General features: G+C 39.8%; 96 protein-coding genes and 1 tRNA gene (1 of these 97 running past the window's edge). 64 read left to right on the top strand and 33 right to left on the bottom strand.

All coding sequences use genetic code 11. The annotated features are described in order from the left end of the window. The 34 genes from V7S74_RS05645 to V7S74_RS05480 form a co-directional block, all read left to right on the top strand. Positions 1-905: the 3' portion of a UDP-glucose dehydrogenase family protein gene (locus tag V7S74_RS05645; RefSeq protein WP_406777798.1), read on the top strand. It extends 394 nt beyond the left edge of the window; only the last 905 of its 1,299 coding nucleotides appear in the window; its start codon lies beyond the left edge, outside the window; its stop codon occupies positions 903-905. 11 nt (positions 906-916) lie between these two features. Next, the gene (gene gmd / locus V7S74_RS05640; protein WP_406777797.1) at positions 917-1,984 is read left to right on the top strand and encodes a GDP-mannose 4,6-dehydratase; all 1,068 of its coding nucleotides are present in this window, start codon (positions 917-919) and stop codon (positions 1,982-1,984) included. A gap of 2 nt (positions 1,985-1,986) precedes the next feature. Next, on the top strand, positions 1,987-2,757 hold the full coding sequence (gene rfbF, locus V7S74_RS05635; RefSeq protein ID WP_406777796.1) for a glucose-1-phosphate cytidylyltransferase: 771 nt from the start codon (positions 1,987-1,989) through the stop codon (positions 2,755-2,757). A 4-nt stretch (positions 2,758-2,761) separates the two neighbouring features. After that, on the top strand, positions 2,762-3,841 hold the full coding sequence (gene rfbG / locus V7S74_RS05630) for a CDP-glucose 4,6-dehydratase (RefSeq protein ID WP_406777795.1): 1,080 nt from the start codon (positions 2,762-2,764) through the stop codon (positions 3,839-3,841). Then, the gene (locus V7S74_RS05625; RefSeq protein ID WP_406777794.1) at positions 3,834-4,757 is read left to right on the top strand and encodes an NAD-dependent epimerase/dehydratase family protein; all 924 of its coding nucleotides are present in this window, start codon (positions 3,834-3,836) and stop codon (positions 4,755-4,757) included. Before rfbG ends, V7S74_RS05625 begins: the two co-directional genes overlap by 8 nt. Beyond that, positions 4,747-5,559 (top strand): transketolase, encoded by an 813-nt coding sequence (locus V7S74_RS05620; protein ID WP_406777793.1) that lies wholly within the window; start codon positions 4,747-4,749, stop codon positions 5,557-5,559. Before V7S74_RS05625 ends, V7S74_RS05620 begins: the two co-directional genes overlap by 11 nt. Beyond that, on the top strand, positions 5,552-6,433 hold the full coding sequence (locus V7S74_RS05615; RefSeq protein WP_406777792.1) for a transketolase family protein: 882 nt from the start codon (positions 5,552-5,554) through the stop codon (positions 6,431-6,433). The genes V7S74_RS05620 and V7S74_RS05615 overlap by 8 nt, the downstream gene beginning before the upstream one ends. An 11-nt stretch (positions 6,434-6,444) precedes the next feature. Further along, positions 6,445-7,752: a lipopolysaccharide biosynthesis protein RfbH gene (gene rfbH, locus V7S74_RS05610; protein ID WP_406777791.1), complete on the top strand. Its 1,308-nt coding sequence runs from the start codon at positions 6,445-6,447 to the stop codon at positions 7,750-7,752. Positions 7,753-7,793: 41 nt separating this feature from the next. After that, positions 7,794-9,248, top strand: coding sequence for an oligosaccharide flippase family protein (locus V7S74_RS05605; RefSeq protein WP_406777790.1), 1,455 nt, complete (start codon positions 7,794-7,796; stop codon positions 9,246-9,248). Then, entirely contained in the window at positions 9,238-10,296 is a 1,059-nt protein-coding gene (locus V7S74_RS05600; RefSeq protein WP_406777789.1) for a glycosyltransferase family 10 domain-containing protein, read from the top strand. The genes V7S74_RS05605 and V7S74_RS05600 overlap by 11 nt, the downstream gene beginning before the upstream one ends. Next, positions 10,289-11,257, top strand: a complete 969-nt coding sequence (locus tag V7S74_RS05595; RefSeq protein WP_406777788.1) for a glycosyltransferase family 2 protein — start codon at positions 10,289-10,291, stop codon at positions 11,255-11,257. Before V7S74_RS05600 ends, V7S74_RS05595 begins: the two co-directional genes overlap by 8 nt. Further along, a complete protein-coding gene (locus tag V7S74_RS05590; RefSeq protein WP_406777787.1) occupies positions 11,254-12,063 on the top strand; it encodes a DUF268 domain-containing protein in 810 nt (269 codons plus the stop codon). The genes V7S74_RS05595 and V7S74_RS05590 overlap by 4 nt, the downstream gene beginning before the upstream one ends. After that, on the top strand, positions 12,063-12,878 hold the full coding sequence (locus V7S74_RS05585; protein ID WP_406777786.1) for a hypothetical protein: 816 nt from the start codon (positions 12,063-12,065) through the stop codon (positions 12,876-12,878). Before V7S74_RS05590 ends, V7S74_RS05585 begins: the two co-directional genes overlap by 1 nt. After that, the gene (locus V7S74_RS05580; RefSeq protein WP_406777785.1) at positions 12,875-13,819 is read left to right on the top strand and encodes a GDP-mannose 4,6-dehydratase; all 945 of its coding nucleotides are present in this window, start codon (positions 12,875-12,877) and stop codon (positions 13,817-13,819) included. Before V7S74_RS05585 ends, V7S74_RS05580 begins: the two co-directional genes overlap by 4 nt. Continuing rightward, positions 13,809-14,618 (top strand): glycosyltransferase family 2 protein, encoded by an 810-nt coding sequence (locus V7S74_RS05575; RefSeq protein ID WP_406777784.1) that lies wholly within the window; start codon positions 13,809-13,811, stop codon positions 14,616-14,618. The genes V7S74_RS05580 and V7S74_RS05575 overlap by 11 nt, the downstream gene beginning before the upstream one ends. 3 nt (positions 14,619-14,621) lie before the next feature. After that, positions 14,622-16,451, top strand: a complete 1,830-nt coding sequence (gene asnB / locus V7S74_RS05570) for an asparagine synthase (glutamine-hydrolyzing) (protein ID WP_406777783.1) — start codon at positions 14,622-14,624, stop codon at positions 16,449-16,451. After that, on the top strand, positions 16,441-17,601 hold the full coding sequence (locus tag V7S74_RS05565; protein ID WP_406777782.1) for a hypothetical protein: 1,161 nt from the start codon (positions 16,441-16,443) through the stop codon (positions 17,599-17,601). The genes asnB and V7S74_RS05565 overlap by 11 nt, the downstream gene beginning before the upstream one ends. Then, positions 17,594-18,658 carry a glycosyltransferase family 4 protein gene (locus V7S74_RS05560; protein WP_406777781.1) on the top strand — a complete coding sequence of 355 codons (1,065 nt, stop codon included), beginning with the start codon at positions 17,594-17,596 and terminating at the stop codon, positions 18,656-18,658. The genes V7S74_RS05565 and V7S74_RS05560 overlap by 8 nt, the downstream gene beginning before the upstream one ends. A 3-nt stretch (positions 18,659-18,661) precedes the next feature. Further along, complete coding sequence (locus V7S74_RS05555) at positions 18,662-19,798, top strand: glycosyltransferase family 4 protein (protein WP_406777780.1); 1,137 nt, start codon at positions 18,662-18,664, stop codon at positions 19,796-19,798. Next, positions 19,795-20,682 carry an NAD-dependent epimerase/dehydratase family protein gene (locus V7S74_RS05550; protein WP_406777779.1) on the top strand — a complete coding sequence of 296 codons (888 nt, stop codon included), beginning with the start codon at positions 19,795-19,797 and terminating at the stop codon, positions 20,680-20,682. The genes V7S74_RS05555 and V7S74_RS05550 overlap by 4 nt, the downstream gene beginning before the upstream one ends. Continuing rightward, positions 20,675-21,226 (top strand): sugar transferase, encoded by a 552-nt coding sequence (locus V7S74_RS05545; RefSeq protein WP_406777778.1) that lies wholly within the window; start codon positions 20,675-20,677, stop codon positions 21,224-21,226. Before V7S74_RS05550 ends, V7S74_RS05545 begins: the two co-directional genes overlap by 8 nt. A gap of 161 nt (positions 21,227-21,387) precedes the next feature. Beyond that, positions 21,388-23,781, top strand: a complete 2,394-nt coding sequence (locus tag V7S74_RS05540) for an SLBB domain-containing protein (RefSeq protein WP_406777777.1) — start codon at positions 21,388-21,390, stop codon at positions 23,779-23,781. Positions 23,782-23,786: 5 nt separating this feature from the next. Then, positions 23,787-24,887 carry a Wzz/FepE/Etk N-terminal domain-containing protein gene (locus V7S74_RS05535; RefSeq protein WP_406777776.1) on the top strand — a complete coding sequence of 367 codons (1,101 nt, stop codon included), beginning with the start codon at positions 23,787-23,789 and terminating at the stop codon, positions 24,885-24,887. A gap of 195 nt (positions 24,888-25,082) precedes the next feature. Next, complete coding sequence (locus V7S74_RS05530; protein WP_406777775.1) at positions 25,083-27,515, top strand: polysaccharide biosynthesis/export family protein; 2,433 nt, start codon at positions 25,083-25,085, stop codon at positions 27,513-27,515. Beyond that, positions 27,515-28,531, top strand: a complete 1,017-nt coding sequence (locus V7S74_RS05525) for a GumC domain-containing protein (protein ID WP_406777774.1) — start codon at positions 27,515-27,517, stop codon at positions 28,529-28,531. Before V7S74_RS05530 ends, V7S74_RS05525 begins: the two co-directional genes overlap by 1 nt. Continuing rightward, positions 28,531-29,250 carry a hypothetical protein gene (locus V7S74_RS05520; RefSeq protein WP_406777773.1) on the top strand — a complete coding sequence of 240 codons (720 nt, stop codon included), beginning with the start codon at positions 28,531-28,533 and terminating at the stop codon, positions 29,248-29,250. The genes V7S74_RS05525 and V7S74_RS05520 overlap by 1 nt, the downstream gene beginning before the upstream one ends. Then, positions 29,243-29,935 (top strand): glycosyltransferase family 25 protein, encoded by a 693-nt coding sequence (locus tag V7S74_RS05515; protein ID WP_406777772.1) that lies wholly within the window; start codon positions 29,243-29,245, stop codon positions 29,933-29,935. The genes V7S74_RS05520 and V7S74_RS05515 overlap by 8 nt, the downstream gene beginning before the upstream one ends. A 1-nt stretch (position 29,936) precedes the next feature. Continuing rightward, a complete protein-coding gene (locus V7S74_RS05510) occupies positions 29,937-30,758 on the top strand; it encodes a hypothetical protein (protein WP_406777771.1) in 822 nt (273 codons plus the stop codon). Continuing rightward, positions 30,758-32,206 carry a flippase gene (locus V7S74_RS05505; protein ID WP_406777770.1) on the top strand — a complete coding sequence of 483 codons (1,449 nt, stop codon included), beginning with the start codon at positions 30,758-30,760 and terminating at the stop codon, positions 32,204-32,206. The genes V7S74_RS05510 and V7S74_RS05505 overlap by 1 nt, the downstream gene beginning before the upstream one ends. Position 32,207: 1 nt before the next feature. Then, positions 32,208-32,951 carry a glycosyltransferase gene (locus V7S74_RS05500; protein WP_406777769.1) on the top strand — a complete coding sequence of 248 codons (744 nt, stop codon included), beginning with the start codon at positions 32,208-32,210 and terminating at the stop codon, positions 32,949-32,951. A gap of 8 nt (positions 32,952-32,959) precedes the next feature. Continuing rightward, a complete protein-coding gene (locus tag V7S74_RS05495; protein ID WP_406777768.1) occupies positions 32,960-34,528 on the top strand; it encodes a capsule assembly Wzi family protein in 1,569 nt (522 codons plus the stop codon). Further along, positions 34,522-36,156: a hypothetical protein gene (locus V7S74_RS05490; RefSeq protein WP_406777767.1), complete on the top strand. Its 1,635-nt coding sequence runs from the start codon at positions 34,522-34,524 to the stop codon at positions 36,154-36,156. Before V7S74_RS05495 ends, V7S74_RS05490 begins: the two co-directional genes overlap by 7 nt. Then, a complete protein-coding gene (locus V7S74_RS05485; RefSeq protein ID WP_406777766.1) occupies positions 36,143-37,402 on the top strand; it encodes an O-antigen ligase family protein in 1,260 nt (419 codons plus the stop codon). Before V7S74_RS05490 ends, V7S74_RS05485 begins: the two co-directional genes overlap by 14 nt. Then, positions 37,392-38,159, top strand: coding sequence for a WecB/TagA/CpsF family glycosyltransferase (locus tag V7S74_RS05480; RefSeq protein WP_406777765.1), 768 nt, complete (start codon positions 37,392-37,394; stop codon positions 38,157-38,159). The genes V7S74_RS05485 and V7S74_RS05480 overlap by 11 nt, the downstream gene beginning before the upstream one ends. Here V7S74_RS05480 and V7S74_RS05475 read toward each other — a convergent pair. Further along, positions 38,134-39,522 carry an undecaprenyl-phosphate glucose phosphotransferase gene (locus V7S74_RS05475; RefSeq protein ID WP_406777764.1) on the bottom strand — a complete coding sequence of 463 codons (1,389 nt, stop codon included), beginning with the start codon at positions 39,520-39,522 and terminating at the stop codon, positions 38,134-38,136. The genes V7S74_RS05480 and V7S74_RS05475 overlap by 26 nt on opposite strands. Before the next feature lie 57 nt (positions 39,523-39,579). Here V7S74_RS05475 and V7S74_RS05470 point away from each other — a divergent pair, with 57 nt between their 5' ends. Both V7S74_RS05470 and V7S74_RS05465 read left to right on the top strand, forming a co-directional pair. After that, a complete protein-coding gene (locus V7S74_RS05470; RefSeq protein WP_406777763.1) occupies positions 39,580-41,103 on the top strand; it encodes a capsule assembly Wzi family protein in 1,524 nt (507 codons plus the stop codon). A 60-nt stretch (positions 41,104-41,163) separates the two neighbouring features. Continuing rightward, positions 41,164-41,436, top strand: coding sequence for a PEGA domain-containing protein (locus V7S74_RS05465; RefSeq protein ID WP_406777762.1), 273 nt, complete (start codon positions 41,164-41,166; stop codon positions 41,434-41,436). Here the strand turns inward: V7S74_RS05465 and V7S74_RS05460 are convergent. The 6 genes from V7S74_RS05460 to V7S74_RS05435 form a co-directional block, all read right to left on the bottom strand. Beyond that, positions 41,429-42,556, bottom strand: a complete 1,128-nt coding sequence (locus V7S74_RS05460; protein WP_406777761.1) for a trans-sulfuration enzyme family protein — start codon at positions 42,554-42,556, stop codon at positions 41,429-41,431. The genes V7S74_RS05465 and V7S74_RS05460 overlap by 8 nt on opposite strands. Then, a complete protein-coding gene (lptB, locus tag V7S74_RS05455) occupies positions 42,557-43,288 on the bottom strand; it encodes an LPS export ABC transporter ATP-binding protein (protein WP_406777760.1) in 732 nt (243 codons plus the stop codon). Between the two features lie 581 nt (positions 43,289-43,869). Then, a complete protein-coding gene (locus tag V7S74_RS05450) occupies positions 43,870-44,391 on the bottom strand; it encodes a hypothetical protein (RefSeq protein WP_406777759.1) in 522 nt (173 codons plus the stop codon). A 21-nt stretch (positions 44,392-44,412) separates the two neighbouring features. Next, the gene (locus V7S74_RS05445) at positions 44,413-44,619 is read right to left on the bottom strand and encodes a helix-turn-helix transcriptional regulator (RefSeq protein WP_395616666.1); all 207 of its coding nucleotides are present in this window, start codon (positions 44,617-44,619) and stop codon (positions 44,413-44,415) included. A 187-nt stretch (positions 44,620-44,806) separates the two neighbouring features. Further along, entirely contained in the window at positions 44,807-46,111 is a 1,305-nt protein-coding gene (locus V7S74_RS05440) for an amidohydrolase family protein (RefSeq protein WP_406777758.1), read from the bottom strand. A gap of 8 nt (positions 46,112-46,119) precedes the next feature. Next, on the bottom strand, positions 46,120-49,128 hold the full coding sequence (locus tag V7S74_RS05435; RefSeq protein ID WP_406777757.1) for an amidohydrolase family protein: 3,009 nt from the start codon (positions 49,126-49,128) through the stop codon (positions 46,120-46,122). Between the two features lie 84 nt (positions 49,129-49,212). On the opposite strand from V7S74_RS05435, the gene V7S74_RS05430 reads away from it, so the two are divergent. Further along, positions 49,213-49,821: a hypothetical protein gene (locus V7S74_RS05430; RefSeq protein ID WP_406777756.1), complete on the top strand. Its 609-nt coding sequence runs from the start codon at positions 49,213-49,215 to the stop codon at positions 49,819-49,821. Positions 49,822-49,825: 4 nt separating this feature from the next. On the opposite strand, the gene V7S74_RS05425 is transcribed toward V7S74_RS05430, so the two are convergent. From V7S74_RS05425 to V7S74_RS05415, 3 genes are all read right to left on the bottom strand, one after another. Next, positions 49,826-52,204 (bottom strand): glycoside hydrolase family 95 protein, encoded by a 2,379-nt coding sequence (locus tag V7S74_RS05425; protein WP_406777755.1) that lies wholly within the window; start codon positions 52,202-52,204, stop codon positions 49,826-49,828. A 4-nt stretch (positions 52,205-52,208) separates the two neighbouring features. Beyond that, complete coding sequence (locus V7S74_RS05420; protein WP_406777754.1) at positions 52,209-52,970, bottom strand: TylF/MycF/NovP-related O-methyltransferase; 762 nt, start codon at positions 52,968-52,970, stop codon at positions 52,209-52,211. A gap of 110 nt (positions 52,971-53,080) precedes the next feature. After that, complete coding sequence (locus V7S74_RS05415) at positions 53,081-53,551, bottom strand: hypothetical protein (RefSeq protein WP_406777753.1); 471 nt, start codon at positions 53,549-53,551, stop codon at positions 53,081-53,083. 333 nt (positions 53,552-53,884) lie between these two features. On the opposite strand from V7S74_RS05415, the gene V7S74_RS05410 reads away from it, so the two are divergent. From V7S74_RS05410 to V7S74_RS05335, 16 genes are all read left to right on the top strand, one after another. Next, complete coding sequence (locus tag V7S74_RS05410) at positions 53,885-54,901, top strand: glycosyltransferase family 4 protein (protein WP_406777752.1); 1,017 nt, start codon at positions 53,885-53,887, stop codon at positions 54,899-54,901. A 153-nt stretch (positions 54,902-55,054) separates the two neighbouring features. After that, positions 55,055-56,311 carry a flippase gene (locus V7S74_RS05405; RefSeq protein WP_406777751.1) on the top strand — a complete coding sequence of 419 codons (1,257 nt, stop codon included), beginning with the start codon at positions 55,055-55,057 and terminating at the stop codon, positions 56,309-56,311. A 31-nt stretch (positions 56,312-56,342) separates the two neighbouring features. Then, positions 56,343-57,140 carry a methyltransferase gene (locus tag V7S74_RS05400; RefSeq protein ID WP_406777750.1) on the top strand — a complete coding sequence of 266 codons (798 nt, stop codon included), beginning with the start codon at positions 56,343-56,345 and terminating at the stop codon, positions 57,138-57,140. Next, the gene (locus tag V7S74_RS05395) at positions 57,137-57,946 is read left to right on the top strand and encodes a glycosyltransferase family 8 protein (protein WP_406777749.1); all 810 of its coding nucleotides are present in this window, start codon (positions 57,137-57,139) and stop codon (positions 57,944-57,946) included. Before V7S74_RS05400 ends, V7S74_RS05395 begins: the two co-directional genes overlap by 4 nt. A gap of 77 nt (positions 57,947-58,023) precedes the next feature. After that, positions 58,024-58,938, top strand: a complete 915-nt coding sequence (locus tag V7S74_RS05390) for a nucleotide-diphospho-sugar transferase (protein WP_406777748.1) — start codon at positions 58,024-58,026, stop codon at positions 58,936-58,938. Beyond that, positions 58,838-59,527, top strand: coding sequence for a xenobiotic acyltransferase family protein (locus tag V7S74_RS05385; protein ID WP_406777747.1), 690 nt, complete (start codon positions 58,838-58,840; stop codon positions 59,525-59,527). Before V7S74_RS05390 ends, V7S74_RS05385 begins: the two co-directional genes overlap by 101 nt. Before the next feature lie 1,055 nt (positions 59,528-60,582). After that, a complete protein-coding gene (locus tag V7S74_RS05380) occupies positions 60,583-61,329 on the top strand; it encodes a glycosyltransferase family protein (RefSeq protein ID WP_406777746.1) in 747 nt (248 codons plus the stop codon). Next, entirely contained in the window at positions 61,310-62,107 is a 798-nt protein-coding gene (locus V7S74_RS05375) for a glycosyltransferase family 2 protein (protein ID WP_406777745.1), read from the top strand. Before V7S74_RS05380 ends, V7S74_RS05375 begins: the two co-directional genes overlap by 20 nt. A gap of 967 nt (positions 62,108-63,074) precedes the next feature. Further along, positions 63,075-65,747: an SLBB domain-containing protein gene (locus V7S74_RS05370; RefSeq protein WP_406777744.1), complete on the top strand. Its 2,673-nt coding sequence runs from the start codon at positions 63,075-63,077 to the stop codon at positions 65,745-65,747. Further along, a complete protein-coding gene (locus V7S74_RS05365) occupies positions 65,747-66,826 on the top strand; it encodes a Wzz/FepE/Etk N-terminal domain-containing protein (protein WP_406777743.1) in 1,080 nt (359 codons plus the stop codon). The genes V7S74_RS05370 and V7S74_RS05365 overlap by 1 nt, the downstream gene beginning before the upstream one ends. Before the next feature lie 6 nt (positions 66,827-66,832). Next, entirely contained in the window at positions 66,833-67,606 is a 774-nt protein-coding gene (locus V7S74_RS05360) for a CpsB/CapC family capsule biosynthesis tyrosine phosphatase (protein ID WP_406777742.1), read from the top strand. Beyond that, entirely contained in the window at positions 67,603-68,202 is a 600-nt protein-coding gene (locus V7S74_RS05355; protein ID WP_406777741.1) for a hypothetical protein, read from the top strand. The genes V7S74_RS05360 and V7S74_RS05355 overlap by 4 nt, the downstream gene beginning before the upstream one ends. Positions 68,203-68,215: 13 nt before the next feature. Next, entirely contained in the window at positions 68,216-71,260 is a 3,045-nt protein-coding gene (locus V7S74_RS05350; protein ID WP_406777740.1) for a beta strand repeat-containing protein, read from the top strand. A gap of 20 nt (positions 71,261-71,280) precedes the next feature. Next, positions 71,281-72,774: an SUMF1/EgtB/PvdO family nonheme iron enzyme gene (locus V7S74_RS05345; protein ID WP_406777739.1), complete on the top strand. Its 1,494-nt coding sequence runs from the start codon at positions 71,281-71,283 to the stop codon at positions 72,772-72,774. Positions 72,775-72,780: 6 nt separating this feature from the next. Next, entirely contained in the window at positions 72,781-73,290 is a 510-nt protein-coding gene (locus V7S74_RS05340; protein WP_406777738.1) for a hypothetical protein, read from the top strand. Positions 73,291-73,297: 7 nt separating this feature from the next. Then, on the top strand, positions 73,298-73,546 hold the full coding sequence (locus V7S74_RS05335; RefSeq protein WP_406777737.1) for a hypothetical protein: 249 nt from the start codon (positions 73,298-73,300) through the stop codon (positions 73,544-73,546). Between the two features lie 83 nt (positions 73,547-73,629). Here V7S74_RS05335 and V7S74_RS05330 read toward each other — a convergent pair whose 3' ends face one another. The 8 genes from V7S74_RS05330 to V7S74_RS05295 form a co-directional block, all read right to left on the bottom strand. Beyond that, positions 73,630-74,985 (bottom strand): cellulase family glycosylhydrolase, encoded by a 1,356-nt coding sequence (locus V7S74_RS05330; RefSeq protein WP_406777736.1) that lies wholly within the window; start codon positions 74,983-74,985, stop codon positions 73,630-73,632. Positions 74,986-75,389: 404 nt separating this feature from the next. Then, positions 75,390-75,462: transfer RNA gene (locus tag V7S74_RS05325), tRNA-Phe, on the bottom strand. A gap of 99 nt (positions 75,463-75,561) precedes the next feature. Further along, on the bottom strand, positions 75,562-76,437 hold the full coding sequence (gene cysM / locus V7S74_RS05320) for a cysteine synthase CysM (RefSeq protein ID WP_406777735.1): 876 nt from the start codon (positions 76,435-76,437) through the stop codon (positions 75,562-75,564). Position 76,438: 1 nt separating this feature from the next. Then, positions 76,439-77,242, bottom strand: coding sequence for a serine O-acetyltransferase (locus V7S74_RS05315; RefSeq protein WP_406777734.1), 804 nt, complete (start codon positions 77,240-77,242; stop codon positions 76,439-76,441). Further along, positions 77,232-78,251: a tRNA 2-selenouridine(34) synthase MnmH gene (gene mnmH, locus V7S74_RS05310; RefSeq protein WP_406777733.1), complete on the bottom strand. Its 1,020-nt coding sequence runs from the start codon at positions 78,249-78,251 to the stop codon at positions 77,232-77,234. Before mnmH ends, V7S74_RS05315 begins: the two co-directional genes overlap by 11 nt. Next, complete coding sequence (locus tag V7S74_RS05305) at positions 78,251-79,723, bottom strand: bacillithiol biosynthesis cysteine-adding enzyme BshC (RefSeq protein ID WP_406777732.1); 1,473 nt, start codon at positions 79,721-79,723, stop codon at positions 78,251-78,253. Before V7S74_RS05305 ends, mnmH begins: the two co-directional genes overlap by 1 nt. After that, complete coding sequence (locus tag V7S74_RS05300; protein ID WP_406777731.1) at positions 79,713-80,192, bottom strand: NADH-quinone oxidoreductase subunit A; 480 nt, start codon at positions 80,190-80,192, stop codon at positions 79,713-79,715. Before V7S74_RS05300 ends, V7S74_RS05305 begins: the two co-directional genes overlap by 11 nt. Further along, a complete protein-coding gene (locus V7S74_RS05295; RefSeq protein WP_406777730.1) occupies positions 80,189-80,806 on the bottom strand; it encodes a DedA family protein in 618 nt (205 codons plus the stop codon). Before V7S74_RS05295 ends, V7S74_RS05300 begins: the two co-directional genes overlap by 4 nt. An 82-nt stretch (positions 80,807-80,888) precedes the next feature. Between V7S74_RS05295 and V7S74_RS05290 the strand changes: the two genes are divergently transcribed. From V7S74_RS05290 to V7S74_RS05280, 3 genes are read left to right on the top strand one after another with little or no spacing between them, the layout of a single operon-like run. Continuing rightward, complete coding sequence (locus V7S74_RS05290) at positions 80,889-81,272, top strand: hypothetical protein (RefSeq protein ID WP_406777729.1); 384 nt, start codon at positions 80,889-80,891, stop codon at positions 81,270-81,272. A 56-nt stretch (positions 81,273-81,328) separates the two neighbouring features. Then, on the top strand, positions 81,329-85,771 hold the full coding sequence (locus tag V7S74_RS05285; RefSeq protein ID WP_406777728.1) for a CusA/CzcA family heavy metal efflux RND transporter: 4,443 nt from the start codon (positions 81,329-81,331) through the stop codon (positions 85,769-85,771). Then, a complete protein-coding gene (locus tag V7S74_RS05280; protein WP_406777727.1) occupies positions 85,764-86,882 on the top strand; it encodes an efflux RND transporter periplasmic adaptor subunit in 1,119 nt (372 codons plus the stop codon). The genes V7S74_RS05285 and V7S74_RS05280 overlap by 8 nt, the downstream gene beginning before the upstream one ends. On the opposite strand, the gene ispE is transcribed toward V7S74_RS05280, so the two are convergent. The 4 genes from ispE to V7S74_RS05260 are packed head-to-tail and all read right to left on the bottom strand — an operon-like array spanning position 86,879 to position 90,386. After that, entirely contained in the window at positions 86,879-87,682 is an 804-nt protein-coding gene (gene ispE, locus V7S74_RS05275) for a 4-(cytidine 5'-diphospho)-2-C-methyl-D-erythritol kinase (RefSeq protein WP_406777726.1), read from the bottom strand. The genes V7S74_RS05280 and ispE overlap by 4 nt on opposite strands. A 1-nt stretch (position 87,683) precedes the next feature. Continuing rightward, positions 87,684-88,676 (bottom strand): VWA domain-containing protein, encoded by a 993-nt coding sequence (locus tag V7S74_RS05270; RefSeq protein ID WP_406777725.1) that lies wholly within the window; start codon positions 88,674-88,676, stop codon positions 87,684-87,686. Next, positions 88,666-89,520 (bottom strand): hypothetical protein, encoded by an 855-nt coding sequence (locus tag V7S74_RS05265; RefSeq protein ID WP_406777724.1) that lies wholly within the window; start codon positions 89,518-89,520, stop codon positions 88,666-88,668. The genes V7S74_RS05270 and V7S74_RS05265 overlap by 11 nt, the downstream gene beginning before the upstream one ends. Beyond that, positions 89,520-90,386 carry a DUF58 domain-containing protein gene (locus tag V7S74_RS05260; RefSeq protein ID WP_406777723.1) on the bottom strand — a complete coding sequence of 289 codons (867 nt, stop codon included), beginning with the start codon at positions 90,384-90,386 and terminating at the stop codon, positions 89,520-89,522. The genes V7S74_RS05265 and V7S74_RS05260 overlap by 1 nt, the downstream gene beginning before the upstream one ends. Positions 90,387-90,470: 84 nt before the next feature. Here V7S74_RS05260 and V7S74_RS05255 point away from each other — a divergent pair, with 84 nt between their 5' ends. The 6 genes from V7S74_RS05255 to V7S74_RS05230 are packed head-to-tail and all read left to right on the top strand — an operon-like array spanning position 90,471 to position 95,283. Continuing rightward, complete coding sequence (locus tag V7S74_RS05255; protein WP_406777722.1) at positions 90,471-90,812, top strand: DUF4296 domain-containing protein; 342 nt, start codon at positions 90,471-90,473, stop codon at positions 90,810-90,812. A gap of 38 nt (positions 90,813-90,850) precedes the next feature. After that, positions 90,851-91,669 carry a glycerophosphodiester phosphodiesterase family protein gene (locus tag V7S74_RS05250; protein ID WP_406777721.1) on the top strand — a complete coding sequence of 273 codons (819 nt, stop codon included), beginning with the start codon at positions 90,851-90,853 and terminating at the stop codon, positions 91,667-91,669. Between the two features lie 2 nt (positions 91,670-91,671). After that, a complete protein-coding gene (locus V7S74_RS05245) occupies positions 91,672-93,186 on the top strand; it encodes a GH3 auxin-responsive promoter family protein (RefSeq protein WP_406777720.1) in 1,515 nt (504 codons plus the stop codon). Between the two features lie 12 nt (positions 93,187-93,198). Further along, positions 93,199-93,651 carry a GatB/YqeY domain-containing protein gene (locus V7S74_RS05240; RefSeq protein ID WP_406777719.1) on the top strand — a complete coding sequence of 151 codons (453 nt, stop codon included), beginning with the start codon at positions 93,199-93,201 and terminating at the stop codon, positions 93,649-93,651. Between the two features lie 2 nt (positions 93,652-93,653). Then, positions 93,654-94,706 (top strand): dual-specificity RNA methyltransferase RlmN, encoded by a 1,053-nt coding sequence (gene rlmN, locus V7S74_RS05235; RefSeq protein WP_406777718.1) that lies wholly within the window; start codon positions 93,654-93,656, stop codon positions 94,704-94,706. 4 nt (positions 94,707-94,710) lie between these two features. Further along, on the top strand, positions 94,711-95,283 hold the full coding sequence (locus tag V7S74_RS05230; RefSeq protein ID WP_406777717.1) for a precorrin-2 dehydrogenase/sirohydrochlorin ferrochelatase family protein: 573 nt from the start codon (positions 94,711-94,713) through the stop codon (positions 95,281-95,283). On the opposite strand, the gene V7S74_RS05225 is transcribed toward V7S74_RS05230, so the two are convergent. From V7S74_RS05225 to rpoB, 8 genes are all read right to left on the bottom strand, one after another. Further along, on the bottom strand, positions 95,280-96,563 hold the full coding sequence (locus tag V7S74_RS05225; RefSeq protein ID WP_406777716.1) for an MFS transporter: 1,284 nt from the start codon (positions 96,561-96,563) through the stop codon (positions 95,280-95,282). The two genes, V7S74_RS05230 and V7S74_RS05225, sit on opposite strands and share 4 nt — an antisense overlap. 1 nt (position 96,564) lies before the next feature. After that, positions 96,565-97,227, bottom strand: coding sequence for a bifunctional 4-hydroxy-2-oxoglutarate aldolase/2-dehydro-3-deoxy-phosphogluconate aldolase (locus V7S74_RS05220; protein ID WP_406777715.1), 663 nt, complete (start codon positions 97,225-97,227; stop codon positions 96,565-96,567). 2 nt (positions 97,228-97,229) lie between these two features. Beyond that, a complete protein-coding gene (locus tag V7S74_RS05215; protein ID WP_406777714.1) occupies positions 97,230-98,240 on the bottom strand; it encodes a PfkB family carbohydrate kinase in 1,011 nt (336 codons plus the stop codon). Then, complete coding sequence (uxaC, locus tag V7S74_RS05210) at positions 98,240-99,646, bottom strand: glucuronate isomerase (protein WP_406777713.1); 1,407 nt, start codon at positions 99,644-99,646, stop codon at positions 98,240-98,242. Before uxaC ends, V7S74_RS05215 begins: the two co-directional genes overlap by 1 nt. 192 nt (positions 99,647-99,838) lie before the next feature. After that, entirely contained in the window at positions 99,839-101,290 is a 1,452-nt protein-coding gene (locus V7S74_RS05205; RefSeq protein WP_406777712.1) for a tagaturonate reductase, read from the bottom strand. 87 nt (positions 101,291-101,377) lie between these two features. Continuing rightward, entirely contained in the window at positions 101,378-101,698 is a 321-nt protein-coding gene (locus tag V7S74_RS05200; RefSeq protein WP_406777711.1) for a DUF3467 domain-containing protein, read from the bottom strand. 72 nt (positions 101,699-101,770) lie between these two features. Then, complete coding sequence (gene rpoC / locus V7S74_RS05195) at positions 101,771-106,102, bottom strand: DNA-directed RNA polymerase subunit beta' (RefSeq protein WP_406777710.1); 4,332 nt, start codon at positions 106,100-106,102, stop codon at positions 101,771-101,773. A gap of 58 nt (positions 106,103-106,160) precedes the next feature. Continuing rightward, complete coding sequence (rpoB, locus tag V7S74_RS05190) at positions 106,161-110,033, bottom strand: DNA-directed RNA polymerase subunit beta (RefSeq protein ID WP_406777709.1); 3,873 nt, start codon at positions 110,031-110,033, stop codon at positions 106,161-106,163. A 408-nt stretch (positions 110,034-110,441) separates the two neighbouring features. Between rpoB and V7S74_RS05185 the strand changes: the two genes are divergently transcribed. Next, positions 110,442-111,146 carry a helix-hairpin-helix domain-containing protein gene (locus V7S74_RS05185; protein WP_406777708.1) on the top strand — a complete coding sequence of 235 codons (705 nt, stop codon included), beginning with the start codon at positions 110,442-110,444 and terminating at the stop codon, positions 111,144-111,146. 57 nt (positions 111,147-111,203) lie between these two features. Next, positions 111,204-112,832, top strand: a complete 1,629-nt coding sequence (pruA, locus tag V7S74_RS05180) for an L-glutamate gamma-semialdehyde dehydrogenase (protein ID WP_406777707.1) — start codon at positions 111,204-111,206, stop codon at positions 112,830-112,832. Between the two features lie 572 nt (positions 112,833-113,404). Here pruA and V7S74_RS05175 read toward each other — a convergent pair. The 3 genes from V7S74_RS05175 to V7S74_RS05165 all read right to left on the bottom strand — a co-directional run bounded on the left by V7S74_RS05175 (position 113,405) and on the right by V7S74_RS05165 (position 114,955). Beyond that, positions 113,405-113,923, bottom strand: a complete 519-nt coding sequence (locus V7S74_RS05175) for a stage II sporulation protein M (protein ID WP_406777706.1) — start codon at positions 113,921-113,923, stop codon at positions 113,405-113,407. Positions 113,924-114,312: 389 nt separating this feature from the next. Continuing rightward, positions 114,313-114,456: a hypothetical protein gene (locus V7S74_RS05170; protein WP_406777705.1), complete on the bottom strand. Its 144-nt coding sequence runs from the start codon at positions 114,454-114,456 to the stop codon at positions 114,313-114,315. Positions 114,457-114,721: 265 nt separating this feature from the next. Beyond that, complete coding sequence (locus V7S74_RS05165) at positions 114,722-114,955, bottom strand: response regulator transcription factor (RefSeq protein WP_406777704.1); 234 nt, start codon at positions 114,953-114,955, stop codon at positions 114,722-114,724. Positions 114,956-115,343: the final 388 nt, after the last annotated feature.

Raw genomic sequence — 115,343 nt, 5'->3', positions numbered from 1 at the left:
ATGCAATTGCAAAACATTCCAAAGTTGAATTTGATGTGGTTAGTAATCCTGAATTTTTGCGTGAGGGGGTTGCGGTAGAAGACTTTATGAAACCAGATCGGGTGGTAATCGGGTCTAGCTCAGATCGTGCGAAAAAAGTTATGGGGGATCTTTATGCCCCTTTCGTGCGTCAAGGTAATCCTGTCATATATATGGATGAAAAAAGTGCTGAATTAACTAAGTATGCGGCTAATTCATTTCTCGCAACTAAAATTTCATTTATGAATGAGATTGCTCAGTTGTGTGAACGTTTAGGAGCAGATGTTGATATGGTGCGACGTGGGATAGGAAGTGATGATCGTATAGGTAAAAGATTCTTATTTCCTGGTATTGGATATGGAGGCAGCTGTTTTCCAAAAGATGTGCAAGCTTTAATCAAGTCATCTGAAGAAGTTAAATATGATTTTCAGATTTTGAAGTCGGTTGAAAAAGTAAATGAAAATCAAAAAACGCATTTAATTCCAAAGATTCAATCTCACTTCAATTACGATTTAAAGGGTAAGCATTTTGCTTTATGGGGTTTAGCTTTTAAGCCAAATACAGATGATATTCGAGAAGCACCGGCATTGTATATTATTGAATCTTTAATCAAATTGGGGGCTACAATCTCAGCATATGATCCAGAGGCGATGAATAATGTGAAGGGACAATTGGGCGATATTATTCAATATGCGATCAATCCTTATGAAGCTCTGAAAGGCGCTGATGCTTTAATTATTGCAACCGAATGGTCTGAGTTTAGAACGCCTGATTTTGATCAAATTGAAGGCCAATTAAAAAATAAAGTCATTTTCGATGGCAGAAATCTTTATTCCAAAGAAGTTTTTAAAAATTCCAATTTAATATATTATAGTATAGGTCGATAAATTTTGTTATTTTGAAAAAAGCATTAGTTACAGGAATTACAGGTCAAGATGGCGCATATCTTGCAGAATTTTTATTGAAAAAGGGCTATGAAGTTCATGGCGTAAAGCGTAGATCGTCTTTAATTAACACACAGCGAATAGATCATTTATATCAAGATCCACATGTACCTGATCGTAATTTGCATTTGCATTATGGAGATTTAACTGATAGCACTAATCTTATTCGCATTATTCAAGAGGTTCGGCCAGATGAAATTTATAACTTGGCCGCAATGAGCCATGTTCATGTTAGTTTTGAAACCCCTGAATATACTGCAAATGCTGACGGTATAGGAACATTGAGAATACTGGAGGCTGTACGATTGTTAGGCTTGACAAAGAAGACTAGAATTTATCAAGCATCAACATCAGAGCTTTATGGTCTAGTTCAAGCTGTTCCTCAATCTGAGACCACACCATTCTATCCACGTTCCCCTTATGCTGTAGCAAAACTATATGCTTATTGGATTACGGTTAATTATCGAGAAGCTTATGATATGTTTGCGTGTAATGGAATATTGTTTAACCATGAGTCGCCACAAAGAGGAGAAACTTTTGTTACTCGTAAAATTACCCGTGCAACTGCTAAAATTGTGTTGGGTCAAGAAGAGTGTTTGTATTTAGGAAATTTAAATTCTGAAAGAGATTGGGGACATGCGAAAGATTATATAGAGGGAATGTGGTTAATTTTACAACAAGAAAAGCCTGAGGACTTTGTTTTAGCAACGGGAGTAACTACCACAATTCGTGAATTTGTTCGAATGTCATTTTCTGAATTAGGTATAGAATTAGCGTTTAGTGGAGAAGGTGAAAATGAAGTAGGCTCAGTCGTGAAATGTACCGGAGATTTTAAGCTCGAAATTGGAAAAGTAGTGGTAAAGGTAGATTCTAAATATTTCAGGCCTACTGAAGTAGATCTTTTGTTAGGTGATCCCACAAAAGCAATGAATAAATTAGGCTGGAAACCAAAATATGATTTAAAGTCATTAGTCTCTGAAATGGTCAAATCTGATCTTTTACTTTTTTCTAAATCAATATAATTATGAAAGTTGTAATCCTTGCAGGCGGATTGGGTACAAGATTGTCTGAAGAAACCACGATTAAACCTAAGCCAATGGTAGAGATTGGTGGAATGCCAATTTTGTGGCACATAATGAAAATTTACTCATCTTATGGCTTTAATGAATTTGTGATTTGCTTGGGATATAAAGGATACGTTATAAAAGAATTTTTTAATAATTATTTTCTGCATCGGTCTGATATAACTGTCGATTTAAAAAATAATAAAGTAACATTTAATGATAGCGATGCTGAACCTTGGACTATTACACTAGTTGATACCGGTGTTAATTCTATGACAGGTGGGAGAATCAAAAGAATTCAAAAACATATAGGCAACGAACCTTTCTTTTTAACATATGGGGATGGTTTATCAGACGTAAATTTATTAGAATTATTATCTACTCATAAGAAGGCTAATAAATTGTTGACTGTGACTTCAGTTCAGCCCAACGGTAGATTTGGAGCACTTAATCTTTCAGAAACAAATGAGGTATTATCATTTTTAGAAAAGCCTAAAGGTGATGGTTCATGGATAAATGGAGGGTACTTTGTATGTGAACCTGAAGTTTTCAATTTCATAAGTGGTGATGAATCTGTTTTTGAAAAAGAACCTATGGAAAATCTGGCGAAAGGTGGTAAAATGCAAGCCTACTTGCATCATGGTTTTTGGAAACCAATGGATACTCTTAGAGATAAAGTTGAGTTAGAGCAACAATGGGATTCCGGCAGTGCGCAATGGAAAATATGGTAGGATTATGTTAGAAGATTTAATTAAAGTATACAAAGGCAAAAAAGTATTCTTAACTGGTCATACAGGATTTAAAGGTGCGTGGCTTTTAAAAATTCTTTCAATTTTACAAGCTGAAGTAAAGGGGTACGCTTTAGATACAAATTATGAAAATGATTTGTATAACCTATTGGATGGCAATACTCTTTGTAATTCTGTAATTTCTGATTTAAGAGATAAGGAATCTTTGGAAAATGAATTATTATCTTTTGAACCTGACTTTATATTTCACCTTGCCGCACAACCATTAGTTCGCTATTCCTATGAGTTTCCGCTTGAAACATTTGAAGTGAATGTAAACGGCACGGCCAATTTACTAAATGCTGTTAGAAAACTTCAAAAAAAGTGTTCTGTCGTATTGATTACCACGGATAAAGTTTATCACAATAATGAGTGGGTTTATCCATATCGTGAAAATGATCGACTTGGTGGCTTTGATCCTTACAGCTCTAGCAAAGCATGTTGTGAACTTGTTATTGATTCCTTCAGAAATTCTTTTTTTCATATCAATAATTTCGATCAACATAAAAAAGCATTAGCAGTTGCAAGAGCAGGAAATGTAATAGGTGGTGGAGATTGGAGTAAAGATAGACTTGTGCCTGATATTGTAAATGCGATTCAAAGTCAAATCGAAGTTATATTGAGAAATCCAAACTCAGTTCGACCTTGGCAGTTTGTTTTGGAGCCATTATTGGGATATCTTAGTTTAGGTTCAAAGTTATCAGCTAATCCTGTTACGTTTTCTTCCGAATATAATTTTGGCCCATATTCAAACGATGTTCTTTCAGTACAAGAAATGGTTCAAAAAGCAATAGATGTTTATGGTGAGGGAGGATATTCTTTGGACATCAATAATTCACATCCACATGAAGCAGGATTGTTAAAACTTGATATAAGTAAGGCACAGGACGAATTAAATTGGCATCCTAAATACAACTCTGCAAAGGCAATTAATGTTACTATTGAGTGGTATAAACAAGCAAGATATAATAAGTCTAGTATTAGAGAATTTACTGAAATGCAAATTCTAAATTATTTCAATGAATAATAGGGCTGTATTAATTACTGGAATTTCTGGATTTTTAGGTTCGCAAATTGCAAGGCAATTGTTGTTGGATGGATATAAAGTATTTGCAACTAGAAGAAAAAAAACTGATCTAGCACGATGTCAGGACTTCAAATCTGATATTAGTTGGATTGATTTAGAAGATGGTGATTGGCAAAATAAAATAATTAAATTAATGCCTGACATTATTATTCATTCTGCTTGGTTAGGTGTTTCAGCAAATGATAGAGATAATTGGTCAGTTCAATTTTCAAATGTTGAATTTGTTTTAAATCTACTTTCAATAGCGAAAAGTTGCAAGGTAGAAAAGTTTATTGCTTTTGGATCTCAAGCAGAGTATGGTGTTTTTTCAGGGGTAATTGATGAAAAATATCCTACAAACCCATCTAGTTCCTATGCTTCTGCTAAAGTTGCCGTTTCTCAAATAATTAATAATTATTCAACTTTAAATGGGCTTAATTGGTATTGGTTCAGACTTTTTTCATTTTTTGGTGAGCAAGAGGATAGTAATTGGTTAATTCCAACTTTAATAGAACGAATTAATAATTTGGAACGAATGGATATGACTCCAGGGGAGCAAAAATATGCTTACATGTATGTCGGGGATTTAGCTAAAATAATTTCTAAAATTGTCGGTTCTAATCTAGAGTCTGGAATTTATAATATTAGTTCTTCAAGTGCGATTAGTTTAGTGGAATTAACCCAGAAAATATTAAATATCATTAAACCCAAAAATTCACAAATAAATTTTGGGGCAATTCCTTACAGGGCTAATCAGTCAATGCTTATTCAAGGGTCTAATAAAAAATTAGAATTGGCACTTGGAATCGAAATTCAAGAAACCTATTTTGAAGAATCTTTAACTAGTGTTATTAAGTATAAATTAAATGAAAATTAATTCATCTTTGCAATTAGCTAAAGAAGCTCGAAAATTATCACTTAAAATGGTTGTTAATTCAAGAGCTTCACACATTGGTAGTGCGTTATCAATAGCGGATATTTTGTCTGTTTTGTATTTTGATATTTTAAAAATCAATAAAAAGGAATTAAATGACCCAGAGAGAGATATATTTATTTTGAGTAAAGGTCATGCCTGTGTCTCAGTTTATGCAGTTCTTGGATTGATGGATTTTTTTCCATTAACGGAACTGGATTCGTACGGGAATAATGATTCTAATTTTATGAATCATATTAGTCACAAAGTTCCAGGGGTAGAGTTTTCTACAGGTTCTCTTGGGCATGGCTTGCCTTTTGCAACAGGTAAAGCACTAGGCTCAAAAATACGGTCCTCAAAAAATAAAGTATTTGTTATAGTTGGTGATGGAGAATTAGATGAAGGGAGTAATTGGGAGGCGTTATTATTTGCTTCACATCATAAATTAGACAATTTAGTAGTTATTGTAGACTATAATAATCTTCAAAGTTTAACCACTGTTGAAGAAACTTTAAATCTAGAGCCATTAACCGACAAATTTGAATCATTTGGCGCTAATGTTTTTCAAGTTGATGGTCATAATCACGTTGAGTTATTTGATATAATTAAGAAGTCAATAGAGTTTGAGGGAAAGCCTACTGTAATCATAGCCAAGACTATTAAAGGGAAAGGGGTTTCTTACATGGAAAATAAGGTTAAATGGCATTATAGTACTCCATCTCTAGATGAGTTGCAAATTGCTATAAATGAGATTAATAATGCGTAATACTTTTATACAACACTTAAAAGAAAAGGCTAAATTAAATGAGAAGATTGTTCTTGTCGTTGGAGATTTAGGATATTCAGTTATAGAAGAATTTGAGAAAGAATTTCCTGATAGATTTTATAATGCAGGTATTTCTGAACAAAATATGGCTTCAATGGCGGCGGGTTTGGCATCTGAAGGATTCCATGTTTTTATTTATTCAATTGCCAATTTCCCGACATTTAGATGTGCAGAACAATTAAGAAACGATGTTGGGTATCATAATTTACCTGTTACAGTAGTTTCAGTTGGGGGGGGATTGTCGTATGGCAATTTAGGTTATTCACATCATGCAATTCAGGATTTGGGTTTAATGAGACTATTCCCTGAATTTACTATCGCTAGTCCGGGAGATCCAATTGAAACACGAGTATGTTTAGATTATTTGTTAGAAAACCCTGGACCATCTTATTTGAGGTTAAAAAAAGCGGGGGAACCTAATTATAATTTAGATTCTCCAAATATTAATCCAGGAGTTTGGAATGAAGTTGTTCCTACTCATAATGGTAAGATTCTTTTAACGACTAGTGGTGGATTACAAATTGCTCATCAATTATTAAAGGCAAATTTGGAGTTGTCTGGTTTTGGAATATTTTCTTGTCCAATTTGGGGTGCATCGTTTAAATTTATTCAACAACAGCAAATTGACAAGTTTGATGAAATTGTTACAGTAGAAGACCATTTACTCGATTGTGGATTTGGTTCATGGATAAGAGAGTCCATAGTTAATCAAGAATCTCAAGCTAAAATCACCACAAAGGCATTAAGTTTAGATGTAATAGGAAAAGTGGGAACTGAAGAGTATTTATTAAAAGTAGGGGGATTTAATATTTAGAAGAAAATTTTATGATTCAAAATTTAGTAAACCAACAATTAGTTGATTCGATTAAGGAAATTGCAAGAGCGAAAACAACTAAAATTATTGTTCCTGGAGAAAATTATATACCTGTCACAGGTAAAGTATTAGATGAGGACGATATACTTTTGGGAGTGGATTCAATGTTGGACGCTTGGCTTACTGCTGGTAGATTTTCAGATGAGTTTGAGAGAAAATTAGCTAGTTACATGGGGTCACGATTTTCATTTTTAGTTAATTCGGGATCCTCTGCTAACTTATTGGCATTTTACGCATTAACATCTCCTAAATTAGGAGAAAGGGCTATACGCCCAGGGGATGAAATTATTACAGTAGCGGCAGGTTTTCCTACTACAATTAACCCAATGATACAATTTGGTTGTATCCCTGTTTTCTTGGATATTGATATTCCTTCATATAATATTAAAGCAGATCAAATAGAGTCCGCAATAACTCCTAAAACTAAAGCCATAATGCTTGCTCATACTTTAGGCAATCCATTCAATTTAGATATTGTAATGCAAATTGCAAAAAAATATAATTTATGGGTAATTGAGGATGATTGTGATTCTTTAGGAGCAACTTTTAATGGTAAAAAAACAGGCACATTTGGAGATTTAGCTACTTTATCTTTTTATCCAGCTCATCATATAACAATGGGAGAAGGTGGCGCAGTGCTAGTTAATAATGCGAAACTTAAAAAAATCACAGAGAGTTTTAGAGATTGGGGTAGAGATTGTTGGTGCCCGCCAGGCAAGGATAATACCTGTGGTGAAAGATATTGCCAAAAGTTGGGGGATTTACCTGAAGGATATGATCACAAATATACATATAGTCATATTGGATTTAATTTAAAAGCAACTGATATGCAGGCTGCATTAGGATTAAGTCAATTAAAAAAGGCAGATTCTTTTATTGAAAAACGAAGATTAAATCATAAACTACTTTATAATAAATTAAAACCGTTTGAGGAGCATTTTATTTTACCAGAATCAACATTAAATTCAGACCCTAGCTGGTTTGGTTTTATGCTTACTATTAGGGATGGCAGTAAAATAAATAGAAATGATTTAGTTGAGTATTTAGAAAAGAATAAAATTGGAACCAGGCTTCTATTCGGGGGTAATTTAATAAAACAGCCAGCGTATAAGAATTCTAATTATCGGATTTTAAATTCATTAGATAATACTGATAAAATCATGAATGATGGATTTTGGTTAGGAGTTTGGCCGGGGTTAAATGAAGATCATTATGATTATATAATTGGAGTTTTATATAAATTCTTGAATAAACAATAAGAGATTTCTTCTAAAATTCTTTATTTTAAAATAAGCACATTTTGTTAAAAGTAGATCAGCTTCCTAGTATATTTCTTCAGGGCTCCTTATTTTATTCAATTCGTCAAATTATTATAACGGTTGTCAATTTAGCAACTACTATTTTTTTAACACGATTACTACTCCCAAGTGATTTTGGGTATATTTCATTAGTTACTATCGTTATCAGTGTAATATCTATATTGTCTGATGGTGGTCTAGGGGTATACCTAATTCAAAGAAAAGAGGAAGTCTCTGATGATGATATTTCAGATATAACTAATTTTCAATTAGTTATATGGATTTCCATTTTTTTAGTCTTATTTCTAATCTGGCTATTCCCAATTTCTGATAAAATAAGCAATATTGGTATTTTATATTTGTTAGTTTCTTCAATATCTATTCCCTTTAGTATATTTAAAGCAGCATCAATTATTAAGCTTGAGAGAGGGCTAGTTTTTAATAGAATTGCACTCATTGAATCTCTGGAACAAATTACCTATTCCATAATAGCAATTTCATTAGGATACTTTGGTTTTGGAGTTTGGGCCATTGTTTTTGCATTAGTTTCAAAGGCTGTTTTTTCATTTTTGCTCTCATATGTATTATCTCCAATAAAATTTAATTTTTTTTCAACATTAAAATTAAGGGAGTTAAAGAAAGCAATCCTAATTGGCTTAAGCTATCAAATACCTTCGATTTTTGAAACATTAAGGTCATTATTGAATCCCGTTGTAATTGGCTTAACTCTCGGAATGAATTATTCGGGATTTACTGATAGGGGTATTTTAATTGCTTCAATTCCAACTACATTTTTAGGTACAGTATGGCAAAAAATTCTATTTCCTTTGGTCGCTCGAATTCAAGGAGAAAAAAAAATGCTTTCATCTGTATATGAAAATTCGCTTTATATTCATTCTATTCTAGATAAGGCGATTTATTTGCCGTTTTTTCTTCATGGGAAAGAGATTATATCATATTTTATTGGTGATAAATGGCTGCCTATTTATCCATTTATATTAATTTTTGCTTGTGGCAATATTTTATTTTCGTCTTATACCACGACTACAATTGCTTTTTTTAAAGGATTGGGATTTGCAGATGTTATGGCGAAGTGGTCATTATTTCAGTTTCCGCTTGCAATTATTTTTATAAGTATTTTTACATTCTTTTATGGATTTTATGGATTTGCTTTAGGATCGCAAGTTTTATGGTGTGGAATATTTTATTTTAATAAGTATTTAAATAAAACGTTAAAGGTGTCTTTTTTAAGATCGATTATTGTTCCATTAATTTCATTTTTAGTTTCATATGTGGTATTTAATTTCGCACTTGACCTTTATAATTTTAATTTATTAGTTTTAATATTTTTTGAATTATTGTTTTATTTAATAATAATATTCTTATTGGATTTCGCCAAAATTAGACTTATTGTAAAAAATTATAAATTTCAATACAATTCTTATAATGAAGAATAAAGTTGTAATCTTTGATACGGATAATTCACCATTCTTAAATAATATATTTGATTTAAACGTAGCATCTAAATATCCTGGGGCAAAAAGTATTTATTTGTTTTCTGAGTTATGTAGAAAAAATGGTTTTAATATTGTTACTGCTGATTTTGCCATAAGCCAAAATTTAGATCTTAAAGATGCTTTAATTGTAACGGAGATACAATCTTCGTACACTAATGAACTTTGTAAGCGAGGAGCTATTAAACATTCTTTGATTTGCTTAGAAACACCTTCTTTTTCTTGGAAATTTTATCATAACTTAAAAGAAATAAGCTCAAAGTATTTGCATTCTTATTTATTCAGAGGAACAGAAAAACTAGTTAGTAAAGAGACTCAATTTCACCCAATGGTCTTTCCTCAACCTGATTCAAGTCAAGTTAAAATTAATAGGATTAATGGTTGGGGGGAAAGAAATTTTTTGGTTTTGCTTAATAGTAATCAAGTTAGATTTTTATATAAACCATTACATATTTATGCTTCATTTCTTAATAAATATTTGAAAGAGGAATTGTATTCATTAAGGAGAAAAGCTATTTGTTATTTTAGTCAATTTGATGATTTTAAACTTTATGGTAGAGGCTGGGATAAAAAATTGTTTGGGATTTCTGACTATGAATTTAATGCTGCGTTGTCGGTGTACAAAGGTTCTGTAGATGATAAAATTAGTACCTTGTCAAATTTTAAATTTTCTATTTGTTTTGAAAATGCCACTTTTGGCGGTTATATCACTGAAAAAATTTTTGATTGTTTTTATGCCGGATGTATTCCAGTTTATTTCGGTGCTATTGATGTGGACCAGTTTATCCCAAAAACATGTTTCATAGATTTTCGAGATTTTAATGGTTTTGCCGATCTCAATTCTTTCCTCAGAGAAATTGATGAATCTAAATTTATTGAATATCAAAATTCTATTCAGGATTTTCTTGATTCTGATAAGTTTTTAATATTTTCTGAATCTTATTATGCTAAAAAGTTATTTGATAATTTAAATATTATAACTAGTGAGTAGTGAATTAGAGGTTTATATACTATCCTATAATAGGCCGGAATATTTAATTAGGTGTATTCAAAGTGTTCTAAATCAAACAATTGTAGGATTTCCAATTATTGTTCTTGATAATGCAAGTGATTTTGATGTTGTGAGTGTTGTTAGTCAATTTGAAAATGACAGGATAAGTGTAGTAGCTAACCCAGTAAATATTAATTCATTTAATAATTTCACCAAAGCTATTAGCTTATCAAAATCTAAATTTTTGACTGTCTTTCATGATGATGATTGTATGGCCCCAAGTTTACTTCAAGAACAACTTAACATTTTTAACGAGTATCCTGAATTAGGCTTTGTTACAACTGGAGTTAATCTTGTTTATAATGAGGATGAAATGTTGGATTTTTCAGTTTTAAAATCAAGTAGATCTGGCTTCGAATTATTTAATTCTAAATGTGCAATTCTTGACGAGTATTTTGGAGGTAAAATTTTCGGATTCAGTACGGTAATGTATAATAGAAGTATTATTACATCTGTTGTGCCTGAACCACAACGGTTTGCCCAAGTTATTGATAGAGCTTATCTATTAAAACTATCTGAATCTTATTCATTTGCCTATATGGATTCCCCGAATTGTAATTCATTTCAACATATTGGACAAGATTCTTATAATCGCACTTGGGATTTTATGTTTGATCTTAATTTAATTCAATTTTATATAGAATGTTCATTAAAATTTGAAAAGAAATATCTAATTAAATTTATTTTAAATGAGTTAGCCCTTTTATATTGTTTGCGTCATCCACTTCCGAATTTAAGACAAGTATTTAATTGTATTAATAGTGTCAGTTTATTCGAAAAGTTTAGTTTTATAATCATTTATCTTCCATACAATTATCTAAGAAATAAACTTGTTTTTTTTATTAAAAATGTCTTGCCAATTGGTTTTTATAATACACTTATTAAGTTAAAGAAATTATGATAAAGTTAGAGCGTATATCATTACTTGTAGTTTTAAATAGATGGCTTATTCAATTTGGGATTGATATAAGGCGAACGTATTTTGCTTTTCGGGCATTGCCATCTTTATTTAAAGAATATTTTATTTTGAAAAAGTATTCGGATGCTGATTGGCCAGTTGAATTATCATATCCATGTTTAAATGATAGATTTGATTTTGCAGGTACAATTGATAAGCAATATTTTCATCAAGATATATATGTAGCAAATCAAATTTTTTCTAGGGATCCATTTAGCCATATAGATATTGGGTCTCGTATTGATGGCTTTATTGCACATCTAGCAGTATTTAGAAAGATTAAAATTATTGATATCAGACCTGTTGATTTAGGTTTAACTAACGTTGAGTTTATTCAGGCAGATATTTGTTCTGAAAATTTTAAAATGAATAATGCTGTATCAGTTTCATGTCTTCATACTATAGAGCATTTTGGTTTGGGTCGTTACGGAGACCCAATCGGTTTTAAATTATGGGAAGTTGGAATTTCCAATATTTGGAACATTGTAGATGATTCTGGGATACTTTATTTGTCATTTCCTGTAGGAAAGCAAAGGATTGTTTTTAATGCCCACAGAATATTTAAGCCGTCAACAGTATTAAATAATTTGAAAAATTCTAAAATATTATCTTTTGTATATATTGACGACGAAGGAAAATTTAATGAGACTCTCCTTACTAATTATAGTGATATAGATAATGTAGTAGCGAATTTTGATTACGGATTAGGAATTTTTGTTCTTCAGAAAAGTATTGTAGATAGTATTTAATGGATCAAATTAGAACTAATTTTTTAGTATGTACGTGTGAAAAAACTAAAGATGTCGCATTCCATATGCTGACTTCTTTTTTTAAGTGTGTTGATCCGATGATGAATCTAAGAATATACCTTGGATCTTCAATTAGTGATTTGGGAGATTTTGCCAAAAGTAAAGTACAGGTAATTGAAACACCTCAAACAAATTGGAAGGATGAAACAATTTTTCAACTTAAATATTTAAAAAATCAAGATCCAAGTTGTCAATATATTGTACTACTTTTAGACGATTTTATTTTTAAAGGACGAATTAATACTAATGAATTTTATGATCTCATTTTACACATGAAAAAGGAAGAAATTAAATATCTTTCCTTAAAACCATCATTTGATAATGTGTTCTTGAAAATTGTTGATTTTTTTAAGTCAAGAGAGATTTCAAATAATTTATCAATTTATAAGGTTAGAAATTCACATCCTTATTTTTATTCACTTCAAGCAGCTATATGGAATATTGATTATCTTTTGAACTCTTTAGAAAGGTGTGAAAATATATGGCATTTTGAAAACATGAATCCTTCTAATGAAGATCATTTCGCATTGAATCGTAAAATTTTGAACTACACCCATATTGTTGAGAAAGGTGAGTGGGATTATCAAGCTAGCGAATTATGTATAAATTCAATAGGATTTTTTAATCCAGGCAATCGAAAATTTCGAAATTCTAACTTAATGTCTAGAATTTTAGTATATGTCAAATCTATTTTTTTCTTAATTTTCGGGTATTCTTTTTTAAGAATTAGACAAGTTTTAAATAAATTTAAATGAATATTTTAGTAACAGGTTGTGCGGGTTTTATAGGATCGCACTTGGTTGAAAACTTATTGGATAGAGGAGACGTTGTTGTTGGATTAGATAATTTTGACAACTATTATTCTAAAGAAATAAAGCTTCAAAATTTGGATAATATTTTGAAGAATAAAAATTTTTATTTTTACGAGGGAGACATACGTGATGAATTATTTTTAGAATCCATATTTGATTTAAACAAAATAGATGCAATAATTCATCTAGCAGCTCGAGCAGGTGTTCGTCCATCTATAGAATTACCAAAATTATATTGTGATGTAAATCTTATTGGCACAACAAATCTTCTTGAATTTTCTCATAAGTTTAAAATTTCAAAATTTGTATTCGCTTCATCATCTTCTGTATATGGGAATAATAGCTCATTTCCTTTTAAAGAAGATGATATAGTTGATTATCCTATTTCTCCATATGCTGCTACAAAAAAAGCAGGGGAGTTAATTTGTTATTCTTACCATCATTTATACAGTTTAAATATTTCTTGCCTAAGATTTTTTACTGTTTATGGCCCAAGGCAAAGACCTGAGATGGCAATTTCAAAGTTTATTGATTTGATCAGAAAAGGATCAGAAATTGAAGTGTATGCAAAAGGACAATCACTTAGAGATTATACATATGTTCAAGATATAGTAAATGGTATTTTATTGTCTCTTGAAAATTCTAACGGGTATAATATTTACAATATTGGGGGAGGGAAGCCAATAAAATTAATAGATTTGATTTCAGTGATCGAACAAAAATTGGGTATAAATGCTAAAATTAAGTATTTGGACAGTCAACCCGGTGATGTTGATATTACATATGCAGATTCTTCCAAAGCAAGTGAATTATTAGGTTATAATTCGGTTGTTACGATTGAAGAGGGAATTGAAAAATATATTGCCTGGTTAAATGAAAAATAATTTTTTTAGTATAATAATACCGACATATAATAGAAAGCATTGTATTGCTAACTCAATTAGTTCTGTTATAAGTCAAACTTTTAAAGATGTCGAAATAATTGTTATTGATGATGCTTCATCAGACGGCACTGTTGACTTAATAAATGATTTTATTTCTGGTAATAATAGTATTAAGTATTTGAGACTTGAAAAAAACAGTGGAACTAATATAGCCAAAAATGAAGGAGCAAGAATTGCCAATGGCGAATATTTAGTATTTCTCGATTCTGATGATTGTCTAATAAATAATAATTCTCTATTTCAAATAAATTCTAAGTTGGCGGAATTCAATTTCCCAAGTTTAGCGATGTTTTCTTGTATAGATTTAGATGGAAAATCACTTTCTAATAATCCCTTGTTTGAAGGGGTATTAGATTTTTCATCCTATTTTAAGGGTTTTATTGTGGGAGAGTATCTCCCAATCGTTCAGTCAGATATCTTTAAGAACCACATGTTTGATAGTTCAATTAGAGGCGGGGAGCATTTATTATGGCAAAAAATTGTGTTAAATACTAATCAAATACTTATTTCTTCTCTAGTAGTGAGGCTTTATGATAATAGAGGTTTAGATAGGATGTCTCATAAAAATTTTATTCAGATTCAGAGGATTTTAGATGTCTATGAAAAAGACATAATAATAAATTTTAATAGTTATTTAAAGTATAATATATTGGGGATGCTTTTAACTTCCTTGAAAATTGTATTTTATAAAGTTCAAATTTTTGTTTTCAAATTATTAAGACTTTTTCATGAAGATTGATTTATGTGTGGTATATACGGAGTAGTTAATAAATTTACTTTTGATGAAGTTGTTGATAAAATATCAAAAACATATTTTAGAGGGCCTGATTATACTGGGGTCAAAAAGATAAATGATTCTATTTACTTTGCTCACAATAGGCTAGCTATCTTAGATCTTGATGATAGATCTAATCAACCTTTTTTATATCAAAATTGCGAAATAGTATTTAATGGAGAGATCTATAACTATTTAGAAATTAAGAAAAAATTAATTGATAAAGGATATAAATTTAAAACCAATTCTGATACAGAGGTTATTTGTGCATCTTATATTGAAAATGGGGCTGAATGTTTATCAGACTTCAATGGAATGTTTTCATTTGTTTTATTTGATAAGACAAATAATATTTTGTTCGGTGCTAGAGATAGGCTAGGGAAGAAGCCTTTGTTTTATAATTTTAATTCGTCTGAATCCTCTTTTGAGTTTGCTTCACAACTTTCTCCATTAATTTTAAATAATCAATTAAATGTAAATTGGGATAATGTAGCGGAATATTTTTTTTGGGGGTATAATCAGGATCCTAATACTCCATTTAATGAGATTAAGAAAATACCTGCTGGGAATTATTTTAATTATGACATTTCGAGAAACACTTTAAATATCGTTGAGTACTGGAGACCATCTATACGTAATCAAAATTATAATTTAGATTATGAAACAACTAAACATGAATTAAAGTCATTAATTACCGATTCTGTTAAATTACGATTAAATGCGGATGTCCCTGTTGGAGTATTTTTATCAGGGGGTATAGATTCATCCTTAGTAGCTTCAATTGCTCAAAATTTATCAAGTAATCCAATTAAGACTTTCTCTGTTTCATTTAGTGAGAGTAAATATGATGAGAGTAAATATTCAAAATTAGTTGCAAATTATTTGCAGACAGATCATAATGACTTATTATGTGATTCAAAAGATGCGCTTAATTTTATAATTAATTTTGAAAATTATTTTGATGAACCTCTTGCAGATATGTCCTCTATACCAATGTTACTATTAAGTTCAGAGGCAAGAAAGCATGTTTCAGTTGCATTAAGTGGAGATGGGGGTGATGAAGTTTTTGCGGGCTACGAACGATATTGTTGGATTAATCGAACTAATCTTATTTTTTCAAGTGTGCCACATTATTTAAGAAAAGAGTTTTCCAAAATAATATCTAAAATTCCAAACTATAAACTGAAGCTAATTGCAGAAGGGATAAGTCAGAAAGATCAGTTTCAGTTATATTGTAAAATGGTAGGTGTTCTAAAACCATCAATTTTTAATTTTGATTATGAAAAAATTTTCTCAAATGTTTCGAACCACTGGGAAAATTCTTCCAACGAGTTAATTGAAAGATTATGTTTATTCGACATAAAAACATACTTAAACAATGATATTAATACAAAAGTAGATCGATCAACCATGAGATTTTCTTTAGAATCGAGATCACCATTGATGGATTATAGAGTTGTCGAAAAAGCAATGAACATTCCAATGAATTTCAAATTTTCAAACAGTAATCAAAAGATTATACTTAAAGATGTTTTGTACGACTATTTACCATCTGAGTTTTTTAATCGTCCCAAAGCAGGGTTTGCAATGCCTTTTAAGGAATGGTTTAGGAATGAATTGAAAGAATTAATTTTTGATTACATTACTCTCGAAAATTTGTCTCGCATTCCAATTTTAAATTCAGATGTTGTAATGAATTTAGTCCATGAGCATATGGAAGGTAAAGCAAATAATTCATTAGAAATTTGGAAAATTATTGTCTGGATTAAGTTTCAACAAAAATTTAATGTTAACTAATAGTTCTATTAAACCTTCATTAATCAAAAAATCAGCCTTAGTTCTGATTTTTTTCTTTTTGTCTCTACAGTCGTACTATTTTTATAATATTGGAATAGCCCCTTTTCCGCTGGTTTCGTTGATTGGAATTATTGTTTTTTCAGATAGAAATAGAATTTCAAATCAAATTAAAATATACTCATTTAGTCTTTTTATTTTATTTACTATATCATCACTTTGGGGATTTTTTTTTCAACTTGATTTATATTATGTAAACTCAGTAATTGGAATATATTTAGGGACTTTTATACTAATTTTCACAACAAAATTTTTAAAAAGTTACAATATAGATTTGATATATCGAGTGTTGGCTATTGTATTAATCATCCATTTGATTTGTTTTTGGCTTCAGTTTGGATTGTACATGCTTATTGGTGTAAATCTTGACTTTTTAGAATTTGTAACAGGAGAAGCTAGTAGATTTGAAGCTTATGGTGCGATTTCAGGTTTAATTAGAGCTACAGGGGTTTTTAATGAACCCGCAACTTATAGCTACTATATATTTACAATAGTTTATTTAAGGTTTTTGTGTTTTAAGAAAATTAATTGGTTTGATCAGTTTGCTTTAATCTCGATTTTATTTACACTTTCATTAAGTGGATTTTTTTTATATTCTTTTTTTCAGTTTTACTATTGGGTCCTGTTCAAAGGAAATATTAATTCAATTGTCTTTTTTTCTATATTAATTTTCATTGTTTTTTATATAGTTCAATTCGTGTTTGAAGATACTATTAATCTATATTTAGTGTCAAGGCTTTCAGACGCAGAAAATGATAATTCAATGAATACTCGATTTTCTGATGGGATAATTTATTTTATTAATTTGCCTCTTAATTATGTATTTTTTGGTTTAGGGGTAGGAAATTATACTAAAAATATTAGTACAACTGCCTCAGGTTGGATGTCAATTATAACAACTTTTGGTATAGTACCAGGGGCATCTTTTTTATTTATTACTTTTAAATATCTCAAATATTTAAGAGTTAAATTTGTAATAGTTATTCCACTAATAATTTTACTTTTTAGTACAATTACCCCTATGCAAGTAATTTTTTGGGTTGTGCTGAGTTTTTTTGTTGTCAGTAATTCTAATATTGAAATTAATGCGTAATGTTTTATTCTTTTTTTCTAATACTCTTATAGGTGGAGCTGAAACTAATATTGTAAAGATTTCAAGTGAATTAAAAACAAGAGGATTCAATGTATTTTTTGCTTCATTTGAAAATAATGGGCCGTTGATATATGATAATCATCTTGAAGCTTACTATTTAGATCTTGGTAAGTTTTCTATTAATCCATTAAAATCATTAAAAAAGTATAGGCGGTTTTTAATTGATAATAATATTAATGTGGTTTCTGCATTTGGATTAAGAGTTGATTTATATGTAAGGGTGTTTTCCCATTTGTTTAAAAGTGATATTAAAATTATATCTAATATTCGTGCTTCCGAAAATTGGAGAAATTATTTTCATGTTTTTTTAGATAGATTAACCTCATTTAAGGTTGATATGTGGGTTTCTAATTCTATCTCTGCGAGAGATACATTTTATCGGAGAGAAAAAATTGATTTATCGAAATCCAAAGTAATTTATAATTTTATTGATTTTGATAAAGATTATGTGTGGTCAGACGAAACAATAGAATTTTTGAAAATTGGTATTTTAGCCAATTATAAAAAGTCCAAAGGGCATTTTAATTTACCTAGTATTTGTAATGAACTTGATAAACGAAACGTAAAGTATATTATATATTGTGCCGGATTTGATTACACTAACGGTGAGTTTAAAAAAATTATTCAGAATAATTCCTTGGATGAAAAAGTTAATATACTTGGACATATTTCTGATAAAAAACATTTTTTTAGCACAATAGATGTCTTTTTCCTTCCTTCATATATTGAAGGTCTATCTACATCAATGCTTGAAGCAATGTCATATGGAGTCCCAGTAGTAGCATCTAATGTAGATGGTATGCCAGAAGGAATTATTTCTGGGTTAAACGGTTTTTTGCGCGAGCCAAATGATTTTGAAGGTTTTGCCGCAGATTTAGCTCAAATTGTTCTTCCTGAGGTTCGAAATAAATTTGTTATTAATTCTTATAGTGTGTTGTCAGATAAATTTTGCAAAGAAAAAAATATTAAATTTTGGGAGGCTGTTTTTAGTGAATAATTAATGAATATTCTTCATGTTGTAAATGTTTCTTTTGTTTTGCCTTATTATTTGGGTAAGCAAATTGAGTATTTTCAAAGCAAAGGCGATAAAATATTTATTGCCTGTTCTTTTTCAAAGGAACTCGTTGATTTTTGCGAGTCTAAAAACGTTCCATTTCTTCCAATACCAGTTGTTAGGGGAATAAATCCATTAATGGATATATACGCACTGTTTAAATTGTTTTTTTTTGTTAGAAAGCACAATATATCTGTTGTCGTTGGGCATACCCCTAAAGGAGGATTACTTGGAATGTTAGTGGGTTCGATATGCGGAATTAAAAGAAAATTTTATTTTAGGCATGGTTTGATGTTTGAAACTTCTCGTGGTTTTAAGAGGTTTATTTTATTTCAAATTGAAAGATTTACTGGATTTTTAGCGGATAAAGTAATATGCGTTAGTAGTTCCATTTTAAAGAATTCAAATATTTTAAAACTTAGCGAATCTCATAAAAATATATTATTAAATTGTGGAACTTGTAATGGAATAGACGCATTGGAAAAATTTAATCCTGATTTAGCCAACCAAGATCAAGTTTATCAACTTCGTATTAGTTTGGGCATTGCGGAAAATGATTTTGTTGTTGGATTTGTTGGGAGATTAGTCAACGATAAAGGGATATCTGAATTGGTTGATGCTTGGAAATTATTAATTAAAGACTTTTCAAAAGTTAAGCTACTATTAGTTGGTCCATTTGAAATTAGAGATGGTTTGAGCGAAGCATGTGTGAGGTTTATAAGGGATGAAATTAGTATTATTCATATAGATTATACAAATGATCCAGCTGTATACTATCGTCTTATGAATTTGTTTATCCTTCCTTCTTATAGAGAAGGTTTTCCAACAGTTGTTTTGGAGGCGTCGGCAATGAGATTGCCAGTTATTACAACAAGAAAAACAGGCTGTGTTGATTCAATTATAGAGGATATAACAGGTACCTTTTGTGAGATAGAACCTAGATCAATTTGTGGTGCCATAAGTAAATTTATTAGTGATAAATCTAAAATTGAATCATTTGGCAATTTCGGTAGAAAGCGAGTGCTTGAAGATTTTTCTCAAGAAGTTATTTGGAATGACTTATTTAAGGTGTACCATTCATGAGAATTTCAATTACAGGGTCAACTGGGTTTGTAGGTCAAAATATAGTTTCAAGGCTATTAAGTTATTTTGATATTTTAGAGATCTCTCGATCAAGTTTCAAATTAGAAATTACAGATGTTATTATCCATTTAGCAGGCAAAGCCCACGATCTCAAAAAGGTTTCATCCCCTGACGATTACTATAAAGTTAATACTGAATTGACTAAGGAAATATTTGATGATTTCTTATTATCGAATGCAAAAGTATTCATAACGCTGAGCTCAGTTAAAGCAGTAGCAGATGAAGTGGATGGCGAATTGTTTGAAGATACAACGCCCAACCCAATTACTCATTATGGTAAAAGTAAATTGCTTGCAGAACAGTACATCGGTTCTAAGCCAATTCCTGAGGGTAAAAGAGTTTATATTTTACGTCCATGTATGATTCATGGACCAGGTAATAAGGGGAATCTTAATCTTTTATACAGTTTAGTTTCTAATGGGGTACCTTGGCCGTTAGGATTATTTAAAAACTCCCGCTCTTACCTTTCAATTGATAACCTTTGTTTTATCATGAGGGAATTAATAGAACGAGAAGATATTCCATCTGGGATTTATAATGTAGCGGATGATATTCCATTATCTACTAACGAAGTGATAAATATTATTGCAGAATCAAATGGGAAAAAAGCGAGGGTTCTGAATCTCAGTATGAACCTTATAAAGGCAATAGCACGTGTTGGCGATTTAATAAATTTACCTCTCGATTCTGAGCGCTTACAGAAACTTACAGAGAGCTATGTTGTCAGTAATGCTAAGATTAAAGCAGCATTAGGGAAGCCTTTGCCAGTTTCGTCTAAAGACGGGTTAATTAGAACATTTAAATCGTTTGTTGATAATGTTTAATCGTTTATTTGCCTTAGCAGCACTTATTATATTGTCACCTATTTTTCTAGTTGTGGCGTTGGTCATTTTTATTGAAGACGGATCGCCGATATTCTTTGAACAAAAACGTGTAGGTATAAATTATACCTTCTTCAACATCTACAAGTTTAGAAGCATGAAGAAAAATACGCCGAATGTGGCGACGCATTTATTAGAAAACCCCGCTTCCTATTTGTTGCGAATAGGAGGGGTGTTGCGGAAATTGAGTTTGGACGAATTACCTAACCTCATCAACATCATTAAAGGAGAAATGGTATTTGTGGGGCCTAGGCCCGCCTTGTATAACCAAGATGATTTAATGGACTTGAGGGTCAAAGCTGGGGTAGACACACTGAAGCCTGGGATTACGGGTTGGGCGCAGATAAATGGGCGGGATGAGATTTCGATTGAGGCTAAAGTGGCATTAGAAAAAGAGTATTTAGTGAGGAAGTCGATTTGGTTTGATTTAGTGATTGTAGTGAAGACTTTTACGTCGGTGTTGTTTAGTAAAGGTGTAGCGCATTGATTTTTGATATGTTTTAGAAAGAAAGCTCGCTAAATGGCGGGCTTTCTTTGTTTTTAAAGATTACCATTAAATAAAAATGCTTTCGACATTATCGTTGTAGCATCGCTTATCCTAAATTTTAGTTAATTTTGTAATAACTATACTTACCATAATATTTTAGTATGAAATTATTCAGTCGAATTCTTTTGACCATTTCCTTCCTTGTACTCGTTCACGCTGCCTTCTCGCAAGCAAAACGTAAAGTTGAAGACTTAAGTGATGAAGAAATTGCTACCTTCTTCGAACGTGCTCAATCCAGTGGCATGACTGAAGCTCAATTAGAAAAAGCAGCAAAAGCGCAAGGTTATACTTCTGCAGATATTGCAAAGATGCGTAGCCGTTTGACGCAATTAGGGGATAGTAAAACCAAAGAAAAGACGTCTACCACAAAAGGAAAAACTTCCTCTAAAAGGGTGGTTTCAGGTAAGTTAAGTACGAAAAAAGGGGCAAAAAATGTAGATGATGAGGATACGGAAGATGTTGCGATGGAAGATGAGGAAATGGTTGATTCCACTAAACTTCCTAAGAAGGTCATTTATGGTGCAAATCTTTTTAATAACAAAAAATTAAACTTCGAACCAGATTTGCGAATTGCCACGCCAGTGAACTATACCTTAGGGCCTGATGATGAGTTGAATATTGATATTTTTGGTGAAGTGATGGACAATTATACTGTTACGGTTAGTCCAGAAGGAACGATTAAGATCCTAAACTTAAGTCCAATTTATGTGAATGGATTAACAGTAGAAGCGGCATCAGCTCGTATTGTAAGTCGTTTAAGACAATTATATCAAGGTTTGAATCGACCAGGCAGTGGCTCATCTGCTATAATTACGCTAGGTAATGTACGTAGTATTAAAGTGACACTAGTAGGTGAAGTGGAAAACCCGGGTTCATACACCATCTCTTCTTTGGCCACCGTATTCAACGCCTTGTATTTAGCAGGAGGTCCTAATGAAAATGGATCTTACCGTAGCATTCGCGTGATTAGAAATAATAAAGTGGTTCGCACATTAGACTTATATGATTTCCTATTAAAAGCAGATCAAAAAGACAATATTCAATTAAAAGACCAAGATATCATTCGCGTGGGAGATTTTGATTCCCATGTGGAATTAGCAGGGGAAGTTAGACGTCCGATGGTTTTCGAGGCAGTGAAAGGGGAAACGCTTAAAGACATTCTTCGATATGCTGGTGGCTTCACAGACAAAGCCTATACCTATTCATTGAATGTGCGAAGAAACACATCACGTGAATTGAAATTATTGAACATCACACAAGATGAAGTCGCTACTTTTCAGCCACAAAATGGAGATTCTATTTCAGTGGGTAGAATTATCGAACGTTATGAAAACCGAGTGACCGTAACGGGAGCGGTATTTAGACCAGGTATTTTCGCGATTGAAAGTGGGTTAACAACGGTGAAGGATTTGATCAAGCGTGCGGAAGGTCCGCGTGAAAATGCCTTCTTGAATCGTGCGACTATCTCTCGTAGAAAAGAGAATTACGATCCAGAAATGATCTCATTTGATCTAGGAAAAGTGTTGAGAGGTGAGCTTGCAGATATCGCCTTACATCGGGAGGATTCCTTAACGGTGTATTCACTTGATTCATTACGAGAGAACCAACGTGTTAGTATTTATGGGGAGGTGAATAAGCCAGGTATTTTTGAATACCGCGCTGGCATGAAAGTAGCCGATTTAATATTGCTCGCGAAAGGATTTAAAGAGGCAGCTAGTTATGCGAAAATTGAATTGTCTCGCCGAGTGATTACGCATGGGAATGATGATGCGACAAAGGAGAAAATTCAAGTGAAGACTTTTGACATCGATGGAAGTTTGAATATTAATAATGAAGCTAGCCAGTTTGAATTAAAACCTTTTGACATTATTTCCATACGTCGATCACCTAATTATGAAGTACAAAGAGGTGTGACGATAGAAGGTTTAGTCAATTTCCCTGGTCGCTATGCCATTCCGAAAGATGACCAGAAAATCTCTGATTTGATTTTTGAGGCGGGTGGACTAAAGCCTGAAGGCTATTTGGATGGTGCAATCCTTTACCGTGATTCGACGGTAGTTGGGGTAAAACTTTCTGAAGTTTTGAAAAACCCCGCTTCTAAAAACAACCTACTTTTAATGGAAAATGATCGTTTAGTCATTCCGCGTATATTAGAAACTGTGAAGTTATCAGGAGGGGTTCAGAACCCGATTGCTATCGCTTACGTAGAAGGGTATACACTACAGGACTACTTAGATGGAGCCGGTGGTTTTACCGACTATGCTGACAAGAAAAATGTATACGTTAAGGCGCCTAATGGAATTTCTACGAAGCGTAGACGCGTTCTTTTCTTCCGCGTCAACCCTAAGGTGGTTCCTGGATCAGAAATTGTTGTACCAGAATTCCCTACAAACATGAAGAAAGGTTTGACGACAGCTGAAGCGGTAGGTCTTTCGTCAGCTTTAGTTTCCGTAGCGCTTACCTTGACCACATTGATTAACAATTTGACTAAATAATCTCCATGTCTAATTTAGAAAATAAACAAATAGAAGATAACGGGGAAATTTCGATCAATTTTGGTGAGATATTCCGAACGCTAAAGTCCTATCGCATCTTAATCGCAGCCTGCGCGGTATTATTTGCCGCTTTAGGGGCCATTTATTCATTGACCCAACCGAATGAATATAGTTCAAACGCAAAACTTTTACCGGAATTAGATTCAAAGTCTGGTGGCGCAGGCGGATTAGGTGGGCTAAAGTCTTTAGCAGGATTAGCCGGGGTTGATTTGGGCGGGACTTCTTCTAGCTCCGAAGCGATTCGACCTGATTTATATCCTAACATCGTACAAAGTGCACCTCTTTTACAAGAGGTATTGAAGGCGAAAATCTATAGTACGAAGCATAAGAAGTGGCAAACGGTTTTGGACTTCTTATCTGAAAAGCAAGATACGGCACCTCTAGATTTAGGGGGAGATCCATCTGAGGACGATGTGACTTCCGATGTTAAATTAGAGAAGGTTCCTTCCTCAGCGCTATCTCCGGATTTAATCAAATTAAACAAGAAAGAACAGGCAGCTATCAAAAAACTGAGAGCGTCTGTTGTGTTAGAGATTGATAAAAAATCAGGTGTGATTTCGTTAACAACTAAATTAACGAATGCTGTTGCGGCTGCTAATATTACCTCCTTGATTCAACATTACTTAACGAAGTATGTAACAGATTACCGTACGCAAAAGGCTAGGCAAGAGCTTGCCTTTTTAGAGAAACGCTTAACGGAATCTCGCGCGCGTTACGATCAGGCTTTATTTACGCTAAGTGCTTACCGCGATCAAAACATGAACTTGTTTTTGAATGTGGCAAAAGATCGCGAGAAGAAATTGCAATACGAGGTAGACATGGCCTATAATTTGTACACAACAATTAGTGGACAATACGAAGAGTCGAAAGTGAAATTACATCGTGAGACGCCGGTGTTTAAGGTCCTTGAACCGGCTCAGGTGGCGGTACAGAAGGATGGGCCTAAGCGTAGTTTGATTACGATTGGGTTTATGTTTGTGGGGGTGTTTGCGTCGTTGATTTATGTGTTTTTTAAGACGGTGAATTTGAAGGAGTTACTAGGTTGAAAGAATAAAGCATAAAGCACAAAGAATAAAGTTGGAATCCCCTGCGGGGATGAATTTAATAAGAAGAAGCTCGCGGATGGCGGGCTTTTTTTGTTTTTATCCTCCACTCAATAAATTATCAATCATCTTATAAAATAAAATAGTAATTTTATAGACTGGTTTTTTGTCTTCGGACTTGACCTAAATAAAACAGAGATGAAAGCATTACGCCTACTTATATTATTGATTCTGGCTATTCCCGCGTTTGCCCAGGAGATTCCCGTAGACATCAATAACATCAGCGATCAGCAATTAGCGCAGATTATGGTGCGCTACCAGTTACAGGGAAAATCTCCGGATGAGATCGAGCAGATTATGAAGGCAAAAGGTCTCCCGCCTGAACAGATCATCATTCTTAACCGCCGCATAGCGGAGATGGATCCTTTAACGGCGACTTCCATTAACGCCTACAAGACCAAAACGAAGGACGAAATCACTGTTCCTCGTAAGAAAATTGAAATCACGGGTCCTACTGCTCGTGTGGGCTTGCCTATTTTCGGTGCGGAAATTTTCGAAAATCAGAACCTAAGTTTCGAGCCAAATTTAACTATTTCTACTCCGCGTAATTACGTGATAGGTGTGGGAGATGAGTTAATTGTAGACATCTACGGCTTAAGCGAGAGCACGAAAAAGCTTAAAGTGAGCACGGAAGGTTTTATTCGTTTCCCTAATTTAGGACCTATTAAAGTGAGCGGCTTAACGATTGAGGAGGCCCAAGTTCGCATCCGTGAATCAGCCGCTAAAATCTATACGACCATTGCGGGTGGAAGCACGAAAGTGATGGTTTCCTTAGGGCAATTACGCTCTATTCGCGTGACCTTGGTGGGAGAAGTTAAGAAGCCGGGGAACTATTCTGTTTCCTCTCTTTCTACCTTGATGAATGCCTTGTATGCATCTGGAGGACCATCGGATTTAGGGTCTTTCCGCAAGATCGAATTAGTGCGTAATGGCAAGACGATAACCACTTTAGATTTATATGATTTCCTGTTAAAGGGAGATTTATCGAAGAATAGAATCTTACAAGATGACGACGTGATTCGTGTAGGGACTTATGAGTCTCGCGTAGCTGTATCGGGTGCAGCGAAGAAGAACGCTTTGTTTGATTTAAAGAAGGGGGAGAATGCAGCGGATATCTTGCGCTATGCGGGTGGTTTTGCGGATGGAGCTTTTAAGGAGCGCGTTCGGGTGAAGCGCATGGGGGCGAGTGGTTTTGAAATTCAATCCGTGAAAGCTGAGGCACTTGCGGCGTTTAGTTTACATTCGGGGGATACGCTGGTGGTGGATGCTTTGGCAAATACCTATACAAATCGTACCATAATTGATGGTGCGGTTTATTATCCAGGGGAATATGGCTTAAATGAGTTTTCGAACTTGAAGGACTTATTAATGGCCGTGCGTGTGAAGGAAAATGCATCGACAGATCGTGCGCTATTAAGTCGCTTGAATCCGGATTTGACTCCTGCGATGTTGCATTTTAATGTGAAGGACGTGCTGGCTGGGAAAACAGAAATACGCTTGCAGCGGGAAGATAAGATTCATATTTATTCGCTGACTGCTCTACGGGAGAACTATTCGGTGACTATTAATGGGGAGGTGAATCGTCCGGCGACTTTTGCCTATGCGGATAATATGCGCGTTCAGGATTTAATCCTGTTAGCGGATGGATTTAAGGAGGGGGCATCTCGTTCACGTATCGAGGTTTCACGTCGTCTTTCGTCTACATCTACCTCAGATACGACAGCTTATTCTATTATTCAAACGATTGATTTAGGGAGCGCTAAGGCAGAGGATTTAAACTTTGTTTTGCAGCCTTTTGATATTGTTTCGGTGCGCAAATCCCCTTCGTATCGTTCACAAATTAGCGTTTCGGTGGAGGGAGAGGTGCTTTATCCGGGTAATTATACCTTGGCAGGTAATAAAGAGCGACTTTCAGATATCATTGCGCGTGCTGGTGGCTTGAAACAAACGGGCTATGCGACGGGGGCGATCTTATTACGCAAGACGCGTGCGAACCAGACAGCGACGGATGAGGCTTTGTTCTCTTCGAAGATTAATACGATTTCGAATCAATCGAAACGTAGTTCTAATAATTCTTTTGCGCCGACAGATACGGCGAAAATTGCTTCGAATATAAATGGATTATTAGTGGACCAAAAGCCAGTGGGCATTCGCCTAGCTGAGGCCATGGAGAAGCCAGGGTCTTTATACGATATCATTTTAGAGGAGGGCGATGTGATCAAGGTGCCTAAGTTAACGCAAACAGTGCAGACTTTTGGGGCGGTGAATGTGCCACGCCAAGTAGCCTACCATAGCGGATTAGGTTTCCGCCGTTTGATCTCAGAATCAGGTTGGTTTGCTCCTAATGCTTCACGTCGCTACGCCTATATGGTCCGCCCTAACGGCGAAATCAAAACGACGAAACATTTCTTATTCTTCCGCTTCTACCCTAGCCTTGAGCCGGGTGCTGAAGTATATGTGCCAGCTAAGAAAGACAAAAAACCGATTTCTACGCCGGAATACATTGCAATGGGAACAGGTTTAGCTTCTTTAGGCGGTTTAATCATCGCATTAATTAACACGGTAAAATAATGGCAGAGAAAAAGACCATCGTTCTAGGTGATGTCATTGAATCGATTAAACGATTCTTTGGGTATCTGCGCTCACAAATCAAGTTAATAGCTTTGTGCGGGCTTTTAGGTTTAGTCTTGCCACTGATCTACCGCGCTTTACAAAAGCCGGCTTACGCGGCTTCTACTAGCTTTATTTTAGAGGAGAAATCAGCGACGGGTGGAGGCCTAGCGGGGATTGCTTCACAGGTGGGCTTGGACCTAGGTAGTTTAGGTAGCGGTTCAAGTCTTTTTACGGGGGATAATATTCTAGATATCATCAAGTCCCGAGTGATCATTGAAAAAGTATTGTTGACGCCTATTTCGGGTAATTCGGGAAAGACTTTGGCAGATTTATATTTAGAGTTTTCTGGGATGGGAGAAAAGCTACCGGCTCCGGTTTCATTTGCTTCTCCTTCAGTAACTCATACGGTGTATCAAGATTCGGTATTGTATGTGATGTACGATCAAATCGCGAAGAAGAACGTGTCCGTAGATCGTTTGAATAAGAAGGGCTCCATCTTCAAAATCGTGACGGTATCACAAAATCAAGTGTTCTCGAAGAACTTTGCAGAGCGTTTATTAAAAGAGACGACGACCTATTACGTGAATGTGAAAACAAGCACTGCAGCAGCAAATGTGAAGCGCTTGCAGGCGCGTGGAGACTCATTATTACGTGTGCTAAATGCCAAATCTTATAACGCAGCGTCTTTCCAGATCCTTGATCCTAACGTGGCTTTTAAATCGATGTCCGTTCCTGCGGAAGTGAGCTCACGTGACAAGTCTATTGTCTTCAGCATCTATGCGGAAGTGACGAAGAACCTAGAGATGAGCCGTATTGCGCTGGTTTCTCAGACGCCGGTGATTCAATTATTAGATGTGCCTAAATATCCATTAATGGATGACCGCAAGTCCTACCTTTTCTTAGGTTTGGTCGGTTTTATCGCGGGTATTTTCGCGGCCATTTTCCTTTGCCTCTACCTTTATACGGATAAATAATGCGTCGGGTGTTTCTATTGCGCGCTTACGGAGATTTTGCGATAGCGGTGCAAGCCCTGCCTTCATCGGATCAGATAGTTGCGTCCTTGCATTTGAAATCCTTGTACGATGCCTTGCTTTCCCGTGGGTGTATTTCGCCGCGTTCAATCGACTTTGTTGATTTCGGAATCACAGGTTCTCAATTAAATCTATTTACGAACAAGGACTTTTTAGGTATTGACACTTTATGTCAATTATCGAAAATCAAAAAGTATACGCGCGCGAATCCTGGTTTTTCTGATTTTGTGGAACAAAGCGCCCGGTTAGGACTATTGAATTTCTGTACAGGCCATTCTTTTCAAGCCCTTTTCGAAACGGGGAAGCCGGTTTATGAAGCCTATGGCTTAGCTTCACATGCTTTCGGCGAAAAAAAGGGGAATATTCTAATCTTCCCAGATGCTCGATTAAAGAAAAGGGAAATCCCTTCGAGTGTGTTAGTGCAAATTCCAGGACGCGTTGTTCGTTTCGGAAAAGACTATCAGAACTTCGAAGAGTTAATCGACCTAATCCAATCTGCGGATTATATCTATGCCGCAGATTCCCTGCCTTTACACTTAGCCTATTTATGTCGCAAGTCCCACTATATTTTATATCCAGAGGGCGGAAAGCTAGACTTCTTTACGCCTGACGCCTTAGCGTCTGGTTCTTACAGCACGTTTAACCAGTTTACCTATGTTTAAGCGCGCCTTTGTCCTTTTTGCGGAGCATGAAACGGAGCGTATTAAGCATTTAGAAGCGATGTATAGCGTTTTGCCTGCATTAGAGGTGGTTGAGCCGGTATTCCCTTCGCGAATCCATGTGCCTTTTTTAGAGGCTATGGTCGAGAAATCGCGCGCGAGGACTGGCAAAGCCTTATTGCCTACGGAGATTGGGGTGATTTTAAGTCATCGCAAGATCTGGGCTAAAATCGTAAAAGAGAATTCGAACGAGCACGTTCTGGTGCTAGAGTCAGATAGTCGAATCCTTAAACCAGAATTTTTAAAGTCTGAAACGGCAGAAAAATACGATCTGTTTTTCTGGGGAGCCTGGAATGGCTATGCGAGTTTGAAACGATCAACAGAGAAGAACGGGGTGGGCGAACCTCTGATTAAATCCGTTTATGGCGCTTATGGCTATTCACTGAATGCAAAGGCGGCGGCTTATCTATTGAAAAAGACAGCGCAGGTGGCTTATCCAGTGGATATGTATAAGCGATTTGTGGATCCGGCGGAAATTTCTTTGGGGGCCATCGTGCCGGAAGTGATTTCCACTTGGCGCACATCTGATTCACTGATAAGGAAAGAGAGTCGCGGACATCTTTTGACCGCTGAATTAATTCGACTGATTTTCTATTGTCGAAACACGATACAATCGTACTTTTGTTAATATGAGTCAACCAGCTTCTATCGTAGCCATTACCTGGGACGGGAAATCCAGCCCCATGGACCACATCCATTTCGATGCGGAGCCGGCTTTCGATTGGTTGCTCTACGATTACAGTGGCGCAATAGATGAGGCTCCGATGCCTGTCAAACACTATATTTCGCAGAAATCAGAGTGCAAGGGAGATGTGATGCAAAATATCTACGCCTCTTTACAGTCTACTCCTTTAACCTACATAGGGTTTCTAGATGATGACCAAATCATCTCCGTATCAGACCTGAACAAGCTATTTTTCATAGCTGCTTTAGAAAAATTAGATGTTTTTCAGCCCAGCTTAAATCACGATTCTTATTATAACCTGCGCCAGTTTTTACACAAGCCGGGTTACTTGGTTCAAGATACTTGGTGGGTAGAGATTATGTCTCCATTTTATAGCGAGGCCGTTTTTAAGGCTGCAGGGCCGTATTTCAAGCATTCAATTTCCGGAACAGGATTAGATGTCTATTTGATTCCTACAATTCAACGCTTAATCGGAAAGACGAAGACAGCGGTGGTACATGGCGTCCAATTAAAGCATGCGCGTCCGATTAGAACGGATAACCGGGTGTTTTCAAACGGGAAGACGAACTTAGAGGAAATTCGCTATGTGCAAGGTGTTTGCCGTGCCATGGCCGCGGAAAGACCGGAGCTTTTTGACTCGGAATTCCATTTCCATGTATTGGATAGACGTTATGTGCACGGGGTGCCTTTGGCCTATAAAATTCAACGCATTCCCCGGATGCTTCGCAACTTGTATAAACTGATTGTAGACGCCAGTTACCGCTAATGGAGACCCGGAAAAATGTCCTTTATAATGTGTTGCTAGCGATTTCGCAGGTTTTATTCCCGCTGATAACGTTCCCTTATTTGGCTAGAACCCTAGGTCCAGAACACGTGGGGGTATTAAATTTTGCGGAAAGTTTCGCAAAATACTTCGTTCTCTTAGCCGCACTTGGCATCCCTATTTACGGAGTTCGTGAAGTGGCTAAGGTTGCCTCAGACCGCGTTCAGCTGACGAAAACGGCCACCGAAATATTCATCATCAATTCCCTGGGAACGCTGCTTTTAAGCGTGATTTTCCTCGTGTTTATCTTCGTTTTACCACAATTAGCTGCGGAGAAATCGCTATTCCAATGGGCTTTGGCCTATTTTATCTTGCAAGTCTTCCAATTAGAGTGGTTCTTTTCCGGGATGAATCAATTCAAATTCATCGCACTTCGTTCCCTTGTTATCCGCCTCTGCTTCATCGCTGCGGTGTTTTTGTTCATTAGGAACACGAACGATTACGTGAATTATTTCCGGATGCAGGTGGGATTAGCTGTTATTTTAGCAGCGCTTAATGGTAAACGCTTGTGGGAATTATTGGATTTCTCTGACTTCTCTTTGAAAAGCCTAGAACTGAAAAAACACCTGAAGCCGATGGCGCTGTTGTTCTTAACCATCTTCACTATCTCGGTGTATTTCTCCTTGGATACGATATTATTGGGCTTTTTAGCGAACAATGAGAGCGTGGGCTATTACTCTTCTGCCCTGAAATTGAATCGACTATTCATCGGGGTGTTAAGTGCCATTTCGGTGGCGATGTTCCCAGGCTTAGTGAGTTTATACCACAAGGGGGAGAAAGAGGCCTTCGTGTTGCTAGTGAAGCAATGTTTTTATGTGCTCGTGAGTCTAGCGATGCCTTTGGTCGTGGGAATCATCACCTGTGCGCCGGAGATCATTCATATTTTGCTCGGAACGGCATTTGATCGTGCCATATTGCCCTTACAAATCACGGCACCGCTGATCTTGATTATTAGTATGTCGGGGATTTTTGGCTTCCAAATCCTTAGTGCCGTGGGCAAAGATAAATCGATCCTTATTTCTGCTTTGATCGGGATGTTTATTAGTATCGTTTTGGCCTTCTTATTAGTGCCTTCGCAACAGGAAATTGGTGCCGCGATTACCATTTTGGTAACGGAATTAGCCGTTTGTACGGCATTTATCTTCTTTACGAGAAAGGAAATCTCGCTTTCGAATTATTCGCTGGTGTTCTTTCAACAATTAGCGGGATTGATTCCGTACCTAGGAATCGTGTTCTTGTTTAAACTCTTCGTGCCTACGCTTTTATTGCGTTTGTTAGTGATAGCGGTATTTTCGCTGGCTTGGTTTGTGGTGTTGCAGTTGTTTATTTTACCTGAAAATACCTACCAATCACAGGTAAGGAGATTGATGGACCGCCTTCAAAAAGACTAGTATGATCTCTATCGTAATTTGTTCGAAGCAAAAAAACTTGCGTGATCAGTTAGTCTCAAACATAGCCGAGACTATTGGTTGTCCATATGATTTGCAGATAATTACTGATAGGGCTTCCATCACTCAAGCCTATGAGGAAGGGCTAGCTTTATCCCAACATCCCATTTGCTTATTTGTACACGAAGATATCCTCTTTCATACTAAAAACTGGGGGGCTATTCTCGTAAGTCATTTCAAGAAAAATAGTCAATTGGGCTTAGTAGGAATAGCTGGTTCAAAATCTAAAACGTTCATTCCATCAGCTTGGTGGGATTGCCCTGAAGAGGATAAGGTAATTCGAGTTATTCAACACAAACCTAATGGGAGTAAAGAAGACCAAAATCAAGGTTTTGGATCTGAAAAGATAGTTGAAGTCGCTATAATTGATGGCGTGTTCATGGCATTGCATAAAGAATCAGGGGCGCATTTTGATCAGACTTTAACAGGTTTCCACGGGTACGATTTGGACATATCCTTAGCTGTTCAGGAAAAAGGATACAAGGTAGCCGTCATTCCAGAAATCGTAGTAGAGCATTATTCGCTGGGTAATTTACATCAAGGGTGGTTGAGTGCGATTTTGCATGTTCATCGAAAGTACAAACACGTTTTACCCATCCATTTTGGATCTGCCGGAATAGGTCAAGAGTTTAAAAACCTCATTCAATTGTTCAAGCATTATGTGAACTTAGTTAGGAAGAATTCCTAACTTTGTTTATGAAGTTTTTCTTTTCACTTTGCTGTGTATTTTTTCTTCTAGCCACTTCTGCTAGCGCCCAAAACGCTATTCCTGTCGGATTCTCTGACATTGATGAGCAAGTGCGCAATCTTCAACTTTTAGGGAAGGTAGAGGCAAATCAGTCGATGCTTGCACGCCCCTTTTATTCTACGGGAAATCAAAGTATGCAAGATCTGTATCGATTAATCGATCCTTCTGCTAACGACTCCATCAAGAGCTATAAGAAAGGTTTATTTCAAGCCATTTTATTGCCTGCTTCTTTGACCCAAAAACTAAATACCTCACGTCCTTATGGCTGGAATGACCAGGCGATGTCTTTTTCGAATGGTTATCAAATGCAAGCAAGTGCCGGTATTTATGCTCGATTTAGTATTCTTCATATTCAATATAAACCTGAATATGTACATACTGGATCGGCAGAATATGAAACAAGTGGAGCATGGGGACAAGTGAATCCCTCTTTAGATCGTATTAGCCTAGGACAATCTTCTGCTCGTTTAGAGGCTGGTGGAATTTCAGTTGGTGTTTCGAACCAAAATCTTTGGTGGGGTCCAGGACATTATTCTTCTTTATTGATGACGAATAATGCAGCAGGGTTCTTACATTATAGTTTGAATACAACACGTCCATTGAAGACGCCCGTCGGATCTTTTGAATTTCAATTAATTTTAGGGCGGATGACTCGGGATTCCTTGCAAGGTGATGAGAATGCTGCGCTTAAACGTAGAGACCTTTCTGGCAGGCCTAAAAATCGCCAATACAATGGTCTGATTCTGACCTACCAGCCTAGGTTTATGAAGAACGTGTTTTTCTCAGTTTCCAGATCATTCCAAAACTACGAGGTAGATAAGCCAGGTGCTCGATTTATGAATACCTATTTACCCGTTTTAAATAATTTGTTCAAGAACGATTATAATGACGATACGCTGAGTAAAGATCAGATTTTGAGTATTTCCACCCGCTGGTTAATGCCGAAGAATCATGCAGAAATTTATGCTGAATTTGGATACAATGATGCGAAACAAAATTTGCGTGATTTGTGGTTAGATATGGCGCATTCGGCGGCTTGGGTAGTGGGATTTAAGAAACTTCATCCGTTGAATAGTCGAACTTTTATTGAGATTTTTGGTGAAGCGACTAAGATGGCTCAGAGTCCATCTTATTTAATGCGTAGTGCAGGGAATTGGTATGAACATAGTCAAGTTACAGAAGGATTTACCAATAATAATCAAATTCTAGGCGCAGGTGCAGGCCATGGTAATAATGTTCAGACGATGGGGGTAAGCTGGAATCAAGGATGGAAGAAACTTGGCATAACTTTTCAACATGTGGCACAAAATCCGATGTTAGAAACTGGTCAATCGGCAGTCAGGACACGTTTAGTTAAATGGGATGATTACGCTTTTGGTTTGCAAGGAGGATATCGCTATAAAAAATTATTGTTTACCGGAGATCTGAAGTGGGTAAACTCCAGCAACTATTTATGGGAAAAGGATCGTTCAAAATCGAATCTATACGCCTTCATTAATACGATTTTCTTATGGTAAAGTACGTTCTAGGACTCTTATTGTTCTCTTGCACGGTTTTCGCTCAGACGACTTTATTGGATGATATTAGTCTGCAGGATCTACACCGAAATGCGCAATTAATGAACATGGATTCAGCTAAGTATGCGAATCAATCGTTTCTGATTCGCTCGACTTCGGCGCTCCAGGAACTGGAAACGGTTTCTAGCGATAAGTTTAAAATCCAAAGTATTTCATTACGTCACACCTTACAGAATAATAGCCTGATGCCTTTAGGATTTAACCAGGGAACAATGTATCCTTCCATTGGGTTTCAGCGTCGCTGGAGCCTAGGGGTTCATTTCTCTTGGAAATTCCTCGATGTAAACCTACAGCCAGAGTGGGTGTTGGCAGAGAATTCGCCTAGTGTTCCTTTTGCAGGAAGTCCGCAGGATGGTAACTATTGGACAAGAATCTTTTTCCTCATTAATAATAACATTGATCAATACCGGTACTTTGGGTATGAGCCTCTGAAAACATTTTTCCCTGGTCAATCTCGTATCGCTATGAAGTTTGGGAATGTCGTTACAGGCGTATCGACAGAGAATAATTGGTGGGGCCCTGGATTTAGAAACAGCTTAATGATGACGAATGAGGCCTCTGGTTTCCTACATTATTTTGTCCAAAACCGGAAGCCTGTCCACACTCCCATCGGAACATTCGAGGGTAAGGGACTTATCGGGATGTTAGAAAATCCGACCATGCTTTCACCAGAAGACAAGAATTTTCGACCAATCTGGGCGGGCGGAATAGAAAATAAGAACAATTCAGTACGTATGCTGAAGGCTTTTATCGTGAATTGGCAACCGAAGTGGGTGCCTAATTTCTACTTAGGCTATTCTTTTGCACAGCAAAACTATTTTGAAAACGAAGACCCGAAACCGGGCAAGCCATTTGTAGAGAATCCTAAAATGCAATTAGGGGCTTTCCTTTTCCGCTTTGCTTTGCCTAAGGATCATGCAGAATTTTATGCAGAACTGGGCCAACCGGATAAGTTAGTTGGGCCGGCCAGTTTCTTTGGGGATTCCACGAAGACAGGGTTTGTGATAGGGGGACGGAAGTTATTTCCTTTGGGCAAAAAGAAGAAATCATATTTACAGCTAGGCATCGAATTCACGCAATTGCAGTTGATGGATCCCGGTTTAGTAATAGATAATAACAACGTGGGTGGCGGGCCATTACATAACAGCTGGTACACGAGTACGGAAGTGCGTCAAGGCTATACTCAGAATGCCAAAATGCTAGGGGCCTCTATCGGTCCAGGTTCAAACAGTCAAAGTGTTTATCTAAGCCTCCATCGCGGTAGAAGCTTAATCCGTCTTAATCTTGAGCGCTTTGCTCGTAATAACGACTTTTACGTGTACCAATATTTCGGTAGTGGTCATGCAAATCGCTATTGGGTGAACTTGATGGCCGGCATCGAAGCCCAAATCGGAATCACCAAGAACTTGCTTTTAGGTGGTTCATATCTGCACACCGCAGTGAATAATTATATGTGGGTGCGCATCGAAGATAACATCGCAGATTGGTCAGAATCATCCACGAAGTCGGATTACATGAACCAGCAATGGCAGGTTTCTTTAAAATACCAAATCAATGGACGCCGTTAAGAAGCTGTATTTGCAGGCGTATTTCTTCGTGATGGCACTCTATGTGTTCTTCAACAAGGGGATTGCTTACAGTTTTTTGGCGGAGGCTTTGTGGGCTGGTGGATTCATCGTCCTGTTTTTAACGCGTAAATCCTATGCTTTTGGGTGGGATAAGCGGACGAAGATTTTGGCCTTTTTTCTGGCGGTTACGGTAGGCTATATCGGCTGGGGATTGCGTTCTTATGCCCTGTTTGATGTGATTCGCGACTCTTTTGTGATCCAATATGCTTGGTTCGCCTTTTTCGTGTTTTTATTCAAGGATCTGCGCGCGCAAATGTGGGAGTATATCATCAAGATCTATACGTGGTTCCCGTTTTTCGCCTTGTTGAATTTTTACCTCCAAAACTTCTCAGAATTTTTCGAGAACTTCATTCTTTTCGGTTCTGTGCCCTTCGCCCTTTATAAGTACGGCGATATGGGGGTGCATTTATTGATTTCTTCGTTGGTTTTGATGTTGTATTTAAACCATCGATCGATTCGTTTTCAGGTGACACTAGCCGTAGCGATTCTGTTGAATTTATTGATAATAACGGCCTATTCTCGCTCAGGAATGCTCGCTTATTTGATTAGTTTAGGCCTTTTTGTGTTCTATACGAAGCGCGAGGAGATGCGGGTTTTGCTCAAACAATACGCGCGTTATTTGCCTATCATCTTGCTGATTGTGTTGCCATTGTATGCGTCTATCAAGGTGAAGGAAAACTTCCAAGGCCGAAAGGTGGGAATGGAGCAATTAGTGGAGAATGTGGGCTCGATTTTTGGGGTGAGTAAGGATTCAACCTTAGATGAAAATAAGTTTTGGCGATTAGTGTGGTGGGCGAATATCATCGATTACAGTGTCACGCCGGAATATGCGGCGCAGGGCAAGGGTTTAGGGATGAGTCTGGCGGAGAGTGATGAGGTGGTGACGGAGATTGAGGATTTGCGGTCGCCGCATAATTTTAATTTGACCATTTTAGCGCGTTTCGGTTGGCCGCTGTTCATGTTGTGGGTCTATTGGCTTTTGTGTTTGTTTAAGCCTATGTTTAAGCGGCAGCTGAATGATCAGCAGCTGATGATTTCTTGCATATTATTCACTTTTTGGTTGAATGGAAGCTTCGATGTGTTCTTAGAAGGACCCATGGGCGCTTTCCCATTCTGGACCTGGGTGGGCTTGTATTTTTTAGGGGATTTCTTTCAGGGACCAGATGCCGCACCGAATGAAGCATAATAGGATTGATATTCTGGGTACCCCCGTTTCCTCGCTGACGATGGATGAATTGTTCAGCGATTGGGAGGCTGTGATTCAGCAGGGCCAAAAAGCGCAGGTCTGTATTACTCCGGTGAATTCTATTTTGGCGGCGCGCGCGGCAGCGCGCGTTCAAACCATCTACAAGAACGCGGAGTATGTTCTTTGCGATGGAGTCCCGGTGAAATGGGCCTCCGAGTTCCTCGGAACGCCTATTAAGCAGCGGATTACGGGGTTGGATGTATTGCCAAGGATATTTCCGTTTGCCTTAAAGAACGATTTCTCCATCTTTTTGCTCGGCGCTTCGCCGGGTGTGGCAGAAACGCTACAGCAAGTGATGGAGGCGAAGCACCCAGATGTACAAATCGTGGGAACCTTCGTGCCGCCTTTCAGAGCGGTCTTTTCAGAGGATGAAAATGAGCAGATGATTCAGGCGATCAATGCAGTGAAACCGGATATTTTATTGGTGAGTCTGACGGCGCCGAAACAAGATATTTGGATTGCGGATAATCTATCAAAATTAGATACGCATCTAGCCATCGGAATCGGAGGAGCCTTCGAAGTGGCCGCGGGAATGATCAAAAGAGCTCCCGTTTGGATGCAGAAGGCCGGTTTGGAATGGTTCTATCGCTTCTTGCAGGAGCCTAAGCGGATGTTCAAACGCTATTTCGTGGAGGCGCCGGTGTTCATTCCGCTCATCATTCAACAAAAACTTAGTAAGCGTTCTGGTCGCCTCTAAAGAAGTTGATGACCGTCTGGAGGATGATTTGGCAATCTAACCAAAACGACCAGCGGTGAATATAACTCAAATCAAAGTCCACACGTTCCTGCATGTCCTCCGTCGTACGCGTTTCCCCGCGACAGCCGTTTACTTGCGCCCAGCCGCTAATTCCCGGCAAAACAATGTGGCGTAACATATAATTATCCACCGTATTCATCGATTCGATGTTCAGCGGCGTCGGGTGTGGACGAGGTCCTACGACAGACATATCGCCCATCAACACATTCCAAAACTGCGGAATCTCATCTAAGTTTGTCTTCCGTAAGAAAGCCCCAATACGCGTGATGCGTGGGTCATCTTTATGCGCCTGCTGGTAATTCCCGTCTTCATCCACGTCCTCACTTTCCTGCACCATCGTCCGGAACTTATAACAAATCAAGGTCTCGTTATTTAAGCCCCAACGTTCTTGTTTGAAGATCACTGGCCCTTTGGACGTCAACTTAATCAACAAGGCGATAATCGGAAACAAAATCAACCCGAAAGTACAGAAGAACAATACCGAAAAAGCCACATCGAAAATGCGCTTTAAAATACGGTTTTCAATACGGTCTAGTGGCAAGCGCCCCACATTCATCACGGGCACTTGACCGATGGTCTGAATGCTGACAGACGAAGTAGAATATTGCTTGAAATCGGGAAGGATACGGACTTTGGTCCGGTAATAATCACAAATGCTGATGCAGCGCTGAATCGTCGAATATTCGTCCGTAGGCAGGGCAATCACCACCTCGTCGATATAACGCGACTTCAGAATCAAATCCAGCTGGCTGATTTTACCTAAATAATCACAACCTTGGATATTATTCATTTCGTCATCAATGATGCCCTCCACTTTATAGCCGTAATAATAGTATTTCTGAACGGTCTCAAAGAAGTTTTTCGCCGCCGCGGTTGCACCCACTAATAAAACTACATCATTCATGCGCCCTTGGTAGAACGCGGCGTGGCGGTTTTTACGCAAAATATACTTCGTTACGGCTGCAAACAGGAAATTTGCACCGATGAAATACACGAAAAAGCTGAAATCGTAGGCACCGGTCGGCTTCAAAAAGAAGAGACTAGAGCTGAGCAAAATGGTGAATAAAATCAGATGGTAGATAATGAAGATGATCTCCTCGGCGAACTTATTGGAGCGTCTATCTGCGTATAATTTGGAAAAAGACGAGACAAAATACCAAAGTACTAATGCCAACAATCCAAAGGCTGGATTCCACTGATCGAGATGTCCTGTGTTCCAAAGCGCCACCAAATATGCCGCGAACACCACGAGGGCATCGTTCACATAGCGAATCAGCGCAAAACGATTGGACTTTTTGTTCATAGAAATCTTTATCACTCAAATTTACAACATTGCGCCCAATCCTCCCTAAATTTGTCCATGCTTAAACGGATCTTTTTTTTCTTTTTGACCATCCAAATCTACGCCCAGACGATTCCGGTGGGGATGAATGATTTTTCGGAAGAGCGTTTTCGCAACCAACAATTGATCTCTGGGGCTTACAAATCGTTTACTATACGGCCCGTTTCGGATACCACCATTTCCCACCTGCTGCCCGCCACTGTCCTGACTTCGTATAATTCCGATGTGCCGATGGGCTGGAATGACGGCGCGATGATCCCGGCGGCGGGGCTACAAACTTATTTAATGGCCGGTTTTTTTCTCCAGCACAAGGCCCTCAGTCTACAAGTAAAACCGGAATTTGTCTACGCTGAAAACCGAGACTTTGAGACCTTCTCCTTGCAAGGCGCTTACCGGGCACCCATGCTGGTTTTGTGGAATAGCACGGATATTCCGGAGCGTTTTGGGACGAGCTCTTATTCCCGTTTTCGTTTAGGCCAAAGTGCCCTCCGCCTCTCCTCCCGCTCCGTTTCAGTAGGCATTTCCACCGAAAACCTCTGGTGGGGTCCCGGTTTCAGGAACTCTTTATTAATGTCAAACAATGCCCCAGGATTCCTGCATGGTACATTTAACAGCGTAAAACCGTTAAAAACCTTTTTAGGATCTTTCGAATTTCAAATCATTGGCGGTCGCCTCGAAGGTTCTGGTGTTCAACCCATTCCAGCAGACTATGTGGTGAACGGAGTCAATTATTTAGAACCTAAAATCGCAGATGCCCGCTACATTTCTGCCCTCACCTTTAATTACCAGCCGCGCTGGATTCCGGGTTTATTTCTCGGTTTCTCGCGCTCCTTCCATTTGTATATCTCGGATATGGGATCGGGTTTAACGGATGTCTTCCCCTTTATTTTGCCTTTCGAGAAGAAGCGTGTTCCGCTAGAGGATGAAAAGCGACGCGATCAGCTCGCTTCCTTTTCTGCTCGCTGGGTATTTCCTGCTTCGCAGCTTGAAATCTACGGCGAAATCGGCTGGAATGATTACAAAAACAGTTTGATCGATTGGTATTTATCGCTGGAACATTCGAGGGCCTATTTGTTTGGGATGCGCAAGGTTTTCTTGCAATCTCCGGGTCGATACGTGCGGTTTACCTTCGAGAATACTTCGATGGAAATGACCGCTGATCGCTTAGTCCGCAATAATGGACCTTGGTACCGCCACGATTTTGTGCGCCATGGTTATACGAATGAAGGCCAGGTTTTAGGTGCTGGCATTGGTCCCGGTTCTAATCTCCAAACCTTCGATGTCGCCTTCGTTCGCCCTTCCACCATCTCCGGTTTTACGATCGAGCGCTATGCCCATAACATGGACTATTATTACGATGCGTTTAAAGTGTATGATTCCAAATGGGTGGACGTTAATTTTGGCGGATATTACCAACGCCGTGTGAAGAAAATGGCTTATTCCGCTCGACTTAATTTCGCGCTCATTCGAAATTACCAATGGGTCGTCGACAAAGTCTTCTTAAATACCCAACTGCAATTATCAGCAACTAGATATTTTTAACTCTCAGGATACAATTTCGTTTATTTTTCGGTAGTTTTGATTTCTTAAATCATAGCCTACATGAAAAATTTCTTTATCGTATTGTTAATCAGTGCTTTAAGTTCATTTGTGGCTCCTGCTACAAAGACGATAACGGTTAAAACTGACCCTGCTGGAGCAGAGGTTATATTAAACGGCTATTTCGTAGGGAAGACTCCCGTAGAAATTAAGATCGACGAGAAACAATACAATTTTCTTTCCATTTCGAAGTCTGGATACAAACGTCAGCGTGTCGAATTGAAAGGAATCGATAAAGAAATTGAAGTGAAATTAGAGAAGGACCTCTCTAAATAGTATTCAGGGCTTGATCTAAGTCTGCCCATAAATCATCCACATGTTCGAGTCCAATCGAGAAACGCAACAAGTTTCCCGGTGTCGTACTTTGCGGTCCTTCGATGGATCTGCGGTGCTCTACTAAAGATTCCACCCCACCTAAACTCGTCGCCTGTTGAAATAGCTGCAATTTGCCAGCCATATCACGCGTTTCCGTTTCACCCGCCTTCACCTGCAGCGCAATCATACCACTGAAACCTTGTTTCATTTGTTCTTTCGCAAGATCGTATTGTGGATGGGACTCTAAACCCGGGTAATGTACTTTTTCTACCTTTGGATGCTTTTCTAAACGTTTGGCTAGTTCCAAAGCCGTCGCACTATGCTCTCTCATTCTCAACGGCAAAGTCTTCAAACCTCTCGCTAGTAAATAACAATCCAGCGGATTAGGGGTCGCCCCCATCAATATCTGCACTCGCTCGATACGTTTCGCCCACTCATCATCTTCTTTTACGAGCACCGCACCACCCATAATATCGGAGTGTCCGCCAATATACTTCGTCGTCGCGTGCATCACGAAGTCTGCACCAAGGGCGATGGGATTTTGGATAATAGGAGTCGCTAGGGTATTGTCTACGCCTAATTTCAGACCGTTTTTCTGCGCTATCTTCGCTAGGCCAGCGATGTCTGTTAAACAAAGCATCGGATTCGCAGGAGTTTCTGCCCAGATCAGTTTTGTGTTCTTTTGAATCGCCTTTTCGACTTTCGCTAAATCCGTCATGTCCACTTGCGTTACCTCTAAACCCCAGGGGCCTAGAATTTCTTCCGCTAGTTTGTAAGAGGCGTAATAGCCTACTTCGGGCATTAGGATGTGATCACCGGATTGAAGACATTGGAAAACGGCGTTGACGGCGGCGAGGCCTGAGCCGAAGGCGAAGCCTCGCGACGCTCCTTCTAAGGCCGCTAGGCCTTTTTCAAGGGCCGTGCGATTAGGGTTGGAGTTGCGAGAATACATGTGGCCTTTTGGGTAAGTACCGTCCAAAGCCCGTTCAAAAGTCGTCGTCAAAAACACCGGCGCCGCAATCGACCCCGCCGTCTCATCCTTCAAATGACTCCCATGTACCGCAATTGTCTCCTTTTTCATCTATTTATTTTCTCTCAACTTAAAGTTTTTACCTAAATACAAACGACGAACTTGTTCGTCATCCGCTAATTCTCTCGGCGTACCAGCCTTCAAAATCTTTCCCTCAAAAAGCAAATAAGCCCTGTCAGTAATCGACAAAGTCTCATCCACATTATGATCCGTAATCAAGATGCCGATATTTCTAAACTTCAACTTCGATACGATTGTTTGAATCTCCTCCACCGCAATCGGATCGACCCCTGCAAACGGCTCATCTAACAAGATGAATTTGGGATCTACCGCTAGCGCCCTTGCGATTTCGGTTCTTCTACGCTCTCCACCTGAAAGCACCTGCCCCAAACTCTTGCGCACATGCGTCAAGGAGAACTCTTCGAGCAAGCTTTCGACCTTTTCTTTTTGGGCGGCTTTGGACAAATCCGTCATTTCTAACACCGCCTGTATATTTTCCTCCACGCTTAAAGTCCGGAATACGGATGCTTCCTGCGCTAAATACCCGATGCCCAAACGCGCGCGCTTGTACATAGGTAAGTCTGTTACGTCCAAATCATCTAAATACACTTTCCCCTCATTCGGCTTCACCAATCCCGTTGCGATATAGAAGGAAGTGGTCTTCCCGGCACCATTTGGCCCCAAAAGTCCCACAATTTCCCCTTGCGCCACCTGGTACGAAATGTGATCATTCACTAATCGCTGCCCGTATTTCTTGACTAAATTCTCTGTCCGTAAAATCATGCCTTAAAAATACGAATATTTTCGATGTTTTTCTCCACGCCTTCTTTGCTCCTTTACGACTTGAACCTGTTGTTTTCAAACCTTGCGCCAGCTTGCAGTCGGATTTTGTAAATCTTCGAGAGCTGTAGAAACGATTTTGGCGTATTGACAGAATGTGTCAATAGCAAGAGTATCCAGTGTTAAGCTCTGTTAAAAGCGGTTTTGTGAATAACTGGACAAATTGATAAACTCGATTTTCAGGTATTGACAGATTGTGTCAAAAGCTGAAAACGCCTTTGCATACCTCGCCGCTATTTTAACATTATGCCGTTTCAGTCATTTCACGGCCAGTATGGTATTGGCAGCAGGTTTGCATTACCCCATTCTCTATGCTCTCTACTCTCTAATCTCAAATGAGACTAAGCCGGAAAGACACTAAGCCGGAGTCGACTAAGCGGCGAAGCAGCGACTAAGTCACGCAGTGACGACTAAATCGCGTAGCGATGACTAAGTGACGAAGTCACGACTTCGCGCAGCACAGCGATGACTAAGTGATGAAGTCACGACTTCGCGCAGCGATCACGACTTCGCGCAGCGCAGCGCTAGAGCGCAACCCCACTAACCGTATACCGAGTAGGAGACGAAAACCAGCGAAGAGCTTGAGATCCAGAAATGGTGTAGGAAACGACGCGACCGGAGATGAGGTGCATCGATAGTTTTTTGGACGTAATATAAATTAAATTCTCAAAGGAAATCTCAAAGTCTACCTGTGATGGGCGGCCTGCAGAGTCCAGGGCTATTTTAAAGGAACGAACAGGAAGATTTTCGCCTTTTTTTAGGGTGTATTGGATTAGGCCTGGGGTGGATTCATCCGTGTAACTGAGGGCGTAAGCAGGTTTGTTTAGGTCCGCTTCCTCAAAAAGGGCCCATTCTTTCTTCAAATCTAGCTGAACGGAGTCAATGACTTCGGTGGTGCCGTCGAGAGTGACGGTCTTTTTTACCGAAAGGGGGGATGAGGAAAGCTGGTTCAGCTCTTTTTTCCAATCGTAGAAATGGGTCGCCGGCTCCGGGGAGCTGGTGCACGCAATGAATGTCAAAAAGATTAAAATGCTGAGGCGAATCATCCCCCCAAAGGTAAGAATTTTTTAGGCGGAGAAAACATCCTCTATGGGAATCTTCAAGACTTTAATGAGGAGGTAGATCTTCGTGGCGTTCGGATAATGTTTTCCGGATTCCCAATAATTGTAGGCGCTTTGGGAAACTCCTACGGCGGAAGCTACCTGTGATTGTGTCATCCGTAAAGTTAAGCGGGACTTGATCAGAACGGTTGAAAAGACGAGTTTGGTTTTCATAATTATTAGTGGTTACAGTGATATTTTTGATAATATTCAGAGAATTAATTCAAAAACAAAACTTAATCCACTATATCACAGAAGATTATAAAAACACTGATAATGATGCGCAATGAGAGTATATAAAAAAGTCCTCAAAAGACAAAATCGGCTTTTGAGGACTTTTTGTACTAAACTTTAATTCAAATTATTTTACGTTGTACTTGTATTTATAACGCTCAAATAACTGCGAGTGTTTGTTATCTAAGTTCAACGCGCGACCTTGAATATAGGCGTTCGTTAAGACGCTTGAACGCATGTCCAAAATATCTCCGGTGCTGATCACGATGTTCGCATCTTTACCTGCTTCGATACTTCCTGTGCGATCCGCAATTCCTAAGATTTTCGCTGCGTTTAAGGTAATCGCTGATAAAGCTTCTTCCTTTGTCACACCGTAAGCGGCCATGGTACCAGCGTGGAAGGGAAGGTCGCGTTGGCGCCAGTTTCCGTCTCCGCCTTCGAAGCCCATCGAGAATAAAACACCGGCTTTTTGTAACATGCCTGGCGTCTTATACGGTTGATCTACGGCATCATCTTCGGAGGCTGGCAGGCTATGGATTTCTCCCAAAATCACCGCCACGTTATTCTCCTTCAAAATATCCGCAATCATCCAGCTGTCGGTAGCTCCTACGAGAACGAGTTTGAAGTTGAATTCTTTGGCAAAATTAATCGCCGCTAACATTTCCTTCACAAGATCGCAATGCACGAAAAAGGGTTTGCTACCATCAAAAAGACCTCTTGTAGCTTCGAACTTCAAGTTCGTACTTGTATGCGTCTTCTCGTTCAAATACGCTTTCGCCTCTTTAAAAAAGGACCGCGCCTCTTCGAGGCGCGCCAAACCCGCCGCCACTGGATCTGCATTCGCTCCTCTTCTTTGAAATGCCGCCGGACGATTAATCAAAGCCGGCATCTTGAAGTGAATGCCGTTATCCATCGCGTAAGCGGCATCTTGCCAGTTCCACGCATCTAATTGCACGACGCTAGAAGAACCGGGGATCATCCCACCTTGCGGCGTGATTTGCGCTAATAAAACACCATTCGAACGAACGGTATTGATGATTTTGGAATCCGTGTTGTAGGCTACGATTGAACGAATGTTCGGATTCATTTCACCTAGTTCCTCAATGTCAACAGTCGACTTCGTAGAAGCGAATTCTACTAAACCTAAGCTCGAGTTAGGCGCGATTAAGCCTGGATAAACGTGTTTTCCCGTCGCATCTACGCGTTCTACATCTCCTGTAATTGAAGCAGAAGTAGCTGAAACGCTTTTGATTTTGCCTTTCTCGATCACGACCGTGCCGTTCTCAATGATGCTACCATTACCCACGTGGATTGTACCGCCAGAAATGACGATGGTCTTGCTTTGGGCAGGAGAGGGGTGCATATTTTCTTGTGCTACCGCAGAGAAACCGCTGATAGCTAAGAAGAGTGTATATATGATCTGTTTTTTCATCTTATTTTCTAGTTTTCAGTGTTTGCCCAACGGTTCGAAATACGGTCCCAAATGCTGTTTCCGTGGTGGTGATCCTCTTCGCACTCGTTTTCTGCGCGGTAAGATGGAGTAGCTGGGCGAGTCGATGCACCGCCTTTTTTGGCACCGATCATCTTCTGAACCAAACGCTGCTTCTCTGCCTTCAATTCTGCTTGACGAACTAGGTCCGCCGCGCGATCGAATACTACCGCACCGTCTACAATTGTGTGTTCAGATTTTGCATAGATCGATAATGGATTGTCTGACCAAACCACGATATCTGCATCCTTACCTTCCTTGATTGAACCGACACGGTCAGCGACGTGTAACATTTTGGCAGGATTCAACGTCACCATTTTCAACGCCTCTTCCTCTGACATACCTGCGTATTTCACGGATTTAGCTGCTTCTTGATTCAAACGACGCGCCATTTCCGCATCATCCGAATTGATCGCCACGTTCACACCCGTCTTTTGCATCAAGTACGCATTCTGTGGAATCGCATCCGTCACCTCCATTTTATACGTCCACCAGTCCGAAAACGTTGATGCATTTGCACCGTGTTTCGCCATGATATCAGCCACTTTATAGCCCTCTAAGATGTGTGTGAAGGTATTTACAGTGAATCCAAAATGATCCGCCACCTTCATCATCGCGTTAATCTCGCTCTGTACATACGAGTGACACGTGATGAAACGCTTGTGGTTTAAGATTTCGACCAGAGTCTCTAATTCTAAATCTATACGCTTACCAGGACCTTGTTTTTCATAGTCTCTCGCACGTGTAAAGGCATCCATTAACACCTGTTCCACACCCATTCTTGTATCTGGGAAACGAGGATTCGACGTATTCCAAGAACGTTTTACGTTCTCGCCCAATGCGAATTTGATGAACGGATCCCAATTCTCAAACTTCATACCCTCAGCGTTAGCGCCCCAACGGAACTTTAGTAATTGCGTTTGGCCACCGATCGTGTTACAAGAACCGTGCAAGATGTGGCTAGACGTCACACCACCACTTAATTGACGGTAGATATCCACGTCATCTGGATCGATCACGTCTTGGATTCGTACTTCAGCCGTCACCGATTGTGAACATTCGTTAATCCCGCCTGTACCCGCTACGTGCGAGTGCTCGTCGATGATACCCGCCGTCACGTGCTTGCCCGTTCCGTCGATCACACGAGCAGCTGGATCTTTCAATCCTTTGCCGATCGCAGCGATTTTACCATTCTTTAATAAGACGTCGCTATTCTTTAAAACGCCGGATTTTTCATTTGTCCAAACCGTCGCATTCTTAATCAAAATTGTTTCTGCTGTTGCTGGTTTTGAAGTTCCATACGCCGCAAAAGGATAGATCACTGAACCTACCTCCAATTTATCCTCTTTCTTCGCTGTTTTCTTCGAAGCTGTATCAGCCGCCGCAGATGCCGTTGCTTTCCAAGAAACCCAATCACCGTTCGCTAATTGTCCTGTTCCAGTGAAAGTCGCGTTTGCGAAGGTACCGCTCAAGCGTGTGCGCTTGCCTTTGTCCGCTTTCGAAGCGAAGCTGATGTTGATTAAGGATTCTTTTTGGGAGAAATCTACAGACGTCGTGTCTTTCGCTAAAATCTGCACTTTATATCCTCCTGGCTCGCCTGAGATACTTAAAGTCGCTTTGTTTGCGCCTACTTGTAAGTCATATTTTCCTGCCAAAGAGCTCCATTGCTCCTTCGCGATCGGATACGCATCGCCTTGCACCCAGTTTTCGATAATCGTTGTTTTATCCGAGAAAACCGGACCGTTCGTAATCACGAAGTTCGCTAATTTACCAGCATCCAGGCTTCCAACTAAATCAGACACTCCTAAAATAGAAGCCGGAGTTGAAGTCAACGCCTCTAAGGCCTTTTGCTCGCTCAAACCATATTGAATGGCCTTGCGAAGGTTTGGGATAAAACTACTCACGTCTTTTAATCCGTTTGCTGTGATAGCGAACGAAAGACCCGCTTTCTCAAAAGTCGCTGGATTCGTAGGCGCTAATTCCCAGTGCTTCATGTCCGCTACGTTCACAAAACGCGCGTCTGTCGGATCTTCTAAATCCATCGCTTGCGGGAAGTCCAAAGGCAAAATGAATTTCGCATTCGTCGCTTTCATCTCATCAATACGTTGGTATTCGTTACCGCTCGCCTTGATAATGTATTGAACACCAAACTCATCACCGATTTTATCCGCTCTTAAAGCAGACCATTTATCTGTTACCTCGAAGATTTGAGGAAGTGTTTGAATCTCATTGAAGGAGGCCAAAGATAAATTCGTCCCCTCTTTCGCCGGCTTCGATTTGTACCAAGCGGCGTCTAAGAAGTTTTGGCGTAAAAGCGCAATCGAACCCATTAAAGAACCTGGATAATCCTGCGTAGAGGAACCTTTATTAAAGGAATAATGCGCCGATGCCTTCTCTTTCAAGACCACTAAATTTTCTCTTTCCTTCGCTAAACTCACGAAAACGCCGGTTCCACGAGAGATACCGTCCATTTGGTGCGTTAAAACTGTTCCAAAGCCTAGCTTGCGCAATTCCTTCGCCTTCGCATCATTCACCTCGAACAATTTCGCGTGTGAAACCTCCGATTTAATGGCCTGATTCCAGGAATAAGGGCCTTTTGTGTTTGAGATCATTTGCGATGGAGAACGGAATCCGCCGCCACCTGCTGCTACCGCTGACATGCCGTAATCACTGTAAAGATCAATGAAAGACGGGTAAATGTATTTGCCGCCGCAGTCGATAACCACCGCGTCCTTCGGAACGATTGCCGTCCCTACAGATTCAATTTTGCCATTTTTAATGACCAAAGTCGCCTTCTGTAAAGTCGTCTTCGCATCTTTCACGATGGTCGCATTCGTGAAGGCATAATAACCATTCGACGGACTCGCCACATCATTAATGGGGAAAGTCACCTGGGCAATGAGTGGGCTGCTCAAGAAAAGGAACAGAGCCCCTAGCCAATAGGAGTAGATTTTTTTCATTCGTTGATTTAATTGTTAGAGTTTAAAGATAGAAAAATTTTGTCTTTGACCTATCTTTGTCTACACATTTTGCCTAAGTCAATCATGCATACCGCTAATACCATCGCCCACCTGGTGGCGAATCCAGAATCACATGCCCGTTTTTTGAACACCCTTTCCTTTATGGAAAATTCCGGTGCGCGCAAGATTTCTAAATTTGAGCACAAAAAAGAAGTCAGCCTGATTATCCTAAAGCACGCCGCTGAAGAGCATCGCCACGCTTATTATTTGAAGAAGCAAATCAGCAAATTAGTCCCGTCCGGTTTCGAGACTTATGACGATTCATTTTTGATTAACCCACGCTCATCTCGCTTCTACTTAGATGTGTTAGACCTGCGTGTCAGCCAATATGCAAAGAAAAACTTAGGCCTTTCGGGCTATGACGTGAAATGGGCGGCCTATTTATTAGTGACCTATGCCATCGAATTACGCGCGGACGAATTGTATCCGATTTACCAGCAAATTCTCACGGAAACGAAATCGAAAGTCCAAGTGAAATCCATCATCGTGGAAGAGGAAGGGCACCTGGAGGAAATGATTTCTCAGCTAAAGTCTACCTGGCCAGACTGGGAAAAACACGCCACTGTGGCCGTGCAGATCGAGTCGGAATTATTTCAGGATTGGGTGAGTTCGCTGGTTCCTGAGGTAGTATAAGGTTTCACAAAACGTGAACTTCTCCCGTTTTTATCAACAAACTTTTAATCTCGCCGTTCACCTTTACTTTCGCCGTGCTGCCTTTTAGCCCTTTCAGGTGCAAGGACGTCACTTTGCCGTCTTTCCAACTCATTGAAACCTCGAATCCACCACGGGTTTTTAGGCCAGAAACGGAGCCTTCTGATGCCCATGCAGCCGGTAAAGCAGGGAGTATTTCAATTAATTCCGGAGTGGATTGAACCAGCATTTCTGCTACCGCTGCGGATCCACCAAAGTTCCCATCGATTTGGAAAGGAGGGTGTGCATCGAACAAGTTCGGGTAGGTGCCACCGCCGCGAGCATAGTTTACTTTTACGCCGTCTGGTTCTACGTATTTCAAGAGTTCGCGGTACATTTTATAGGCGTGATCTCCGTCGCGAAGGCGTGCCCAGAGGTTAATTCTCCAGCCTTTAGACCAGCCTGTTGTCTCGTCTCCTTTGATCTCTAAGGTTTTTTTCGCCGCCGCAGCAATCGTTGGCGTTTCCGCCACCGTTACGTGCGTACCTGGATAAAGACCGTACAGATGGGATTGGTGGCGGTGTTTTGGGTCCGTGTCTTCCCAGTCGAAATACCATTCCTGCAAGTTGCCTTTTGCGCCTACTTGGTACGGAAGCATTTTGGCTAATGCCTTTTCTAAAGATGCTTGGAAGGCAGGATCTTTCTGCAGGATTTTTTCTGCTGCGATTAAGTCCAAAAACAACTCGCGAATCATCGCCAAATCTGCCGTCGCCCCGTAGGCTGTCGCTCCTTGGTAGCCCGTAGGCGTGATGAATTTGTTCTCTGGGGAGGTTGATGGAGATGTGATTAAGCGCCCATTTTTGTCCTCAATTAGCCAATACAGGCAGAATTCTGCCGCACCGCGCATTAAAGGATAAGCTTTTGACTCTAAGAATTTCTTGTCTTGTGTGAACAAATAATGCTCCCACAAGTGGGTTGAAGCCCAAGTCGCGCCCATTGGCCAGTTGGCCCAGCTCGGATCGCCGTTTCCGAAATCTCCCACGGGATTCGACATCGCCCAAATATCAGAATTGTGGTGAACCACCCAGCCTGGGGCATTATAAAAGGTCTTCGCGGTGATGCGTCCCGTCTTTTCTAGGTTCTCCAAGAAGCCCAAAAACGGAGAGTGCATCTCGCTTAAATTTGTATTTTCTGCCAGCCAATAATTCTCTTCGGCATTAATATTCATCGTGTAATTACTCGACCAAGGCGGTCGAATGTGTGGATTCCATAAACCTTGCAAGTTGGCTGGGACGCCCGGAGTACGCGAACTAGAGATCAATAAATAACGCCCAAACTGGAAGTATAGCGTTTCGAGGTAGTTGTCCTTCTCGCCTTTGGCATAACGTCGTAAACGCTCATCCGTAGGCAACTCCGGTGCATTATCTGCCGGTAAATTCAAGTTTACACGCTTGAAATATGGCTGGTAATCTGCTAAATGGCGCGCTAATAATTGCTCCGCTCCCTTAAAGCTGGCCGCCTGCAAACGCTTTTCAGATAGCTCATCCTCGTTCAAACCCTCTTTCGATGGGCTCTTGTCGAAACCATTAAAACTCGTCGCCATCGTCACTAAAATCGTCGCGTCCGTTCCGCCCGCCATCTGTAAAGTGGAGTCGGTTCTAACTACCTTTCCATCAGCCGATTGAATCAAAATATCGGTAGCAAAACGTGTCCCTTTTGAATCATCGAACATAATTGGATTCCCTTGTTTGCGCACATAGTTTGGATCCGCTCTAACCGGCGCTACTCCTTTTGCATGCAAGTGATTGATGGTTGATTTCGTTGCATATTTCAAAAGCGATTTAAATTGTACCGTGAAATTCAAACCCTTTTTCTCCCTACTCGTTAAGTGAATCACGAACACGTTATCTGGATGCGAGAAGAAGTATTCCTTGCGAATTTCGTTCGTGCCCGCGTGGTAATGCACCGTCGAAACCGCCTTATCTAGACTCAATTCGCGGCGGTATTCCGTCGGATTTTCGTGGTTGAAATCGATGTATAAAGTACCGAGTGGGGCATAGGATTCTGAGAATTTACCCTGAATTTTACGGACCAAAGAATCCGCCGCTTTATAATTCTCAAGGCGCAAAGCCTCGCGAACCGCCGGCAAGTTTTTATACGCCTCCTTGTTCATATAAGGGTCCATCGGCTCCCCAGACCACAAAGTCAGGTCATTCAAAAAGATCTTATCGCTCTTCGTACCGCCAAAAACAGTCGCCCCCTGTTTTCCATTCCCTAGCACCAGCGCCTCTTCGAAATAGGTAGCCGGTTTATCGTACCACAAACGCATCGGCTTTTGCTGTGCGAACGTACTAAAAGCAATCAGAGTCAAGAATAGATAGCGCATAGGTTTATTTTTTGATGGCTAAACGGCCGGTGTAGTCAATTCGTTGTAAGAAAATCGTCTGTTTTTGTTCCGCAAAATACTCGTCCACGGCTTTGCGGCAGCCTTCCCAATGGCCATAATCGTCGATGATTAAAACGCCATCTGAGCTTAATGAAGGATATAAATGGATTAATTCGTGTTTTGTGGACGTGTACCAGTCGGTGTCTAAACGCAATAGGGCGATGGGTCCTGCGGGCACGGTCACGGGGATCGTGTCTTCCACTTTTCCCTCCACGTAGTGGATGTTTTCAGACGGGAATTTACTGTTTGACATCGTTAATTTAACGTCGTCTAAGTTTGCCAAACACCAAACCGATGTCTCCTTCTTATCCTGGGTTTGCTCGAGCATTTGGTCGGCTTTTTGGCCTCTAAAATCCACATCCTCCGCCGTAGGTTCCGACATCCCCTCAAACGTATCATATAAATACAAGTGGCGATCGTTCACCCCGCGATGCTGCAAAACCTGCGCCACCATCAGCGATGAACCACCCCTCCAAACCCCGCATTCTACGAAATCTCCCGGAATATTTTCATCAATAACGTAATTCGTCGCCTGATAAAGTGCAAACATCCGCTCCACCGAGGTCATCGTGTAGGGCTGGCAAACCTGATAAAACTCCCAAAAGGTTTTGTCCTGAATATCCGCATACGGACCGGCCGCTTTGCGATCGAATTTAGTGACTTTGTAACCGAATTGTTCAATGAGGCTTAGGAGGAATTTGCGCATAGAGGATAATTTCCCCTAAAAATAGTAAAAATTTTGTGTTTTACTATTGGAGGGTGTTTACTGGTAGACACACACTCTATTAGAAACTGGTTACAGGAAATTTTTCAAATTTATTTCAATACTAGTTGCTTAATGGTATCAAATTCAGGTGTTTCTGATACGAAACTATAGTATTTTACTCGCTTGTCCGCTTCTGAAGGAATTCGTGTGATGGTTTCTCTAACTCCTGATATTAGGTAAAGCTTTAGATTCAACTCTTTCAATACAATGTGTCGTCGCTGTCTTTGATTCTCCTTTGAAAGTTTTGTTAAATGTAGAAGCTCATTTATTTTATTTACATCTATCCCTGAATTATTTGGGGATTCTAGTATTGCTTTCAGGATTTTAGCTTCATGTGGATCTAATACATACTGATCGGTATCAGTGATCTTTTTGTATTGGTTTTTGAAACTTTGATAGTCTACCTTGTAAGATTGTTCCTTTTTTTTAGGTTCTCTAGCTTTTACAAGAAAGTAAATTGCTATTAGACAGGATATTATGATGGTTAATAATAGCACAAATATGGTCTCTGAAAATTGCATACTAGTTTAATTTAAAGCAGTTATTGGACAATATTTGTCATTATGGTCTAATCAAATTTTACAATTAGAACTATTTCATGGTTACAATTATTCGATTTTTGCCTTATTCTCCATCATAAATATGTTATAACCTTTATAAAATTATTTAACGGTATGTTTTCACAAAATCGCTAAAACGAGCCCCTGGGGCAGATAATTTTGTTATAACTCAAATAACACAATTGCAAATGAAGAGAAAGCTTAATTGCATATAGTTTAGTCCTTGACTGGTGTAGCGAGTGTCGCTCTGTGAGTCAAGATGGCGAAGCCGTGCATTAACTTGACATTCTTACCGTGTTCTATCTAGTAGCGTTTGCAGTTTCTTTAATCGTTTCTTTGTTCTTAATCCCTATCTTAATTAAGGTGGCGAATAAGTATAAGGTGTATGATGAGCCAGGTGATCGCAAGATTCACCCAAAATCAATCTCGTACTTAGGGGGGGTCGGCATCTACTTTGCCGTGGTGCTGGGCTTGTTTGCGGCTAGGCTATTGGATTCTGAGATACACTTTGATCCATCCTTCTTCTTTATACTTTTCGGGATGACGATTATTTTTCTGAATGGTCTGGGGGATGACTTGTTCGGTTATTCAGCTAATCAGAAGTTCTTTGTACAGTTTGCGATCTGTTTTGCCTTCATAGATTCTAAAGGAGTGATACAACTCTACTTGCAGGAATTAATTGATTCCTATATTCTCAGCCGCATCATTTTGTCGTTTGCATTAGTTACCATCATTAATAGCATTAATCTATTAGATGGTATTGATGGCTTAGCGGCCTCCATAGGGATTTTCATTACGATTGTATTTGCAGTCCTGAATTTACTGCAGGGGAATGATTCTCTTGCCATTCTGGCCTTGTCTCTATTAGGCGCTTTAATGGGATTCTTATATTATAATTTTAATCCTGCCAAAATCTTTATGGGAGACTCCGGCGCATTACTCACCGGGTTTGTCATTGCGCTTCTTACGATTTCAACTCCATACAAAGGATTTGTTATCTCGATTAATCATTCTAAGATTCAGCTAATCAATATTATCCTTGCCGCAATCTCATTTCCTGTTTTAGATGTCATCCGCTTATTCTTTCTACGCTTGATTTCTGGGGCTTCTCCGTTTAGTGGGGATCGGAATCATTTGCACCATATATTAGTGGATTCAGGAATTTCAGTAAAAAAGGCAGTTCTGGCTATTTTATTGATTGTCACTTTACAAATTGCAATCGTGATTAGTCTTTCATTTGTTTATTGGATTTGGGTGCTCTTTGTTTTAATGATTAGTTACTTAATATTTTTCAAGTTTGTTAAATCTTAATTTTATTTTCGCAATTCATCGAATAATTGGTGTAGAGCCAATAATGGTTTTAAATACTTTACTTTTATCATAATCTATGAGTGTAGAAATACAAATTTTGTTCTGAATAATTAATCTTAATTCTAATATTAGAATTAATTGATTTGTAATCTATTGAGAGAAAAAATCATAAATAATATTTCATGGTTATTTTTAGATAAAGTATTTCGAGCAGGAGTAGGACTGTTTATAAATATATATTTGGTACGTTATCTTGGGCCTAAACAATTTGGATTATTAAGTTTTACAACTGCTTTATTTAGTTTGTTTGGGCCATTTGCTTCCTTTGGTCTAAAAAACATTGTTATTCGTAACCTTATTAATGAGCCAGAAAAGGTAAATGAAACCCTAGGAACCTCAACTCTAATGCTTTTTATTGGGGGAGTAGTTACATATCTTATATGTATTTTAACAATTTGTATATTACGTCCAAGCGATACATTATCTATAAGTTTAGTTATATTGTTAGGAACTATTTTACTTTTTAATGCTGGGGAAGTTTCTATATTTTGGTTTGAATCTCAGATACAATCTAAATACATAGTATGGGTGCAAAATATTATATTTTTCATTACTTCAATAATTAAGTTTTTTCTTATTGCTAATAGTGCTTCAATATTTGCTTTTGTTTGGATTACTGTTATTGAATCTGTTTTTGCAACACTTATTTTACTCTTTTTAATGGGTTATAATGGGGTGAATTTTCTAAAGTTTAAGGTTAGTTTAGTTCGAGCTAGGATATTATTTAAAGAAAGTTGGCCGCTTCTATTATCTTCAATTGCTAGTATATTAAATATGAAAATTGATCAGGTGATGCTTGGTCAGATGGTTGGAGATGAAGTTGTTGGTATTTTTTCGGCAGCAATTAAAATTAGTGAAATTTGGTATTTTACTATTGGAATCGTACTATCGTCTGTATATCCCTTACTATCAAAAATGCATGCATCTAATAACCCTAAAATTCATAACTATTGGGTGAATTTATATAGATGGATGTTTATTATCTCCTTAATAGGTGCTATTTTTTTAGTAATATTTTCAAAACTAGTTATTAATTTATTTTTTGGTCAGGGCTATTCTGAATCAGCAGCAATTTTGAAAATTCATGCATGGTCTGGGATAAACGTTGCAATAGGATCAGTATGGAGTTATTGGATTTTATTAGAAGGAAAACTAAAATTGGGCCTTTTTGCTCAAATTATTGGAGCGGTTCTAAACATTTCACTCAATTTTATTTTAATTCCATATTGGGGCGCATTTGGAGCGGCAATTGCTACATTAATAAGTTATTTCTTTTCATCATTAGTTTCTTTTACGTTTTACAAGCCCAAAATATTTTTTGGATATATTAAAGAGGCAATTTTATTTTAGCTTTCTAAATAATTAATAATCAATACACAAAATGTTATCTATATTAAAACTTATATATCGCCGGTTAAATTTAATTTTTCATTATGGAAGTAATAACAAAATTTATGGGCTTATAGATTTAGAAGAAAAAATTTTGTCGATCATTAATAAATTATACAAAAATGAAATATATGTTTTAAATGGACCTTTTAGTGGAATGAAGTATATATCTGAGAGTAATGGTAGTCAATTATTGCCAAAATTAATTGGGTGTTATGAAGAACCAATTCATAATTGGATACTTGAAATTATTAATAATCCTATTTATAAAACAATAATTGATGTAGGTTGCGCAGAGGGGTACTATGCAGTTGGATTTGCAAAATCGCCACATCATCCACAAATTATTGCATTTGACATCGACAATACGGCTTTAGAAAATGCAAAAAAACTAGCTGTCCTAAACAATGTTGTAGAATCTATAAAGTTTTTTAATCAGTTTGAATATAAGTTTTTAGAGAACTTATTAAAAAGTAAACCAAATCAAAAAGTCCTCGTTTTTATGGATATAGAAGGTGATGAAAGAATTTTACTTGACACAAAAAAGTTCCCTGTTATTAAAGAATGTGATTTTTTAGTTGAGTTGCATGATTGTTTTTATCCAGGCTTAACTGAGAAAATTATAAGTTTTTTTAATCAGACACATAAAATTCAAATTATTCTAGATTATCCTTGGCGCGAAAAAGAATACTGTTTTAATTATAATGACTTTTCTTCAGACGAAACACATTTTTTGTTCAACGAAAATCGCCCAACTGGTATGTCATGGATGTATGCTAAACGAAAATGAAAAACCTAAAATATAAAATACTTTTCACTGTAGACTCTGATTATCTTCCACACTTTGCTACCGCCTTATACTCTCTTTTTTTAAATAATATCTCATTGCATTTTGAAATTGTATTATTTACTGCTAAAATTTCAGAAAGTGATAAATTTAAAATCAATAAAATATGTTTGAAGTATGATGCGATATTAAATATCATAGTTTTAGATGAGAAACATTTCGAAGGTCTTATTATAAGTAAACATTTCAAAGTATCTAATTATTTTCGATTATATGCGGCAGATTTTATTGATGGGGATAAATGTTTGTATTTAGATTCTGATGTTATAATTAATGGATCTATTAAAAATCTTTATGAACAGGATATTCAAAATTTTTATTTGGCAGCTGTTGAAGATCCTGCATACAATAATCATAAAGAGTTGGGACTAAAGCCAAATGCAAAATATTTTAATTCAGGTGTGATGCTTTTAAATCTTAAAAAATTGAGAGATAATAGAATTAGAGATAAGGTTTTAAATTTTGTTAAGACAAAATCAAATGTGATAAAATATGTTGATCAATGTGGACTTAATGCTGTTATTAATGGGGACTGGTTGGAATTAAATGCTGAGTATAATTGCCAATCTTATATGTTATTGAAAAGTAACTTCAGTAATTATTTCAAATCTATTAGGCCTGTTATAATACATTACACTGGAAGTAGTAAGCCATGGCAATTTAGTAACATACACCCTTTTAAATATAAATATTGGTATTATCGAGTAAAAGTAATTATTTTTTATGTTGTGAATAGAGAGCTTATCTAATCAAAGTTTTTAGTTTGAATGAATATTTATGATTCTAATTATTTTAATATAATGAATAATTATCTTATTTAATTTTAATGAAATCTCCAGTTTTACTTATAACTTTTAATAGGACATATGAGACTCTAAAAGTTTTAGAAAGAATACAAAAATATGCTCCTAGTCGAGTTTATATATTTTCAGATGGATATCGAAATGATGTTGAAAAAAAGGTAGTTTTAGAATTAAGAAGTTTAATTATTTCTAAGGTCAATTGGGAGTGTGATTTATTTTTCAAATTTAGTGATGTTAATTTGGGATGTAAATATGGACCTGCTAGTGCAATTAATTGGTTTTTTGACCATGAGCTCGAAGGTATAATTTTAGAAGATGATTGTTTGCCATCATTAAGTTTTTTTTTGTTCTGTGAGACATTATTGTGTAAATATAGATTTGATAACAATATATATCACATTGATGGTACAAATTTTTGTCAGCCAGTTGATAATATGCTTTATCATTATTCTCGATATGCATTAATTTGGGGTTGGGCAACATGGAAAAGAGCTTGGATGGATTATGATATAGAAATGATTGATTTTCCAAATCAAAAAAAAATAAACTTTTTAAACAAAATATTTTTCACAAAACCTGAAATTAATTATTGGTATAATAAGTTAGATATTGCCTATGAAAATAAAATCGATGCTTGGGATTATCAATGGTTTTATACTATATGGAAAAACAATGGTTTAACTATTAGGCCTAATTATAATATGATAAAAAACATAGGATTTAATTCAAACGCAACACACACCAAAAAGTCCAATAGAATATTTGAATTAATGTTAGATAATGAAATTGATTTAACATTAAATGCTCCGACTTTAAAATATCCAAATATAAAAATTGATGAAGAGACTAGCAAAAATAGATTTAATTTGGGGAAATCCTATTTTCAATATTTTTCTGAAAAATTCATTTACTATTTTTATAAGAAATTTTGTAAATAGAATTTATATAGTTTGTCTAAATTACAATGCAAATGTGATTGTTGGTTTTAATTCATATATTTCCAATGTGGTTTTTTTAGGAGATAATATAATTCATGATAATTGCAGTGTAATTAATTGTAGTATTGGGAGAAAAACGTATATATCATCTAATTCAATGATTAAAAATTGTGAAGTTGGTAGTTTTTGTAGTATTGGGAAGTTTTCCATCATAGGGTTATCTAAACACCCGATCAGTCAATTTATTAGCACTCATCCATTTATATATTCATCGTACAATGAATTTTATAGTAAATCTAATTTTGTTACTAGTGACGCAACTTTAATTGGTAACGATGTATGGATTGGGGATCGCGTTACGATTATTGGAGGTATTGAAATTGGGAATGGTGCCATAGTTGCAGCAGGATCAATCGTCACAAAAAGTGTCTTGCCATATTCCATAGTTGGAGGAGTTCCAGCTAAGCATATTAGATTTCGATTTGATGAAAATAAAATTAGAAAATTTGAGGAAATGAATTGGTGGAATTGGAAAGACGTTGATATTCTTAATCAAATAGATAATTTTAAAATAGACGGTGCTAACTAAATTATTTTTTTATTTTTTAATATTTTGTCTGTTTTTTGTTGGCGATTATACTCTAGATATTTTCCCTTTATATTTTGTATTCTATTTTATAAATTTACTTACTAGGATTTATTTCAAGATTAGTTATAATTATAGAGAATTCATTCTTCAGTTCATTTTAATTCTGATTTATTTTATTAATATAATATATGAAATATGGAGTTTGAATTTTTACGCATTTTCGTTATTGATGTTAATTTTTAGTGTAAACTCTATTCCTACTTTTATATATTTTATAACAAATCAGTATAGCTTTAATTCGAAATTATCACTTTTTTTTCTGATCTCTATATTTCTTGTTAATATTTATTCCCTATCAAAATACAATTCTTCCCTGATAAGGAATTCCTACATTTTCGGGCCAAATGTTTTTTATAGAATAATTTCTTATTTTTTTTCCTTGTCGATTTTACCGTATTATTTTAAACTTAAAGTAATTAAGGTTCAATATGTTTATATTATTGTTTTTATTTTTCTAATAAATTTATTTTTTACTGGATCAAGGGCTGTAATTTTTATTATTTTATTTTATGGGTTGTTATTTACAAGTATTAAATTTTTTAAGTATCTCATCCGATTAGATATTTTATTTATTTTCTCCTTAATTATTTTCTTTATTTATAATATAATTAATAAGTTTTTTGCAAGAATTTTTTTTTATGCCAACACGAATAATAGTATAAATATTCGATTAAACTACTATAATAAAAATTTAGAATTTTATAAGAATTATAGTTTTTCTGACATCTTTGGTTTAACAAGCGTAAATAAATATTTAAATTTTTATCCACATAATATATTTGTCGAAAACATTATATATAATGGCATTTTCGCACTTTTTATAACGGTTGTTTCTTTTCTTATTTTCTTCTCTTTTATTTTTTATAAAAAATATAATTTTATCTATTTTATTTTCATTTCATTCTTCATAGGTTCTTTATTCTCCGGATCTATGTTTGATAACTTTTTATGCATTGTAGTCCCTTTATATTTTTATAAAAATAATTACGTTATAGATGAATTTAACAATCATTACAGTTAGTAAATATTTTGACAATAATCTTATTGAAACATTAAAATCCGTTCAAAATCAAAGTGTTGAACCTCATGAACATATAGTCATTGTTTCTAAAATACAAGGGACAAGTATTGAATTTTTATTAAGTAATTTTTCTAAAAACTATAGAATATTTATTTTCAATAAAGATAGTTCTATTTATAATGGGATGAATTTAGGTATTCAGAAAGCTTTTGGTAATTATTTGTATTTCTTGAATAGTGGGGATATTTTTTTAAATAATAATACTTTAAGTAATATTTATTCTTGTGAAAATTTATATCCTAATAAGATTTTAATTTTTCAAACACTTCAGGTGTATAATAATTTAAGTTTTTTAAGAAATCCCAAAAAAAGTTTAAATAGGTTATTTATTTCACCGGCTCATCAGGGTTTTATTGTTCCTTTTTATTCCGAAAGATATGATTTATTCTTATTTAATGAGCTTAATCATATTTCAGCTGATACTGAATGGATGAAGGGATTATTAACTCAATACCAGTATAAAATAATTGAATTGGTTATTTGTAAATTTTATTTAGGAGGAATTTCAAATTTCCCAACTCTTAAAACGATTAAATTAAAACGTAATTCTTTGAAATTTATATCTGAAATTTTAAAATATTTTTTTAGGTTAATATTTGGCACGAAATTTTATTATATCGTAATTTCTTATTTGAATGGATATGAAAGAGTTTACAGATAATTCTTCCTCGTTGGTTTCAATTATTATGCCCACATATAATAATGCCAACTATATAATTAATAGTATAAATTTTATAATCTTTCAATCATATACCAATTGGGAGTTAATAATTACTGACGATAATTCTGATGATCATACTACCGAAATAGTTTCATGTTTTATAAGATTAGATAATAGAATTAAATTATTTAAAAATGAGTATAATTTTGGTGCTGCTTATTCTAGAAATAATTCCCTTAAATATGCTCGTGGTAGATATATTGCATTTTGTGATAGTGATGACTATTGGAGATTTGATAAGTTAGAAAAACAAGTTCAATTTTTAAATAAGAATAATTTGGCTTTTACTTTTAGCTCCTATAATCAATTAGTTAATAATAATATTATTGGATGTGTTACCCCTCCTACTATTTTATATTATAGGGATTTGCTTAAATTTTGTCCAATTGGAACCTCCACAGTTATCTATGATACATTTTTTATCTCTAAATTAGAATTTCCAAATTTTAGATGCAGACAAGATTATGCACTATGGTTGATTATTTTTAAAAACTTAGGTCTAGCATATAGTATGAAGGAATCTTTTGTTGATTATAATTTAAGAAATGATTCATTATCAGCAAATAAATTTAAAGCTGCTATTAATCATTTTTACGTTTTAAGGAAAGTTACTAACCTTAATTTGCTAATCGTTTTTTATTATTTTATATTTTATTTATTTAGGGGGATATATATTCATTATATTTCACGTTATTTATTAAGTTTATTTAAATCTTGATTTTAATTTAATTACCACTAATAATGTAAATACATAGTTTTATTTATATATAATTAAGTTTTAGTGGTAATGGTATCTATCTAATATTTTGGATTCACTTTATCTATCATTATTTAATTTTACAACTGTGTTAATTGATTTACAATTTGGTACTTAATAAATCTTAGATTTGTATGTTATCTTCTTATTTGGATTTGTCCGATAATCAAATTTCCCTGTTCTTTTTATTAAATTATTAATAATGATTTTGTAATCATCTTTGTCATGAATAATTTGGATTTCCTATTATAGGTTTTGAAATTTATTCCAGACATTTTATGATTTTGAAAAATTTGATATCATTAATAATTGTATTTAGGATATTAATTTAAATAAGTAGTCTTTCATTTCTTCAAGTTTATTTTAGCTATTATGGTAAATATATTATATAGGATTGATTTTATAAATTGAATTCTCCTTATAGTTATGTGTATAATATTAGAATGTTAATGATTGCTTAATTGAAGACTCTTCGACTTAAATAGAATTTACTTTTTCCGTTGAGCTTTGCATACTAACTCTATGATAGGATCATGGTAATTTGTGAATATTTTTATTATTTTTTATCAAAAAAAAATCTAGTTTTTTTGGGGATTTAGAAGTTTGGTGAAGTTATTAAGTTTTAATTCATTCTTGGTGTAAAGCCAACAAACAATAAATACAAATCGATTAATAAATTCGTCTTTTCTGTGAAGTGGCGAATGGTGCTTATATTTTTTCGAGATAAACAAAGCTTAATTGCCATGTAACGAATTGGTGGAAGTATTTGATTGTTATATACCTCATTTGTCTTTTTGCAACTTAGCGCCAAAAAAAAAAATGATAAGATCGTAAAAACTCAATCACTAATGTTTTGACTGTCTGATAATGGACAGGGCACTTACATTAACACTTTATTCTATAAATTTTACATTTTATATTTTATATCATGAAACAACTGATTCGATACTTCTTTGCCTTTTTTTTCCTGTTTAGTATAACAGATTCTTTCGCCCAGAACGTAAGTTCTCAAGCTATGAATCAAGCGAAAACTTTGCTTTCTTCAAGAGGCTTGAATGAAGGAGAGGTTTTTGCAAAATTTAAATCTAGAGGTCTGGATGTAGAGAATATGAATGAAAGTGATTTCTTAAAGAATCAGGGAGTTTTAGAGCAGATTATAGCTGAAATTGAGGCGGAGAATAAAGTCAAGAAATATTCTCTGGAAAATGTTTCAAATAAACCAGCAGAATCGGTTCTAAAATCAATAATTGATTCATCTACCGACTCTGTTAAAATGGTTTCGACTCATTTAGCAGCGAAACAGGTGAATCCAGTTTCTCTTACAGCTCCATCAGATATTTATGGACACAAGATTTTCCGCGATAATTCATTAGAAATCTATCGAACCTCTAAAGATGCGAGCCCCCCAGATTCTTATATTTTAGCTGCTGGAGATAAAATCAACATTGTCATTTTTGGGAAGTCGCAAGCTGATTTACAATATGAGATTAATAGTGCTGGTTTTATTCAACCTACGAATATGCCTAAGATTTTCTTAAGTGGATTGACATTAAAGCAAGCTAAAAACCTAGTGGCACTGCGCTTCTCCACTTTTTATTTCTTTAATAAAGATCAGTTTGCCTTAACGCTTAATACGTCTCGCACGCTTAATGTAAATATTTTCGGTGAAGTGGAAAAGGCTGGTTCATTCACCACATCTGCGTTGAACACGGCATTAAATGTTTTGTCTGCGAGTGGAGGACCCACGAATTTCGGTACTGTTAGAAATATTCAAATCATTCGAGGGAGTGTAAAGAAATTACTAGATGTCTACGCTTTCATGAGGAATCCAATTCTTCAATTTGATTTCTATCTTCAGAATAATGACATTATCTATATCGCACCAGCCCAGAAAGTGGTAAGCCTAAATGGAGCAGTTAATCGACCTATGCGCTATGAGTTAAAAGGTAAGGAAGGTATTACGGAGTTACTAGATTTTGCAGGCGGAATTAAATCAGATGCTTTAACAGATTTTATTCAATTACAACGCTATGAGAACAATGTAGCCGTTATTAAGGATTACCCACTAAAGGATATTTTAAGTGGGAAATTAAAACTCGAATTGTTAAATGGGGATGTGATTACAATCAAATCGATTAACAGCGAATTGAAAACGATTGTAAAGGTATCTGGGGCGGTTGATTATCCAGGTAATTATGAATTAGGGAGTACTAAAACAGTTAAAGAACTCTTAGTAAAAGCAAAGTTAAAACCAGAGGCAAAAACGGATCAAGCGTTCATATTCAGAAAGCGCCTAGATCAAACAAGCGGAATCATTGCGATTAACATTACAGAGGTATTAAAAGGTAAGCTGAATTATGCTTTAGAAAAAGAAGACTCATTAGTGATTTTCGATCAAGCTAGGTATATAGATCAGTTTAGTATTGCCGTAGTAGGCGAGGTGCGTAATCCATTCGATCGAAATTTTAGATACGATGAATCACTGACAATCCAAGAAGCCATTGATTTAGCTGGTGGCTTAAAGAACACCGCTTTGGCATCAGGCTATATCTACCGCACCAATCCTTTTAACTTAAAGAGGACAGTTTATATCCCTGTGAATCTGATGGATAAATCGTCACCTAAATTAAATCCAGGCGACAAACTGGTCATTTTAAACAAGGATGTTTACGAAATTGATGCGACCATTAATCTAGTAGGAGAAGTGAAGTCCCCTGTTAGCATACGTTTCGATTCCACCATTTCAGTGAAAGATTTAATAAAACTAGCGGGAGGATTCACCATTGCAGCTGATTTAACTAATGTTAATATTTTTAGGTTAAAATTTTCAAAAGACAAGGCTCCTATTAAAGAATTGATCAAGTTTTCAATTGATCAAAACTTCAATATTTTAGGAGATGATACTATTTTAAAGTTACAGCCATATGATTTAGTCGTTGTACGTAAAATTCCAGAGTTCCAATTAAATGAACAAGTGGAAATTAAAGGAGAGGTTAACTTCCCTGGATTTTATATTTTAAAATCACGTCAGGAATACTTTACAGATGTCATCAGGGATGCAAGTGGATTTACTAACTATGCAGATTTATCTAACATAACAATCATTCGATATCAAAATAATGACGGGAGGCTTATTTTCGATGCTGAATCAGCCATGAGAAATAAGCACAATGGTAAATTTGATCCCATTATGCTACCAGGCGATTATATTCAGGTTCCATTTACAATTAACACCATCAAGATTGAATTAGCAGGAACTAGGTTCTTATTGCAAGGGAATCAAGCGGAGATAAACGTAAATTTTAGTGGAGCTAGAAAGGCAAATTGGTATATCAATAATTTTGCTGGTGGTTTTAGTGAAGAGGCAGATCGTTCAAGTGTTCGAGTGATTAGGGGAAATGGAGCAATTGTCTCTACTAAGAAATGGCTCGGATTAATTAATGTTTATCCTAGGGTTAATTCTGGCGATAAAATTTTATTATCATATAAAGTCGAAAAGACTAAAAATCAAAATGAAAAGCCGTTTGATTGGGAAAAATTCATGAATAAAATTCTAGCGGTAGCTACATCTGTTGCATTAATCACACTCTATACTAAATAATGGATCAAAGAAAGCAAATCCAAGAAATAGACCTGCTCGCTATCCTAAGTAAGCTATTAAAAGCTAGAGGCTTTGTCGTTAAAATAACTGCTGCATTTATGATTGCTGGTGTGGTTATTTCCTTTTTAATGCCTGCTAAATACTCTGCTGGCAGCACCTTTGTTCCTATGCTTTCTTCTGATTCTAAATCAAGTGGATTATCAGGTTTAGCTTCTTTAGCGGGGATTGACATAGGAGGAGCCATGGCAGGGAATGATATAGCACCGAATCTTTACCCAGAAATCATTGCTAGTATTCCATTTAAGAGAGAATTATCACTGGTTAGGGTTCCTTATGATGGGAAGTCAGTTACGTTCAAGGAATATACTTTATATAAGAAAATAGGATTGATTGCGGGCTTAAAAAAGTATACGATAGGTTTGCCGGGTCTTATCATGCGGACTGTTTTTCCTGCTGCCTCTTTAACAGTCTCAGATGCAAACTTGAAAAATTCATTACTCTTTGTAAATCAAGAGGAAAATCGTTTCTATAATTCAATGGATGAGTTAATCTCCATTAATGTAGACTTAAAGGAAGGATTTATCGAGCTAAATGTAGAATTAGATGATCCTTTAATCGCAGCCATCATTGCTCAAAATGCGCAAGAAATTTTACAAAAAAAAGTGATTGAATTTAAAGTGAAGCATGCGAAAGAAGTACTTCAGTATAACAAAGAACAGTACAAAATAAAGAAGGGCTTATTATACGCAGCTCAGGATCGTTTAAATGGATTTAAAGACAATACCATCTTTATTAACCCCACGGCTTTTCAAACGCAGTCAATGCGTTTAGAATCTGAATACACGACGGCTAACATGGTATTTCTAGAAGTAGCTAAGCAACTAGAGCAAGCGAAGCTTCAAGTGAGCAAGGACACGCCCATCTTCTCGGTACTAAAGCCTGTGGTAGTTCCTAATGAAAAATCAGGGCCTAAAAGATTAATGATTATTGTTATTTGGAGTTTTATCGGATTCATGATGGCCTCTGGCAAGGTCTTATTGGGTGATAGTATCCGTGACATCATCGAAAAATTGAAATAAATTTTATTGAATTTTTTAATTAGTCTGTTTAAAAGAAAGCTTAATTCTAAAGCTTTCCCATTTGATTTTCTGGATGTAGATTTTCATAATCATATTCTACCCGGTTTAGATGACGGAGCGAAAGATCACTCGTCCTCCATTTCCTTATTAGTAGAACTTAAAAAGCTCGGATTCTCTAAAGTGATTTCTTCACCGAAAACGGTAACACAGAAATACCCAAATACCCCTAAGTCTATTCTTAGAAGATATTCTACCTTAATTAATTCAATAGATAGCTCAAGCCGCATATTGCCTGATTTAGCATCACCTACCTCTTTGTATGCCCTAGATATTGATTTTCCCCATATTAGACAAAGTGGAGATCTTTTAACAACGGAAGACGGATACGTTTTAGTCTATTTTGTGGATTCGGTTGCCTTATCTACAATGGAAGCAGAGATTTTCGAGTTAATCTATGCCGGATATAAACCTGTGCTAATTCACCCTGAAAAGTATATTTCATTACATGGGAATGCCCTCTATTTTGAGTCACTTGTAAGTCGTGGTTGCTACCTAAGCCTTAGTCTTTTAAGTCTTCAGGAAGTACATGGAAAAGCCGTTCAAAAGATGGCATTTAAGTTATTAGAAAATCAGTTATACTCCTTTGTGGGGACAGGAATTAAGAATCAAAGTCATGTTAAAGTGCTTCAGAATCTAGCCTCTGATAGACGAATAATGAAGAAGCTTATGGAGTACCCCTTTGAAAACACACAACTTATTAACAGAAACAGCCCTTTATGAAAAGTATCTTTTTTGTATTGTTTTCTTCCTTTGTTCTTTTTACTGGTTCTGCCCAGACTTGGAACATGGAAGTGGGAAATAACTTAACCCGTTATGTCTTTACAAATTCAGCAGGTAATAATCCGGATTATTTAAAGTCTAGCTCTGGTCTGCACCTGAGTTTGTCCCGAGAGAATAAATTATCAAAAGCCTTTATTTATGATATCGGTTTGGCCTACAACCAATACAACAATGTAGGTGATGTTCAAAATATTCCTTTTACATATCAGGCGGACTTTATGGGCTTAACAGGAGGAATAGGTCCATCCTATACAGGTTTGCATGGATTAACAGTATCCGCAAAAGCGTCTGCTGCTATTCAGGGAATGGTTAATGGCACTCAATTTCTTCAGAATAGATACTTCGATTTAGCTGTTGATGATCAATTCAAAGGATTAAAAGTATTCGTGGGTTACACACTAGCTATATCGAAACAAGTGAATAAGCAGATGTCAGTCTTTACTAGTTTTCAACATTTAGACACGAATACCTTCGGTAATGCTACCCTGAATTTTATCCCTTCGACCTTCAGTTTTGGAATTAAAATCGCCCAATAAAATTTACAATCAAATGAAAAAACTTCTATTATTAGCCTTGATTGCATTTTTGCCGCTTTGGGCCAATGCACAAAAAGGCATATCCTATCAGGCCGTTATTCTCGATCCTAATCCGATCGAAATTCCTGGGAAAGACATTGCTGGTCAGCCATTTGTGAATGGGCCTGTTTGGGTGAAATTTGCCCTGCTATCTGGCTCTGTAACCCAGTTCCAGGAAGTCCACCAGACGACCACGGATGGGTATGGTCTAGTCAATTTGACAATTGGCTCTGTCGCCAATACGGCGTTTAACTCCTTGGTTTGGGATTCGAATCAAAAAACATTACAAGTATACGTCAGCTTTAACCAAGGAGCATCCTACACTAAAGTTTCTGATCAAAAACTGCTTTATACCCCTTATTCACTTTATGCCGATACTGCCGGTAAACTAAGTGGAATTCTGGGAATAACAGGGGGTGGCACAGGAGCCTCAACTGCCATAGGAGCTAGAGCTAATTTAGGCTTAGGAAATGTGGATAATACGGCTGATGCCGATAAACCTATTTCCACTGCCGCTCAGTCTGCATTGAATTTAAAGGTAGATAAAGTAGCTGGCGAAAGATTAATCAATGCGGCTGAAATTACAAAGTTAAGCAATCAGTCAGGCGTAAATACGGGTGACCAGGATTTAAGTAGTTTTGCCACTACAAGTGCTGTGGATGCCGCATTGGCATTGAAGGCCCCGTTGGCTTCTCCTTCATTTACAGGGACGGTTTCAGGTATTACAAAATCGATGGTGGGTTTAGGAAATGTAGACAACACAACGGATGCGTCTAAACCTGTATCTACAGCCACACAGTCTGCCTTGGATTTAAAGGTGGATAAAATTGCCGGTGAAAGACTGATCAATGCGGCTGAAATTACAAAATTAGGTAATCAATCAGGGGTAAATACAGGGGATCAGGATTTAAGTAGCTTCGCCACTACCACTTTTGTTCAAGGTGCATTAATTGATGCCGCTCTATCTGTAGGTTCTATTAGCTCTAGTTCTAACCCTAGCGGGGCAACCATCTCAAATAAAATATTTAAACTGACTCCAGCAGATGAAAATAATGCAGGTATTTTAACTACCGGATCGCAAAATATTTCTGGAGTCAAATCATTTAGAAATGATATAGTTGTTAACGATATTAATATAGGCAAGGGAGGGGGTGCTCAAGCAAATAATTTGGCAATAGGATATACCTCTCTTTTATCAAATACAACAGGTCGAAAAAATATAGGTATAGGAAATGCCGCTTTAAAATTTAATACAAGCGGTCTTGAAAATATTGGAGTAGGAGACTATGCTTTAATTAAAAATACAATAGGTAGCTATAATACGGCAATCGGTAAAGAAAGTATGCTAAATAACCTGTCAGGAGAGGGAAATTCTGCATACGGTGTCAACTCGTTAATTCTTAATAATTCAGGTAGTTCAAATACGGCTGTAGGTGGTAATACGCTAGGTAGTAATATCACGGGTAATCAAAATACAGTTATTGGTTATGGGGCGGATGTCTCTTCAGATGGATTATCTAACGCTTCTGCTTTTGGCTTTAATGCAATAGCCATGGCAAGCAATACCATTCAACTAGGAAATACATCAATCAGTAATGTGAAAACAAGTGGAACAATCACTGCAGGGGATATTACTTATCCTAATTCTGATGGATTAAATGGACAAATATTAACCACAAATGGGAGTGGAACACTTACATGGGTTAGCCCAATAAATAGCGCATCCTCACTTGCAGGAATAGTTCCAATATCAAGTGGAGGTACGGGCTCCTCATTTCAAAATTTTGTTGATTTAACAAATAATCAGTCTATTAATGGGGTTAAATCATTTTTAAGTCAAGTGTCAATTCCTAGTCTTGAATTTAATAATGGTGCGGCGATTTGGGCGTTAGGCGGCAGTGGAACTGGCCTAAATTTGTTGCAAGGGGGGTGTTGTTCAAGATTAATTGTGGATGACTTAGGTAGAGTTGCGATAGGGGCAAATTATTCTCCGGCTTATCAGCTTGATGTGGAAGGAGACGCGCGATTCACTCAGGATATTAAAGTCAATGCTATTAATGTGGGGAAAGGAGCTGGAACAAATAATGGGGTTAATACAGCAATAGGTTATGAAGCACTAGCAGCAAATACTGATGGAGTATACAATAGTGCATTTGGATTTCAGGTACTTACCGCTAATACATCAGGAAGTTACAATCATGCACTTGGTTTCCAAGTCTTGGCATCTAACTCAACCGGAAATAATAATAATGCATTTGGACAAGCAGCACTTACTGCTAATACCACTGGTTCTGATAATATCGCATTAGGGACAAGTTCACTTTTCAGAAATACATCTGCAGATAATAACATTGCCATTGGAACCCAAGCACTTGGGAATAGTTTGACTGGGTCCAATAACATTGCAATAGGTTCTCAAGCTATTTTTGCTAATTCAACCGGTTATAATAACAGCGCTACCGGTTATCAATCATTACAACAAAACTCAACAGGTTACAATAATACTGCAAGTGGATATCGTTCCCTTTACTCGAATACTACTGGGTTTAATAACACGGCTTTAGGATATTCGGCTGATGTTGCATCTGATGGGTTATTCAATGCAACTGCGATTGGAAATGGAGCTATTGTTTCCGCAAGCAATACCATTCAACTAGGGAATGGTGATATTACCAATGTAAATACATCAGGCTCTTTGACCGCAAATGCCGCGGTTTCAAATGAGATCACAGAAAATTTTACCATTGACCCAACAAACGCAGAGGCATATAAAGGGAAAATAATTATTTGTAATCCATCTAATGCTATCACCATCACATTTAGCTCTTCCTTACCCACTGGATTTAACTGTATGATCCTTCAAAAAAGTGCTGATGCGAATAAAATCACCATAGCAGGTGGATCAGGAGTAACAGTTAAAAATAGAAATAATTATACCGCAACTGCAGGTAATTACGCCTTACTAACAGTAGTCCATATAGGGGGCAACATTTTAGTTACGGCTGGTGATATGCAATAAAATCTAAATTAAATATGATAATGAAAAAGAACTTATTCTTCGTTTTTGCTCTCCTGTTTGCCTTTCATGTTCAGGCAAATAATCTGGTAATTGGAACACCCACGATTTCTGGAAGAACCATCAGCTTTACGGTACAATGGGATAATAGCTGGCGGGTGACTCCGGCACCTTCGAATTGGGATGCTGTTTGGGTTTTTGTCAAAAGACAAGCTTGTGATCAACCCAATGAAAATCCATGGCTACACGAGGTTTTAGCAAGCTCTGGTCATACAGTTACAGGATCTCAATTGCAAGTAGATTTACCTGCTGACAAAAGGGGTGTTTTTATCAGAAGAAATGCTGACGGGATTGGAAATATTACTCAATCCACAGTTACTTTAACTTTAGCCTCTGATATAAATTCAGATAACATTGGGCTTTTTGGCATGGAGATGGTCAATGTTCCTCAAGGTGAATTTTATGTGGGAGATGGACGACCAGATTTAAACGCTTTTACAGACGGAAATTCGGATAATCCACTTCGGATTACAGCGTCCATGCAAAGTACTGGTTTAGGTGCAAATACTATTTATCAAAAAAATGGCTATGGTAGTACGGGGGATTTACCTGCCACTTTCCCATTAGGATACAACTCTTTTTACTGCATGAAATATGAAATAACCACTGCTCAGTATACCGCATTTTTAAATACTTTGACATACAATCAACAACTTAGATTACAAGAAGATCCTAATACAACTCCTCCTACTTCGCCTATTGGCACAATTATGAACCAGACGTTAGGATATAGCATAGAAGTGGTGACTCCTGGTGTCTCAACTATTAATTTAACCCCTGCCGTTTATGGGAATGACGCGAATGAAAATAATATCTACAATCAGGACGATGATGGCTTAGCACTTCCAGTTTCTATTCGTGTTAAGGATTTTTTAGCTTTTCTTGATTGGGCAGCTTTAAGACCCATGACTGAATTTGAATATGAAAAAGCCTGCAGAGGACCAGTTGTCCCTTTATTAAATGAATTCGCCTGGGGAACTACTGATTCTTATTCCGTTAATTGGTATTGGAATAGAATAAATAGGAATACAAAAAACGAAACCCTAAATATTGCGCCATTAGGTCCTCAAAATTTTGGAATGAATATGGTGTCACGTGTAGGAGTTTCAGCAACGCCTATTTCTGACAGAATTCATGCTGGAGCCACTTATTATGGGATAATGGATATGACAGCCAATGTTTTTGAAAGAGCAATAGGAGGATATAATTATGATTATTCAGCGTTTACAACAACGAATGGTGATGGGAATTTAGACTCTTATGGTTTTGCAAATGTCGTAGGTTGGCCTATTGATTATAATAATCGGGACACATATGAAACCTATTTTATGCGAAGAGGAGGATCTGCAAGTGGAGCTGGTTATTACAATAATACGGTCTCTGGTCGACAATTAATGAACTGGAATGATGGTAATAGAGGTAATGCACAGGGCGGTAGAGGTGTTCGCTCTAATTAATCAAGTATGACTCGATTAAGAATTATAATAGGGGTTATCTTCTTATTTAGTTTCAGTGTGAAGGCGCAAGTATATATGCCGGCTATGCGTGGCGCTATCTCTTCTTCTGTGATAAACATAACTATGTTTTCAGGTGGGAAAGGTTTAGGTTCTGCGGAAGAGGAGGTGGTTCAAAATGTTTGTCCACCCTTTGCCGTTCAATCTATTTTTTACGGAGGACTAGGCGAAGGTTCTTCTCAAGAAGCAGTTGTTCAAAGTATATGTCCCCCGTTAGTTGTACAATCTATTTTTTATGGTGGAGAAGGCTCAGGTTCTACCCAAGAATCAGTTGTTCAAAGTGTTTGCCCCCCGTTAGTAGTTCAATCCATTTTTTATGGTGGAGTAGGCTCTGGATCTACTCAAGAAGAGGTCGTTCAGAATGCTTGTCCTTCTGCCATTGTTCAATCCATTTTTTTAGGTGGCTCAAGCGGTGGAACAAGTCAAGAAATAGTGATTCAACGAAATTGTAGGCAATAATAATGTCATGAAATTTTCAAAATTAGCCTTGTTAGGAGATTTACGCCAATACTCAATGAATGAGCTGAGAGGGCAATTAAAGACTTGGGAATTTACATCGTCAGTTCATGATGATGTTGTTACCGTGGAATGGTCTAGTAGTTCTACGAGTATTGTGGTATTGTATACTCTGGATGGGAAGTTTATTCAAATTTTAGAAGAAAGATGGAAGTCATCCATTTCGCCTGATAAAGTCTTTAAACGCGCTGTTAAGTAATAAAGATATTAGAACAGAGAGTCAATTACAAGACCCCGCTTTTAGTGGGGTCTTGTTTTTTAAGAATCTTATGAAATTTTAATTCAATTTTTATCTATCGGTACATCTTCCATTGAAGTTATAATCACTCCGCCTTTTGCAGGAATGGTGATTGTAAAGCCCTCTTTTAAAGCTTTTATTTTAATCGTTTCTTTGGGTAAGCTTAATGATGTCCCATCTCCAGATAAGGCCTCTGTTAATTGAAATTTGGCAAAATCACCTCCCTGAAAATTAGGTATCGAAAAGTGTGTTTTAATTTCCTTCTCTCCCCAGTTAACCAATGCAAATGTCCAATGAGATTGATCAAGCACCTTCTTTTCTATGGCCACCCCTCTCGCTAAATTGGAATTAAAATTGATCGGATAAATAGTTCCTCCTGAAGGGAAATAGCGACAAAGTAATGACCAAGAATAATACCAAGGCCTGAGTTTAATTCCGCCATTATTTCCAGCAATATTCCACATGCCAGGATCTTTTCCGTAATCATATCCATCTAGTGACCAGGCCAGGGCTCCGGACTCCCCAGAACGGGCTACTTGTATGCCATAGTCCAAAGCTAAAAGGCCATATTTTGTTGTAGTTGGATTTAGGATGGGTATAGGATTAATAACAAACCAATAATCTAATTCTGCGGTTGAAGTAAATCCAACTTCACTTAAAAAGACAGGTTTATTCGAGTTGTCAATACTTCTTATCGTGTTCACTTCACTTTTAAGTTGTTTCTCTAAATCCCCATAAATAACCTGGTTAATACCTGTATTGAGGTAATAATGGTGGTCATATCCACTTAATTCTGGTCGATTATAAATGGCTGCAGAGGAGGTCCACTCTTCCCAAGAATCGGCGCCGCAGAAATGATTCAAAGGTAATTTTGCATTTGAAAAAGCTTTATAGGTATTTTTCATCATAAGAGACCATTTTTGGAAATCCATTCCCATTCCTTTGGGCTCATTCGTAGGGGTATACCATTCTATATTGCTATAGCCTTTTGTGGTATAAAGTTGGCGAAACATATCCACTTGAAGACTTGGGAAACTATTCTCTCCTTCAGTAATGTAAAAGGGGACATCATCTTTGTAATCCAGAGTAGATTGCCAAAGTCCCGTCATAACAGGTATGTTCTTTTCTTTATAATAATCCAAAACTTTATAAAGGGATTGCATTTGGGGGGAATTCCAGTCATAATTGCCTACTATTCCTGAGGGATTAAACCAAAAGCGGTACAAAACGATTCGCACAAATGAAGGCCTAATATAGTTTACCCTTTCACGTGTTAATCGCCAACGTTCATCATCCCAAGTGCCAATGTCATGGCCTTCACTATTTCGATTTAAGGGATCCTGATTATATCCAAATCCTAACCAAGGCGTTGCATTAGCACTGGCAATAGTAGAATTCATCGACGGATCAATGCCTAATTCCGATTTGCTACAAGCATTTAATAGCATGAAGAGTGCTACAGATGTTAGAATAACGTAAATTCGATTAGGCATCATTTACTATGTCAAGATTCTAGATGAAGTACTTAAAAATAATAAAATTTACTATCAATTATGCCATTAAAGAGGCTGTTTTTCGCAAGTCAAAGGAAGATGACAAACGCTTCATTAATTATGGGATAAAGCTGGAGGTATCAGCCGATATGTAGCTCATTGGTTTGGATTTTTATCATTTCGTGCCTGTTATTGGTTTGGATTTTTATCAAAACCGTGGAAAGAGTAGTGGAATTATGCTGCCTTACGAACTAAAACCCAACAAAAAACCCTTCCTAAATGAATAGAAAGGGTTCTTGTTTTCATTGAAGTGGTAGATCCCGGACTCGAACCGGGGACACACGGATTTTCAATCCGATGCTCTACCAACTGAGCTAATCCACCTCAATTGCCCACGTTAATCGGGAGTGCAAAAATAAGTATAATTTTATTTAATCCCAATCTTGGGCTAAAAAAAACGAAGAATTCTCGCGAGGTAGGGAATTATTCGCCAAAAAGTCCGCTCGATAAATAACGATCTCCGCGATCGCAAATGATGCAGACAATGATACCCTCCTCTAATTCAGTCGCTAAGCGGAGGCTCGCTAAAACGCCGCCGCCACTGCTCATGCCGCCGAAGACGCCTTCGACTTTCGCGAGTGCTTGTGTCATTGCGGTCGCATCGGCTTCGGAAATGTCCATGACGCGGTCTACGCGGGAGGGATCGTAGATTTTGGGACGGTATTCGATAGGCCAGCGGCGGATGCCGGGGATCTTCGAGCCGTCAGTGGGCTGGCAACCGATGATTTGAATGGAAGGATTTTGCTCCTTTAAATACATCGAGGTGCCCATAATCGTACCGGTCGTTCCCATGGAACTGACGAAGTGGGTGACCTGGCCTTTTGTGTCACGGTAGATTTCGGGGCCCGTTGTTTTGTAGTGGGCTAAATAATTATCCGGATTCTCGAACTGATTCAGCATAAAGAATTCGCCGCTCGCGGCCTTTTCTACCGCATAATCGCGGGCAGACTCGATACTTTCCGTTAAGGTAACCGTAGCGCCAAAAGCCTCCATCGTCAGCACGCGTTCGCGCGTAGAGTTTGCGGGCATGGCTAATTCAATTTCGATGTCATACAAGCGCGCGATCATGGCTAAAGCGATGCCTGTATTGCCGGATGTGGCTTCGATGAGCTTCATGCCCGCTTTCAATTCGCCGCGGGCGATGGCGCCTTCAATCATGTTTTTAGCGGCGCGGTCTTTCACGGATCCACCTGGATTATTCCCCTCTAATTTGCCGAAGATCTTCACCTTCGGATTCGGGTTCAAGCGAGATAATTCAACTAAGGGCGTGTTGCCCACTAATTCTAAGAGCTGGCTCATATTAATCTTGAATGACTTTGACGTTTTCTTGGTGGTAAATCTTCGTATTCGCCGGCACGCTGCGCGTCAACCAGACGTTTCCGCCTATGATGGAATCTTTTCCGACTATCGTTTCCCCGCCTAAAATGGTGGCTCCGGAATAGATCACGACGCCGTCTTCGATGGTGGGATGGCGCTTTGTGGAGGCCATCGATTTATCGACCGAAAGGGCCCCTAAAGTCACTCCTTGGTAGATTTTTACCCGTTCTCCGATGACGGTAGTTTCTCCGATCACGATTCCGGTGCCGTGGTCCATGAAGAAATAGCGACCGATGCTGGCGCCTGGGTGGATGTCGATTCCGGTTTTGGAATGCGCATATTCTGTTAAAATTCGAGGAATCAAAGGCACCTTCTCCTGATGCAATCCATGGGCTAAGCGATAGAAGGCTAGCGCATAAAAACCCGGATAGGTGCGAATCACCTCATAGGAAGTCGTCGCGGCCGGATCGCCCGCCACCATCGCCTCTACGTCCGTTTGTAACAGGTCATAGATGGCTGGAATGCGTTCTAAAAAGCGATGAGCGATGACCGATGGTTCTTCTGAAAGTTGGTCTTTCATCGAATACAACAAGCTTTCTAGCCCATTTTCGATGCTTTCCCAAACGGCTTTCAATTCAGATGCCTGGCTAAAATGCCGCTGAGTTTGTTCAGGGAAAAGCGTCAAAACGATTTTCGTGAACAACTTCTTGATATCAGATGTCGCCGGGAAAGGGGGCGTCTGCTGGTGTTGCGCTAATAGTTTGTCTAAAAAGGACTTAGGTAGCATGCTGTAACAGTATTTCGGTTTGTTCGATCGGGTCCAGCGTGTGGACCTCGATGCGGGTGATTTGTGCCTCGTCGCGTAATTCGAGCCCGTACATATAGGCCTTGTCGTAGTAATGGAGGGTGATTTCGGCGACTAAACTGAAATCCCCAGCATCTAGCGCTTCCATCGCAGTGGCGTAGCGGTCTAAGCCTAGGCGTTTTTTTATTTTGCCCAAAGCTTTGGCCAAATCCTCCTTCGGATAAGACGCATACACGTTCACTAAATGAGGCAAACGATAGACCGGCTCGATGTCTAAAAATACGACCGGTGCCGCACGCAATTGATTGTACAATGGCGCACCCATAAATACTTGACCGATGTGGCGACTTTCGTCCTCCACCCAGATCTCTCGGCTATAATCTAAACCGCTCAAAACGCGGTGTACTTCATTCTCAAAATGCTCACTCGTAGGCTGCTCAGCCAGGCCTAAATGCCCAAAAGCCGATCCCCGGTGATGCGCTAATCCTTCTAAATCCAAGACTTGGTGGCCTCTTTTGGCTAATTCAGGCAAGATTTCGGTCTTTCCTGATCCCGTCTTTCCGCCTAAAACACGGAAGGGAATCGGTCGATCGAAAATGGCTAAGACTTCGTTTCTGTAGGCCTTATAACCTCCTACTAAAATTTTTACCTTCAATCCAGCGGTCTCAAAAAGCCAAGACATGCTGCCAGAACGCATTCCGCCACGCCAGCAATGCACTAAAACGGTATTGTCGACGGCTAGTTTTTTCGCCTTCTTCACCCATTTCGCTAGTTGTGGCCCCACATAGGCTAAACCTAATTCAATCGCCTGGTCTTTCCCCTTTTGCTTGTAACAAGTCCCTACCGCGGCGCGTTGGGCATCATCAAAAATAGGAAAGGAAATGGCCCCGGGGATGCGTGCACGCGTATATTCGCCAGGCGATCGTACATCGAGCACCGGGTATATTTTTGCGGCTTCGAGGAAGTCTGACGGACTAAGTTTTTCAGGCATTATAGGGTTATTTCGTAGAATTCGAAGTTCAGTGGATCGAATGTCTGTAGTAAATCGCTGATAAATTCGGGATGATCAGTTACGAATTCCAAGAAGTTCGTGTGGCGTTCTTGCCACTCGCCAGCAGGGAATAGCGCCTCTTTTAAGGCCAAAACCTGTCTCACTTCATCCCCTTGGTTTCGTTCCTCCGCACGCTTCATTTTCTTCGCTAATCGCTCTAGACCTTTGGTCCAGCGCGCCTTCTCGGCTAAAACGCTCGCTTCTAAAGTAGAATCAATGGCTTTCGCTCTTCCCGCAAGAGTATCCAGTATGGGTTGCAAAGCTTTCAATTCTGAGGCAGTATCCAATTGATGCACCGTACGACCCGCCACAAACGAGCGACGTAGTGTTAGTTCATCCGTAAATAAATCTGCTAGACTCAAGCCTAATTTCTCCGCTCTTTCCGCCTGCTTCTGCGTCTTGACGATCGCAAAATTACGCGGCAATAAAATCGGGAACGGAACCTTGTGTAAATCGAATATACCTTTTAGTTGCAACCAATAAGCGACTTCTGCCGGCCCGCCGATGTAGGCAAGGTTAGGCAAAATGACTTCTTGGTACAAAGGTCGTAAAATGACATTTGGGCTGGCGTCTGCCATCTCCACTGAATCGCCCTTTTCAAGACGAATGCGATCGTTCTCGGTCAAACGAAAAAGATTCACCTCACGCGCAGCCACCTGCGTTTTATAACCTAAAGCCTCTAATTTCTCTGTAGTCGCCCGTACAATCGGTTCGTGCACCTGCTGATTCAAATCTGCCTCCATGATAGGGGCGAAAAGTGATTTCAAACTGGCATCATCTGCATCGAGACAAACTAATCCTTCAGCGCCAAAAAGCGCGTGCATATAGATTCTTACCACTTCAGAAAGGGTTTTTCCTTCAGAATAGGCTTTATCAAAAATGGCATTTCTAAGTGGAATGCGAGGGAAATCGCTGAGATGAAAGCGACCTACGGCGCCTTTTTGGGAAGTAGTCCACTCGTATTTCGTCCCGAAAGCAAAGAAATGATTTATCTCCTCAAAATCGTGGTCCTCCGTCGCCATCCAATAGACCGGCACAAATTGCTGATCCGGATAAGCTTTTTGTAGTGCTCGGGCCAGATTAATCGTCGAAACTATCTTATAAATCACATACAGAGGCCCCGTGTAGATGTTCAATTGATGGCCTGTGGTAACGGTAAAGGTATTTTCATCCCGCAAATCCACAGACGGCATCTCAGCGCCGATGGCGGCGTATTGTTCTTCCAATACAGTTTGAAGAATCGCCCGTGAAGCCTCGGGGAATGATTTCTTCGCGACAATTTGGTCTTTGAACTTTGATAATTGCGGCCCATTCCCATAAAAACCTTGTAACGCCGGCTTCTCCGCTAGGTAATCCAGCAGTAGCTTTGAAAAAGCATTCAGAGAAGCAAAGGAATGTGTTTTATAGGACATTTGTAGGCGTGGAATGTTTCTTTCTAATGTTATCGTAAACGCTATCTGGAATCGGAATGTTCAATTTCTCTGCTGAACTCGCTGGTTTTTCCCAGTTTAAATATCCCTTCACCCAAGCGAAGGCCAGGCCTAAGGCTAAAATTCCAACGAACAATAAGATCTCTACCACCGCATATACCGGAAATTCGGGCGCTGCAGCGGCGAGTTCTTTATTCTTCAATAAAGTCGCTGTGGGGAATAAGAAAACGAGTTCGATTTCGAATAATACGAATAGGAGGGCGATGACATAAAAACGGGGATTAAAACGAATGTTCGCATTCCCCACTGGTGCTTCACCAGATTCGTAGGTGCTTAATTTCTCGACATTCGGGCGATTCGGACGGATGATTCGGGCAATCGTTAAGATCAAAGCTAGAAATAGTATTCCAGCCCCTAGATACGCCGCCACATAGCCAAATTGCTCGATCATTGTCTCAATTTCAAATACCCCTTAATCACCGTAAAGGTGGTAATCGCCAGGAAGAATAGGATGATGTATTGTACGTAGTTGATGATGCCGGGAAAACTTTGGCCTAAATAATAGCCTCCCGTTACTAAAATTCCCACCCACAAGGCGGCACCTACGAGGTTCAAAACAATGAATTTATACCACGAAAGGTGGCTAATTCCCGCTAAAATGGGGGTAAAGGTGCGAACGATGGGTAAAAAACGACTAATAACTAGCGCCATAAATCCATATTTATCGAAAAATTCCCGGGTCGATTCCAGGTGTTTCTTCTTAAAGAACAAGCCATCTGGTCGATTTGTAAGCGATTTTCCGAAAAAGCGCCCCACTAAATAACCGACGAGTGAACCGATGACCGCAGCTAGGAAAATACTCATCAAAAGGGAGGATAATGGCTCTTTTAACACGCCTGTACCCCCAAAAACCCCCGTCAAAAACAACAAATAATCCCCTGGAAGGAAAAAAGCAAAGAACAGGCCATTCTCGGCGAAAACAATCAGGGTAATCACCATCAATCCAGAGCGGATAATGGTTTCAGAATCAGTGAGCTGATGCCACAAAAGATTAATTTCATCCATGATTTAGGCCGTCATTTCATCTTAAATTAAAATGAAAGTATAAATATGGGTGAAAAATTCGAATTTTTGTTACATTTGGGAGATGAAAAATGTCCTTGCATACGTTCTTTTCGCGATCATGTTCGCTGGCGGCTTGTTGCCAAAGGTTGGTATGGAGCAGGCCATTAAGGCAAATGAACTCGTGAAGCATTTTCAAGATCACAAGAAACAAGCTCCGGCTGGTTTCAGTTTTGCCGATTTTTTGTGGATGCACTATTCAGCGGATTCAAAGCACGCGAAAACAACCAGTCATCCTAGTTTACCTTCTTTTGATTTCTCAGGCGCGATGGGTTTTGTATTACCCACTGTTGCCTTCCTTTTTACTGTTGCGGTTGCCTTGATTATCGCGCGCCGTCGCACCGAGTTCTACGAAAACAACTACCATTTCGCAATGGAGCGCGTTTTAATCGCGCCTCCCCGGTTTTAAATTAACGCCTGCAGGTCACGGCATATGCCGTCATGTAAATGCTTAATTTTAAAATCATGATTAATTCCATTATTAGTTTTAGTATTCGCAATAAATTAGTGGTCGGGCTATTTGTCCTGGGGCTGGTTTTTTGGGGAGGGTATTCGCTGAGTAAATTACCCATAGATGCGCTTCCAGATATTACCTCGAACCAAGTACAGGTGATTACGCAATCCCCGGCGCTAGCGACTTCAGAGGTCGAAAAATTCATCACCTATCCGCTGGAGATTTCTTTACGTACGATCCCGAATGTGAAGGATATTCGCTCGGTTTCCCGGATGGGTCTGTCCATTATTACCGTTGTTTTCGAGGATGAGGTCGCCACGGAGGTCACGCGTCAGCAGGTGGCGGAGAAGTTAAAAGCGGCAGAACCCTATTTATTACAAGGGGCTGGGGTGCCGGAAATGGCGCCTATCACCACGGGTTTAGGAGAGTTCTTCCAATATACCTTGGTGGTCGACCCGGCCTTCAAGGACCAATATTCGCTGGCAGATTTGAGAACTTACCAGGATTGGTTGATTAAAAGACAGCTATTGGGAATCAAGGGCGTGGTGGAGGTCAGCTCTTTTGGGGGTAACTTGAAACAATACGAAATCGCCGTGAATCCGGAGCGTTTGCGTGCCATGAATGTGAGCGTGAATGACGTGTTTAAGGCCGTTTCTATCAATAATTCTAATTCAGGAGGTAGCTATTTAGAGAAGGGGACCGATGCCTATTTCATTCGCTCGGAGGGGATGTTAACCTCCTTAGAGGATATTGAAAATACGGTGGTGTCCCAAAGAGGCGAGGCCGGATTACCTATTTTAGTGAAGGATGTGGCCAAAGTAGGCTTCGGTAAAGCGGTCCGCTACGGCGCCATGACTCGAAACGGCGAGGGTGAGGCCGTGGGTGGCGTGATGTTGCTTTTAAAAGGAGCGAACGCAAACCAGGTCGTGCAAGACGTGAAAGCCCAAATGGACATCATCGGTAAAACATTGCCGCAAGGAATTAAGATTGTCCCTTATTTAGACCGCAGTGTGTTGATCGGTCGCGCCATCAATACGGTGGAAAAAAACCTGATTGAAGGGGGAATGATCGTCGTGTTTATTTTGGTTTTATTGCTCGGAAATCTGCGTGCCGGTTTGATCGTGGCCTCTGTGATTCCCCTTTGTTTATTGTTTGCCTTTGCGCTGATGCACATTTTCGGGGTGTCCGCGAACTTGATGAGCCTGGGTGCGATTGACTTTGGCCTGATTGTAGACGGCGCCGTCATCATCGTGGAGTCCATTATTCACCGGCTCCACAGCCATCGAAAAGGCGAGGAATTAAGTCAGCAGGCGATGGATGAGGAAGTGGGTATTTCTGCCAAAGCCATTTTCGGCTCCGCTGCCTTCGGCGTTATCATCATCCTCATTGTCTACCTACCCATCATGGCACTAGGTGGTATCGAAGGAAAGATGTTCAGACCGATGGCTCAAACCGTGAGTTTCGCCATCCTAGGCGCCTTGATTCTCTCCTTAACCTACGTTCCGATGATGTCGGCCTTGTTTTTAAGCAAGAAAATCAGCCACGAGGTGACCATCGCGGATCGAATTATGGGATTCTTGTATGGTAAATACCAGCCGATCATTAATTGGGCATTGAAGCAACGCAAATGGGTGGTGATCGGGGCTTTTGGCCTCTTCTCAGCTAGCATCGCTTTATTTATGTCATTAGGCGGCGAGTTTATTCCGGAATTAAACGAAGGCGATTTCGCGGTGGAAACATTGTTACCGACGAACGCCTCTTTGTCCCAAAGCATCAAAGTCAACACCGCCGCTCAAGCGATGTTACTGAAGAAATTTCCAACAGAAATCAAACAAGTCGTTTCTAGAATCGGTGCCTCTGAAATCCCGACGGACCCGATGGGGATTAACTCTTGCGACTTAATCATCCAGCTGAAGGATCCATCAGAATGGAAGAATGCAGAGACGATGGAGGAATTAGAGGAGAAGATGGACAAGGCATTGGATGTCTATCCAGAAGTGAACTTCGAATTCACACAGCCGATTCAGATGCGCTTTAACGAATTGATCGCAGGCGTGAAGTCCGATATCGCGGTGAAGATTTTTGGAGAAGATCTGCAAGAATTATTCGATCACGCCACGGAGGCCTCTCGCTACATTCGATCCATTGAGGGGGTGGGAGATATAAAAGTGCAACAAATTGATGGCATTCCACAGCTCGTGGTGAAATACAACCGCGTGAAGATGGCGCAATATGGCTTGAATGTGAACGAGGTAAACTCGGCCATCAAGATGACATTCGCTGGAGAAACGGCGGGAATCGTGATGGAAGGGGAGAAACGTTTTGACCTCGTGGTGCGTATGGATTCTGTGCATCGCCAGGACATCCAAAACTTACGCGAACTCTATATCGACCTACCTTCTGGCTCCCAAATTCCGTTGCAAGAAGTAGCCGAGGTGGGGTACGAAAATGCGCCTTTAGAAATCTCGCGCGATAACACGCACCGCCGAATCACTATCGGAATTAACGTGCGTGGCCGAGACGTGGAAAGTGTCGTAGCTGATATCCAAAAAGTCATGAAGAACAAGATTACCTTGCCAGCCGGTTATTATGTGACCTACGGCGGCACCTTCGAAAACTTGCAAGCCGCGAAATCCCGCTTAGCCTTAGTGGTTCCCATCGCGCTCGCGCTAATTTTTGTATTGCTATTTTTTACGTTCCAATCCTTCCTGGAGGCGGCCATTATTTATTTGGCGATTCCTTTATCCGCGATCGGTGGCGTAGTAGCGCTCTGGTTGCGTGGCATGCCCTTCTCTGTTTCAGCCGGGATCGGGTTTATCGCCTTATTCGGTGTTGCCGTTCTGAACGGGATTGTATTGCTTTCCTTCTTTAAGCAATTAGCGGACGAAGGATTAGGTGTGGAAGAGCGTTTGAAGAAAGGCTTAGAATTACGTTTCAGACCTGTTATTATGACTGCGGCGGTGGCCTCTTTAGGTTTCTTACCCATGGCATTAAGTCACTCGCCAGGTGCCGAGGTACAACGTCCATTAGCAACAGTCGTGATCGGCGGACTGATCACCGCGACCTTCTTAACGCTGGTAGTTATCCCAGTCGTCTATTCGCTGGTGATGGGCCGCAGAGAAGCGAAGCTGAAGGCCAAAGGTTTGGGGATGATAGCTTTGTTTATGGTGCTATCTTTTGCATCATTTGCGAAAAACCCTATCTCTACTCTATACTCTCCTATCTCCTATCTAAATTCGGCTAGCGACTCCCGACTAGCGACTATACCGCACAGCGACGACCCATTGACTAAGACGAAGTCGACTAAGTCACGAAGTGACGACACCCGCCTTTCGCTTAAGTCTTGCTTGTCCCTTGCTTCCACCCGGAATGCCCTCCTCGCTACTGGCATCGCCGACGTAAAAACCGCGGAGGCCTTGATCAATTCTGGCAAAGAATTGCCGAAGGGAACGTTGGATGCGCAATACGGAAAGACGCAGACCTTTTCGAGTCAAGATTATACGGTGATGGCTTCCCAAAGCATCCCTTGGCCCACGCTTTTGAAGGCACAGGTGAAGGCCTTGACTTCGGCGAAGGTGTTGAGCGAAAAGCGCTTGAAGATTACCCAGAATTTAGTGGCTTCGAGTGTGAAGTTCTATTATTATCAGATTTTGGCACAGCAAAAAAATCTTCAATTTCTAGCCTCACAAGACAGTTTGTACTCGCAAATGAAACGTGCGGCGACAATTAAGTTTCAGCAAGGGGAGACGAATCGACTGGAATTGATGGCGGCGGAGACGCGTTTACGCGAGTTTCAGCAGAAGCGAATTGCTTTAGAAGCTGATCAAAAAACGGCCTATCAAAACCTCGCTTATTGGATCAACGAGCCGGACGAATTTACGATAGAAGGGCTAGAGCCGTTGACGATGGAATCTGGCATCGCGGGGTTTGATCCGGCTAAGAACCCGACGATTGAACTCTTAGCGGAGCAGGTGGAACACGGGAAATTACTAACGGCGGTAGAGCGGGAACGCTTGAAGCCGGATGTAAGAATTGGAGTAACGACGCAGAGTATTGACAACGTAGGGGGCCAAAATTTCGTGCAGGCCGGCCTAGCTATCCCGATTTTTGGCAAAGCACAAAAAGCGAAAATTGCCTCTGCGAAACTTCAGGAGGAGGCTTTTGTTAGCCAAAAAATCCAAACCGAATCTGCCTTGCAAACGGATTACAAGAATGCGGAGGCGGCGGTTGCAAAATACCGGGCGAGTTTGGCCTACTACACTACTACGGCTCTTCCTCAGGCCATTTTATTAGAAAAGACCGCCCTGAAAAGTTACCAACAAGGGGAAATCGAATATGTCGAAATGCTGCAAAATACACAGCAAGCCTGGCAGATTCGCGAGAGTTATTTACAAGAAGTCAACGCCTACAACCAGGCGATTATCACACGTCAAACGATCATTGGAAATGAATAAGCTATTGAAATATGCAACGCTAAGCCTCTTAATCGGCTTAAGCGCTTGCTCGAAAAAAGAAGAAACACAGGAGGAAACGCCGGTGACCGAAATTAAATTAACGGCGGAGCAGAAGACAAACGCGGGCATCGAATTCGGGGCATTAGAAGAGAAAGAAATGTCCACGGAAGTAAAGTGCACGGGAGTGGTCGATGTGCCACCCGTTTCGCTTGCCTCCATCTCGATTCCCATCGCAGGTTACGTGAAGACGACCTACGAATTGCTTCCAGGCAAAAAGGTGTCGAAAGGCCAGGCTTTAGCCACTTTAACCTCTCTTGAATTCATCCAAATGCAGCAAGAATACTTGCAAGCGCTTTCGTCTCAGACCTTTATGAGCTCAGAGAAATCGCGTCAACAGGTATTGACAAATGAGGAAGTGGGATCGAAGAAGAAACTGCAACAATCGGAGGCAGATTTAGGGAATGTGAATGCGCAGGTGAAGGCTTTGGGGCTGAAATTAGAGGTCTTAGGCTGTGATTTGAAATCGCTGGCGAAAGGAAACATCTCGTCCGTTTTAACTTTGCGTTCGCCCATCGATGGCTACATTCAAGACCAATTCTTAGCGATTGGCAAATACGTGACGCCTTCTGATGTCTTAATTAAGGTCGTAGGGATGGCGGACAAGCATGTGGAGCTGAAGGTGTTCGAGAAGGATTTGGCAAAATTAAATATCGGCCAAACCATCGAATTCGAATCCGAAGGAGAAAAAGCCTCGGCTAAGATCTTCTTAATCGCCCCACAAGTAGATTTAACCGACCGCACGACCTCTGTTCACGGCCATTTTGCGAATAAGGCAGACGAGAAGAAATTCACGGTAGGACAATTTGTGAGCGCCCGCATCGAAGTGGGAACACAGAAAATCCCAAGCATTCCACAGGCAGGTCTTGCTCGCGTAGGAAAAGGCGGATTCATCTACATAGAAATGAGCAATGGTGCGATGGCGCAGGTGCCGGTGGAAATCTTGAGCTCCACTCCGGAATTCGCAGGAATCAAATTATTGAAAGAATTGCCGGCAGGCAAAGTGGTCACAAAAGGGGCTTCTGCCTTAGAGGCAATCTTCGCGAAAGATTAATCTACTAAGCCAGACCAAACCGTATAATCGGCCCATCCCGCAGGTGGGTCGATTTTTTTGTCAAAAATCCCAAAAATCGTCGATCCCGATCCACTCATCGCGGCATAGCTAGCGCCCAAGGTATACATTTCCTCTTTTAAAGAGGCAAGCAACGGATAATGGGGGAAAATACTCTTTTCAAAATCATTCGAAATCGTCTCCTTCCAATCTGCCTTCAAAATGGCTTTGCGCAAATCCACCGGAGCCTTTGCCGGCGTCACGCCCGCATAGGCCTCAGCCGTAGAAATACCCACCGCTGGATATAAAAGCACGAGGAATTTGCCTTTCAGGCTCGCATCGATCGGGCTAAGTACATCACCTTTTCCTTTGCCAAAAGCCGCCTGATTCGACAAGAAGAATGCACAGTCGCTGCCTAATTTAGCGGCATAAGGCTGCAAATCTTCATTCGTTAAAGGTAATTGAAATAGATCACGCAATCCCATTAGCGTAAAAGCCGCGTCAGAGGATCCACCACCTAAACCAGCGCCCATCGGGATGATTTTATGCAAATGGATGTGAACCGGCGGGAAGGCGTGGTCTTGGCGTAATAATTCGTAAGCCCGGTAACACAAGTTGTTTTCGATGGCTCCAGAAATCTCGAGTCCGGAAGAACTGAAACTGAATTCAGAGGCGGGCGTAATCTCTAAAATATCCGTCCACGGCACCGGGAAAAAGCAAGTCTCTAAGTCGTGAAACCCGTCTTTGCGTTTCTTCGTGATGAATAAACCAATGTTAATCTTCGCGTGCGGAAATAAAACCATATTAATCTTCTAATGAGTTGCCTATCCAACTGATGCGCACCCATAATCCCACAAAGAAGAGGATGAGCGCTATTTCAGCGAATAAATAGGTGAGCGATAGGTGTTCCTCCCACGTGACTGTTTTCACGACGGAAGCCTCCATTTTATCAATTTCTTGAAATATTTGTTGCAAGGTTTGGCCATTCGTAGCCCGGAAAAACTTCCCCTTCGTCAGGCTGGCAATCTCTCGCAACGTACTTTCGTCTACCGGGTCCGTGCTAGGTTGAAGGCTTCCCACGGCGATCGTGTAGACCTTGATGTTAAAGTTTTTAGCTAATTCTGCGGAGGTAACGGGGTCTAAATTTCCAGCTGTATTATTACCATCAGAAATCAGGATACTGATTTTTTTCGGGTTTTTGCTGTCGCGGATTTGGTTAATACACATCCCTAAGGCATCCCCTAAAGCCGTCCCCTCTTCCGGAATTTGATTCGTAGTAAACTGCTGCAATTGATGCAATAAAAAGGCGGTATCTGTGGTAATGGGGCTCGCTAAATAGGGCGCACCGGCAAAGGCAATTAAGGCAATGGGATCATAACTTCGCTGGCGGATGAAGGCGGTACCCATCGTTTTCGCCGTTTCTAAACGACTAGGGTTGATATCGCGGGTCTGCATCGAGGAGGATATGTCCAAAGCCAGCGCAATATCGATTCCCTCCACCTGTTTCTTCTGATGTTTGATGACCCGGTAAGGGCCTGCGGCCACAATAATCACGGAGGCGATACAAAGCATCTGAATGACCATGGGTACATAGCTGAGCAGCAAGGTGATACGCTTTTGCTTCAGCGGCACTGACAAAGACAATTCTAAGCGCGGTTGATTCCCTCGCTGGCGTAAATACTTGATAAAATAGAACAGGAAGGGCAAAATCAATCCATACAAAAACAGGCCATTCTCCCACTCAAAGGTGAAAAAATCCTGAATTTGGTACCAAGAATAGAGGGGATTAAACTTCATTGCTCTTAATCTTGTCTTGTTCTGACTCGTATAAATTCGTCGCCAAAGACTCTAAATAGTCCACCGATTCCGTCGTCTTCGTGGAGAAATTTCCGCCATAAATCGCTGAATCCATCTCGTTAAGCACTTTTTCCATCGCCTCATCAGCTAGGTTATCCAGCATCTCTTTTGAGGTAAACGTAGTAAATGGAAGTTTTGTTAATTCCTCCACGTATTTCTTCCAGGCAGAAAAGGCCTTCTCCAGGTTAGATAAACCCACCGGCGTACCCGCTACTTGACGTGAAAAGCGTAAGAAAGTACGCCTAAATTCTCGGTGTCGTCTCCAGAGTAAGTAACGCTTAAATAATTTCGTGATGGCTTTCCCAAAAATCCAATAAATGAATCCCGCCAGAATCAAGAAACTGATCCCTGCCGCAAATACATTTTTCAGCTCCGTTTTAGGGCTGATGGGCTGAATGGGGATGCTTTGGTACAAAGAATCTAAATCAATTTGTTCCGGATGAGGCAGTAAACGCTTCAAATGAACGCTGTCTACCACCGGGTAAATGATTGTGCAATCCGGCTCCTGGAGGAGGTAGATGGGAATTTGGAGTTTTTGGACCGGTGCTAAATTAAATAAACGTAGCGTGTAGACCGCAGAATCCAATGAACCTGATGCCGTCGTCTTCGTCGCAAAAAACTCTCTTTTTACGGTCTCAAATGCCCCAAAATTCTGGTTCGCATTCGGGAAAAACACCTCCTGCGCTTTCGGGTGACTCACATACAAGGAGTAATGAACCGGCTGCCCGATGACAACCGAATCCTCTAAAAACTTTCCCTTAATTCGAAATGGCGTCTCTTGCATTAGCGTCTGGCGTTAAATAGTTTCACTAATGCTGGGACAAAATCCTCTCCCGAATGCAATTCCACGTAATCCGCATGCCACTTCTTGCACATCTCTTTCAACTCCCCGCCTCGGTTTTTGACCTGCTGCTGCAACAGATTTTTGAACGAGCGCGCAGAGGTATTCACCCAAGTCGTCCGCTTACGTTCGGGATCATAGATGGGAATAATGCCCATGGAAGGCAATTGAATCTCTTGTTTATCCAAAGCGTGCAAGACCACTAAATCGTGCTTCAATGCCGCTGCGCGTAATAAATCTTCGTATCCTTCGTCGATGAAATCAGAAAGCACAAAAAGTAAACTCTTCCGCTTCAAGGTCTGAAGAGCGAAGGTTAAACCCGCTTTCAAATCCGTTGCCGTATTCTCTGGTTCTACCCTGAAAAGCTCTGATATTACTTTATAGCCATGTTTTTTGCCCATGGCTGCCGGCATGTATTTCTCGTTTTTATCACTAAAACACACAAAACCTAAATGGCTCGCCTCTTGAATGGCCGCAAAAGCCAAAACACCCGCCACTTCCTTCAAGGTTTTGATTTTACTATTGCCCTGTCTCCCTACGGATCCAGAGGCGCTGACGTCGATTAAAAAGAAAACGGTTTGTTCTTTTTCCTCTTTGAAAAGCTTCACAAAAGTCCCGTGACCTTTCGATGAGGTGTTCCAGTCAATGTGCCGCACGTCGTCTCCATAATGGTATTGGCGTAGGTCACTAAACTCTAAGCCCGATCCCTTAAAGACGGAGGAGAAATTTCCATGCATTTGCGTGTTAATCGCCTTTCTGATGCGAATTTCAAGCTTTACTACATGGGTCAGGAAGGCTTTGATATCCATATCCACAAGACTAAATTACCTAAATTTTAGGCAATCTGAATGAAATGAGCGAAAAGCTTTCTAATTTACGGGTATATTTACAAGATGAAAAAGGTCTTTTTATTGCTTTTCTTGGCTGTAGTCGGGTGCACGGGGGAATCCTCGAGTGATCGACTAGAACAGGAACAGATGGCGCAGGTTTTGGCAGATATTCACATCGATGAAGCCATCATCCAAAACATGCACGTGGGCAATTCCGACACGGCCTTAGTCCTTTACCACGAATTATCTCAGCAGACGCTTAAAAAACGCGGCCTAGATTCTACGCAAGTCGCGAAAAGCTATGGCTCTTACGTGAAAGATCCCGCCGCTTTCGTCAAATTATACACCCGTGTGAATGAAATTATCGAGGAGCGAGGGAAAAAATCCGCAGGCAAGAAACCATGAGAATTATTCTGCTATTACTGTGCATTAATCTAGTTTCTATGGCTCAATCGCCCATTATTCAAGGACACCGTGGTTGCCGGGGATTGTATCCGGAAAACTCTTTGCCGGCTTTTCAACATGCCTTAGAGATGGGAGTGACGGTCCTGGAAATGGATGTTTGCCTCTCTAAAGACGGACAGGTATACGTTTCCCACGAGCCTTACATGAATCCCTTGTATGCCTCTTTCTCGGATGGACGTCCAGTGAGCGATGCATCAATTAATTTATACCAAAAAACTTACGCGGAAATCAAATCCTTCGATGTAGGTTCCAGAGGTAATAAATTATTCCCGGAACAAGCACACTTGGCGACCTACAAGCCTTTACTTTCCGAAGTATTAGCCCTAGGCGAGGCCTATGCCCGTAAAACCGGTCGTCGAATCGAGTATAATATTGAGATCAAATCTGAACCCGCTGAATACGGAATCTCTCAACCAGCAACCGTAAAAGAGTTCGCTGATAAAGTTTGGACAGTGATTTCAGCAAGTATTTCTCCTTCTGCCTTGATATTGCAGAGTTTCGATTTTGCGGTATTGCAGTATTGGAAAACAGCGATTCACCAGGGCCGTATTTCTGCCCTAGTGGAGAAGGAGACGCCGGAGCAGATGCTCGCTGACCTTGGTTTTGTGCCAGAAATATTCAGCTCTTCGCACAAGTATTTAACGAAGGAGCAGATTGACTTTTGCCATTCGAAAGGGATGCAGGTCATTCCATGGACCATCAACACGACGGCCGAAATGCAGCAATTCAGCGATTGGAAAGTGGATGGCATCATCACGGATTACCCGAACCGAGCACCTCAATTCCTAAAGCACTAAACATGTCACTGTTTAATGAGACTTTGTTGTGGTTCATGAAGCGGCGGATGCCGCGGATCGAGGCGATGTACGACAGGCCTTTGGAGCTACAAGAGCAGATGTTACAGGGACTTCTATCCCACGGCCGCTCGACCGAGTGGGGCGCAAAGCACGGTTACAGAGACATTTCCGACTACGAGAAGTTCAAGCAACAAGTTCCCATTTCGACTTACGAAGAGATTTTTCCCTACATCGATCGAATGATGCAGGGGGAGCAGAATGTCCTATGGGATACGCCGATTAACTGGTTTTCGAAGTCGTCCGGAACGACGAATGCCCGCAGTAAATTCATTCCTGTCTCGAAAGAATCGCTGGAAGAATGCCACATGATGGGCGGGAAAGACATGATTACCCTGCTGGCGAACAATAAACCAGACACGAAAGTATTTGAAGGTAAAGGATTGTCGATCGGCGGAAGTCTATCGGAAAGCCCAGTGAATTCTCGGATGTTGATGGGCGATGTGTCGGCGGTGGTGATGAAGAACTTGCCTATTTGGGCGCAGATGATCAGAACACCTTCGCTGGATGTGGCTCTGATGGGGGACTGGGATCAGAAGATCGAGAAGATGGCGCTGGAGACGTCGAAGGAGAATGTGACGAGTATTTTGGGTGTGCCTACCTGGACGCTCGTGTTGATTGAAAAGATATTAGAGATTACCGGGAAGAAGTCGATTCTGGAGGTCTGGGAGAATTTTGAGTTTATGATTCACGGGGCGGTGGCTTTTGGGCCCTATCGCGAGTTGTTTAAGAACCAAATATTCCCGTCATCGCAGGTCGGATTCCTGGAGATATACAATGCGTCGGAAGGGTTTTTTGGGATTCAGGATGATCTTTCCAAACCGGATGAGATGCTTCTCATGCTTGATTACGGCATTTTTTATGAGTTTATTCCCGTTAGTGAGGAGGGCGAGGAGTCAGATACGATCGTGGCTTTAGATCAAGTCGAGATAGGTGTGAATTATGCAATGGTCATTTCGACGAACGCAGGATTGTGGCGCTATAAGATTGGGGATACGGTGAAATTCACTTCTTTGAGTCCTTTCAGGATCAAGATTTCCGGACGGACGAAGCACTTCATCAATGCTTTTGGGGAGGAGCTGATCATCGAGAATGCCGAGACGGCCGTTGCGCGCGCTTGCGCCGCGACGCAGGCAGAGATCAAGGATTATACCGCGGCTCCGGCCTTCATGAACGAGGGCAAGAATGGGCACCACGAATGGGTGATCGAATTTTCAAAAGCCCCAAAAGATTTTCGTACCTTTGCACAGATTTTAGACCAAACGCTTCGCGAGCAAAACTCGGATTACGATGCGAAAAGGTCTTATGATTTAGTGCTTGGCCCGCCTTTGGTCCATATCGCCCCAGCCGGAACATTCCACAACTGGATGCGGGAACGAGGGAAATTAGGAGGCCAGCATAAAGTTCCGAGGTTAAGTAACCACCGGGAATTTTTAGAAGGAGTGAAGGCTCATTTTTAATCAATACAAGCTATGTCGTTAAAATTAACTATCGAGAATGGTATCAAAGATGCCATGCGTGCGAAAGACGCAGACCGTTTACGTGCGTTACGCGCTATCAAATCATTGATTTTATTAGAAGAAACTTCAGGCTCTAGCGCCGATGGTTTAAGCGCAGATGCTGAGATGAAAATCTTAATGAAAGCAGCGAAACAACGCCGCGACTCATTAGAAGTGTATGTGTCTCAAAACCGCCCAGACCTAGCGGAAAAAGAACAAGCTGAATTAGCGATCATCGAAGAATTCTTGCCTAAGCAATTATCTGACGAAGAATTAACCGCAAAAATCACCGAAATCATCGCCTCAGTGGGAGCAAGTAGCCCGGCTGATATGGGTAAAGTGATGGGTGTTGCTTCGAAGCAATTAGCTGGTCTTGCGGATGGTAAAGCCATTTCTGCGAAAGTAAGTGAGTTATTAAAGAAATAAGATTGGAGAAGAAAGTTGCGATACGGAACTTGAGTTTTGAACAGTTGAAAGCAGAAATGCTGGCGGCTGGGGAACCTGCATTCCGGGCAAAACAGGTGTACGAGTGGATTTGGAAGAAGGCGGCACGTAGTTTCGATGCGATGGGAAATATCCCGAAGACGACGCGCGAGTGGCTTTCGGAGAAATTCTCTTTGCAAATCGTGACCACCGCGGAGGCACAATACAGCTCCGATCGCACCATCAAATCCAGCTTTCAATTACACGATAATAACCTCGTGGAGGGGGTTTTAATCCCTACCCGCGAGCGAGTGACGGCCTGCGTTTCTTCCCAAGTGGGATGTTCGCTAACCTGCAGCTTCTGTGCGACAGGGTATATGGACCGCAAACGCAATTTGGAGTCTTTCGAGATCTACGATCAGGTCGTGTTAATCCGCGATCAGGCACAAGAAAAATACGGTCAAGCGCTGACGAACATCGTCTACATGGGGATGGGCGAACCGCTTTTGAACTATGCGAATGTCTTAAAATCCATCGAGCAAATTACTTCGCCGGAAGGATTAGGCATGTCGCCGCGCCGCATTACGGTTTCCACGGCGGGTATCGCGAAGATGATTCAGAAACTAGGCGATGATCAGGTCAAGTTCAATCTAGCCCTTTCCCTGCACGCCGCGAACGATACGAAGCGTAATCAGATTATGCCCATCAACGAAAGCAATACCTTGCAGGCCTTGAAAGCCGCCTTATTGTATTTCTTCGAGAAGACGGGCAACGAGATTACGCTCGAATACATCGTATTTAATAAGTTTAACGATACCATCGAGGATGCTCGGGAATTGTATGAGTTTGCCAAAGGCATCCCGTGCAAAATCAACCTCATCGAATACAATCCCATTGCCCAATCTTCTTTCGTAAATGCGGAGGCAGATGCGATCGCAAAGTTCTCGGCTTTCCTTGAAAGCAAACGTATGATTGTGAATATTCGCCGTTCTCGCGGTCGCGATATCGATGCAGCTTGTGGTCAATTAGCCGGCAAAAAAGCACCAGCAGATGCCTAATACGATGTTTCCGATCTTCTTGAAAATGGATCAGATCCAGACTTTGGTCGTGGGAGGAGGAAACGTTGCGCTTGAAAAAGCATCCGCTATATTGCGTAATTCGCCGGAGGCAAATTTGACTTTAGTGGCCCCTTTCTTCCGACCGGAAACGTTGGAGTATTTACAGGATTTCCCGCGGGTTCGTATCATTGAGCGCGGCTTTCAAGCCTCCGATTTAGTAGGATTAGACTTGATTATCTGTGCGACGGATTCACCCGCATTACACGCGGAAATAAAGGCATTAGCTGCAGCGCAGCATTTGTTGTGCAACGTGGCTGATACGCCTCCTTTGTGTGATTTCTACCTCGGGTCTATCGTCCAAAAAGGCGATCTGAAGATTGCGATTTCCACGAACGGGAAATCACCTACTTTGGCCAAAAGAATCAGAGCCTTCCTCGAGGACGTCATCCCAGACGAAATCCAAACTTCCCTCGAACAATTAGAGGCTGCCCGTAAAAATTTAAAGGGTGACTTTCAAGAGAAAATCACCCAATTAAATGAATTGACGAAGAACTTAATCTTCCCTAAAAAAGATTAGTCGTCGATCTTCGCTGTCTCTAGCGTAGGTACTAAGCTGTAAATAATCACCCAAGCGATCATATACGCACTTCCGCAAAGCAAGAAGATGATATTATAACCATCGTTGATATTACCTAATAACTTGTATTTGTCTAATAACGATCCCACGATCACCGGGAAGAAAATACCGCCCACAGAACCCGCCATACCCCCGATTCCGATCACCGAACTAACGGCTTTCTTCGGGAACATATCCGTCGCAATCGAATAGATATTCGCGCTCCAAGCCTGGTGAGCCGCTGCCGCTAAGGAAATCAATCCTACCGCCTGCCAGATATTATCGCAGTAACGCGCTAACATAATCGGTACCACCGCGATCGCGAAACTGAACATCGACCACTTTCTCGCCTTGAATGAAGGCCAGCCTTTATTGATTAAATAGCCAGATAAATAACCCCCACCGATACTACCGATGGTCGTCGCTGTATAGACAATAATCAATTCTAAACTAGGCTTCTTTAAGTCCAAATGGAAGCGCTCAGAGAAATAAGAAGGCAACCAGAAAAGGAAGAACCACCAGATCGGATCCGTAAACATCTTCCCAAAAAAGAAAGCCCAGGTCTGCTTGAATCCAAATAATTTACTCCATTGAACCGGAGTCACGTTGTCATCCTTCGCCTCCATATCCGCGTGGATATAGTCGAATTCTGCTTTTGATAAAGACTTATGCTTAGAAGGCACTTCATAATAGAACCACCAGAAGATCAACCAAATAAATCCGATCGCTCCAGTCGCAATGAAAGCCATTTCCCAACCGTATACTCCTAAAATCCAAGGCACTAAAATAGGCGCAGCTACGGCGCCGATATTCGCTCCTGAATTAAAGATACCTGTCGCTAACGCACGTTCGTTTTTAGGGAACCATTCCGCTACGGTCTTAATCGCCGCCGGGAAATTACCCGCCTCGCCTAGACCTAATAAGCCACGCATAAACGCAAAGCTCATCGTTCCTGTGGCTAAAGCGTGCATCATCGCCGCAATACTCCAAACCACGATCGAAATGGAATAGCCTAATTTCGTACCGATACGGTCAATAATTCCGCCAAAACCCAATAAACTAATCGCATAGGCTGCTTGGAAAGTGATCACAATATTCGAATAGTCTGTTTCTGACCAATCAAATTCTTTTTCTAACACCGGCTTCAGTAATCCAATTACCTGGCGGTCTAGGTAGTTAATCGTCGTCGCGAAAAATAGCAATGCGCATATTTTCCAGCGGTACTTTCCAATTGTTTCCATGTTATAGTTCGTGATAGGTTTTGATCAGGTTAGCGATCGTGTTTGATATAGAGGTATAGTCTTGTTTTTTTATTAATTCGGCTGGGAATAATTGAGATCCCATACCCACGGCCGCAGCACCCGCACTGAACCACGATTGTAAACTCTCGCGATTCGGCTCCACGCCACCAGTGACCATAATTTTTGTCTTCGGCATCGGTCCTTGAATCGCCTTCACGAAAGCTGGACCTACCACGTTACCCGGGAAAATTTTCACATACTTCGCGCCTAAAACCTCCGCATTGCGGATCTCCGTTAGGGTCATCGTTCCAGGCATCCATGGGATATCGTGTTTCGCACAAATCTCGCCTACGGAAGCCGTAGTGAATGGTTGCAACATAAAGTCTGCACCCATTTCGATGAATTCTTTTGCTTGCTTTTCGTCAAAAATCGTTCCGATTCCAAGCACTAAATCTGGACATTCTTTCTCGCAGAAGTCGATTAATTTCGCAAAAATTGCCGGAGCGGCTTCGCCGCGGTTCGTGAATTCAAATACGCGAATTCCGCCATCGTAGCAGGCTTTTAGGACGTTTTCTGCGATTTTTTGATCGGCATTGAAAAATAAAGGAACGATCGGCGTTTCCGCTAATCGAGAGTACACTACATCTGCTGAATTTCTAGCCATTATTATCTTTTTAATCGTCCAGTAATATCACCGCCCATGACGGTTTCAATTTCGTCTAAGTTGGATAAATTAATATCTCCCTCGATTGTATGTTTTAAAGCGGAAGCCGCCACAGCGAAAGCTAAAGATTTCGCCTCGTCGCCATAGACTAAGTTTCCGTAAATGTATCCCGCCATAAAAGCGTCCCCACCACCGATGCGATCGACGATTTGGGAGATTTCTACGGTATCTGATTTGATGACTTTTGAGCCATCAAATGAAGTCGCCGAAAGGGTATTTTGAGAAGCTGAAATCTGGCCTCTTTTAGTATTAATAATCTTCTTTAAGTTCGGGAAACGCGCTTTGATTTGAAGACAAATATCGTGCCAGCCACTCTTCACGCGGCCATCCGGAACGATATCTAATATATCTTCTGCATCCGCTTTTCCGCACACGATGATATCACATTGCGCGATCAAGTCTGGCATCACTTCTTTTACTGATTTACCATATTGCCAAAGGTTCTTCCGGTAGTTTACATCCGCCGAAATCGTTAAACCCTGCGCTTTTGCTTCCTTCAAGGCCGCTCTCAAAGCAACCGTCGCCGCCTCTGAAATCGCTGGCGTAATGCCCGTCCAGTGGAACCAGCCCGCACCTGCGAAGATCTCTTTCCAGTTAAAATCAGCTGGATTTAAATTAGCGAAAGCAGAATCAGCGCGGTCATACGTCACTTTGCTCGGGCGCATGGCTGCCCCAAACTCGACGAAATACAAACCTAATCGCCCTTCTTTATAGGCTGTATGGGACATATCCACACCCACTTGGCGGTAATAACCCGTGGCTGCTTTGCCTAATTCATTGTTTGGGAAACAAGTTACGTGTTCTGCCGGGATACCGATGTGAGCTAAACCACCTGCTACGTTCGCCTCACCGCCACCATAAGTGATGTTCAACGATTGCGCTTGCGTGATTCGGCCATAACCTGCAGGACTTAAACGCCCCATGATTTCACCAAAAGTAATAACCTTCTTCATTAGTTCTCGAAATTAAAAAATCCTGCCGCGTTGTTATACGAAATGTCCTCCACCAACTTCCCTAACCACGCGATATCTGCTGGCAATTCGCCATTTTCCACATCCGCGCCCAGTAAATTACACAAGATTCTTCTAAAATACTCATGGCGAGGGAACGAAAGGAAGCTTCTGGAGTCTGTTAACATCCCCACGAAGTGGCTTAACATCCCCATATTTGATAGCGCATTGATTTGCTTTTCCATCCCGTCTTTTTGGTCTAAAAACCACCAGCCTGACCCAAATTGCATCTTTCCTACGATGGTTCCATCTTGGAAATTACCCGTCATCGTCGCTAATAATTCGTTATCGCGTGGATTCAAATTATATAAAATCGTCTTTGCTAATTGATTCGTCGAATCTAAGTGATTTAAGAATTTCGATAAAGGACGTGCCTGCTCAAAATCCCCAATCGAATCAAATCCCGTATCAGGCCCTAAAGTCCCTAAGAGACGGTCATTGTTATTTCTAATCGCACCTAAGTGGAACTGTTGTGTCCAACCTTTTGCATGATCTAAATGCGCAAAATACACCAGCATCGCTGATTTGAACTGCACTTTCTCCTTCTGATTAATCGTTTTCCCCGTCATCAATCGATCAAAAATATGCGCGATTTCCTGCTCCGTATACTCGTCCGCATAAATCTGCTCTAATCCGTGATCGCTTAAACGGCATCCCACAGAATGAAAGAAATCATGTCTCGCCGCGATCGCCTTTTTATAATCAGTTAAGGTGTGAATCTCCATCGCCGCCGCTTTCGCTAGTGAATTCACATACTCCACGAACACGATCTCATCATCCACGCCCATCGCCTTATCCGGACGGAAGGTAGGCAATACTTTGATCGCGAAACCGCTCTCTTTTATTTGTTGATGATAGGCCAAATTGTCGATCGGATCATCCGTCGTACATAGTGCCTTCACATTCATTTTTAGCAATAAATTGCGTACAGAAAACTCCTTCGTACGCAACAAAGCGTTGCATTGATCATAAATGCGCTTTCCACTTTCGGCATTCAATAATTCCGTAATCCCAAAATAGCGTTGCAATTCTAAGTGCGTCCAGTGATATAGCGGGTTACGCATCGTATAAGGTACGGTCTCTGCCCACTTCAAAAATTTCTCTTCATCAGACGCATTACCTGTGATGTATTTTTCATCCACCCCATGAGCACGCATCGCACGCCACTTGTAGTGGTCGCCGGCTAGCCAGATTTGGGATACATTATCGAATTGCTTATCCTCCGCAATTTGTTGCGGAATCAAGTGATTGTGGTAATCAATGATGGGCATTTTTGCCGCATATTGATGGTACAAAGTTTGCGCGGTCTCTGACTGCAACAAGAAATCTTTATCTAAAAACGCTTTCATAATTGGTCGTTTAATGTAATCGGTAATCAGTGGACAGTGGGCAGTGGGCAGTGGGCATAGTTCAATGTTCAAAGTTCAAAGAATGATTTAAAACATTTCATATTCATCGCCGTAGGCGATTCCTCCTTTATGCTTTGTGCTCTATTCTTTATGCTTTAAATCTATACTCTCTACTCTTTAATCTCTACTCTATTAAATATACTTCGAAACCCCCTCCACAAACCCTGGAACCTTTGTTAAGTCCTCTCCCCAAAGTTCTTTATCAGCTAATACTTTCTTCAAATCAAAATTCTTCCATGCCTCATAGAAATAAGGGGCATAGTCGCACTGGATAGGGTAGGCCTCGCCATTGCTGTCGCCGTAATACTTTCCATTTTCTTCTTTCACCGCGTGCATGAACTGCAAGTACGCCGCGAATCCCATGCAGAATAGCTCTGGAGCTTTGCCAAAATTCTTTGCATAGTTCACTAACAAAGGAACGTTGCGCATACGCATTTTGGTCGTATACTGAACCGTAATGTCTATCAATTTGTGGTTAATGAAGGGGTTGCGGAAACGGTCTAATACCGAACGCCCGAAACGATCCGCCACCTTAAAGTCCATCTTATACGGAATGCCCAGCGCTAATTCGCTCAGCATCAAATTCATGATCAACTTGCTCAAATAGCCATTCGCCATCACATCCTTCACGATACGGAAGCCTAATAAAAAGGACATCCCGCACAATAAGGTATGCGTACCATTCAACAAACGCAATTTCAACTCGCGGTAAATCTCGATATCCTCTGCAATAATCACTCCCTTATCAGCCGGCGCAAATGACAATACCTCTTTCACTTTCGCTCCACCCTGAATTGCCCACAGGCTATACACCTCTGAGATGATCAGTAACGAATCCTCGTAACCAAGTTTAGCACAAATCTCCGCGTTTGTCGCCGCATCTGGGCTACCCGGAACGATGCGATCCACTAAGGAATTACAGAAATGATTCGCGTTGTTTAACCAAGCTACGAAATCAGCCGAGAGACCGTGGTCTGCTGCTAATTTTAAAACAATCTCCTTTAATTTATCTCCGTTGTTGATAATCAATTCGGTAGGCACAATGACCATTCCGGAAGAAGCCGATCCTTGAAAATGCGTAAAACGCGCATGTAAGAACGCTAATAATTTTGCAGGGAAGGAGTTAGGACATCCATTGGCAATTGGATCATTCGCTACATAGCTGATTCCTACTTCGGTCGTGTTGGATAACACGATTTGCATGTCTTCACTTTTTGCGCAGGCTAGAATGGCATCCCAGTCTTTAGACGCAGTAATCGTGCGAGAAATAGAGGAGTTAATGATGTTCTCTTCTTTCGCTACGCCATCTTCGATTCCTTTAATGCTATGCGTATACAAACCGTCTTGTTCGTCGAACGCATCCGCACCCCCTTTTGAAGTCGACTTCACTACGACTACCCGGCCTTTGAAAATGCCCGCGCGGTTTGCTTTGTCGATATAGAAATCGCAAAGACCGCGTTGCAAAACTCCAGTCCCAAATTGCAGGACTTTCTCCGGATAACTGAAAACGTCTGCCGGAGGGGTTTGTAAAGGAATGGATGGGTTCAACGTGCCTGACTCCAGGAATTTTTTCGATAAGCGCATATAATTCTAATTTCCTTTAAAAGGCAAAAATCCCACCTTTTTACCTGATTTTCAGCTAAAAAAATGGGATTAAATGACCTAAAACGTTTACGCTTCGCCTATGGGGCCGTTATAATTCATCGGGAATTGGAAACCTGAGGCATTCCCCTCCTTCATAATAGGGCCAAAGGCCTCTTCGTACTTCAATATATTCTCTTGCAACGCCTGCATTAAGCGATAGGCATGGTCCGGAGTCATGACAACGCGGGACTTTACTTTGGCCTTTGGAAGACCTGGTAAGATGCGAATAAAGTCCATCACGAATTCCGATGGGCTGTGCGCGATGAGTGCTAAATTCACATAATGACCTTCCGCCATTTCCTCTGGAAGTTCGATATTTAATTGATTTTCTTCAGTGGGGTTTTCCATATTTCTTTTTTGGTAAAAAATAAACCCCCGAACTTAAGAAAAGCCGGGGGTCTATTCAAATGAATCTACAAATTAGTTTGCAGCTTCTACTTTTTCTTTCGCCTCAGCGATTTCTGCAGCTTCTTTCTTCGCTTCGATTGCTCTTAATTCATCTTTCGATGTAACTAAGATGTCTTTGTAGCGACGAAGACCTGTACCTGCTGGAATCAAGTGACCTACGATAACGTTCTCTTTCAAGCCGTCTAAGGTATCTTGTTTCGCGCGGATAGACGCTTCAGAAAGCACTTTCGTAGTTTCCTGGAACGACGCAGCTGAGATGAATGATTCTGTTCCTAACGAAGCTTGCGTGATACCTTGTAGGTTAGAAGAAGATACCGCTGCTTGCGCATCACGTACTTTCATTAACTTCAAGTCTCTACGTTTTAACGAAGAGTTCTCATCACGTAAAGCACGAGCTGAAAGAATCATACCTGCTTTGTATTTCTCAGAATCTCCAGCATCAGTAATCACCTTCTGATCTAAGATCAAGTCGTTCTCGTGACGGAATACGAAACGATCTACGTTTTGACCTTGTAAGAATTGGGTATCACCTGGCTCTAAAATCTGCACTTTTTGCATCATTTGGCGAACGATACACTCGATGTGCTTATCATTGATCTTCACACCTTGTAGACGGTATACGTCTTGGATTTCGTTCACTAAATATTCTTGTACCGCTGTAGGTCCTTTGATCTTCAAGATATCTGAAGGTGTAATTGCACCATCAGAAAGTGGAGAACCAGCACGTACGAAGTCATTATTTTGTACTAAGATGAATCGAGTCAAAGGTACTAAGTAACGACGCTCAGCTCCTTCTTTCGGTGTCACGATAATCTCACGATTACCACGCTTAATCACACCGTAAGAAATAACACCATCAATCTCAGTAACAACTGCAGGGTTAGATGGGTTACGTGCTTCGAATAATTCCGTTACACGTGGAAGACCTCCCGTAATGTCACGGGTTTTACCTGCCGCACGAGGAATCTTAGCGATAATTTGACCCGCTTTGATTTTATCTCCTTCGTCGATCGCTAAACGCGCACCTACTGGAACGTTGTATACTAAATCTTCTTTACCTTTTGCTTTGACTATTACGGATGGGTTCTTCGTCTTATCTTTCGATTCGATAATTACCTTCTCACGCATACCCGTTTGCTCATCCGCTTCCTCTTTGTAGGTATTGTTTTCTTCGATTGCCTCGAATTCAATTTTACCTTCAGCCTCAGAAAGGATAACCGCATTGTATGGATCCCAAGCACAGATTTCATCTCCTTTTTTCACCGCTTGGCCTTCCTTAACACGTAAGAATGAACCATAAGGAATGTTAGAAGAGATCAATACTTGTTTGTTCGCTGGGTTCACAATTTGAACCTCACCAGAACGTCCCATAACGATTTCAACTGGGTTGCCATCTGCATCTGTAGAGCTTACTGAACGAACCTCTTCGAAGTTAATCACCCCGTCGAATTTCGCTTTAACGCTCGCATCTAGAGAAACGTTTTGGGCAGTACCACCCACGTGGAAGGTACGTAATGTTAACTGAGTACCTGGCTCACCGATCGATTGAGAGGCGATTACACCTACTGCTTCTCCTAAGTTCACCATCGCAGCGGTTGCTAAGTTACGTCCGTAACATTTCGCACACACACCGCTCTTCGTCTCACAAGTTAATACCGAACGAATTTCAACTGATTCGATCGCTGTCTCATCAATTTTCGTTGCGATTGCCTCGTTGATTTCATCACCTGAAGCAACGATTAACTCATTTGTGATCGGATCGTACACATCGTGAATAGACACACGACCTAAGATACGCTCAGATAATGGCTCGATGATCTCCTCATTGTCTTTCAATGGGAACACCTCGATACCACGTAAGGTACCGCAATCTTCTTCGTTCACGATAACGTCTTGCGCAACGTCGTGTAAACGACGAGTCAAGTAACCCGCATCGGCTGTTTTCAAGGCAGTATCTGCTAAACCTTTACGCGCACCGTGAGTTGAGATAAAGTACTCTAATACGTCAAGACCTTCTTTAAAGTTAGAAAGGATTGGGTTTTCGATGATTTCACCTACTGAACCTTGTAAGTTCTTCTGAGGCTTAGCCATCAAACCACGCATACCACCTAGTTGACGAATTTGCTCACGAGAACCACGGGCTCCAGAGTGCATCATCATGTAGATCGCGTTAAATCCTTGGTTGTCTTCCTCCATCTGCTTCATAAGCGTCTCGGTAATTTTCGAGTTCACTTTTGTCCAGATATCAATAACTGCGTTGTAACGCTCGTTATCTGTGATTAGACCCATTAAGTAGTTGTCCCAAACCGCTTGAACATCATCCTGTGCTTTCTTCACTAATGAAGCTTTTTCAGCAGGAATTTGAACATCACCAATACCCATCGATAAACCACCGTGGAAGGCTTGTTGGAAACCTAATTCTTTGATATCATCTAAGAATTGAGCTGTACGCGCCATACCACAGATCTTGTGAACGTGTGAGATGATTTGTTGTAGCTTCTTCTTAGTTAATAACTCATTGATGTAACCTACTTGCTCAGGAACACATAAGTTGAATAATACACGACCCGCAACAGTTTCCACCATTTCTTGAACCAATGTACCATCTTCTTTACGAACCGTAGCTTTCACCACGATGTTCGCGTGCTTCGATAATTTCTTCTCGTTCAAGGCGATAACAACCTCTTCAAATCCGTAGAAACGAGATCCTTCACCAGCCACTTTGTGATCTGGAGTAGACTTACGTCCTTTTGTTACATAATATAAACCTAACACCATGTCCTGAGATGGTACCGTAATAGGCGCACCATTCGCTGGGTTCAAGATGTTATGAGAGGCAAGCATTAATAAAGAGGCTTCCAAAATCGCTTCGTGTCCTAGTGGAACGTGAACCGCCATCTGGTCACCATCAAAATCGGCGTTAAAGGCCGTACAAGTTAATGGGTGCAATTGGATCGCTTTTCCTTCGATTAATTTCGGTTGGAAAGCTTGGATACCTAAACGGTGAAGGGTAGGAGCACGGTTTAAAAGAACTGGGTGCCCTTTCATCACGTTTTCCAAAATATCCCAAACCACTGGATCCTTACGATCTACAATCTTCTTCGCAGACTTAACCGTCTTCACGATACCACGCTCGATCAACTTACGGATAACAAACGGCTTGAATAATTCTGCCGCCATATCTTTTGGAAGACCACATTCGTGCATTTTCAATTCTGGACCTACGACGATAACCGAACGACCTGAATAATCGACACGCTTACCTAATAAGTTTTGACGGAAACGACCTTGCTTTCCTTTCAACATATCAGAAAGAGACTTCAAGGCACGGTTACCTTCAGAACGAACCGCATTTACTTTACGTGAGTTGTCAAATAAGCTATCTACAGCCTCTTGCAACATACGCTTCTCGTTACGTAAGATTACCTCTGGAGCTTTGATCTCGATCAAACGCTTCAAACGGTTGTTACGGATAATCACACGACGGTATAAGTCGTTCAAGTCAGACGTTGCAAAACGACCTCCATCTAATGGCACCAATGGACGTAATTCTGGTGGAATTACTGGAACCATTTTAATGATCATCCACTCAGGACGGTTATCGATACGACCGATCGACTCACGGAACGCTTCCACCACCTTCAAACGCTTCAAGGCTTCAGCCTTACGTTGTTGAGATGATTCTGTATCCGCAGAGTGACGCAAGTCAGCCGATAAGCTGTCTAAGTCAATACGAGATAATAACATATTTAACGCGTCAGCACCCATTTTCGCGATGAATTTCTGTGGATCTTCATCAGGTAAATGTTGGTTCTCGCGCGGTAATTTGTCTAAGATATCTAAGTACTCATCTTCTGTTAAGAAATCAAGGTATTGGCTACCGATCTTTCCTTCTTCCGCGTACATACCTGGTTGAACTACTACGAAACGCTCGTAATAGATTACTTGGTCTAATTTCTTAGTCGATAGACCAAGCATATAACCAATCTTGTTAGGTAAGCTACGGAAGTACCAGATGTGTGCAACTGGAACCACTAATTCGATGTGGCCCATACGCTCACGACGTACTTTCTTTTCCGTTACTTCTACACCACAGCGATCGCAAATGATGCCTTTGTAACGAATACGCTTGTATTTACCGCAGTGACACTCCCAGTCCTTTGTAGGACCGAAGATACGCTCGCAAAACAAACCGCCCATTTCGGGTTTGTAGGTACGGTAGTTGATGGTTTCCGGTTGTGTTACCTCCCCGTTAGAACCCTCCAAGATTGACTCTGGAGAGGCTAAGGAAATGGTTACTTTTTGGAAATCGCTATTCAGCTTTCTAGTCTTTTTAAATGACATTTTCTTTGTATTTTATTGGAAAATGAACTCTTTTATTCAGGGCCAAAGCCCAATGGTTTTACTCAAGGGTGATTTCAAGGGCTAAACCTCTCAATTCGTGAATCAATACGTTGAATGATTCTGGAATGTTTGGTTTTGGCATATTCTCCCCTTTTACAATAGCTTCGTAAGCTTTTGCGCGACCGATGACATCATCTGACTTCACAGTTAAGATCTCTTGCAAGATATTCGCTGCACCGAAGGCCTCTAATGCCCAAACCTCCATCTCACCAAAACGCTGACCACCAAACTGAGCTTTACCACCCAATGGTTGTTGTGTAATTAATGAGTAAGGTCCGATCGAACGTGCGTGCATCTTATCATCCACTAAGTGACCCAGTTTCAACATATAGATGATACCTACAGTCACCGGTTGATCAAATTTATCACCCGTTAAACCATTGTATAAATACGTACGACCCCAGTCTGGTAAACCAGCTAATGTTAATTCAGCTGCTACCTCTGCTTCAGTTCCACCGTCGAAAATAGGCGTCGCATAACGCTTACCTAATTTTTGTCCAGCCCAACCTAATACGGTCTCGTAAATTTGTCCTAAGTTCATACGAGATGGTACCCCTAGTGGATTCAATACGATATCTACCGGTGTTCCATCTTCTAAGAATGGCATATCTTCTTCACGAACGATACGAGCAACAATACCCTTATTACCGTGACGACCCGCCATCTTATCACCCACTTTTAACTTACGCTTCTTAGCCACATACACCTTCGCTAATTTCACGATACCAGCAGGTAATTCATCACCTACTTCTAACACGAAACGCTCACGCTTGAAGTTACCAGCGATTTCGTTACGACGAACGTGGTAGCTCTTGATTAACGCTAAGAAAGTTGCGTTAGTCGCTGCATCCGCAGTAGCCTCTTCTACGATCAAATCTGAAAGTAAATTCGCTTCCTCTGGTACGGCATACGTTGACTCATCGCGGTATAAGTTTTTATCTGGGAATAATAATTCTTCGATATTCTTCGCTGTGAATTTAACCCCTTTCTCTACGATCACTGTACCAAACTTGTGACGGATACCTCCACATGTTTTACCAGCTAATAAAGCAACGGTCTTTTCGATCATGATCTTACGAACCTCTAAAAGGTCTTTACCGTATTGCTTCATAACCAATTTCAATTCAGCTTTCGACTTATCACGTTGATCCTTATCCTTTTTAGGACGAGCGAACAACTTCGTGTCGATAACCACACCTTTTAATGATGGTGGCGCTTTCTTCGAAGCATCTTTCACGTCACCTGCTTTGTCACCAAAGATGGCACGTAATAATTTCTCTTCTGGAGTTGGATCAGACTCTCCTTTTGGTGTAATCTTACCAATTAAGATATCTCCTTCTTTCACCTCAGAACCTACGCGAACAACACCGTTCTCATCTAGGTTACGAACTGTTTCCTCAGAAACGTTCGGGATTTCAGAAGTTAATTCCTCCTCACCACGTTTCGTATCACGTACCTCTAATTCGAATTCCTCAATGTGGATCGAAGTAAAGATATCGTCACGAACCACTTTTTCAGACATCACGATCGCATCCTCAAAGTTGTAACCTTGCCATGGCATGAACGCCACTTTCATGTTACGACCTAAAGCTAGCTCACCTGCTTGAGTTGCATAACCCTCGCAAAGCGCTTGACCCTTCTCCACCTTTTGTCCTTTGAAAACAATTGGCTTTAAGTTGATCGTTGTATCCTGGTTCGTTCTACGGAACTTGATTAATTTGTATTCTTTTGTAGAGCCGTGGAAGCTTACTAATTTTTGCTCTTCTGTTTGATCGTAGTTAACTACGATGCGTAAAGCATCTACGTATTCGATCACACCACTTCCTTCAGCAACTACTAAAGTACGTGAGTCAATCGCAACGCGGTGTTCTAAACCTGTACCTACGATCGGTGCTTCAGGGCGTAACAATGGCACCGCTTGGCGCTGCATGTTCGATCCCATCAAGGCACGGTTCGCATCATCATGCTCTAAGAAAGGAATCATAGAAGCAGCAACGGATACGATTTGGTTAGGCGCCACGTCCATATATTGTGCATCTGCTGGATTCACTAATGGGAAGTCACCCTCAAAACGTGCCTTCACACGCTCAGATAAGAATTTACCATTTTTGTCAATCTGTGCATTTGCCTGAACGATGTTCATTCCATCTTCTTCTTCAGCCGTTAAATACGAAACAGTTGTAGATGTATCTACTTTACCTGATTCGATCACTCGGTAAGGAGTTTCGATGAAGCCCATTCCGTTTACTTTCGCGTGAACACAAAGAGAAGAAATCAAACCGATGTTCGGTCCCTCTGGTGTTTCAATCGTACAAAGACGACCATAGTGCGTATAGTGAACGTCACGAACCTCGAAACCAGCTCTTTCACGAGAAAGACCACCTGGTCCTAGGGCAGACATACGACGCTTGTGCGTGATCTCGGCTAATGGATTCGTTTGGTCCATAAACTGAGATAACTGATTCGTTCCAAAGAACGAGTTAATCACAGACGATAACGTACGTGCATTAATTAAATCTACTGGCTTAAAGTCCTCGTTATCACGAACGTTCATACGTTCTTTGATCGTACGAGCCATACGTGCAAGACCTACACCGAACTGAGCATATAATTGCTCACCTACAGTACGTACACGACGGTTAGACAAGTGGTCAATATCATCGACAACCGCGCGAGAGTTGATCAAACCGATCAAGTATTTCACGATAGAGATGATATCCTCTTTTGTCAATACCTTAATATCCATCGGGATATCGTGGCCTAATTTTTTATTGATACGGTAACGACCTACTTCGCCTAAATCATAACGCTTGTCTGAGAAGAACAAGTTTTGGATGATATCACGTGCCGTTTGCTCATCTGGAGCATCCGTGTTACGTAATTGCTTGTAGATAACTTCTACCGCCTCTTTCTCCGAGTTCGAAGTATCTTTTTGTAAAGTATTGTAGATGATGTTGTAATCAGATACGTTCACATCGTCTTTGTGCAAGATGATCGTGCTTGATCCTGATTCCAAAATCGTCTCGATCTCGTTCTCCGTAATAACAGTATCACGTTCGATCAAGATTTCGTTACGGTCGATAGAAACTACCTCACCTGTATCTTCATCTACGAAGTCTTCTTGCCACGTTTTCAAAACTCTCGCAGCTAAGCGACGTCCTACCGTAGTTTTTAAATTCTTCTTGTCCACCTTCATTTCTTCAGCTAGGCCAAATAAATCTAGGATGTCCTTGTCATTTCCGTAACCAATCGCACGAAGCAATACAGTCACAGGGAATTTCTTTTTACGGTCGATGTACGCGTACATCACATTGTTTACGTCCGTTGCAAATTCAATCCAAGAACCCTTGAATGGAATGATACGAGCCGAATACAATTTCGTTCCATTTGTATGCTTCGATTGCGCGAAGAATACACCTGGTGAACGGTGTAGCTGGGAAACGATGACACGCTCAGCACCGTTGATCACGAATGATCCACGCTCTGTCATGTAAGGAATGTTTCCTAAGAATACTTCCTGTTCGATGGTTTGGAAATCCTCGTTGTCTGTATCATTACAGATCAAACGTAATTTCGCTTTTAAAGGTACTGAATACGTTAAACCGCGGTCGATACACTCATCTACCGAATATTTCGGCGGATCTACAGAGTAGTCAACGAACGATAAAACGAAGTTTTCCCGCGAATCCGCGATTGGAAAATTCTCAGCAAACACTTTAAATAAACCTTCGTCAGTACGATTCTCAGCAGCTGTCTCTAGCTGGAAAAAATCCTGAAAGGATTTGATTTGGATATCCAGAAAATCTGGATAATCGATCACAGACTGCGTTTTTGCAAAGCTGTGTCTTCCGGTGGCAGTGATGTTACTCAAGGCTTTATACGTTTTAAATTAAATGAAAAATGGCCCTCTGGGCACAATTTAAAGCTGAAATGCCTCGTAGATGAAAAAATGATTCCCCTTTGCGCTTCCCCTACGATAAAGGAATTGTGTTTCAGAAATCATTTCTTTTTGGATAGGCCCGAAGGCTTGTACCCTAAAATAGCCTGCAAAGGTACTGATAATTTTTTAGGATGCAAGGGGGTTGTGGGATTTTTGTTTGAACTTGCTTTTCGGTAAAGCATAGAGCATTTTCAATAAAGCATAGAGCATAAAGAATAAAGCATAAAGTTGGTATCGCCATAGGCGATGCATACTTGAAATGTTTTAACCAGCTTTATTCTTTATTATTTGTGCCTTATTCTTTGTGCTTTATTCTTTATGCTTTCAATCCCACCACTAATGAAAACCAAACTAATGTACCTCCTCCGCTTCACCCTCGCCTATACCCACGCCGAGATCAAAGGGCTAATCGTGCTGCTGGGAATGATGGTTGTTTATGTCCTTCTATATATAGGTTACGAATGGCGGGAAAAAGAAGTGGCTAAATTGGATTTTCAGCCGGTGCTTTGGGAGGCGAATTATAAGGCGATAAGTCCGAAGGTGTTCGGTTCGCGAAAGTTCGGAGAGAATGAGTCTGGATGGAGAGAGTCCGGAGTCCGGAGGAAGTGGGTGGAGTACAAGTCCGGAGTCCGGAGGAAGCAGCAAGCGATCGATATTAATACGGCAGATTCGGCGGCGTGGGTGGCGCTGAATGGGATAGGGCCGGGGTTCGCGAAACGGATAATGACTTATCGGGAGAAGTTAGGCGGGTTTTATCAGGTGGATCAATTGAAGGAGGTGTATGGCTTGGATTCGCTTTGGGTAAAAGAAAATAAGGCCTTATTAAAGGTAGGGGCTGGGGTGTATCGGTTTTTAGCCATCAATCAGGTGGAGTGGAAGGATTTCAAGCACCCTTATTTGCCCTATGGGCAGTCGAAGGTGGTTTTGGCCTATCGTAAACAACATGGGGTGCTGAAGGATTTCGAAGCTTTGAAAAAAATACAATTGCTGGATCTCGTGGCGTGGAAAAGATTGAAACCCTACCTCAGCTTTGCCGCGCCTTGATAATATATAGAAAACCCGTAATTTAGCATCCTATTTATTACACATCAACGAAACCATATGTCCTCAGGAGTTTTTCAAGTCCCTACCCCTATTAATGAGCCGATTTTGCAGTACGGTGCGAATTCAGCGGAACGTACTAAATTAAAGCAAGCCCTTTCTGATTTGTGTAACCAGCAAATTGATGTGCAGATGCGTATCGCGGGTCGTTCTGTGAAGGGTGCCAAAAAAGTCGCCATGACTTGCCCGCACGATCACCAACATGTGTTGGGTCATTATTATGAAGGTGGAAAAGCGGAAGTGGCTCAGGCAATTGACGCGGCTCTGGAAGCTAGATCAGCTTGGGCATCGATGCCTTGGGAGGATCGCGCGGCTATTTTTTTAAAGGCAGCAGATCTTTCGGCGACGAAATATAGAATGCAATTAAATGCGCGCACGATGCTAGGTCAGTCGAAAAATGCCTACCAGGCTGAAATCGATGCGGCCTGTGAGTGGATTGATTTCTTACGTTTTAATGTGCATTATGCACAACAGATATACAGTGAACAACCGATTTCGTCGCCTGGCGTTTGGAATCGATTGGAATACCGTCCATTAGAAGGCTTCGTTTATGCCTTGACTCCATTTAATTTTACGGCGATCGCGGGTAATTTACCAGCGGCGCCTGCCTTGATGGGGAACACGGTGGTTTGGAAGCCGTCGCCTACGCAGGTTTATTCGGCGGGATTATTAATGGAAATTTTAGAGGAGGCAGGTTTGCCGGCTGGCGTAATCAATTTAGTGCTAGCGGATGGTCCGGAAGCAGGGGAGGTTGTTTTCTCTCACCGGGACTTTGCGGGGATTCACTTTACGGGATCGACAGGCGTTTTCCAGACGATTTGGAAGAATATAGGCCAAAACATCGCCAACTATAAATCCTATCCTCGCATCGTAGGCGAAACAGGTGGTAAGGACTTCGTCGTAGCTCACGCATCAGCTGATGTAAAAGCGTTAACCACTGGATTAGTCCGTGGCGCCTTCGAATACCAAGGCCAAAAATGCTCCGCAGCCTCTCGTGCTTACATCCCAGCTTCTTTATGGCCATCTGTGGAAACACAATTGAAAGCAGATTTAGCAGCTATTAAGATGGGCGGCACAGAAGATTTTGAAAACTTCGTAAACGCGGTGATCGATGCGAAAGCTTTCGCCAAAATTACCTCTTATATAAGTGAAGCCAAAAAATCTCCAGAAGTTCAGGTGATCGCCGGCGGAAACTTCGATGATTCAAAAGGCTATTTTGTAGAACCTACGGTTTTATTAACGACTAATCCGACCTACCGCACGATGGTGGAGGAGATATTTGGCCCGGTGCTAACGATCTATGTATATAATGATGCGGATTGGAATTCGGTCTTGACTTTAGTGGATTCGACTTCGGCTTATGCTTTAACGGGCGCGATTTTCGCGCAAGACAAATACGCGATGCTGGAAGCGATGAAAGTGCTAGAAAACGCGGCAGGTAACTTATACTTAAATGATAAGTGTACGGGAGCCGTGGTAGGCCAGCAGCCATTTGGTGGTGCGCGTGCTTCAGGAACGAATGATAAGGCGGGTTCATATTTGAATTTGCTGCGTTGGGTTTCACCGCGCACGGTGAAGGAAGTCTTCGTTTCACCTACAGATTTTAGGTATCCATTCTTAGAAAAGTAATTTTATAATTCATACTAGAAATTGGTTTTGCCTTTTTTTAATAGATTTTGATTAATAAAAGCAAAATGGCAATAGGCGTCAAATTGATTACTAATGACTTGAAATAGTTTATATCATAATTTAATTTTATTTCAACGATTAGAATCAAGTAAAAGAGTCCCCAAAATAGGTTGCCAATTTGCTTAATATCACGAAAGGTATATTCTTGGAAAAGGTGTAGATCCTCTACGCCTTTTCCACTTATATCATCTGCATTTTCCACAAAATCCGTAAGTAAAAAAAGGTAGGAAAACGAGAATATCAAAATAGGAATAAAAGCAATGCTGATTATCCAAGTTAAGGATGCCTTCTGCTTTTTTATTTCTAGATATTCAAAAATGATGCTTGTCGTGGCATAAATAAATATAAAAATTAACAAGGGTGAAAGGGCAGAAGAATAGTTGTTTAATTCAAATACAAATAATTGAAATGAGTTGAATTTTCCAGAGATGCTTTCTTGTAGGATAGCCGCCTCCTTTGATATCAAATAAAAGTTTATTGATAAGCAGGAAAGTATGAATGCTGGAAATAATTTAGGTAGCTGATACATAAGATTCGATAAACGCTGAAACTAAAATGATCACATACCCTGAGATGAATAAAAAGCCAAAAAGTAAGTAGTCAAACTGGGGTCTTGCTTTTAATAAATAGTGTTGGGTCACATAATTAGTCAAGTAAAAACCAAGCGTCGAGGCAAGGATAAATCCTCCTATTTCAATTGAATGCGGGAGTAATCGGGGAAGAAAATCGGCAGGACTGTTTGAGAATCTATTGAGTGTAACTAATAGATAGCCTAAAACAAAGCCATTATAAAACGTAATGATGGCGGTAAATAAGCCCAAGGTTAAAAAGCCTGATATACTCGCAAAATACACGGAGGTGTTATTATTAAGAATTTCAAAAAATAAATCCTTGCTTGATTTATTAGAATCGCTTACAAAGTCCACAGATAACGAATTGATTTTTACGATTAAAAAACTATTCCTTGATATTAAGGCAGTGGCGAAACCAATGATATATATAGATATAGCTAAAAGGACATATTTTTTCATCTACAGTAAGTTGTCTAGCTACTAAATCTCGTTGTATTGTAGGTGTAAAATGCTATTCCTATCACGGCCAAAATGCCACCAATCATAGCCGTTACAATCATAATGGCCAAACTATTTGTCATATTAAAGCTTATTTCAGCTGGGATGACGGTTGAGCAAAATCCTATAAAAAATGCCCAATTGAAAGAGATAGTTTCATTCGAATGAAGTGTAGCGTGACACGATTTGCAGGTAGTCGTACTATTTTTTTGCAGTTTAAAAAGCTCTTTTACAGAGATATTAGCATGACATCTATCACAAGAAAATGAAGTATTATAAGGCATGATTAGATAAGATTTTAATTTATGAAAATGAAGTAATGGGAGTATGATATGAACTCCCACTACTAATTAGAATCCTGCAGTAATTCCTGCAACCACTCCTGCCACTGGAGTACCGACAGAACCAACTGCAAAGACCCAAGCTGCGGCGTCCATTATTCCTATTGCCCCAACAGCTGTGGTAGCACCAGCGGATGCGCCATGTTTACTCATAACATGTGTTATCGCTAGCCAAACTTTGCCAGATTTTTGTTGGGCAGAATTGGTGAGAACAACAAATGCGAAGCAAACTGACAATAATGCAAAACTTGTTTTTAAAAATTTCATTCGTTTCTATTTAAAATTTTGCCCCTACTCTTATTATTGGTTTTTCGGGTTTCACCATTCGTTAAGTGTGGGACAAAGTTTTCGAAAACGATCGGCTGATACAATAGGATAAAAAGTACTATTTTAGTCCTATATATAATGGTTGTAATTGCTACTCTGCTTGTTTTGGCGAAAGCTCATATTCAAATACGAATTTTCGAAATTCCGTTTTTCCTCGAGCTCCTACCTTAAGTAGGATATTTTCTCTATGCTTTTTTACGGTAAAATAAGAAAGTCCTAGATTGTTGGCCATTTCTTTAGTGGAGTAGCCCATTCTAATTAACTGGACGATTTCTATTTCTCTATAGGTTAGATGAGAAATGGGGATTAGTAGGTTAGGTCTCATATCGGTCAAAATTCAAACGATGGATAATTATTGATTCATTGCAAGAACAGATACGAATAGGTGAATGTATTCAAAAATTCAAGAATGTCGTCAGGAATAACTGATAATTTAGAATTTTATAAATTATTATGCTTATTTCTTTACTTGATAATCAGATGTTTAGAAGTTATGCCAAAAAAAGTTTCTAATGCAGACTTGCGTTTAAAAAAATAATCCTACATCTTTGCACTCCCAATCGCTAGGAACAAAAGGTTTCTAGGGCAAGACTGAGAGTAGATTAGGTGATTAAGTTCACGACAGAGCGGGTTGCTTTGTTTAATTTACATCGAGGTACAAGAGTTCTTTGACGTGTTGATAGAAATAAAGAAGAGATACTGTGTTTAAATCA

It is taken from the genome of Aquirufa novilacunae, from assembly GCF_045310505.1.
Classification (GTDB): Bacteria; Bacteroidota; Bacteroidia; order Cytophagales; family Spirosomataceae; genus Aquirufa; species Aquirufa novilacunae.
Note: the sequence above shows the minus strand (reverse complement) of the source record. Positions and strands in the feature narration are given on the sequence as shown.

Excerpts from the sequence above, each read along its gene's own strand:
- rfbF (WP_406777796.1), top strand. The coding sequence starts at position 1,987 with ATGAAAGTTGTAATCCTTGCAGGCGGATTGGGTACAAGATTGTCTGAA.
- rfbG (WP_406777795.1), top strand. The coding sequence starts at position 2,762 with ATGTTAGAAGATTTAATTAAAGTATACAAAGGCAAAAAAGTATTCTTA.
- V7S74_RS05625 (WP_406777794.1), top strand. The coding sequence starts at position 3,834 with ATGAATAATAGGGCTGTATTAATTACTGGAATTTCTGGATTTTTAGGT.
- V7S74_RS05620 (WP_406777793.1), top strand. The coding sequence starts at position 4,747 with ATGAAAATTAATTCATCTTTGCAATTAGCTAAAGAAGCTCGAAAATTA.
- V7S74_RS05615 (WP_406777792.1), top strand. The coding sequence starts at position 5,552 with ATGCGTAATACTTTTATACAACACTTAAAAGAAAAGGCTAAATTAAAT.
- rfbH (WP_406777791.1), top strand. The coding sequence starts at position 6,445 with ATGATTCAAAATTTAGTAAACCAACAATTAGTTGATTCGATTAAGGAA.
- V7S74_RS05600 (WP_406777789.1), top strand. The coding sequence starts at position 9,238 with ATGAAGAATAAAGTTGTAATCTTTGATACGGATAATTCACCATTCTTA.
- V7S74_RS05590 (WP_406777787.1), top strand. The coding sequence starts at position 11,254 with ATGATAAAGTTAGAGCGTATATCATTACTTGTAGTTTTAAATAGATGG.
- V7S74_RS05585 (WP_406777786.1), top strand. The coding sequence starts at position 12,063 with ATGGATCAAATTAGAACTAATTTTTTAGTATGTACGTGTGAAAAAACT.
- V7S74_RS05580 (WP_406777785.1), top strand. The coding sequence starts at position 12,875 with ATGAATATTTTAGTAACAGGTTGTGCGGGTTTTATAGGATCGCACTTG.
- V7S74_RS05575 (WP_406777784.1), top strand. The coding sequence starts at position 13,809 with ATGAAAAATAATTTTTTTAGTATAATAATACCGACATATAATAGAAAG.
- asnB (WP_406777783.1), top strand. The coding sequence starts at position 14,622 with ATGTGTGGTATATACGGAGTAGTTAATAAATTTACTTTTGATGAAGTT.
- V7S74_RS05565 (WP_406777782.1), top strand. The coding sequence starts at position 16,441 with ATGTTAACTAATAGTTCTATTAAACCTTCATTAATCAAAAAATCAGCC.
- V7S74_RS05560 (WP_406777781.1), top strand. The coding sequence starts at position 17,594 with ATGCGTAATGTTTTATTCTTTTTTTCTAATACTCTTATAGGTGGAGCT.
- V7S74_RS05555 (WP_406777780.1), top strand. The coding sequence starts at position 18,662 with ATGAATATTCTTCATGTTGTAAATGTTTCTTTTGTTTTGCCTTATTAT.
- V7S74_RS05550 (WP_406777779.1), top strand. The coding sequence starts at position 19,795 with ATGAGAATTTCAATTACAGGGTCAACTGGGTTTGTAGGTCAAAATATA.
- V7S74_RS05545 (WP_406777778.1), top strand. The coding sequence starts at position 20,675 with ATGTTTAATCGTTTATTTGCCTTAGCAGCACTTATTATATTGTCACCT.
- V7S74_RS05540 (WP_406777777.1), top strand. The coding sequence starts at position 21,388 with ATGAAATTATTCAGTCGAATTCTTTTGACCATTTCCTTCCTTGTACTC.
- V7S74_RS05535 (WP_406777776.1), top strand. The coding sequence starts at position 23,787 with ATGTCTAATTTAGAAAATAAACAAATAGAAGATAACGGGGAAATTTCG.
- V7S74_RS05530 (WP_406777775.1), top strand. The coding sequence starts at position 25,083 with ATGAAAGCATTACGCCTACTTATATTATTGATTCTGGCTATTCCCGCG.
- V7S74_RS05525 (WP_406777774.1), top strand. The coding sequence starts at position 27,515 with ATGGCAGAGAAAAAGACCATCGTTCTAGGTGATGTCATTGAATCGATT.
- V7S74_RS05520 (WP_406777773.1), top strand. The coding sequence starts at position 28,531 with ATGCGTCGGGTGTTTCTATTGCGCGCTTACGGAGATTTTGCGATAGCG.
- V7S74_RS05515 (WP_406777772.1), top strand. The coding sequence starts at position 29,243 with ATGTTTAAGCGCGCCTTTGTCCTTTTTGCGGAGCATGAAACGGAGCGT.
- V7S74_RS05510 (WP_406777771.1), top strand. The coding sequence starts at position 29,937 with ATGAGTCAACCAGCTTCTATCGTAGCCATTACCTGGGACGGGAAATCC.
- V7S74_RS05505 (WP_406777770.1), top strand. The coding sequence starts at position 30,758 with ATGGAGACCCGGAAAAATGTCCTTTATAATGTGTTGCTAGCGATTTCG.
- V7S74_RS05500 (WP_406777769.1), top strand. The coding sequence starts at position 32,208 with ATGATCTCTATCGTAATTTGTTCGAAGCAAAAAAACTTGCGTGATCAG.
- V7S74_RS05495 (WP_406777768.1), top strand. The coding sequence starts at position 32,960 with ATGAAGTTTTTCTTTTCACTTTGCTGTGTATTTTTTCTTCTAGCCACT.
- V7S74_RS05490 (WP_406777767.1), top strand. The coding sequence starts at position 34,522 with ATGGTAAAGTACGTTCTAGGACTCTTATTGTTCTCTTGCACGGTTTTC.
- V7S74_RS05485 (WP_406777766.1), top strand. The coding sequence starts at position 36,143 with ATGGACGCCGTTAAGAAGCTGTATTTGCAGGCGTATTTCTTCGTGATG.
- V7S74_RS05480 (WP_406777765.1), top strand. The coding sequence starts at position 37,392 with ATGAAGCATAATAGGATTGATATTCTGGGTACCCCCGTTTCCTCGCTG.
- V7S74_RS05475 (WP_406777764.1), bottom strand. The coding sequence starts at position 39,522 with ATGAACAAAAAGTCCAATCGTTTTGCGCTGATTCGCTATGTGAACGAT.
- V7S74_RS05470 (WP_406777763.1), top strand. The coding sequence starts at position 39,580 with ATGCTTAAACGGATCTTTTTTTTCTTTTTGACCATCCAAATCTACGCC.
- V7S74_RS05465 (WP_406777762.1), top strand. The coding sequence starts at position 41,164 with ATGAAAAATTTCTTTATCGTATTGTTAATCAGTGCTTTAAGTTCATTT.
- V7S74_RS05460 (WP_406777761.1), bottom strand. The coding sequence starts at position 42,556 with ATGAAAAAGGAGACAATTGCGGTACATGGGAGTCATTTGAAGGATGAG.
- lptB (WP_406777760.1), bottom strand. The coding sequence starts at position 43,288 with ATGATTTTACGGACAGAGAATTTAGTCAAGAAATACGGGCAGCGATTA.
- V7S74_RS05450 (WP_406777759.1), bottom strand. The coding sequence starts at position 44,391 with ATGATTCGCCTCAGCATTTTAATCTTTTTGACATTCATTGCGTGCACC.
- V7S74_RS05445 (WP_395616666.1), bottom strand. The coding sequence starts at position 44,619 with ATGAAAACCAAACTCGTCTTTTCAACCGTTCTGATCAAGTCCCGCTTA.
- V7S74_RS05440 (WP_406777758.1), bottom strand. The coding sequence starts at position 46,111 with ATGAAAAAACAGATCATATATACACTCTTCTTAGCTATCAGCGGTTTC.
- V7S74_RS05435 (WP_406777757.1), bottom strand. The coding sequence starts at position 49,128 with ATGAAAAAAATCTACTCCTATTGGCTAGGGGCTCTGTTCCTTTTCTTG.
- V7S74_RS05430 (WP_406777756.1), top strand. The coding sequence starts at position 49,213 with ATGCATACCGCTAATACCATCGCCCACCTGGTGGCGAATCCAGAATCA.
- V7S74_RS05425 (WP_406777755.1), bottom strand. The coding sequence starts at position 52,204 with ATGCGCTATCTATTCTTGACTCTGATTGCTTTTAGTACGTTCGCACAG.
- V7S74_RS05420 (WP_406777754.1), bottom strand. The coding sequence starts at position 52,970 with ATGCGCAAATTCCTCCTAAGCCTCATTGAACAATTCGGTTACAAAGTC.
- V7S74_RS05415 (WP_406777753.1), bottom strand. The coding sequence starts at position 53,551 with ATGCAATTTTCAGAGACCATATTTGTGCTATTATTAACCATCATAATA.
- V7S74_RS05400 (WP_406777750.1), top strand. The coding sequence starts at position 56,343 with ATGTTATCTATATTAAAACTTATATATCGCCGGTTAAATTTAATTTTT.
- V7S74_RS05395 (WP_406777749.1), top strand. The coding sequence starts at position 57,137 with ATGAAAAACCTAAAATATAAAATACTTTTCACTGTAGACTCTGATTAT.
- V7S74_RS05390 (WP_406777748.1), top strand. The coding sequence starts at position 58,024 with ATGAAATCTCCAGTTTTACTTATAACTTTTAATAGGACATATGAGACT.
- V7S74_RS05385 (WP_406777747.1), top strand. The coding sequence starts at position 58,838 with ATGAAGAGACTAGCAAAAATAGATTTAATTTGGGGAAATCCTATTTTC.
- V7S74_RS05380 (WP_406777746.1), top strand. The coding sequence starts at position 60,583 with ATGAATTTAACAATCATTACAGTTAGTAAATATTTTGACAATAATCTT.
- V7S74_RS05375 (WP_406777745.1), top strand. The coding sequence starts at position 61,310 with ATGAAAGAGTTTACAGATAATTCTTCCTCGTTGGTTTCAATTATTATG.
- V7S74_RS05370 (WP_406777744.1), top strand. The coding sequence starts at position 63,075 with ATGAAACAACTGATTCGATACTTCTTTGCCTTTTTTTTCCTGTTTAGT.
- V7S74_RS05365 (WP_406777743.1), top strand. The coding sequence starts at position 65,747 with ATGGATCAAAGAAAGCAAATCCAAGAAATAGACCTGCTCGCTATCCTA.
- V7S74_RS05355 (WP_406777741.1), top strand. The coding sequence starts at position 67,603 with ATGAAAAGTATCTTTTTTGTATTGTTTTCTTCCTTTGTTCTTTTTACT.
- V7S74_RS05350 (WP_406777740.1), top strand. The coding sequence starts at position 68,216 with ATGAAAAAACTTCTATTATTAGCCTTGATTGCATTTTTGCCGCTTTGG.
- V7S74_RS05345 (WP_406777739.1), top strand. The coding sequence starts at position 71,281 with ATGAAAAAGAACTTATTCTTCGTTTTTGCTCTCCTGTTTGCCTTTCAT.
- V7S74_RS05340 (WP_406777738.1), top strand. The coding sequence starts at position 72,781 with ATGACTCGATTAAGAATTATAATAGGGGTTATCTTCTTATTTAGTTTC.
- V7S74_RS05335 (WP_406777737.1), top strand. The coding sequence starts at position 73,298 with ATGAAATTTTCAAAATTAGCCTTGTTAGGAGATTTACGCCAATACTCA.
- V7S74_RS05330 (WP_406777736.1), bottom strand. The coding sequence starts at position 74,985 with ATGAATTCTACTATTGCCAGTGCTAATGCAACGCCTTGGTTAGGATTT.
- cysM (WP_406777735.1), bottom strand. The coding sequence starts at position 76,437 with ATGAGCCAGCTCTTAGAATTAGTGGGCAACACGCCCTTAGTTGAATTA.
- V7S74_RS05315 (WP_406777734.1), bottom strand. The coding sequence starts at position 77,242 with ATGCTACCTAAGTCCTTTTTAGACAAACTATTAGCGCAACACCAGCAG.
- mnmH (WP_406777733.1), bottom strand. The coding sequence starts at position 78,251 with ATGCCTGAAAAACTTAGTCCGTCAGACTTCCTCGAAGCCGCAAAAATA.
- V7S74_RS05305 (WP_406777732.1), bottom strand. The coding sequence starts at position 79,723 with ATGTCCTATAAAACACATTCCTTTGCTTCTCTGAATGCTTTTTCAAAG.
- V7S74_RS05300 (WP_406777731.1), bottom strand. The coding sequence starts at position 80,192 with ATGATCGAGCAATTTGGCTATGTGGCGGCGTATCTAGGGGCTGGAATA.
- V7S74_RS05295 (WP_406777730.1), bottom strand. The coding sequence starts at position 80,806 with ATGGATGAAATTAATCTTTTGTGGCATCAGCTCACTGATTCTGAAACC.
- V7S74_RS05290 (WP_406777729.1), top strand. The coding sequence starts at position 80,889 with ATGAAAAATGTCCTTGCATACGTTCTTTTCGCGATCATGTTCGCTGGC.
- V7S74_RS05285 (WP_406777728.1), top strand. The coding sequence starts at position 81,329 with ATGATTAATTCCATTATTAGTTTTAGTATTCGCAATAAATTAGTGGTC.
- V7S74_RS05280 (WP_406777727.1), top strand. The coding sequence starts at position 85,764 with ATGAATAAGCTATTGAAATATGCAACGCTAAGCCTCTTAATCGGCTTA.
- ispE (WP_406777726.1), bottom strand. The coding sequence starts at position 87,682 with ATGGTTTTATTTCCGCACGCGAAGATTAACATTGGTTTATTCATCACG.
- V7S74_RS05270 (WP_406777725.1), bottom strand. The coding sequence starts at position 88,676 with ATGAAGTTTAATCCCCTCTATTCTTGGTACCAAATTCAGGATTTTTTC.
- V7S74_RS05265 (WP_406777724.1), bottom strand. The coding sequence starts at position 89,520 with ATGCAAGAGACGCCATTTCGAATTAAGGGAAAGTTTTTAGAGGATTCG.
- V7S74_RS05260 (WP_406777723.1), bottom strand. The coding sequence starts at position 90,386 with ATGGATATCAAAGCCTTCCTGACCCATGTAGTAAAGCTTGAAATTCGC.
- V7S74_RS05255 (WP_406777722.1), top strand. The coding sequence starts at position 90,471 with ATGAAAAAGGTCTTTTTATTGCTTTTCTTGGCTGTAGTCGGGTGCACG.
- V7S74_RS05250 (WP_406777721.1), top strand. The coding sequence starts at position 90,851 with ATGGCTCAATCGCCCATTATTCAAGGACACCGTGGTTGCCGGGGATTG.
- V7S74_RS05245 (WP_406777720.1), top strand. The coding sequence starts at position 91,672 with ATGTCACTGTTTAATGAGACTTTGTTGTGGTTCATGAAGCGGCGGATG.
- V7S74_RS05240 (WP_406777719.1), top strand. The coding sequence starts at position 93,199 with ATGTCGTTAAAATTAACTATCGAGAATGGTATCAAAGATGCCATGCGT.
- V7S74_RS05230 (WP_406777717.1), top strand. The coding sequence starts at position 94,711 with ATGTTTCCGATCTTCTTGAAAATGGATCAGATCCAGACTTTGGTCGTG.
- V7S74_RS05225 (WP_406777716.1), bottom strand. The coding sequence starts at position 96,563 with ATGGAAACAATTGGAAAGTACCGCTGGAAAATATGCGCATTGCTATTT.
- V7S74_RS05220 (WP_406777715.1), bottom strand. The coding sequence starts at position 97,227 with ATGGCTAGAAATTCAGCAGATGTAGTGTACTCTCGATTAGCGGAAACG.
- V7S74_RS05215 (WP_406777714.1), bottom strand. The coding sequence starts at position 98,240 with ATGAAGAAGGTTATTACTTTTGGTGAAATCATGGGGCGTTTAAGTCCT.
- uxaC (WP_406777713.1), bottom strand. The coding sequence starts at position 99,646 with ATGAAAGCGTTTTTAGATAAAGATTTCTTGTTGCAGTCAGAGACCGCG.
- V7S74_RS05205 (WP_406777712.1), bottom strand. The coding sequence starts at position 101,290 with ATGCGCTTATCGAAAAAATTCCTGGAGTCAGGCACGTTGAACCCATCC.
- V7S74_RS05200 (WP_406777711.1), bottom strand. The coding sequence starts at position 101,698 with ATGGAAAACCCCACTGAAGAAAATCAATTAAATATCGAACTTCCAGAG.
- rpoC (WP_406777710.1), bottom strand. The coding sequence starts at position 106,102 with ATGTCATTTAAAAAGACTAGAAAGCTGAATAGCGATTTCCAAAAAGTA.
- V7S74_RS05185 (WP_406777708.1), top strand. The coding sequence starts at position 110,442 with ATGAAAACCAAACTAATGTACCTCCTCCGCTTCACCCTCGCCTATACC.
- pruA (WP_406777707.1), top strand. The coding sequence starts at position 111,204 with ATGTCCTCAGGAGTTTTTCAAGTCCCTACCCCTATTAATGAGCCGATT.
- V7S74_RS05175 (WP_406777706.1), bottom strand. The coding sequence starts at position 113,923 with ATGAAAAAATATGTCCTTTTAGCTATATCTATATATATCATTGGTTTC.
- V7S74_RS05170 (WP_406777705.1), bottom strand. The coding sequence starts at position 114,456 with ATGAGTAAACATGGCGCATCCGCTGGTGCTACCACAGCTGTTGGGGCA.
- V7S74_RS05165 (WP_406777704.1), bottom strand. The coding sequence starts at position 114,955 with ATGAGACCTAACCTACTAATCCCCATTTCTCATCTAACCTATAGAGAA.